Origin of the sequence: Paludibacter jiangxiensis, from assembly GCF_001618385.1 — a bacterium.
In the GTDB taxonomy this organism is placed as follows: domain Bacteria; phylum Bacteroidota; class Bacteroidia; order Bacteroidales; family Paludibacteraceae; genus Microbacter; species Microbacter jiangxiensis.
Map to the genome: position 1 here is coordinate 1153431 of NZ_BDCR01000001.1, position 115343 is coordinate 1268773.

The 115343-nt window shown below is 42.7% G+C and carries 101 protein-coding genes and 1 pseudogene (1 of these 102 only partly in view); 57 read left to right on the top strand and 45 right to left on the bottom strand.

The features are described from left to right. The 5 genes from polA to PJIAN_RS04365 all read right to left on the bottom strand — a co-directional run. On the bottom strand, positions 1-614 hold the 5' portion of the coding sequence (gene polA, locus PJIAN_RS04345) for a DNA polymerase I (RefSeq protein ID WP_068702348.1). The gene continues 2212 nt to the left of window position 1, outside the view; only the first 614 of its 2826 coding nucleotides appear in the window; the start codon lies at positions 612-614; its stop codon lies beyond the left edge, outside the window. Between the two features lie 124 nt (positions 615-738). Beyond that, positions 739-1752 (bottom strand): gliding motility lipoprotein GldB, encoded by a 1014-nt coding sequence (gene gldB / locus PJIAN_RS04350; protein ID WP_153802484.1) that lies wholly within the window; start codon positions 1750-1752, stop codon positions 739-741. 36 nt (positions 1753-1788) lie between these two features. Continuing rightward, positions 1789-2883, bottom strand: coding sequence for an endonuclease/exonuclease/phosphatase family protein (locus PJIAN_RS04355; protein WP_068702351.1), 1095 nt, complete (start codon positions 2881-2883; stop codon positions 1789-1791). A 109-nt stretch (positions 2884-2992) separates the two neighbouring features. Further along, complete coding sequence (locus PJIAN_RS04360; protein WP_068702353.1) at positions 2993-3871, bottom strand: rhomboid family protein; 879 nt, start codon at positions 3869-3871, stop codon at positions 2993-2995. Positions 3872-3873: 2 nt separating this feature from the next. Then, positions 3874-4560: a rhomboid family intramembrane serine protease gene (locus tag PJIAN_RS04365; RefSeq protein ID WP_439951396.1), complete on the bottom strand. Its 687-nt coding sequence runs from the start codon at positions 4558-4560 to the stop codon at positions 3874-3876. A gap of 119 nt (positions 4561-4679) precedes the next feature. Here PJIAN_RS04365 and PJIAN_RS04370 point away from each other — a divergent pair, with 119 nt between their 5' ends. Next, positions 4680-5021 (top strand): HU family DNA-binding protein, encoded by a 342-nt coding sequence (locus PJIAN_RS04370; RefSeq protein ID WP_262496832.1) that lies wholly within the window; start codon positions 4680-4682, stop codon positions 5019-5021. Between the two features lie 100 nt (positions 5022-5121). On the opposite strand, the gene trkA is transcribed toward PJIAN_RS04370, so the two are convergent. The 29 genes and pseudogenes from trkA to PJIAN_RS04515 all read right to left on the bottom strand — a co-directional run bounded on the left by trkA (position 5122) and on the right by PJIAN_RS04515 (position 37434). Then, on the bottom strand, positions 5122-6456 hold the full coding sequence (gene trkA, locus PJIAN_RS04375; RefSeq protein WP_068702357.1) for a Trk system potassium transporter TrkA: 1335 nt from the start codon (positions 6454-6456) through the stop codon (positions 5122-5124). Between the two features lie 117 nt (positions 6457-6573). Further along, positions 6574-7125, bottom strand: coding sequence for a D-glycero-alpha-D-manno-heptose-1,7-bisphosphate 7-phosphatase (locus tag PJIAN_RS04380; RefSeq protein ID WP_068702359.1), 552 nt, complete (start codon positions 7123-7125; stop codon positions 6574-6576). Continuing rightward, a complete protein-coding gene (locus PJIAN_RS04385) occupies positions 7101-7787 on the bottom strand; it encodes a nucleotidyltransferase family protein (protein WP_101750724.1) in 687 nt (228 codons plus the stop codon). The genes PJIAN_RS04380 and PJIAN_RS04385 overlap by 25 nt, the downstream gene beginning before the upstream one ends. Positions 7788-7873: 86 nt before the next feature. Continuing rightward, the gene (locus tag PJIAN_RS04390) at positions 7874-8446 is read right to left on the bottom strand and encodes a D-sedoheptulose-7-phosphate isomerase (protein ID WP_068702362.1); all 573 of its coding nucleotides are present in this window, start codon (positions 8444-8446) and stop codon (positions 7874-7876) included. Between the two features lie 43 nt (positions 8447-8489). Next, positions 8490-9512, bottom strand: a complete 1023-nt coding sequence (locus PJIAN_RS04395) for a GHMP family kinase ATP-binding protein (protein WP_068702364.1) — start codon at positions 9510-9512, stop codon at positions 8490-8492. A gap of 416 nt (positions 9513-9928) precedes the next feature. Beyond that, positions 9929-11338: a capsule assembly Wzi family protein gene (locus PJIAN_RS04400; RefSeq protein ID WP_084252255.1), complete on the bottom strand. Its 1410-nt coding sequence runs from the start codon at positions 11336-11338 to the stop codon at positions 9929-9931. Positions 11339-11406: 68 nt separating this feature from the next. Continuing rightward, positions 11407-12402, bottom strand: coding sequence for a Kelch repeat-containing protein (locus tag PJIAN_RS04405; RefSeq protein ID WP_084252256.1), 996 nt, complete (start codon positions 12400-12402; stop codon positions 11407-11409). A 167-nt stretch (positions 12403-12569) separates the two neighbouring features. Continuing rightward, positions 12570-13682 (bottom strand): Wzz/FepE/Etk N-terminal domain-containing protein, encoded by a 1113-nt coding sequence (locus tag PJIAN_RS04410; RefSeq protein WP_068702370.1) that lies wholly within the window; start codon positions 13680-13682, stop codon positions 12570-12572. Positions 13683-13938: 256 nt separating this feature from the next. Continuing rightward, complete coding sequence (locus tag PJIAN_RS04415; protein WP_172795567.1) at positions 13939-16404, bottom strand: SLBB domain-containing protein; 2466 nt, start codon at positions 16402-16404, stop codon at positions 13939-13941. Positions 16405-16430: 26 nt separating this feature from the next. Further along, on the bottom strand, positions 16431-17504 hold the full coding sequence (locus PJIAN_RS04420) for a glycosyltransferase family 4 protein (protein WP_068702374.1): 1074 nt from the start codon (positions 17502-17504) through the stop codon (positions 16431-16433). A gap of 146 nt (positions 17505-17650) precedes the next feature. Beyond that, a complete protein-coding gene (locus tag PJIAN_RS04425; RefSeq protein WP_068702376.1) occupies positions 17651-18469 on the bottom strand; it encodes a glycosyltransferase in 819 nt (272 codons plus the stop codon). 8 nt (positions 18470-18477) lie between these two features. Next, the gene (locus tag PJIAN_RS04430; protein WP_068702378.1) at positions 18478-19380 is read right to left on the bottom strand and encodes an SDR family oxidoreductase; all 903 of its coding nucleotides are present in this window, start codon (positions 19378-19380) and stop codon (positions 18478-18480) included. Further along, positions 19377-20117: a glycosyltransferase family 32 protein gene (locus PJIAN_RS04435; protein WP_068702379.1), complete on the bottom strand. Its 741-nt coding sequence runs from the start codon at positions 20115-20117 to the stop codon at positions 19377-19379. Before PJIAN_RS04435 ends, PJIAN_RS04430 begins: the two co-directional genes overlap by 4 nt. Next, positions 20117-21139: a glycosyltransferase gene (locus PJIAN_RS04440; RefSeq protein WP_068702381.1), complete on the bottom strand. Its 1023-nt coding sequence runs from the start codon at positions 21137-21139 to the stop codon at positions 20117-20119. The genes PJIAN_RS04435 and PJIAN_RS04440 overlap by 1 nt, the downstream gene beginning before the upstream one ends. Then, on the bottom strand, positions 21126-22286 hold the full coding sequence (locus tag PJIAN_RS15070) for an EpsG family protein (RefSeq protein WP_068702383.1): 1161 nt from the start codon (positions 22284-22286) through the stop codon (positions 21126-21128). The genes PJIAN_RS04440 and PJIAN_RS15070 overlap by 14 nt, the downstream gene beginning before the upstream one ends. Positions 22287-22297: 11 nt before the next feature. Then, on the bottom strand, positions 22298-23464 hold the full coding sequence (locus PJIAN_RS04450) for a glycosyltransferase (RefSeq protein WP_068702385.1): 1167 nt from the start codon (positions 23462-23464) through the stop codon (positions 22298-22300). Between the two features lie 34 nt (positions 23465-23498). After that, complete coding sequence (locus PJIAN_RS04455) at positions 23499-24518, bottom strand: glycosyltransferase family 2 protein (protein WP_068702387.1); 1020 nt, start codon at positions 24516-24518, stop codon at positions 23499-23501. Between the two features lie 44 nt (positions 24519-24562). Next, positions 24563-25825, bottom strand: coding sequence for a flippase (locus tag PJIAN_RS04460; RefSeq protein WP_068702389.1), 1263 nt, complete (start codon positions 25823-25825; stop codon positions 24563-24565). A gap of 62 nt (positions 25826-25887) precedes the next feature. Beyond that, entirely contained in the window at positions 25888-26934 is a 1047-nt protein-coding gene (gene rfbB / locus PJIAN_RS04465) for a dTDP-glucose 4,6-dehydratase (RefSeq protein ID WP_068702391.1), read from the bottom strand. Positions 26935-27008: 74 nt separating this feature from the next. Next, a complete protein-coding gene (gene rfbC, locus PJIAN_RS04470) occupies positions 27009-27575 on the bottom strand; it encodes a dTDP-4-dehydrorhamnose 3,5-epimerase (protein ID WP_068702393.1) in 567 nt (188 codons plus the stop codon). Between the two features lie 13 nt (positions 27576-27588). Then, positions 27589-28458 carry a glucose-1-phosphate thymidylyltransferase RfbA gene (gene rfbA, locus PJIAN_RS04475; protein WP_068702394.1) on the bottom strand — a complete coding sequence of 290 codons (870 nt, stop codon included), beginning with the start codon at positions 28456-28458 and terminating at the stop codon, positions 27589-27591. Between the two features lie 1056 nt (positions 28459-29514). Next, positions 29515-30591 (bottom strand): GDP-L-fucose synthase family protein, encoded by a 1077-nt coding sequence (locus PJIAN_RS04480; RefSeq protein ID WP_068702395.1) that lies wholly within the window; start codon positions 30589-30591, stop codon positions 29515-29517. A 165-nt stretch (positions 30592-30756) separates the two neighbouring features. Next, positions 30757-31833: a GDP-mannose 4,6-dehydratase gene (gmd, locus tag PJIAN_RS04485; RefSeq protein WP_068702397.1), complete on the bottom strand. Its 1077-nt coding sequence runs from the start codon at positions 31831-31833 to the stop codon at positions 30757-30759. Between the two features lie 178 nt (positions 31834-32011). Then, positions 32012-32791 (bottom strand): pyrroline-5-carboxylate reductase, encoded by a 780-nt coding sequence (gene proC, locus PJIAN_RS04490; RefSeq protein ID WP_068702399.1) that lies wholly within the window; start codon positions 32789-32791, stop codon positions 32012-32014. A 194-nt stretch (positions 32792-32985) separates the two neighbouring features. After that, positions 32986-33459 carry a gliding motility lipoprotein GldH gene (locus tag PJIAN_RS04495; protein ID WP_068702401.1) on the bottom strand — a complete coding sequence of 158 codons (474 nt, stop codon included), beginning with the start codon at positions 33457-33459 and terminating at the stop codon, positions 32986-32988. A 1-nt stretch (position 33460) separates the two neighbouring features. Then, a pseudogene (locus PJIAN_RS04500) lies at positions 33461-34600 on the bottom strand (PSP1 domain-containing protein); the annotation flags it as partial. A gap of 128 nt (positions 34601-34728) precedes the next feature. Next, positions 34729-35853, bottom strand: a complete 1125-nt coding sequence (locus PJIAN_RS04505; protein ID WP_068702405.1) for a DNA polymerase III subunit — start codon at positions 35851-35853, stop codon at positions 34729-34731. A gap of 75 nt (positions 35854-35928) precedes the next feature. Next, positions 35929-36963, bottom strand: coding sequence for a threonine aldolase family protein (locus PJIAN_RS04510; protein WP_068702407.1), 1035 nt, complete (start codon positions 36961-36963; stop codon positions 35929-35931). 135 nt (positions 36964-37098) lie between these two features. After that, a complete protein-coding gene (locus tag PJIAN_RS04515) occupies positions 37099-37434 on the bottom strand; it encodes a DUF3276 family protein (RefSeq protein WP_068702753.1) in 336 nt (111 codons plus the stop codon). Between the two features lie 177 nt (positions 37435-37611). Between PJIAN_RS04515 and PJIAN_RS04520 the strand changes: the two genes are divergently transcribed. Continuing rightward, complete coding sequence (locus PJIAN_RS04520) at positions 37612-38724, top strand: universal stress protein (RefSeq protein ID WP_068702409.1); 1113 nt, start codon at positions 37612-37614, stop codon at positions 38722-38724. A gap of 75 nt (positions 38725-38799) precedes the next feature. Here the strand turns inward: PJIAN_RS04520 and PJIAN_RS04525 are convergent, their stop codons facing one another. The 5 genes from PJIAN_RS04525 to PJIAN_RS04545 form a co-directional block, all read right to left on the bottom strand. Then, positions 38800-41133, bottom strand: a complete 2334-nt coding sequence (locus PJIAN_RS04525; RefSeq protein ID WP_068702756.1) for an ATP-dependent helicase — start codon at positions 41131-41133, stop codon at positions 38800-38802. Positions 41134-41282: 149 nt separating this feature from the next. Further along, the gene (locus tag PJIAN_RS04530) at positions 41283-41555 is read right to left on the bottom strand and encodes a TfoX/Sxy family protein (RefSeq protein ID WP_068702411.1); all 273 of its coding nucleotides are present in this window, start codon (positions 41553-41555) and stop codon (positions 41283-41285) included. Positions 41556-41693: 138 nt separating this feature from the next. Further along, positions 41694-42449 carry a triose-phosphate isomerase gene (gene tpiA / locus PJIAN_RS04535; protein WP_068702413.1) on the bottom strand — a complete coding sequence of 252 codons (756 nt, stop codon included), beginning with the start codon at positions 42447-42449 and terminating at the stop codon, positions 41694-41696. Positions 42450-42492: 43 nt separating this feature from the next. Then, complete coding sequence (locus PJIAN_RS04540; RefSeq protein ID WP_068702414.1) at positions 42493-43731, bottom strand: BT_3928 family protein; 1239 nt, start codon at positions 43729-43731, stop codon at positions 42493-42495. Between the two features lies 1 nt (position 43732). Further along, complete coding sequence (locus PJIAN_RS04545; protein WP_068702415.1) at positions 43733-44281, bottom strand: DUF1599 domain-containing protein; 549 nt, start codon at positions 44279-44281, stop codon at positions 43733-43735. A gap of 935 nt (positions 44282-45216) precedes the next feature. Between PJIAN_RS04545 and PJIAN_RS04550 the strand changes: the two genes are divergently transcribed. From PJIAN_RS04550 to PJIAN_RS04620, 15 genes are all read left to right on the top strand, one after another. Continuing rightward, a complete protein-coding gene (locus PJIAN_RS04550; RefSeq protein WP_068702416.1) occupies positions 45217-48504 on the top strand; it encodes a SusC/RagA family TonB-linked outer membrane protein in 3288 nt (1095 codons plus the stop codon). Between the two features lie 29 nt (positions 48505-48533). Beyond that, complete coding sequence (locus PJIAN_RS04555) at positions 48534-50825, top strand: RagB/SusD family nutrient uptake outer membrane protein (RefSeq protein WP_068702417.1); 2292 nt, start codon at positions 48534-48536, stop codon at positions 50823-50825. A 195-nt stretch (positions 50826-51020) separates the two neighbouring features. Then, on the top strand, positions 51021-52253 hold the full coding sequence (locus PJIAN_RS04560; RefSeq protein WP_068702418.1) for an oligogalacturonate lyase family protein: 1233 nt from the start codon (positions 51021-51023) through the stop codon (positions 52251-52253). A 24-nt stretch (positions 52254-52277) separates the two neighbouring features. Further along, entirely contained in the window at positions 52278-53660 is a 1383-nt protein-coding gene (locus tag PJIAN_RS04565) for an arylsulfatase (RefSeq protein WP_068702420.1), read from the top strand. Between the two features lie 30 nt (positions 53661-53690). After that, positions 53691-54902, top strand: coding sequence for an anaerobic sulfatase-maturation protein (locus PJIAN_RS04570; protein WP_068702422.1), 1212 nt, complete (start codon positions 53691-53693; stop codon positions 54900-54902). A 32-nt stretch (positions 54903-54934) separates the two neighbouring features. Beyond that, positions 54935-57922, top strand: a complete 2988-nt coding sequence (locus PJIAN_RS04575; RefSeq protein ID WP_068702424.1) for a glycoside hydrolase family 2 protein — start codon at positions 54935-54937, stop codon at positions 57920-57922. A 162-nt stretch (positions 57923-58084) separates the two neighbouring features. After that, positions 58085-59806: a DUF362 domain-containing protein gene (locus PJIAN_RS04580; RefSeq protein WP_084252259.1), complete on the top strand. Its 1722-nt coding sequence runs from the start codon at positions 58085-58087 to the stop codon at positions 59804-59806. A gap of 77 nt (positions 59807-59883) precedes the next feature. After that, positions 59884-62325 carry an alpha-L-fucosidase gene (locus PJIAN_RS04585; RefSeq protein ID WP_084252260.1) on the top strand — a complete coding sequence of 814 codons (2442 nt, stop codon included), beginning with the start codon at positions 59884-59886 and terminating at the stop codon, positions 62323-62325. Positions 62326-62358: 33 nt separating this feature from the next. Next, positions 62359-65367: a glycoside hydrolase family 2 TIM barrel-domain containing protein gene (locus tag PJIAN_RS04590; RefSeq protein WP_084252261.1), complete on the top strand. Its 3009-nt coding sequence runs from the start codon at positions 62359-62361 to the stop codon at positions 65365-65367. 35 nt (positions 65368-65402) lie between these two features. Beyond that, on the top strand, positions 65403-67838 hold the full coding sequence (locus PJIAN_RS04595; protein ID WP_068702432.1) for a glycoside hydrolase family 95 protein: 2436 nt from the start codon (positions 65403-65405) through the stop codon (positions 67836-67838). 128 nt (positions 67839-67966) lie between these two features. Then, entirely contained in the window at positions 67967-69361 is a 1395-nt protein-coding gene (locus PJIAN_RS04600) for a glycoside hydrolase family 28 protein (RefSeq protein ID WP_068702434.1), read from the top strand. Between the two features lie 45 nt (positions 69362-69406). Then, complete coding sequence (gene rhaM / locus PJIAN_RS04605) at positions 69407-69721, top strand: L-rhamnose mutarotase (protein WP_068702436.1); 315 nt, start codon at positions 69407-69409, stop codon at positions 69719-69721. A gap of 78 nt (positions 69722-69799) precedes the next feature. Next, the gene (locus PJIAN_RS04610; RefSeq protein WP_068702439.1) at positions 69800-71371 is read left to right on the top strand and encodes a sialate O-acetylesterase; all 1572 of its coding nucleotides are present in this window, start codon (positions 69800-69802) and stop codon (positions 71369-71371) included. A gap of 12 nt (positions 71372-71383) precedes the next feature. Continuing rightward, positions 71384-73273, top strand: a complete 1890-nt coding sequence (locus PJIAN_RS04615; RefSeq protein WP_068702441.1) for a rhamnogalacturonan lyase — start codon at positions 71384-71386, stop codon at positions 73271-73273. A gap of 24 nt (positions 73274-73297) precedes the next feature. Next, complete coding sequence (locus PJIAN_RS04620) at positions 73298-76177, top strand: exo-beta-1,4-galactosidase (protein ID WP_068702443.1); 2880 nt, start codon at positions 73298-73300, stop codon at positions 76175-76177. A 101-nt stretch (positions 76178-76278) separates the two neighbouring features. On the opposite strand, the gene PJIAN_RS04625 is transcribed toward PJIAN_RS04620, so the two are convergent. Further along, positions 76279-77079, bottom strand: a complete 801-nt coding sequence (locus tag PJIAN_RS04625; protein ID WP_068702445.1) for an energy transducer TonB — start codon at positions 77077-77079, stop codon at positions 76279-76281. 806 nt (positions 77080-77885) lie between these two features. Here PJIAN_RS04625 and PJIAN_RS04630 point away from each other — a divergent pair. Genes PJIAN_RS04630 through PJIAN_RS04645 form a run of 4 tightly spaced genes read left to right on the top strand, consistent with a single transcriptional unit; the run spans position 77886 to position 84998 of the window. After that, on the top strand, positions 77886-81197 hold the full coding sequence (locus PJIAN_RS04630) for a SusC/RagA family TonB-linked outer membrane protein (RefSeq protein ID WP_068702447.1): 3312 nt from the start codon (positions 77886-77888) through the stop codon (positions 81195-81197). A 13-nt stretch (positions 81198-81210) separates the two neighbouring features. After that, positions 81211-82770, top strand: a complete 1560-nt coding sequence (locus tag PJIAN_RS04635; RefSeq protein WP_369691200.1) for a RagB/SusD family nutrient uptake outer membrane protein — start codon at positions 81211-81213, stop codon at positions 82768-82770. 39 nt (positions 82771-82809) lie between these two features. Next, a complete protein-coding gene (locus tag PJIAN_RS04640; protein ID WP_068702453.1) occupies positions 82810-83682 on the top strand; it encodes a zinc-binding metallopeptidase in 873 nt (290 codons plus the stop codon). Positions 83683-83690: 8 nt separating this feature from the next. Continuing rightward, positions 83691-84998, top strand: a complete 1308-nt coding sequence (locus tag PJIAN_RS04645; RefSeq protein ID WP_068702455.1) for a DUF4302 domain-containing protein — start codon at positions 83691-83693, stop codon at positions 84996-84998. Between the two features lie 152 nt (positions 84999-85150). Here PJIAN_RS04645 and PJIAN_RS04650 read toward each other — a convergent pair whose 3' ends face one another. Next, positions 85151-86344, bottom strand: a complete 1194-nt coding sequence (locus PJIAN_RS04650; protein ID WP_068702457.1) for a pyridoxal phosphate-dependent aminotransferase — start codon at positions 86342-86344, stop codon at positions 85151-85153. Positions 86345-86695: 351 nt separating this feature from the next. On the opposite strand from PJIAN_RS04650, the gene PJIAN_RS04660 reads away from it, so the two are divergent. Further along, positions 86696-87832 (top strand): protein-tyrosine phosphatase family protein, encoded by a 1137-nt coding sequence (locus PJIAN_RS04660; RefSeq protein ID WP_068702461.1) that lies wholly within the window; start codon positions 86696-86698, stop codon positions 87830-87832. 147 nt (positions 87833-87979) lie between these two features. Here PJIAN_RS04660 and PJIAN_RS04665 read toward each other — a convergent pair whose 3' ends face one another. Genes PJIAN_RS04665 through PJIAN_RS04680 form a run of 4 tightly spaced genes read right to left on the bottom strand, consistent with a single transcriptional unit; the run spans position 87980 to position 92241 of the window. Then, entirely contained in the window at positions 87980-89386 is a 1407-nt protein-coding gene (locus PJIAN_RS04665; RefSeq protein ID WP_068702463.1) for a glycosyltransferase family 2 protein, read from the bottom strand. A 30-nt stretch (positions 89387-89416) separates the two neighbouring features. Further along, on the bottom strand, positions 89417-90601 hold the full coding sequence (locus PJIAN_RS04670; RefSeq protein ID WP_068702465.1) for a HEAT repeat domain-containing protein: 1185 nt from the start codon (positions 90599-90601) through the stop codon (positions 89417-89419). Next, the gene (locus PJIAN_RS04675) at positions 90585-90989 is read right to left on the bottom strand and encodes a response regulator (RefSeq protein WP_068702466.1); all 405 of its coding nucleotides are present in this window, start codon (positions 90987-90989) and stop codon (positions 90585-90587) included. Before PJIAN_RS04675 ends, PJIAN_RS04670 begins: the two co-directional genes overlap by 17 nt. A 25-nt stretch (positions 90990-91014) precedes the next feature. Next, entirely contained in the window at positions 91015-92241 is a 1227-nt protein-coding gene (locus PJIAN_RS04680) for a YaiO family outer membrane beta-barrel protein (RefSeq protein WP_172795568.1), read from the bottom strand. Between the two features lie 302 nt (positions 92242-92543). Here PJIAN_RS04680 and PJIAN_RS04685 point away from each other — a divergent pair, with 302 nt between their 5' ends. From PJIAN_RS04685 to rplQ, 35 genes are all read left to right on the top strand, one after another. Further along, a complete protein-coding gene (locus PJIAN_RS04685; protein ID WP_068702469.1) occupies positions 92544-92990 on the top strand; it encodes a hypothetical protein in 447 nt (148 codons plus the stop codon). A 392-nt stretch (positions 92991-93382) separates the two neighbouring features. Continuing rightward, positions 93383-96628: a UvrD-helicase domain-containing protein gene (locus PJIAN_RS04695; RefSeq protein ID WP_068702472.1), complete on the top strand. Its 3246-nt coding sequence runs from the start codon at positions 93383-93385 to the stop codon at positions 96626-96628. A gap of 329 nt (positions 96629-96957) precedes the next feature. Beyond that, on the top strand, positions 96958-97371 hold the full coding sequence (rpsL, locus tag PJIAN_RS04700) for a 30S ribosomal protein S12 (RefSeq protein WP_068702474.1): 414 nt from the start codon (positions 96958-96960) through the stop codon (positions 97369-97371). 136 nt (positions 97372-97507) lie between these two features. Then, positions 97508-97984, top strand: coding sequence for a 30S ribosomal protein S7 (gene rpsG / locus PJIAN_RS04705; protein WP_068702476.1), 477 nt, complete (start codon positions 97508-97510; stop codon positions 97982-97984). 69 nt (positions 97985-98053) lie between these two features. Continuing rightward, positions 98054-100171, top strand: coding sequence for an elongation factor G (gene fusA / locus PJIAN_RS04710; RefSeq protein WP_068702478.1), 2118 nt, complete (start codon positions 98054-98056; stop codon positions 100169-100171). Positions 100172-100261: 90 nt separating this feature from the next. Next, a complete protein-coding gene (gene rpsJ / locus PJIAN_RS04715; RefSeq protein ID WP_068702480.1) occupies positions 100262-100567 on the top strand; it encodes a 30S ribosomal protein S10 in 306 nt (101 codons plus the stop codon). A gap of 98 nt (positions 100568-100665) precedes the next feature. Beyond that, a complete protein-coding gene (rplC, locus tag PJIAN_RS04720) occupies positions 100666-101283 on the top strand; it encodes a 50S ribosomal protein L3 (protein WP_068702482.1) in 618 nt (205 codons plus the stop codon). Next, the gene (gene rplD, locus PJIAN_RS04725; RefSeq protein WP_068702484.1) at positions 101283-101912 is read left to right on the top strand and encodes a 50S ribosomal protein L4; all 630 of its coding nucleotides are present in this window, start codon (positions 101283-101285) and stop codon (positions 101910-101912) included. The genes rplC and rplD overlap by 1 nt, the downstream gene beginning before the upstream one ends. Before the next feature lie 13 nt (positions 101913-101925). After that, entirely contained in the window at positions 101926-102216 is a 291-nt protein-coding gene (rplW, locus tag PJIAN_RS04730) for a 50S ribosomal protein L23 (protein WP_068702485.1), read from the top strand. 8 nt (positions 102217-102224) lie between these two features. After that, positions 102225-103049: a 50S ribosomal protein L2 gene (rplB, locus tag PJIAN_RS04735; RefSeq protein WP_068702487.1), complete on the top strand. Its 825-nt coding sequence runs from the start codon at positions 102225-102227 to the stop codon at positions 103047-103049. Between the two features lie 20 nt (positions 103050-103069). Continuing rightward, positions 103070-103336 (top strand): 30S ribosomal protein S19, encoded by a 267-nt coding sequence (gene rpsS, locus PJIAN_RS04740; protein WP_068702489.1) that lies wholly within the window; start codon positions 103070-103072, stop codon positions 103334-103336. 42 nt (positions 103337-103378) lie between these two features. Then, complete coding sequence (gene rplV / locus PJIAN_RS04745; RefSeq protein ID WP_068702491.1) at positions 103379-103813, top strand: 50S ribosomal protein L22; 435 nt, start codon at positions 103379-103381, stop codon at positions 103811-103813. Continuing rightward, positions 103797-104549, top strand: a complete 753-nt coding sequence (gene rpsC / locus PJIAN_RS04750; protein WP_068702492.1) for a 30S ribosomal protein S3 — start codon at positions 103797-103799, stop codon at positions 104547-104549. Before rplV ends, rpsC begins: the two co-directional genes overlap by 17 nt. Positions 104550-104576: 27 nt before the next feature. Beyond that, entirely contained in the window at positions 104577-105011 is a 435-nt protein-coding gene (gene rplP, locus PJIAN_RS04755; RefSeq protein ID WP_068702494.1) for a 50S ribosomal protein L16, read from the top strand. Between the two features lie 6 nt (positions 105012-105017). Next, complete coding sequence (rpmC, locus tag PJIAN_RS04760; RefSeq protein WP_068702496.1) at positions 105018-105212, top strand: 50S ribosomal protein L29; 195 nt, start codon at positions 105018-105020, stop codon at positions 105210-105212. 2 nt (positions 105213-105214) lie between these two features. Then, positions 105215-105484, top strand: coding sequence for a 30S ribosomal protein S17 (rpsQ, locus tag PJIAN_RS04765; RefSeq protein WP_275505413.1), 270 nt, complete (start codon positions 105215-105217; stop codon positions 105482-105484). A gap of 2 nt (positions 105485-105486) precedes the next feature. Then, positions 105487-105852 carry a 50S ribosomal protein L14 gene (gene rplN, locus PJIAN_RS04770; RefSeq protein WP_068702500.1) on the top strand — a complete coding sequence of 122 codons (366 nt, stop codon included), beginning with the start codon at positions 105487-105489 and terminating at the stop codon, positions 105850-105852. 20 nt (positions 105853-105872) lie between these two features. Continuing rightward, the gene (gene rplX, locus PJIAN_RS04775; RefSeq protein ID WP_068702502.1) at positions 105873-106193 is read left to right on the top strand and encodes a 50S ribosomal protein L24; all 321 of its coding nucleotides are present in this window, start codon (positions 105873-105875) and stop codon (positions 106191-106193) included. Beyond that, entirely contained in the window at positions 106193-106741 is a 549-nt protein-coding gene (rplE, locus tag PJIAN_RS04780) for a 50S ribosomal protein L5 (protein WP_068702504.1), read from the top strand. Before rplX ends, rplE begins: the two co-directional genes overlap by 1 nt. A gap of 14 nt (positions 106742-106755) precedes the next feature. After that, entirely contained in the window at positions 106756-107025 is a 270-nt protein-coding gene (gene rpsN, locus PJIAN_RS04785) for a 30S ribosomal protein S14 (protein WP_068702506.1), read from the top strand. Positions 107026-107221: 196 nt separating this feature from the next. Continuing rightward, positions 107222-107617: a 30S ribosomal protein S8 gene (gene rpsH / locus PJIAN_RS04790; RefSeq protein WP_068702507.1), complete on the top strand. Its 396-nt coding sequence runs from the start codon at positions 107222-107224 to the stop codon at positions 107615-107617. A gap of 18 nt (positions 107618-107635) precedes the next feature. Next, the gene (gene rplF / locus PJIAN_RS04795; RefSeq protein ID WP_068702509.1) at positions 107636-108190 is read left to right on the top strand and encodes a 50S ribosomal protein L6; all 555 of its coding nucleotides are present in this window, start codon (positions 107636-107638) and stop codon (positions 108188-108190) included. 21 nt (positions 108191-108211) lie between these two features. Next, positions 108212-108556 (top strand): 50S ribosomal protein L18, encoded by a 345-nt coding sequence (gene rplR / locus PJIAN_RS04800; RefSeq protein ID WP_068702511.1) that lies wholly within the window; start codon positions 108212-108214, stop codon positions 108554-108556. Between the two features lie 5 nt (positions 108557-108561). Beyond that, the gene (gene rpsE, locus PJIAN_RS04805) at positions 108562-109080 is read left to right on the top strand and encodes a 30S ribosomal protein S5 (protein WP_068702513.1); all 519 of its coding nucleotides are present in this window, start codon (positions 108562-108564) and stop codon (positions 109078-109080) included. Between the two features lie 12 nt (positions 109081-109092). Continuing rightward, positions 109093-109269, top strand: a complete 177-nt coding sequence (gene rpmD / locus PJIAN_RS04810; RefSeq protein ID WP_068702515.1) for a 50S ribosomal protein L30 — start codon at positions 109093-109095, stop codon at positions 109267-109269. A gap of 31 nt (positions 109270-109300) precedes the next feature. Beyond that, positions 109301-109747, top strand: a complete 447-nt coding sequence (gene rplO / locus PJIAN_RS04815) for a 50S ribosomal protein L15 (protein WP_068702517.1) — start codon at positions 109301-109303, stop codon at positions 109745-109747. Positions 109748-109751: 4 nt separating this feature from the next. After that, positions 109752-111095 (top strand): preprotein translocase subunit SecY, encoded by a 1344-nt coding sequence (gene secY, locus PJIAN_RS04820; RefSeq protein WP_068702519.1) that lies wholly within the window; start codon positions 109752-109754, stop codon positions 111093-111095. A 13-nt stretch (positions 111096-111108) separates the two neighbouring features. Beyond that, on the top strand, positions 111109-111888 hold the full coding sequence (gene map / locus PJIAN_RS04825) for a type I methionyl aminopeptidase (RefSeq protein WP_068702521.1): 780 nt from the start codon (positions 111109-111111) through the stop codon (positions 111886-111888). A gap of 25 nt (positions 111889-111913) precedes the next feature. Further along, entirely contained in the window at positions 111914-112132 is a 219-nt protein-coding gene (gene infA / locus PJIAN_RS04830) for a translation initiation factor IF-1 (protein ID WP_068702523.1), read from the top strand. A gap of 44 nt (positions 112133-112176) precedes the next feature. Beyond that, positions 112177-112293: a type B 50S ribosomal protein L36 gene (gene ykgO, locus PJIAN_RS04835; RefSeq protein ID WP_068702525.1), complete on the top strand. Its 117-nt coding sequence runs from the start codon at positions 112177-112179 to the stop codon at positions 112291-112293. Between the two features lie 18 nt (positions 112294-112311). Further along, positions 112312-112692, top strand: a complete 381-nt coding sequence (gene rpsM / locus PJIAN_RS04840; RefSeq protein WP_068702527.1) for a 30S ribosomal protein S13 — start codon at positions 112312-112314, stop codon at positions 112690-112692. A gap of 30 nt (positions 112693-112722) precedes the next feature. Continuing rightward, on the top strand, positions 112723-113112 hold the full coding sequence (gene rpsK / locus PJIAN_RS04845) for a 30S ribosomal protein S11 (protein ID WP_068702529.1): 390 nt from the start codon (positions 112723-112725) through the stop codon (positions 113110-113112). A 128-nt stretch (positions 113113-113240) separates the two neighbouring features. After that, a complete protein-coding gene (gene rpsD / locus PJIAN_RS04850) occupies positions 113241-113846 on the top strand; it encodes a 30S ribosomal protein S4 (protein ID WP_068702531.1) in 606 nt (201 codons plus the stop codon). A gap of 11 nt (positions 113847-113857) precedes the next feature. Beyond that, positions 113858-114850 carry a DNA-directed RNA polymerase subunit alpha gene (locus PJIAN_RS04855; RefSeq protein WP_068702533.1) on the top strand — a complete coding sequence of 331 codons (993 nt, stop codon included), beginning with the start codon at positions 113858-113860 and terminating at the stop codon, positions 114848-114850. Between the two features lie 5 nt (positions 114851-114855). Beyond that, positions 114856-115341: a 50S ribosomal protein L17 gene (rplQ, locus tag PJIAN_RS04860; protein ID WP_068702535.1), complete on the top strand. Its 486-nt coding sequence runs from the start codon at positions 114856-114858 to the stop codon at positions 115339-115341. Positions 115342-115343: the final 2 nt, after the last annotated feature.

Consider the following 115343-nt stretch of genomic DNA (forward strand, 5'->3'; position numbering starts at 1 on the left):
GGGCATCCGGGAATATTGTCCGACGCATCACCCATTAAACCAAGCAGGTCGATCACCTGTTCGTGACTGTCGAGATCGAATTTGGCTTTCACTTCTTCGGGACCCATGGTTTCAAATCCTCCCGAATGTTTGGGGCGGTACATGAAAATATGGTCAGACACCAACTGCCCGTAATCCTTGTCGGGTGTCATCATAAAGACATCGTAACCGGCTATTTCAGCCTTTTTTGCAAGTGTTCCTATCACGTCGTCGGCTTCGAAACCGGCCACCTGAAGAACCGGAATGCGGTAGGCCTCGACGATTTCTTTAATGATGGGTACCGCTTTCCGAATGTCTTCCGGCGTTTCTTCCCGTTGTGCTTTGTAGTGTTCATAGGCTTCGTGGCGGAAAGTAGGACCCGACGGATCGAACACAACGGCGATATGCGTGGGTGTTTCACGTTTCAGCACATCTTCCAGCGTATTGACAAAACCAAGGATGGCAGAGGTGTTCAGCCCCTTGGAATTGAAACGCGGATTTTTGATAAAAGCATAATATGCTCTGTATATCAGTGCGTAAGCGTCCAGAAGGAATAGACGCTTGGGAGTATTGTCGGTTGGTGCTATGTTTTCCATGTGTGGAGTGTAATTTACAATTTACTCATTGACGATTTACGATTGCAATCTGTTGTTGCAGATTTCATCTTCAAATTTTCACATTAGCTTCGCTGAACGTTGTTTTCCAAATTTTCAAATCTGGTTACGGTTTGTATCCCGACTGTTCCAGTATCTCCTGATAGTTGTTGTTGGCCATCAGCTCGGGGAGCGTTACTTTCGTGTGGCGTTCCATGTATTGCTTGATAACTTGCCATCCGATCCATATGCCTACACGTCCCGGCGATTCCTGCGAAACGGTCGAGGTAAACGGAGCATCATTCAGATAAGAGGTAGAAAGCATCGGGTCGGTGCTGAAAAGCTGACGATTGTCCATAATGTTGAGCCACATCGACTTTTCGTTATCCTTGCACCATTGCATTTGGGCTTTGGTGTAACCCATCAGCACGTCGGGCTGTTCGTTTGGCATCAGCACCGAAAGCACGAACATTATTTTGCCTCTGGACAAAAGATTATCAAGAAATTTATCGGTATATGGTTGCGGGAATTCAGTCATCAGGAAAGCGGTTACAAAGTCGGGAGCCACCTTTTCGCGGCGCATGTTATAACGAAGATAATCGTAGACTCCCGCTTTTTGGTAGCCATAGTATTTTTCCCCGAGATAGTTATCAATGCTCAGCGAAATAATGTTCTCATCGACTACCAGCGATTGGTTGAACATGGATACGTGCAGGTAGAGTTGTGGAATTTTCTTTTCAGGGAAAAAATAGTGAATGCGTTTGAAGGCATCCGTTGCTTTGTTCTGAATATCAGAGATATCGGCATATTGTCTGAGTGATTCGCGGAATACACCTCTCACGACCGTATCTTTCAGAAACATTTTTGCCAGGGTAAGCATTTGGGTATTGTCACCCTTGTTGAGTTGCATGATTTTGCTGAAATAAAGATCAACGTAGGCCGATCCGTATTTTTGAGAAAGGCTCTCAAGGGCTTCTTTCACGTGAGTAGTGTCCTGTGCATACAAATCCTTATCAAACCGGTGGATAGGAACATTGAGAGAGATTTTATCGACATCTACGTCGAACCGTCCATGATGTTTGCACCCGGTAAGCACTAATATTGTGCAAATAACGGGAATCAATAATTTATAACGATGCATGATAAAGTGAACTTTTAATCGGTTAAGTGTTTGTTTTTATGGGAGTGCCACTTCCGCGATAACAGGGTAGTGGTCTGAATATTTTACATGAGCCACTCGTGATGAGATAGGGTGAAATGAAGGATCCACCATAATGTAATCGATACGAAAAGGAAACAGCTTGTGGCTGTAGGTGTTGCCGTATCCCGTCCCCACTGAGGCATATGTGTCAATCAGATCTTTCTTTATTTTAGTATAGGTGTATGATACCGGAACGTCATTGAAATCACCGCAAACAACAACAGGGAAGGGCGATTCAGCGATTGTTTTTGCTACAATATCGGCTTGTCTTGCCCGAACGTTATAGGCTTCGTTCATTTTGGAGGAGAACTTTAAAATCACATCGCGGAACAGGTGGGAGTTGAAGTCTCCCACAAGATCTTCATAGTGCTTACGTTCGTCCATCGTAAATTTATACGACTCCATGTGGTGGTTGAAAATTCGTATCGTCTTCGAGTTCACCGTTATGTCTGCATAAATTGTCATGTAGTAACCTTTCGAAAACTGGCAAATTCCTTTGTAATCAATGGGGTATTTTGAAAAGATGGCAAGTCCTTCTCCAAAAGTCTCTTCCGAAACAGAATAATGAATAAAATGATAAGGGTATTTATGGAGCCCTTTCAGTACATTTTTTTCGGTGGTTTTTCCTGATTTGTTGTAAACATAAAACTCCTGGAAGCAAACAACATCGGGATTTTTTCGGTTTACAAAACTAAGCAGACTGTCCATCGTACTTTTTTTGGAAGCAGAGAACTGGCGGAAAGCATCAATATTGTAGGTCATTACCTTCAGTCTGGAGGCTTCTTCATTTACCGAAGGCCTTATCAGGTGAATCGGAAAAGTGTTGCAGATGTTGTTGATACAAAGAAAACTGGCAATTAAAGAGATGAAAAGGGCTTTCCACTTTCTGCAAAACAACCAAAAGAGCATGAAAGCAAAGTTAACAGCCAGAATAAAAGGGAAAAAGAGTCCGAAGTAGGCGAACACCAACCAGTGAGCGGGACTCACCATGGTAGTCAGCTTGCCCAGCAGCATGGCGGCGGCAGCAATGACGTTAAGCGTAACAAGTAATATTTTGATGCTTTGTCTCATGAAATCGGCAATTGCTCAAACGTGGAATTATTGAAGTAGGATAATCCGAAATTTAATTAATAACTAACCTTTTATCCCTACATCCTCAATTTCCTACATCTTCAAATTGTTATTTGTTACTGCGGTCGAATAGCGTCTTCTTTTCGTCACCGGAAAGGCTGCTGTATCCCGAACGCTTTATTTTATCGAGAATACGGTTCAATTCAGCATCGTTATCCCGTTTTTCCGTCCGGTATTCTTTATCGGTTTTGGGGCGGGTGCCTGTTACTTTGAATTTGCGCGGTTTCCGTTCGAACAGAGAAATTATTCTGTCAATAAAAAGATTGAACTGTCGTGTAATATCTTTGCCGGCTCTCATTCTTTTTGCAAACCAAAAACCGAGCAATGCGCCTCCTATGTGAGCCAGTTCTCCACCGGCATTATTTCCAGTAACACTCAGTAAACTAATAAGAAAAGTGACTATGGCGATGTATTTCAGCTTTATTCTACCCAGTAGAAACAAAGATACAACGTAATCAGGAGAATATGTAGCCACAGCAACGATAATTGCCATAATAGAAGCGGAGGCTCCCAATAAAAGAGTACTGTCCTTTACCAGAGTAAAATACGGGAACAAATTGAATGCTGCTATGTACACAACAGCGCCGGCAATTCCTCCGAAGATATAAACTCCAAACAACTGTTTGGGCGAAAAACACAAAAGAAACAGCTGGCCAAATCCGAACAGACACAGCATATTAAATAGGATATGCAGGATATCCGTATGCAAAAACATGTAGGTGATGACTGTCCAGGGGCGAATGGCCAGCGCATTCAGGTTTGACGGCAATTCGAGAAACGATAGCCATACTGGTGCTTCAACCGCGCACAATTTTAATATGATAAGAGCCAGTTGGACGACAATGAAAGTGCCAACATTGACGTAAATCAGCTTTTTTAGCATGGTAGCTTGCTGAAATGAACGGTTAAAATCGTTTATCAGTGACATGGTTAGAAAAAGTTATTCCTGTTTCGTGCCGACCGTTTCCACACCAGAATCAGTATCAGGCCAAATAAGGCACCTCCCAAGTGGGCAAAGTGAGCAACATTATCGCCTGAAAAACTGGCAACGCCCATAAATAGTTCAATAAGAGCATATACGGGAACAAAATACTTTGCTTTGATGGGTATAGGCAGAAAGAGCAGCATCATTTTTGCATCGGGAAATACCATTGCAAAAGCCAGAAGGATACCGAAAATAGCTCCGGAAGCTCCTACCGTTAACGGTTCAATGCCGCCAAAAGTAATATTGGTAGCAAAACTACCGATTTGAGGGTAAATGCTGAGACTCCACATTACTTCCTGGGTGAGTGCCGCACCTATTCCTGTAAAAATGTAAAAAAACAAAAAACGCTTGCTACCCCAAACCTGTTCCAATACCGGACCGAACATGAACAGACCGAACATGTTAAAAAAGATGTGATCGAACGAAGCATGCTGGAACATATACGTGAGTAATTGATAGGCATGAAAATCTTTCGATTGCCAGTAATGCAGCCCCAATGCCGTGTTTACATCGATATTTGCAGCTCCCGGAAGTACTACGCTGGCAAGCCAAAATAAGAAATTTATAACCAGTAAGTTGAGAATTACCGGTGGAAATGAAGGCGAAATGGACGATTTATAGTCTGTCATAATAGAAAATTTGGAACAAAAATAGAGAAAAATGAGCCCTTTTTATGCTTTTAAACATGTTTTTTGGATAAACTCAATCTTTTTTTGTAAAAAAAAGGTTGTTGAGTTGTTTTGTTAAGGGAATGTTTTATCTTTGCAAACAATATTTGGGATTTGACCCGCTGTTTTCTAACCATTTTAAAACTACAAGTATGAATAAAGGTGAATTAGTTAATGCTATTGCTGCTGAAGCCGGCTTAACAAAAGCTGATGCTAAAAAAGCATTGGATGCAACTGTTGGCGCTATTACCGCTGCTTTAAAAGGTGGTGACAAAGTTAGCCTGGTAGGTTTTGGAACTTTCTCTATTGTTCAAAAGGAAGCTCGCAAGGGAATCAATCCTGCTACTAAAAAACCTATTGACATTGCAGCTAAAAAAGTTGCTAAATTCAAAGCCGGTGCTGAATTGGCTGAAGCAGTTCAATAGTCTTTACCGAAAACTTACAATAGAGGCTGGCCGATATGTATCGGACAGCCTTTATTTTTTTCAGTTACCTGCTTTATTCAACAAGTAAAAATGGTATCATTTAGTGAAAGAACGCATCCAGTTTTCGCACTGAATCACTCATGCAGAACACGATAACGTGGTCATTCGCCTGAATGGTGGTATTTCCGTTCACGGTAATCCCTTTGCCGTCGCGGATAAGACCGCCTATATTCACATTATTGGGTAAATCAAGATCTTTTACGCTGCTCTGAGTCACTTTAGAGCCCTCTTTAACAACAAATTCCATAACGACAGCTTCCACGTTCGTCAGGCATTTCACATTAGAAATGTTAGCATTCAGTGTCAGTTGGTATATGTGACTAGCCGTGAGCAACTTTTTGTTGAGAATAGCGCCAATGTCCAGACTTTCAGACATAGGAATGTATTCAATATTCTCAATTTCCGCAATCGTTTTTTTGATACCGAAACGTTTCGCAACCGAACAAGCCAGAATATTTGTCTCCGAATTGTCGGTTAGTGCGACAAAGGCATCCATATCTTCAATGTCTTCTTCCTTCAGTAGTTCGACATCGCGGCCATCACCGTTGATTACCAATATGTTGTTGAGCCTTTCGCCGAGCGCGTGGCTTTTGTCTTTGTCAATTTCTATGAGTTTCACACGCATGTGATCCGGCAGTTGGGCTGCTGTACATTCAGCGATGCGGCTTCCTCCCATTATCATGATGTTCTGAACTTCATATTCCACCTTCCCTGCCTGTTTGCGCACAAAATCGAGTTCTTCGGGCGAGGTGATGAAGTACACCAAATCGTTAGGCAGAACCTGATCGCTACCTTTCGGGATAATAGTTTGCTCCGGGCGTTTGATAGCAACCACGCGGTAGTGGGCATGATCAAAATATCCGGAAGAAAACTGTTTGTTAACAATTTCGGCATTAGAGCGCACCTTGATTCCAACCAGTAACATTGCTCCGTTTTCAAAAGCCATATATTCGCGAAGCCAGGTTGCTTTCAGAGCGTTAATAATCTCTGCGGCAGCCAGATGCTCGGGGTAAATCATAGAGCTGATTCCGAGTTTATGGAAAAAATCTTTGTTTTCCGGCAGCAAATATTCGCTGTTGTCGATACGTGACAATGTCTTTTTTGCACCCAGTTCGGAGGCTAATACGCAAGCCGTTATATTTTCTGTCTCAGAAGGAGTAACAGCAACAAAAAGATCCGCGTTTTCTACTCCGCTTTCTTTCAAACTGGCAATTGAAATGGCTTTCCCCGCTACGGTTTTAATATTTAATGCGGTTTTAAGTTGCTTCAGTTTTGCTTCATTGGCATCCAGTACCGTTATGTCCTGACTCTCTTGCGAGAGAATCTTGGAGAGATGGGAGCCGGTTTCTCCAGCCCCTGCAATGACTATTTTCATAGTGTAATTTGGTTTGAATGTCGGAGTTTACATCTAAGCATTTTTCCCTTTCAACGAGAGATATGGAAAATGTAGCGCCGAATCAATGGTTATTTTGGTTAGGTATTAATTGCAAAGTTACTCATTTTCCACGCTTAATGCAAAATCGAAGAGCGATGCATATTCGAAATCGGCAAGTGTAGCGTAAGCAGGACTTTCTTTTTTAATTAGCACAGTGGTCATGCCCAGTCGGTTGCCAAATTCGATATCGCTTTCACTATCGCCAACCATGATGCTCTGCGAGAAATCTATTTCCGGGAAATCCTGTTTTGCCTGCAAAGCCATGCCTCCGTTGGGTTTCCGGCAGGGATGATCCTCGTGATGTGCTGTGCAGTAATAGATCGCGTCGATGCGCCCACCTTTTTCTTTAATCCCGGATAACATGAATTCGTGAATTGCATGCAGCGTCTGTTCGTTCAGCTTGCCTTTGCTCACACCCCTTTGGTTGGTAACGATCACGATGCGATTGAATCGTTTGGAAAGTATAGCCAACGCTTCGGACACTCCCGGCAGAAATTCTAACTCGTCTATGTTTTTTACATAATCATTCGGTCGGTGAACATTGATTACACCATCACGGTCTAGAAACAGGAATTGCTTCTCTTTTAATTTATTGCTGGTATTTCCCATTGTGCTTTTTCATAATCGGAAGGAATTCCGATGTCGATGAAGTAGGCATCTTCGACATATCCTCCCACATTTTTTTTATTCGCTTCCGCAACGAGGTAATCCTGTTCGAAAGAAAACCGGTCAGGCATCCCGTTGAGTGCGTCTTTATTCAACACAAACACACCTCCGTTGATAAGCCCGTTTGTACAAAACTGTTTTTCGCGGAATGCAGTAATATATTTTTCTGCCAGCGTTACGCTTCCATATCGGTCGAAATCATGCATTGGTTTCAGCCCAAGTGTAACGGAACAACCGTTCTCCTGATGAGCTTTGAGCAACTTACGTATATTTAACGAGAAAAGAGTGTCGCCGTTTACTACCAATGCGTTGTTTTCAGTGACTTTCTCCAGGGCAAATTTAACTCCACCTCCTGTGCCGAGCGGTTCCTTTTCAACAACAATCTCGACTTCCAGCGGCGTACTGAAGGAGTGCAACCACTCTTCGACCAACTCGTGCCTGTAGCCAAGCGATAGAATCACTTTGCTGACACCTCCTTTATGCAGATAGTCGAACAGATAGGCCAGAAAGGGAACCTCCCTGATCGGTGCCAGGCATTTCGGACGGTCGTTGACCACGCTTTGTAATCGGGTACCAAATCCGCCGGCAAGGATTATACATTCCATAATATATAGTTGACAGTAGTAGGTGATTGTTTATTTGAAAACTGATTATTTGTTGAATCAGCTACAATTTCATTTCTGCTTCGTTCTTATCCGAAAAGTTGCTCTTCAACTAACTGGCAAATGATATGTCCAACTGTGATATGAGCCTCCTGAATGCGTGGAGTGTCATTGCTCGGAACTCCAACCCAAAAATCGGACAAAGGCGCCATCTTGCCTCCTTTTTCGCCGGTCATTCCTACTGTGGTTACCCCTTTTTGACGGCAAACCTCAAATGCCTTGACAATATTTTCGGAATTACCCGAAGTGGAAATTCCAACCAGTACATCACCTTTGGTAAACGAACTTGCAATTCGTGCATAGGCCTCGTTGTATCCGTAGTCGTTCGCAACGGCGGTGAGGTAGGAGGTGTTACAGTGCAATGCTTCCGATGGTAGAATGGGGCGGTCTATGTAAAACCGTCCGGAGAACTCCGCTGCCAAATGTTGAGCGTCGGCCGCGCTGCCACCATTGCCACAAAAGTACACACGGTTACCCTTTCGGAAGGCCTCTGTCATTATTCCGGCTATCCGTGCGATGGTATCTGTCATTACTGCATCATCCGCAATTGCTTCTTTGACCCTGGCAGAGGTCTGTAATATGTGTTGTATTTTCGAAATCATGCATTTTTATTGATGAGTTGTTCGTTAACCATTAACCATTGTCTCAGATGCTCCATGTGTAAAGCCCATCTTCCACAAAAGTGTAACGCACGATATGACCATCAAATTTGTTCAGCACCTTCTCTACTCCGTATTTGGCATTGTCGGGACAGTAGAACATCATAAAGCCACCGCCTCCCGCACCTGAAATTTTTCCTCCCAGTGCGCCTGCATTTTTGGCTTCCGTGTAAAGTTCTTCTATCATTGGCGTACTGATGCCATGTGCCATCTGTCGCTTATAGGCAAAACCCTCGTCTAAGATATGGCCAATGTCGTGTATTTTACCTGTCAGCAGGGCATTCTTCATGTCCAGTGCCTGTTGTTTCAACTTGTGCATGGCCTCGACGGAGTGTTTGTTATTGCTTTTGACGTTCTTTTGCTGTTCTTCGATGATTGCCGACGAATAACGGCTTTGGGCAGTATAATAGAGCAACATGTTGTGCTCCAATTCGCGCAGGTATTTGTGTCCGATACGCAGGGGATTCACAATGACCTTATCATCGGAAAAGAACTCCATGTAATTAACGCCTCCGAAAGTGGCGGCATACTGATCCTGCTTGCCACCTGCCATTCCCAAATCGACGCGTTCTATATCGTAGGCCAAACGGGCAATCTCGTAACTCCCCAACGGCAGCTTGAACCATTCAACGAAAGCTCCGATTATGGCCACAGCCAGCGTCGACGAAGTGCCTAAGCCCGAACCTGCGGGAGCGTCCACAAACGTACTGAGCCGGAATCCGTGAGGCTGGTGCATGAAATCTGTGCGGATACGCTTGTAAATGCCTTTATGCAGCGGAAGAAGATGGTCGATGACAACTTCGTCATCAAGGTTAAGTTCCACGTATTCATTTCGGTCCAAAGCCTCAAGGATCACTTTCGGTTGTTTGAGAGGTTCTACCGTAGCGTGTGCGTAAAGAGATATGGTGGCATTCAGGATTGCGCCTCCGAACAGATCGGAGTAAGGACTTACGTCGGTGCCTCCTCCTGCTAAACCGAGACGAAGAGGAGCTTTAGAGCGATGGAGCATAGAGAATAAATAAAAATGTGCCTTAGAGATATTGTTGAATAATATTCTAAGCCACAAAAATAGGGAAAATATCTTCAGGTTTGTTATGTCGTATTTATTTAAAAGAACATCAGTTTTTGTCCCAGAAAGACTATCCATTAAGAACCCTGTACACAGTGCAAGAAAGTTATGCAACCAATCCTATTTCGCCCCGGGAGGTCTGAATATTCTTTCTCTAAGGTCTATTCTGCTGGGCTTTTAGAGGTTAAAAAAATGGGGCAGATTAATTGGCTTACGCAATTTTTAATCGCGTAATTAGCTACACAGCAACAAGGAGTCAATGGCAACGACCAGAGAGAGTTAACAGGACGGAGGAATGCTATAAGACATCATAATGAATAACCAAACTGCTATCCCTGCAGAAAATTATGCTGTTTTTAGTAGCAGGTCAGAATCCCTCGTTTGCGGAGGGTGATCATACAACTGGTGGAGTTGCCGTAAAGCTTTCCGAAGTCTGCTGCCAGAGAACATCCGGCCTCCAGCCCGTAGAAACGGGGGAACGATTTGTGTACTTCCAGCAACAGCGAAGTATTTCTGACCATGGAAGGGAATGGGGCATAATAAGCGCCGTAGTTCTTACTGAAGGAGGCCAACAGCAGGTAGCTGCATCCGGACAGTTCTCCTTCAGCTCCAAAATGATGTACCTGCACCCGGCTATTCGATGTATAAAGAATTCCGTTTTGATTATAAAATGGAGAAGATATAAAAGGCGTTCCGATTGTCCGGTTAAAATAGTTCCACCCAGATTGATAAACACCATTGGTAAAATAGCCATCCGTTCCACCATAAACAATTCCGTCTTTTTCATTGATAGGACCAGACTGGTCGGTAGTTTGCAGGTATTCATAAAGAATACCCTTTAGGAAACGGAAGCGTTCTGTCCGCAACGTAATTCCCCACAATCCGTCCGGAGCATTCATAGTAGTACCGATTAATTCGATGGGTCCGTCCTCCGATATGTTTTGCCAATAGGCACTTAAATTGACTGCTCCCAGTCTGGATTCTACTTTCAGGCTTTGCGAAATAATATGGTTACCTAAAGCATTTATCTTATCAGTATTCAATGCGTTACTTCCGCCTTGCTTACCTTGTATTATTCGGATAAAATCACCGAAACCGCTCGGTTGTCGCCCCTGTTCGGCGTTGTAACCGCCCCATTGTGCCACATGATCGACGCCATACGAGACGTGTATTGGCAACTTGCCTCCGACCCTGAGGTATCCGTAGAGATGGTGCAGGTAAACTCCTTTCATATAGGTGTTGTCGGTGAACCAACCGTGGGCAATAGCCCCTCTCACCTCCAGCAATCCGAAGGAGTAAGGCAGGGGCGTGAAATGTTCAATTCCGGCGGTTAATTTTGGCATCGGGCGTGCATTCTTCGAAAAGAGGATTCCGCCGCACGACAATACAGAATCCTGACAGCCCAGGTACTCTTCCCTTTGTCCGAACACCAGATCGAATGCCGATAATTTCCCCTGTACATACAGTTCCTGAAACCGGGTATTAGTTTGTTTGTAATCAGTCTGCAGTAACAAGGTCGCTTTGTAGCCGTATTTTAGTAGTTGCGGTGCATTACCCGGTTCCTTGCAGACTCCGACCAGAATGTTGGTGCTATTGGGGGAAGAGAGTACAGAGCCGTATCGGATACTTTGTTGCCAAAAAGGAGCATACTTGCCGGACGAAGTGAGTGTCATTAGCTGTAGATCGTACTGCAGACTATCCTTTTGCGCAAATAAAGGAGTGATGGTGTATAAAATAAAAAGCAGAAAGCTAAGTTGTTTTTGCATTTGAGTAATCAATAACAATAAGTACCAGGTATTTTACCTGCAGAAGAAGCTTGTATTCTTTTCCGTGGTTACGGTGTAAAGCTCCAGAAATTGTTCACCAGTCCGTTATCATCTTCTCCAAGTCCCAGGTAAACGGTTCCGTTGATGGTAAAAGCCACTGCGTTCTCCCTTTTTCCGTTGGGTATCTCTCCCCTGTCAATCCATTTGTTCTGTGCCGGATCAAACTCTTTTACATCTGCCCGGAGGTATTGGTTGGCGGTAACCGAACCTCTCCAGTAACGGCCGGTACACACGCAATAACGATCGCCTACCGCAATGGCAAGAGTATTTTGCCGTCCATGGTCAGGCATAGGTTGCCGTTGTTTCCAGCTATCGGTTTCAGGGGAATATTCCCACCAGTCGTTATAACTCTTGCATTGGTATCCGGTTCCGAAGTAGCAATGGTTGTCACCGTGACAGGCTACCGCTACTTCACGGCTTTCGCCCGTAAAAGCATTGAGGGGTATCCATCGGTCTTCTACAGGGAGATATTTCCAGAACTTGCAGGTAGAGCCACTCCCGTTGAATCCAGAACCGACATAAATTTCATTGTTATAGACAAAGCAGGCGCAGGCATCCGTAAAATTACTTGGAAAGTCTGCCTTACGCGTCCATAGGTCGCGATTCGGATCATATTGCCAAAAGTCGTTGAGATAAGCAGCAGTGTCGGATGAATCACCTGTTTCTTTGCAATATCCCAAACCGACATAAGCAGATTCGTTTGCTACAGCTGCAATCGCTTTGACCCGAGCTTTACCGGGGAAACTGTTTTTTTGCGTCCAGCTATCGGTTGTCGGATCGTATTGCCAGCAATCGTTGAGGGAAGAGCCGTCGCGGTTGCGCCCCAATGCTACATATCCTTTGCCAGCTATTGCAAAGGCGACGGCCGAGGCCCTCCCTCCATCGGGAATGGTGTTTTTTTGTATGTAAGTGAACTGCGTTCTTTCTAATAGCATTTCATTGTTGCAGGCAATGAACAGCAGGATGGAAAGGAAGATATATATAGATAGTCTGAGACATTTCATTTTTGACACGAATGATTAATAAGGGTCAGGACTTAGGAACTAATGATCGGAAATCAGCTACTGGAAATCAGAAGGCAAAAATCGATAGAGCAATCGAGGTGCCAACAACTGTGTACTTAATACTGAAGACTCTTTCTTATATCAGGTTTCCTGTGTCCTGCAGATTGTCAGGTTAGGGGCTCTGTTTCCTGTTTTTCGGATTCCTCTTTCAGGCTGACTTTGAAAAGCGACCAGAAATAGAGAGCCGCAAACCAAAGGATTGCCAAAAATCCTCCGATAAATCCACCGATAAGGATTCCTTTGGCCTTACCCAGACGTTGCTTTTCAAGTGGGTAGGTAGGCGCATCGATTACCTGTACCAGCGGTGTCTCCTGATTGATGGTCATTTTCATCACTTCGAGGTTCTTGATCATTTCAGCATAAGTAGCTCCTGCTACCTGCATGTTGCTTTGCGAACGAACCACTCCGACACTGGCCACCTGACGAACGGCATTGGGTACTGCATCAGCCTGTGAGGCACGTGCTGCTACCGCTCCGTTGAAGATAGCTTTGACCGAGTCGGCCTGATGGAGCAGTTTCATGTAGTTATCGCGCGACACCTTGGTTTTTGTATATACGTAAAAGTCGGTTGTCTCGCGGATCAGGTTTTCCACAAATAGTTTGGAAAGATCTTCGTTTTCCGACACAAAGGTAATGTCACCGATACTCAGTTTTTTGCTGCGTTGGGCTACGGTAAGCATGGGCTTTTTAATTATCCTTTTATAAATGGATTGCAGAATACTGTCCTGAGCCCGTGTATAAGTTTTTCTGTCCTGACTGAGAGGGAATGCCATCTTTTGGAGTTCCGGTTTTTTGCTTTTACTCCATTTCTTCTGCAATTCGTAAGTATCTATATAAAGGTTCAAAAGGTTAGTCGTTTTACCATTGATGGTGGTAGGGCAGAGCAGTGTTTGTTCTACCAAGCGGAGGGAAGCGAACAATTCGTAGAGATTGTCTCCTCCAAAGGCGCTGCTGGCTCCTCCAATATTCACTCCAAACTGGCTTGCAAGACCTGCAAGGTTTGATAAACTACCTCCTCCTTTCTCATCCTGTAAGGCAAAAGAAAGTTTGGCAGTATAGGTCGGTTTGGTAAGAAAAGATGTTGTAAGGCCGATTGCGGCTCCGGCTACAGCAATGGCAATTACGATCCACTTTTTGCTCCAGACTCTTTTCTTGATAGTTGTTAGATGCTGAATTATTTCTTGTAAGGATATTTCGTCCGATTGATTTGGTGTGGTCATTTTATATTAGTTTTTCAACACAAAGTCACAAAGACTCTAAAATTTAAATTTAATACCTGTTTTATTTTTAATCAGTGTGCATCAGTGTAATCCGTGGACAGTATTTAGCCAAGTTCCAAGTCCCAAATTCCAGGTTCCTCATGCGAATCATTAATCCTTAACAATTAACCATTATTTTGGATTTAATTCGAGGCAATCTGTGTAATTCGTGGACAGTAATTTCTGGTTCCCAGTCCCTGTTTTCTAATCTCTGTTTTTAGAACGATTTAATCAATGTGATAATCAATGCTGCCATTGAAACAATACTGGATGTAATGCCGATGGATTCCGCCGTACTCATTCCTTTCTTTTCCGGTTTCAGAGGCACTACTATGCTTGCTCCCGGTTTCACCTTCGGATAGACCCGAAATCCGAGGAAATGCGAGGTGGCGTCCACCGCTCCGTTCGGATACACTACATAGGTTTTGCCAGCCAATGCTTTAGCACTGAAACCTCCGGCGTTGGAGATATAATATCCAAGCGACCGTCCGCTCTGATAACGTACGGAAGCGCTGCGGAGTACCTGTCCCGATACATTTACCGTTTCCAACTGTTTCGGAATGGAAAGCACATCACCTTCTTCCAATTGAAGATCGTATTTGGAATATGGATGTTTCATAATCTTTTCCAGACGAATATCGACAATATCGGAGGTGACGGCATCTAACTTTTCCGTTTGGAGGGAATCGATAGCGTTGGTTTTACTTTTTACCTTTAAGGCTGCGTCTTTTTTAATGATCTCCATAGCTTTTTGATCCACAGCTTCCTTTTTGTGTTTTCGAGTCAGGAAAGCTCCTTGTGAATAAGCATAGGCAGAGAGGCCTCCTGCCTGACCAAGCAGATCGGAGATGCGTTGCTTTTTCGATGTCAATACATAGTTGCCAGGAGCAATTACCTCGCCTTCTATCGTTACCTCTTTCATATCTTCCGCACCGAAGATAGGACGAACTACCACGCGATCCTCCCGTTTGAGTTTGAAAGTGGCAGCTTCCCCGTTTTCCAGATCAGAGCTCATTTTAATCTTGAACGATTCAGCCTTGATGACATTTTCATTCAGTGTTTTTACATCTGTAATCTGGCGATACACTTCTATTTCACCTACGTTGGCTCTGTTTTTAAAGCCGTCGGCAAGGAGGATGATGTCTTTCAAAGTCATGCCTTCGCCGAATGGATATTTGGCCGGTTTCATCACTTCGCCTGAAATATAAACAAAGTCACTCTCTTTCATATCAAGAATGGAGCTGATATAGATGCTGTCTTCCCGTTGAAGCATTATGTCGTTTTGTCCGTTCAGAACCTCTTTCGGACTAAAAGAAGCAACTTCTGTGATGCCCACGTTGTTTTTGCGGAAGATTACCGCGCTGTTTGAAAAAGCATCTTCTTTCAACCCCTCGGCTAACCGGATAAGGTCTTTGGCTTTCATTCCTTCCTTTAAAGCGTACACTCCCGGACGATAAACAGCTCCGGCAATTTGTACACGGTTAACAAAGCGATTCAGTAGTTTCCCAACCGTATATTCGTCTCCGGGTTCGGTCTGGAAGCTCTTGAAGTCGTCGTTCCCAATACTTACCACACTCCGTTCTTTCAGGGTGTTGCGGTAACCGGTTATGCTTTCACGGTATGCTTTTTCGGTAAATCCTCCCGCAAAGGTAATCAGATCCTGCAGGGTCTCTCCTTTTTTCATTTCGAAAATGGCAGGTGTCTTGACTTCACCGGTCAGCGTGACTCGGTTTTTATAGGGGAGCACCTTCACCACATCCTGATCCTGCAAGCGGAAGTCATGTTGTTTTCCGTAGGCAAGGAAGTCGTACAAATCAATGGTTTTTATCACCTGATTGTTGCGGATTATTTGTATATCACGGAACGAACCGTTCTCTTTCGGACCTCCGGACTGGTAAAGCGCATTGAAAACCGTTGCCAGAGAGGGGATAGTAAAGCTACCCGGATGTACCACTTCGCCGATGACGTGTACTGTTATGCTGCGGATATTGCCCAAATTGATGCTGACAGATGTATTCCCGGAAGCCAATCCTTTGTAGGTGGCTGTCATGCGATTTTTGATTACCCGTCGAGCCTCGGCAATGGTTAGTCCGCTTACATTTACCACTCCAACGAGGGGAATACGGATGTTTCCTTCAGGACTAACGTATAATTTGTGCGAAGCTTCGGATAACCCGGTAATGTCGATCAAAACTTCATCATCCGGCCCCAAAACATAATCCTGCGGGGTAGCCAAACGGAGGTTGGGCTCAAAGCTCATAGTCGCGTTCTTAAAAATAGAGGTTCCGAATACCTTAGGTTTGGAAGCTCTGACAGAATCGCGTTTCCATTGGTCGGATTCGAATCCGTTTTGAGCTTCGTCTCCTGCCATGTTAAGCTGGTTATCTGATTCCTGATACCTGTTTCCTGATTTTACCTCATGCCCGGAATATTGCACGATACGTTTCTTTAGTTTGTCGGCTTCGGTTTGCGAAACGCCTTGGGCAGCCGCATATTTATCAATTTGATTGGCCGATATGCCTTGTGATTGCATCTGTTGCATCAGTTGACCGATCTGCGAATCGCTAAGATTATCTACATTGAGGTTCTTGAGGCTTGATAATGATTGAGCATTTAGTTGGCAGATCCCGATAGCCAAAGAGAATGATACAATTAGCAGTATCGTACGTTTTATGTGACTCATTATAATAAATGGTTTTGAAATAGCTTTTATTTTGAAAGAATATTTTGAACACGATGAAAAACAAAAGCGCATACTCGGGGTGCATATGGTAACATTGCAGTGAAGCATGCTAATAGCATTAAAAGGGCATATCCGTTCCATTGTCGTAGTGTATAAATGATCACAAACACACAGAGGTTGAGTACCACAATGACAATGGACGCATGCAGATGGCTGTAGCCTAAAGCCAGATATTTATGATGCAAATGTGTCATATCGGGCGAAAAGGGCGATTTCTTATTCTTTAGGCGGATGATAAAAACTCGAGCCATATCTCCCAATGGAATAAATACGATTGCCATGGAGAGCATAGGAGCCGCGAAATAAACAGATTTACCAGCTGAAAACTCGTTGAATTTTATGGCCATCACGGCGATCAACAGACCGACAATCAAAGAGCCGGTATCGCCCATAAAAACCTTATTGCGATGACCGAAGAGATTGTAAAGCGAAAATGAATAGAGGGCACCTACAATGGCAGCACAAAGAATAACATACTCCAGATGCCCCCACACGAAGAAGAAAATGCCAAACAACAGGGACATTAGAATACCCAAGCCACTGGCCAACCCGTCGATGCCGTCAATCAGGTTAAAGGCGTTGGTCAGTCCCACAATGGTGATAAGTGACAGGACAACGCTGCTGGTGTAACTCAGCACATCGATGCCGAAGATGCCGTGCAAATGGGTAAAGCGGATATCGCCCAACACAATCAGGATAATGGCACATACTGTTTGTACCCCGAATTTCATCCGGGGCGAGATGATCAGAATATCATCTTTGATGCCGATAAAAAAGAGCATAATAATAGCAGCCAAAATATAGCGAAGATCGTTATATTCCATACGGCCAATAGCTAATAATACAGCGATAATGATGCCGATAAAGATAGCTACACCACCTAAATTAGGAATCGGTTTCTTATTTACCTTCCGTTTATTCGGTTTGTCCATCAGATTCTTCTCTTCCGAGATGCGGACAATAACCGGAATGCTTAGGTAAACCAGAAAACCGCTGATCAGAAGTGCAGAGGCTAATTGTAATACTATCGATAGTTCCATGCTGTTAGTTATCTAATCGGATTATATTCTACAAACATATACCAGACTTTGTTTTATGAGACATTCGTAATTAATTCACTAGTTAATATTAATATTGCAAAAATACAACAAAACAAACAAGTTGACAAGGTTGCTAAATCGTCGAGTTATCTTAATAATTTTCGGTATATCAAATTTCCCCAATTCGCAGGCAAGATGCGCACTCCAAAACGGATGGCAATATTTGAAAACATTGTTACTAAGTTTATCATGCCCTGTTGATACAAAAACCACTGTAATTGGCATTCACTTTGAGCATATTTAATGTTATTGCGCCGCTTAAAGGCATCTTTTCCTAAACGAAAAAACAGTAAGCTTTCTTGTATATTATGAAAGATTGCTCCATTTTTAAGCATTTTCATCCAAAGCACATAATCGTCTAATTTGCCTAAAAGCATATAGCCCCCTGCTTCAATGACTTTACTCTTTTTGAACATAACAACCGGATGGTTCAATGGACAACGGCTTTGAGCATATTTCTTGATCTGTTGATGTTTTTCAGGTACTTTTCTAGTACTCGATACATGATCAATCGATTCGTAAAATTCATCAACCCAAGAACTTGCAATGTCAATTGAAGGATTGTTATTAAAAAGACGTATTTGCTTTTCAAACCTGTCAGCCTTGGAATAATCATCAGTATCCATTCGGGCGACTAGTTCGTGCGAACAGTGTTTTAACCCTTCATTTAACGCAGGACCTTGTCCGATATTTTTGTTAATTTGTACAATTCTTAGTGTATCTGGATATTGTTTTTGGAATTTATCAATAACCCTTTGCTGGTTATCCGTTTTTTCTCCATCAATAACAAGCACTACCTCAGTGGGAGGATAGGTTTGCTCGAAGATGCTTGTCATTGCTTGTTCAAAAAAGAAAGGATCATTGGTTACATATAATGAAATCAATACTGAAAATGGAGTGTCCATGTGCAAATCTATGATAAATAACCTTTATAATATGTTTCAATGTATTCTTCCAATGCAACTCGCCAGTCTCTCATTAGGTTTATATTTCGAATATTCAGTTTTCTATCTACAAGTCGCTCGCAGGCTGGCCGTTCTGCAAAATATGTATCTTTGAAATAGTCGGATGACACAGAAATTAATTTTACCTTTTTGTGTAATTGTGTTATTTTTAATAATTCTTCAGCTACTTCAAAGCGACTGGTTTGTCCTCCGCATACCATATTGTACAAACCCCAATATTGATTTTCTAATAAAGCTTTTACGTTGTTGGCAAAATCTTGTGTGTATGTCGGAGTTCCATCTTTGTCATCTACAATATATAGTTCTTTGGCACCATTTTTTAATTGTTTCATGAGCTTTTGAATAAATTTTTTATCTTTTGAAGGGCCTGCGCCCATCATCCAACCGGCTCTACATACCAAAAATCGCTTTGCATTCTCTACTACGAACCTCTCTCCCATGTATTTAGACCGGGCATAGACTCCTAGCGGATTAGGGGTGTCCCAATCATCGTATGATTCTTTCTTGCCATCGAAGATGCCGGCAGTGGAAATGTAGAGTAAAGGGATATCTAATTCATTAGCGATATATACTGCATTTTCGACAGACATGGTATTCGTAGCATAGGTATCATCGGGATTTTGTTCACAATATTCTAAGTCGGTATAAGCTCCCAAGTGGAATAAATAGTCAGGGGCGAACTCTTTAACCTGTTTTCGATACTCGGATAAATTTCTAAAATCCAAAAAGCTTAGCCATTCTGCATTCACATCTTTATCTGTGCAACGAATGTCATATTCATTTTTAAAATTTTGATAGAATGCTTCTCCTAGCATTCCTCCACAACCTGCAATGTAAATTTTCTTTTTCATACGTTTTTGAATTTATTCACTATTAAATCATGCATTTTTTGACCTAACGTTGATATTATTATTCTGTGTAAATATTTTTTTAATTTATATACTAGTCCTTTTTGAGCCCAACTAACTTCAAAGTGGTGTATTGTATAAGTTTCTGAGGTAATATGTATTTGCTTAGTGTGATAATTTTTGGGTGAAAAATAATGAGCAGGATATAAAGTTAATCCGGCATTATTTAGTACAATGCTGTCTGATATATTTTTAGGCAGAGAATAGTCCTTGTCTAAAATCTCTCCCATAATTCCAGGCAGCGGACGCATTTCAAGTGTTCCATCTGATTTTATAAAATGTTTGTCTTTATAATAGTCCAAACATTTTTTTACCCATTCCATTCCTTGTCCAGCTCCCATTACTGCGGGTTCTAAACATCCTGCGGTTTCAAACCCCATAAAAGAAGTTTGTTCTAAAAGAGGTGAAATATCCTTGATGACCTCTATATCGCTATCTAGATATATTCCACCTTCAGTATAAAGAGCATAGAGCCTTATATAATCTGCGGCAAAAGCATATTTTTTATTTGCATAGGCTTCTTTTACCCAAGGAATATTCTCAATGTTAAACTTATTTTTATCCCAAAGCACAAATTCATAATCTGGTAGATACCTTTGCCATGAAGCTATGCATTTTGAAATTAATTCCGGATAAGGCTCGTCACTGAGCCAGCAGAAATGGATTTTTTTTGGTATCATTAAGACTTTATTTTTGTATATGCAAGAGCTATTTCTTCCCAATTTGAAGGCATTTCATGTTGAAGAAATGCCTTATTTTTGTTTTGTATCCTTAGAAAACTATCATTGTTAAAAGAATTCAGAGCACTTGAAATTATGCTATGAGCCTGATGAGGTTCAATGATTATGCATGTATGATATAGTTCATTTGTGACAAAAAGGCCACTTGTAGAAATGACACAAGTCCCATTTGCTAGAGCAGCTAATAAAGAGCCTCGTCTTTCTGATGCCCCGTCAGGAAATGGCAAGTACACAATTTTTGTGGAATTAAGTATTTCAATGACCTCCTTTTCTGGTTGGTTAGTATATAAATTGATCTGATATCTATGCGCTAGTTGTTCTATTTTTTTGAAATATTCAACATATTCAGGCACAATTTGTCCAGTTATTGTAATGTTCATATCCATCCATTTGAGATCTTTTACACATTCTAAGAATTGTTCTATGCCTTTATTTGGTCGAATCTGTCCGAAATACGTTAGATGAATTGATCTATCACTGTACATTCTAAGAAAGGAAGAAGCCTTTATATTAGAGTGAATCTTTATAATAACTATTTTTGAAATTTTTGCCGGTAAAATTTTTAATATATATTCTTTTTCGTATTGATTTGTCACAACAATATTAGATGAAAACGCTATGAGGAAAAGAGAATAGAGTTTAGCTCGCCAAGTCCGTTGTGAAAATTCATGCAGCGTTAGAATAATAGTTTTGGTCGTAAAGACATGGTAATATATGGCTAATATTAGAGGCACAAAGCTCCATTTATAACCCTGAGTTGGATATTGAATATTCAAACGATCTAATTTATATCTATTTATTTCTTTTATTTTTTTGATTGTAGATATTAAAGACCAATTTGCGCTATAAAATATTTCAAATTGATGAGACATGCTATTAGTTAGATTTGCAATATAGTCTCCAACTCCACAGACGTCAGGAGGGTAAGAACCAGTTATCACCAATATTTTACTTGTATTCATAATTATCAAATGTTAGTATTGACTGATATGGTAAATAGGCTTCTGGATATACACTAAGAGAATTTAGAATTTGCATGAAGCAGTATATTACCAAGATAGGAATTATTAACAATCTTACGGTTTTAGTCATGTAAGGTATGCAGATTGCAAGCAAGAAAATCTCTATAATGGCAAAATAAGTAGACAACGTTTGTAAGACAGCGAAGCCGTTGAAAGACATATATACTAAAATGCCAGCAAAGTATAAATTAAAGAGATATTTTGCAATGTCATATTTTTGATTACGAATCTTTGGAATGTAATAAATGAATAGAACTAAAAATAAACTCCGTTTTATTATTGCAAACAGGAAATGCTGTGGAGTGTTAATTGTTTCCATTGATTCATTGTCCTGATTTTCTGTGTAATATACAAATTTTATTATAAGAGGATTTGACGAAAAAAATAGAGTCGTGAATTTTTCTAGAATAAGCTTTGGTAATTCTATCATACCAAGAAAAAATCCTATAATCCAAAGTGAAATAATAGTCTTTGTTTTAATCATCGCTTTGGGAATAACAATGCCTATTAATCCAATTATTGCGCTATTATGAAATAAAAGTGCAATAAGTTGTAAAACTGAGTATCTGAACCATTGTCTATGATATGTATAGATAAATGCGTACAATAATAATCCAATTGAGATCATGCGTCTATTACTTCCCATAAAATGAGATAGAAAGAAACTAGCATAAAATATTAGTAAAGATAGATTTGGATGTGTCGATAAATGTCTAATTAATAGATAAATAATTAAAATTGCGATAAAGCTATCAATGCATAGGAAAAAAGTATAATTATTCCAAATTGCTTTAGAAATAGCATTTAGGAATACATATCCTAAATCAAAGTGTTCTACACTAAATAAAGATGGTAGATGATCTAAAGGGAGTGTGTCAAACAATTCTTTATATGAATCCCAATCTGTACCAGTCTTCCACCGAAGCGAAAGAAAGAACCATAAGATGACGCATGAAAAAAATGCGGTGAGATATCGATACTTATTTAGATGACATTCAAAGTCAAAGAATAAAAATGATAAAAAGATAATATATAGAATTATATATATCTTTCCATTAATTATTAATTGGGATAGTATATCAGTCATGATAAAAAAGTCTATTTCATCTTATTCTCTGAATAGTTTATTGACGATAGTAAATTCTCCCAATCATCTGTAATTTTTGTAAGTGAAAATTTTTCAACATTAGTTGTTGACCATTTAGAATATTGGTTACGAAGAGCCTCATTGCTCATTAATAGCGATAACTTCTCTGCGAATTGTTTTTTATTAAATGATTTTATGATCAGATCAGGGTGGACTATATCAGTGACAGCTCTAAAAGAATCAAATGCCATTGGTATTGCACCAAATTGCGAAGCCTCTATTAAGGATAAAGGCAATCCTTCGTGATCGGAAACAAGGCAACAGATTGCAGCTCGCTTATAAAATGGCTGAACATTTGAGCAAAATCCTTCAAAAATAATACTTGGGATCTTTTGGGCCTTTTTCATTAAGTTGGCTTTATCCGCTCCATCACCAATTATTCGCAAAGTCCAATCAGGGTGTTGCTCATAAATTTGCTTCCAAATATCAAGTAACCTTGAAACTTTCTTTTGTCCTTCACATAATCTTCCAACGTATAAAACTTCATTATATTTCTGATAATTTGAAGGAGAATTTACGCTGATAGTCAATGGATTATAAATATATGTCAATTTGCTTATGCTGCACGTATCATGCATAATTAATTGGTTGAACGCTTCAACATATTGAGGTGATAATAAAACATATTTATCCGAGTTGTTGTATTCAAAATATCGACGCTTTACTTGGATATGTCTGATGTGAGTCATGTATATGGGCCAAATCAGAAACTTGATAAGACCTTTAACGCTGTTTGTTGCGATACTGGGTTTTTCAACAATTTCATTATGGTGAACAGTGATTACTGGAATTTTACAAATTGCACCAATTTCTGAGCAAAGGTGCATCAAAATCATAGAATTATTGTGGTAAATTAGAACCTCAAATTTACCAGAAATTACTAATTTATGCAGATATTCTTTATTCTCCCTTGCTATTTTGTGTTTCGAGTTCGGAAACGTTTTTATCTTAAGTTTGTCAATATCTAGAAAGGAATAATCTTGTCGATTAATGGGTGCAAAATATGTAATAATTGTTACTTTATGACCCCTGCTCGCTAAAGAGTTGGTAAGTAACAACGCAACTTTTTCTAGTCCTCCTAGATGTTGAAAAGAATGACAAGCAACTAAAATATTCATTTCTTGTAAATAATTATGGTTGGCTCCAAAAATATCATTTTAATTTGTTCGGCGCGAAAAAGACATAAAGGGAACAGAATTTTATAAAAAATATAATATTTGTCAGAAATAGAAATGTTTTCAATTTATTTCTCATTCCCTTCGTGTGGTTCAAAATAGAAATTTTATAGCCACTTGTGCAAAATTCCGAGTTGGCATCTAGAATAATTTTTAAAATTGAAGATGAATTAGAAAAAGAATGTTTGTTTTTGCAGAAGGCGATACAGCGCGTTATAAAAGTTTCTACTCGCGCAATTTTAATCATTAGAATATCGTCTTTTGCTGTAAACTGTGATATAACAAGCTTCTCTAATCGAATGTCAGTTTTTAACCAGTCAAAATAATTTAAGGTGATCTTTTTTGTTATGGCATTAGGATTGCCTTGGAAATAATAAAATTTACCAGTGCAAAATACGACTTTATTAGCTTTTAATAGATTTACTCTAGTTGTATATTCGTCAGCATTCGTAGAAAAATCAAACCATCCTGAAGATATTAGAGAATATCGAGTTAAATAAAACCCATGTATTCTCCATCCTATGCTAAGGAGAAAAGCTTCTTTCCCAGTTAAGCTTAAGTTGTAGTTTTTGTTAGGAGGATAAGTACATTTATCCTCTTGAACCAAATTGTTATTATACAATAAATACATTTCAGGAATGATAATATCAGCGTCAGACGTAATGGCTCTGTTTACCATGCTTTCTAACAAAGCTTTGTCTAGAATGTCATCTTGGGACATATAAAAAACATAATCTCCTTTTATAAATGGCAAAGCATAGTTCAACGATTTTGGTACGCAGCCCTCATTTAATTTTCGAAATAATCGAACTCTGTTATCCGTCTTGCTAATATCCGAAATTAATTCGTAGCTCTTGTCATTAGACTCATCATCAATACAAATTAATTCAAAATACGGGTATGTTTGCTGAATGACAGAATTTAAGCTTTTCCTTAAATATTTTTCGCCATTAAATACTGGCATCAATATTGAAACCAATGGGGTGTTTTGAATCATGTGTTATATTAAATAAGTATTTCAAAGAAAAAGGGACTATATTGTTAATGCCAAATCCTATATTTTTTACAGTAAAAATATGCTGCCAGAGTGACAAATATCTCTGTAAATAAAGTGACAATAGATATATTTATAATGGAAAAGCATGAAATCAAATATAAGCAGGTGACTTGGATGAAATAAAAAAACGCTCCTCCAGCAATGATTTTACTAAATGTTCTTGTATATCCGAATGGAATTAATATCTGAATAGCAAAAATATTATTCATTGCAATAACCGGGACTGTTGTCGCTAAGATACATGTTGTTAATTGTGAATCTATCATTTGCCGTCCTCCAAAAAAGAGGATGATATATTTTGACATTAGAATTGCGATTGTTGAGAGTATTGTATTGCCTAATAATGACAATTTAAATATTTTCTTTATGAATATAATATTTTTCTCTTTACTTATTTTTGGAAATATGCTTTGATTTAGTATGCTAAGAGGTTGTTTTAAAAGAGTTGTAATTTTTTCTGCAAGATCATAATAAGCAACCTCTGTCATGCCTAAAAATGTGCCTGTTATAATCTTATTGGCGTTAACATATATGCTAGCAGAAGCACTTGAAATAAAAATGGGAACTGAATCTATAAAATAATATCGCAATGTTGATATCTTTTGCCATCTGAAAGAAATATTATGTCGGACGAAAATAAAATACAAAGAAACAGCCCCAGCCACAATAGCTCCGATACCATAGATAGCTGGAATTAATAAAAAATCAGATGATTGGTGGATTAATACAAAAATCAGAAACACAAAAATGAGCCTACTTATTAATGTAATGAAGGTTATATATTGCATTTTTTCAAGGCCTTGGTAATACCATATAGGAAAAATGACCTCATAGACACATGCCCACATGGAAACGAAAAAAAGAATTTCATATCCCCGGGTTCTGGGAATCCAGAATAATAAGACGCTTAAAATAATAAAAGCAATTACGAGCAACAGGCTCTTCAAAACAAAAACACTACTTACAATTTCACTGAGCTTTTTTTTGTCATCTCTGTAAATGCTAACAAATCGTGTCGCTGAAATATTAAATCCAAAACCTACCAATATAACCAAATAATTTACGATTGCTTGAGCAAAAACAACTGTTCCGAATGTCTCTTTCCCAATTACACGTATTAGGTATGGGTAAGTTGCTAATGGTATTAAAAGATTTATAAGTTGCAATGCCGATAAATAAGAGAAATTTTGAATTATAGATTTATTGTTAGACAGTTTTTCTATTATAGTATTTTTCGTGATCAGCATCAATAATTATTTTTTGCATTATTATTTGTCGGAGCTAGTATGAAAAACATCGATAAAATATTCTATCTCTGTATTTGAATAAAAATCAATTGTTTAATGTTTGCCATCCATTCCCGATTATCCAGATACCACTTCACTGTCTTTTCAATCCCTTCTTCAAATTGCAGGCTTGGTTCCCAGCCTAGTTCATTTTTCAGTTTGGTAGAGTCAATAGCATAACGAAGATCGTGTCCTGCACGGTCGATAACATATGTAATCAGCTTTTCAGATGTGCCATCGGGACGATTGAGTAGTTTGTCTACCGTTTTAATGATTACTTTGATCAGGTCGATGTTTTTCCATTCGTTAAAGCCGCCTATATTGTAGGTGTCGCCTGCTTTCCCTTTATGGAAGATCAAGTCGATAGCACGGGCATGATCTTCTACATACAGCCAGTCGCGTATATTTTCTCCTTTCCCATATACTGGTAGCGGCTTATTGTTTACAATATTATTGATAAACAAAGGAATCAGTTTTTCCGGGAATTGGTACGGCCCGTAATTATTGCTACAGTTGGTGACAATGGAGGGCAACCCATAAGTGTCGTGAAAGGCACGTACAAAATGGTCACTGCTTGCCTTGCTTGCCGAATAAGGAGAATGGGGATCATATTTAGTCGTTTCTACAAAGAAAGAATCGTCCATTTGTAATGCACCATATACTTCATCGGTGGAAATGTGGTAAAAGAGTTTGTCGCTAAAATCAGACTCCCAGCTAAGTTTTGCAGCCTGCAGCAACGATAAGGTACCCATTACATTGGTACGTGCAAACGTAAACGGGTCTTTGATGCTGCGATCCACATGACTCTCTGCGGCCAGATGAATTACCCCGTCAATAGTATATTGTCCGAACAAACTCATTATCGTATCGAAGTCACAAATATCAGCTTTGACAAAGGTGTAATTTGGTCGATCCTGAATATCTTTCAGATTTGCTAGATTGCCGGCATAGGTCAGTTTGTCCAGATTGATTATATGATAATCGGGGTATTTGTTGACAAATAACCGTACTACATGCGATCCGATAAATCCGGCGCCGCCGGTGATAAGTATGTTTCTTTTGTAATGCATAGTTGTTTAGTAATTGGTGAATAGTGACTGGCGACTGGTGACAAGCAATTAGTAGATAAACCTGTCACTAGTTACTAGTCACTCATCACCATCGTAAATGGTGATGTTAACTTTTTCAGCTTTGGGTGATATTTATCTTTTTCCGATAATACAACTTTATCGACTGGGATTTGCCAGTCGATTGCCAGTTCGGGATCATCCCAGGCTAATGCTCCTTCGTGTTGAGGAGTATAAAAATTATCACATTTGTACTGGAAGATTACTTCGTCGGTCAGAACACAGAAGCCATGCGCAAATCCTCTCGGGATAAAGAATTGCCGGTGGTTCTCTTCCGTAAGTTCTACCGCTACGTGTTGTCCGTATGTGGGAGAACCTTTACGGATATCTACTGCTACATCCAATACGGCTCCTTTAATGACACGAACCAGTTTGCTTTGTGCGAAAGGAGGCCTTTGAAAATGTAATCCCCGCACGACTCCATACGAAGACTTACTCTCGTTGTCCTGCACGAATATAGTTTTGCAAACTTTTTCTTCAAATTCACGTTGCGAAAATGATTCGAAGAAATATCCCCGGTCGTCTTTGAAAATACGGGGTTCAATGATAATAAGGCCTTCTATGTTGGTTTTGATTACGTTCATGGTGTCTCGTTCCCTATTTTACGAGTTGCAACAAATATTGTCCATACTGATTTTTTTTCATGGGTTGTGCCAGTTCCCTTAATTTGTTGGCATCGATCCAGCACTTACGAAATGCAATCTCTTCTAAGCATGCAATTTTAAGTCCCTGGCGTTTTTCAATCACTTCCACAAAGGTGGACGCCTCGGCTAAAGAGTCGTGGGTACCGGTGTCTAGCCAGGCAAATCCCCGCCCAAGTAATTGTACTTTCAGGTTTTGCTCTTTCAAAAATTCTTGGTTAACAGTCGTTATTTCAAGTTCCCCTCGTGCTGATGGCTTAATCTGTTGGGCAACCTCTACCACTTTGTTAGGATAGAAATACAAACCAACGACGGCGTAATTCGATTTGGGTTGAAGGGGCTTCTCTTCAATAGAGATAACATTCCCATCCTTGTCAAATTCCGCTACGCCATAACGTTCCGGGTCATTGACATAATACCCGAAAACGGTCGCTTTATTTTGATCAGCATTAGCAACAGCCTCTGCTAACATCTTGCCAAAGCTTTGACCGTAAAAAATATTATCGCCCAACACCAGACAAACAGAATCTTGTCCGATAAACTTTTCTCCTATTATGAATGCCTGAGCTAATCCATCCGGAGAAGGTTGCTCGGCATATTCAAAGGTTACGCCATAATCCGAACCATCGCCCAATAGACGACGAAATCCGGGTAAGTCTTGTGGCGTTGAAATAATCAGAACTTCGCGAATGCCCGCCAGCATCAGAACCGATAATGGATAATAAATCATCGGTTTGTCGTACACAGGGAGGAGTTGTTTACTAACTCCTTTGGTGATGGGATATAATCGAGTGCCGGATCCTCCGGCAAGTACAATGCCTTTCATTCTATAATAATTTCTTCTTTTAAGGTAGAATGGAATTGATAAATCAGTGACACAAACTCCATGTAGCTATAATTAATTCATTATAAGAGAACCTTGGGTGTTGCGAAGTCACATGATCGTTTCATTTTCATATTACATCTTAATTTTTAGTTCCTCTATGACGATAATAAAGATCGTACGAATCTAAACTAACTCGCAGAATTTGAAAAATAATGTTGTTGGCAGGTTGATTATCAATTTGTGTTGGCAGGATAACCAAGATGCCCGAATACAATCAGCATATCGTTCTCCTTTATAAAAAAGATTATGATAGGCTAACACATAAGATAAGGAAACAATCGTCTGTATAGACTTTAACAATCAGTCGGTTGATTCATCGCTTTGAACTCCGATCCCGAAAGCTAATTCCCATTATTCCCTTGCGTTGTAAATTGGTCTTGGTTAGTGGCACAAAAAGGGATGAGACTGGCCTCTGGATGATAAACTTTTTTGGTTTGGATATAGACAACAGTCCCTCTGATTTTGGTGTGCAAATTTACGGATTTGTTTTGGTTGCACAAACAACAAAGTGCGATTTTAACTTAACGGAAAAAGTAAGAAATAAGGGATAATTGTTAATTGTAAGAAGACTCTGATACTAGCGATCAGGGACAAGAAACAAGAGGGCGGAATACTAGTGGTAATTTACGTTTGGAAGCTTTATTTTTCTTTGTGGTACGTGGTGGTATCTTTGTGATCTTCGTGGTAAAATCAGGTTAGCCACAAAGATATGATTCAATTCAGATGTCAGGGCTACGTTCCTCCGGCTAACTTGTTGTTCTGTTTTCTACCAAGATGCCAGGGCTAATGCCCCTAAGTAACGAGAATATTTAAACCATGAAGGAATTAAGAACAGTAAGTTGGATTCTTCAAATACTTAATGTCTTAATGGTTAAATAGGACAAATGGCACGAATTATTTTACTAATCCGTGCCATTTTCGATGATTCAGACAAAAATGAGAACAATTAACACATCTATTCTTGCCACTTGTCGCGATTCTTCTGACAATTAACCATTACTCATTTTTTATGTACCATTCATACATCCGTTTTACACCTTCTTCGATGTCAATTTTGTGATGCCAGCCCAGTTGGTGAAGTTTGGAGACATCGGTAAGTTTGCGCATAGTACCGTCGGGCTTGTCGCTGTTGAACAAAAGCTCACCTTTGTATCCGACCGTTTCTACAATCAGTTCGGCCACTCCGCGGATAGAAATTTCTTTTCCGGTGCCGATGTTAATGTGGCAGTTGCGAATGTCACGGTCGCCCGCTTTGTAGGTATCTTTGAAATCGACGTGCTCCATAACAAAGACACTCGCGTCGGCCACTTCTTCGCTCCAAAGGAATTCGCGCAAGGGTTTGCCGGTTCCCCACAGTTTCACCTGGTTGGCAGTAATGCCATATTTGCCGAGAATAGCTAAGATATCATCAGCTGAGCTTTCGCCGGAGACGTCTTCCACCGGACGAAGATTCAGATCCTTTCGAACGCCTTCCATATTGCCTTCATTCAGACATTTTGCCAAATGTATTTTGCGAATCATTGCAGGAAGAACATGGCTTCGTTCCAAATCAAAATTATCGTTTGGGCCATAAAGGTTGGTGGGCATTACTGCGATATAGTTGGTGCCGTATTGCAGGTTGAAGCTTTCACACATTTTGAGTCCTGCAATCTTGGCAATGGCATACGGTTCGTTGGTGTATTCGAGTGGGGCCGTCAATAGTTCCGTCTCTTTAATAGGTTGAACGGCATCGCGCGGGTAGATGCAGGTACTGCCCAGAAAGAGCAGTTTCTTCACCCCGTGGCGATAACTCTCCCCGATAACATTCTGCTGAATTTGCAGGTTCTTATAAATGAAATCGGCACGATAGACGCTGTTGGCCATGATGCCACCCACATGGGCTGCTGCCAGAATCACATATTCCGGCTGTTCTGCGTCGAAGAAATTGCGGACTGCAACACCATCCAACAGGTCAAGTTCGTTATGGTTTTTGCCAACCAGGTTGGTGTATCCTTTTTGTAACAGGTTATTCCAGATGGCAGAGCCGACCAAACCACGATGCCCGGCTACGTATATTTTTGCATGTTTATCCATTATAGTTGCATTTATGATTGTACGCTAAGACGCCATGACGCAAATTTTATTTACAAATGACAGTAGAGACGTTGCATGCAACGTCTCTACGATTAATTGATATAGATTGACATTTGTTGATTTCTTTGCGTCATCGCGTCTTTGCGTATGTTTGAAGTCGTGTTGTTACTCCGGTGTCTGGCTATGCAGTTTCTTTACAAATTTCATGTCGTGTTGCGCCATGATATGTACCAGTTCGGGAAAAGACGTCTGAGTCGGGTTCCATCCCAGCAGAGTGCGTGCTTTGGTAGGATCGCCTAATAGCTGTTCTACTTCGGCCGGCCGGAAATACTTCGGATCAACTTCCACCAGTACGCGACCGGTTGCCACATCAATGCCCTTTTCGTCAACGCCTTTACCTTCCCAACGCAATTCGATGCCGGTTTCTTTGAAAGCCAGCGAGGCAAATTCGCGAACGGTATGGTATTCCCCGGTAGCAATCACGAAATCTTCGGGGGTATCATGTTGCAGGATAAGCCACATGCATTCCACGTAATCTTTGGCATAGCCCCAGTCGCGCAGGGCATCGAGATTTCCGAGATACAGCTTGTCCTGATAGCCCAATGCAATGCGGGCAGCAGCTAATGTAATCTTACGGGTAACAAAAGTTTCGCCACGGCGTTCACTTTCGTGATTGAACAGAATTCCGTTGACTGCAAACATGCCATAACTCTCACGGTAGTTTTTGGTGATCCAGAAGCCGTATTGTTTAGCAACTCCGTACGGAGAACGGGGGTAGAACGGGGTAGTCTCTTTTTGAGGAACCTCCTGTACCAGACCGAAGAGTTCGGAGGTAGAAGCCTGATAAATCTTTGTTTTCTTTTCCAGACCTAAAATGCGTACAGCTTCCAACATGCGGAGGGTACCTACCGCGTCGGTTTCGGCGGTATATTCCGGCACGTCAAAAGAAACTTTGACATGGCTTTGAGCGGCAAGGTTATAAATTTCATCGGGTTGTGTTTCCTGAATGATACGGATGAGCGAACTGCTGTCCGTCATGTCGCCGTAGTGCAGGTTGACCAGGCGACTGCGTTTCATATCTCGCACCCATTCGTCGAGGTAGAGGTGTTCGATGCGACCGGTATTAAAAGAAGAAGAACGGCGCAGAATGCCGTGTACTTCATACCCTTTATCAATTAAAAACTCAGCCAGAAAAGATCCATCCTGACCGGTAATTCCTGTGATTAAAGCTACTTTTTTCATAGTATGAGCATCTTATGTCGCAAGAAAACTGATGAAATTATTAGTATCAGTTTTATACCTGTGACGAGTGTTTGGTGAATATATTTAGATTTAAATGGGAAAAGAGAACATGCAAGTTGCAAATGTTCTCTTTAGCGAAGATACTATAACTTTAGTCTAAAGTCAATATTTGGTATCTTTATATCAAGCTTGCTTTCAAACCTTTGATAACCGCATTGGTAAACCCTTCGGCTTCCATTGCATTGAGTCCTTTGATGGTAATACCACCGGGTGTGGTAACTTTGTCAATCTCCACTTCGGGATGCGAGTCGTTTTGCAAAATAAGCTGAGCTGCACCGATCAAAGTCTGTGCAACCATCTCTTTGGCCTGAGCTGCCGGAAATCCCATTTCGACACCTCCTTCGGTAGCTGCACGGATATAGCGCAGAGCGTAGGCAATCCCACACGATGTTAGAGATGTGGCTGCATTCATCAATGATTCAGGAATAAACAGCGTTTTGCCAAGTTTTTCAAAAATGGAACCGATAAGTTGATCTTGCTCGTCGTTTGTGTTTTGATTGGCAATCAGCGTCATGCTTTCGGCGATAGAAATAGCGGTGTTGGGGATAAGCCTGTAAATAGGATAACTGGCCTGAAGTCTTTCCAAGAGATGGTTGATGGTGACACCAGCCGCAATGGATACTATGATGGGACAGCGAGACTCGATGACCGGTTTGATAGTGTCAATCACAATATCGACTAACCATGGTTTTACGGCAATAAGCACGATGTCAGCTTTGGCTACCGCTTCGGCATTATCGGTAAATGTTGCATCGCAATAAGGGGCTATGGCAGCAAGTTTTTCCTGACTTATATCGGCAACTGCTACATGCAGGTTGTCTTCAGCTGATTTGTGGTTGAACAGACCCTGGGCGATCGCGCCACCCATATTGCCTGCTCCGATAATTGTAAGTTGCATGATATATGTAATTTGAGAATTTGAAGATGAAATATCTCTATCCCTGTTGCGTGTACTTAGAAGTGCCTCATGTTTCTTTGGGTTGGATATTTTATTCAATACAAAGGTCACAAAGATCTACTAAAACGACACAAATAGATAAGAGGTTCAACAGACGTTCCGTGCTTTTCTGATACGATCTGCCTTACTTCGGTCTACTTAGCTTTGTCTATCTCAATTCCAATGTCGGTTATTCCGGGCAAGAGATCGTCGCGCATACCATGACGAATAGCGAAAATATATTTGCCGGGCTTTGTGAATACCGTATTGGGTTTGAATAACACAGGCATATTGTAAACGGAACTTAGTCCGCTACCCAGCCATTTCCCTCTGTTGTCCGCCAGATAACATTCTATCGTGTCCTGCGTGGTCTTTCCATCGGGAGATGTCGTGGCAATAAACATCCAGAAGTTCTGGTAAGGGTAGGTGTTGTTGTGACGGATGTTAACCAGTACATTACAGGGAACTCCGGTTTCGGTGATGTTGACTGCAAACCGGGCAACACTGTCTTTGTTCCATCCGGCATCCGGGATGGATTTATAATCGCTGTAGACCGTATTGTGTGAACAGGCGGCAATCAGGAGTAAAAAAGCCGCAACCAACAGATAATTAATCTTCTTTTCCTGCATCCTGAGGACGATTTTTCTGACCATTGTCTTTGGATCTCGATTTATTTCTTCTTTTTTTGTTTTTGCTCTTATTCTGGTCGAAGCGGGTAAGGCTGTCTTGTCCCACCACATTCTGGAAGTCGATATTTTGTAACGGTTTGTCTGACAGTTTTTTCTCTTCCAGCGAATCGACTTTACCTCCTTTTCGGTTGATGGCGATAATTTCCTTAACTCTGTCGACCGAGAGAGTCACCAGATTGGCTGGAATGCCCGGTGCCGATGAATAGGCCATCTGGCGCTTGAATACATCTGTTTTGAAGTGGTAGAAAGTGCCGGTTTTGGTTTCGAGAGGAATTTCTTTTGAAGGGAAATCTTTCTGTGCATCTACATACACATCCATCTCGTAGTTGACACAGCATTTGAGTTTAGCACACTGTCCGGCCAGTTTTTGCGGGTTGGTGGAAAGATCCTGATAACGCGCTGCGCTGGTCGACACGGATACAAAACTACTCATCCAACCCGAGCAACACAGTTCGCGACCGCAGGGACCTATGCCTCCGATACGACCGGCTTCCTGACGTGCGCCGATTTGCCGCATCTCGATACGAATACTGAATTCTTCGGCCAATACCTTGATGAGTTGGCGGAAGTCGACACGTTCGTCGGCAATGTAGTAGAAAATTGCTTTGTTGCCATCGCCCTGATATTCCACGTCGCCAATCTTCATGTTGAGATGAAGGTTTTCGGCAATTTTACGCGCCTTGATCATGGTGGTATGTTCTTTGGCTTTGGCCTCTTCGTATTTTTCCATATCGACGGGGCGAGCCTTGCGATACACACGGCGAACCTCAACCTTTTGCGGGTTGACTCCGTTTTTACGCATCTGTAATTGTACCAGACGGCCGGTGAGCGTTACTTCGCCGATGTCGTGTCCCGGAGACGATTCCACGGCAACAACGTCTCCTTTTTCGAGTTTTAATTTGTTGCTGTTGAGGAAATATCCCTTGCGGGTATTTTTGAATTGCACTTCCACGAAGTCGCAATCGTCCTGTGTTTCGGGAAGATCGCAGAGCCAGTCGAAGACGCTGAGTTTTTGTCCGGAATTGCGGCAGCATCCTTTTTTATTCATTTTGCAACCGCCGTTATCTAATGTAAAATCCATTTGTTAAGTAGTCAGGTGTTAGTAGTCGGGAGCCGAAATGCAGGAAATTACCTGCTAATTTCTTCTTTTTTTCTCCGCTTTTGTAATCCAATAAACAATTTAATTGCCTGATTGAAAACGCAAAGTTACTATTTTTTTATCAATGAGACGATGAACTTCAATGATAAATCGAAAAAGACCATCTTGGCCTGCACGTTGCCTTCAATGTGTCGTTCGGCAATAGCCAGGTCGGTCATGATGCTTTCAATATTCCGCTCGTTGATAAATGGAGCAAATCGTTGAGAAAATGTCTCTTCGTTGTTATTCAGGTAATTGAGTTCTTCTTCGTGCAAATTGAGAATAAAATTCTCGCGTACCATTTTCTGAGCGTAGATGAAAAAGCTCTTTTGGCGCTCGCGCCCGATCTTTGACATCATCTCCGACCACTGCTTCATCTCTTTTACTTTTCGGGCATAAGCGGTTCGCATCAGAAAGATAAACTGTTCGAGATTAAACTGATTTTCATCACTCGACTCAATCATCTCTTCGGCCTTGCGATAATTACCATTGGCAATACGGGCTACATTGGCCGCCGATTCGGGAGTGAGCGAGAATTTTCTATGCAGCGCCTCTTCAAGTGATGCTCGTTCTATTTGCGGAATGTTGATGCGTTGTGTCCGTGATTGTATAGTGGTCAGCAACATATCCGGCATTTCTGAGACAAGAAGGAAAAGCGTCTTTTCTGGTGGTTCTTCCAGTATTTTTAGCAATTTATTCGCACAGGTGATGTTCATTTTCTCCGGTTGCCAGATAATCATCACTTTATACTCCGATTCGTATGTCTTTAAGTTGAGTTTGCGCAAGATTTCACCGCTTTCGGCTTCGTAAATCATCCCTTGCTTCCCGGAGCCTATACCATTGATCCACTCGTTGACAGTGCCATAGGGATGCTCCAGTACAAAGTTGCGGAATTCAGCAACGAAATCATCACAGACTACCGATTGTTTTCCTTCGGGCTTGATGATGGGGAACACAAAATGAAGATCGGGGTGAGCCAACTTGGCAAATTTCACGCAGGAGGGGCACGAACCGCAGGAATCGGTCGCCGTGCGGTGCTCGCAACAAACGTACTGAGCAAAAGCGATGGCCAATGGTAACTTGCCGATGCCTTCGCCACCGCACAACAGCAGTGCATGAGGAATACGTTGTTCCTGTACCGCCGCGATAAGGCGTTGTTTGATAGCCTCCTGTCCTATGATTGATGAGAAAAACAAAGCGAATTAATGATTAGTAATTAATAATGCAATCTGCCAAAAATGAGCATGATACAGCTGCTTGATAGATGAGCCTCAAAGCTTCATACCGTCACAAAGTTCTTTGATGAGTTTCACAAAGATACGGATTTCTTCTTCGGTTGTATCGAATGAACACATCCAGCGGGCTTCGCACGTCTGTTCATTCCACAGATAAAAAGGAAACTCTTTTTGTAATGGTTCCACAATGGCAGGTGGGATGAGGGCAAACACTCCATTGGCATTCGTCGGCTGTGTGATTTTCACCTGGGGAATGGTGCTTACTTCACGGGTTAGTAGTTGAGCCATGGCGTTGGAATGAGCAGCCATAGTGAGCCACAGGTTGTTTTCGAGCAGGGCAACAAATTGTGCGGAGATGAAACGCATTTTTGAAAAAAGCTGAGCCAGCTGCTTGCGTACAAACTGTGCATTGGCAACCAGATCTTTATTGAAGATAAGGACAGCTTCTCCGATCATCAGCCCGTTTTTGGTTCCCCCGAAACTCATAATGTCAACGCCGCAATCGACTGTTCCGGTTTTGGCGCTACATCCGAGTGCTGCCAGAGCATTGGCAATACGGGCACCGTCAAGATGAACATAAAGTCCGTTTTGATGTGCAAACCGGCACAAGGTCGTAAGTTCATTCAATGAATAAACTGTTCCCACTTCAGTACATTGAGTGATGGAAATTACCCGTGGTTGTGTGTGGTGAATATTGCCAAGGTCGGAGAGGAACGGAGCGATAAGCTCGGGAGTCAGTTTGCCATCAGGTGTATCAATCGCATGTAACTGGCAGCCGGTAGCTTTCATTAGCGCGCCGCATTCGTCAACGTTAATATGTGCCGTTTTTGCACAAAGAATGGAGTGAAATGATTGCACAGCGCATTGCAATGCCGTGATGTTGGCTCCGGTTCCGTTGAATACGAAAAGGACTTCTGTGTCCTGCCCAAATTGTTGTTTGAAAAGGTGTTCGGCTTTTGCCGTAAACGGATCGTTGCCGTAAGAAGAAACATGTGCCTGATTGGCTTCTGCTATTGCGTTGAGGATGTTCGGGTGGATGCCCGAATAATTATCACTTGCAAAACTTTTCATTCGTTGGTTTGTTGATATTTCAGGTATCTTCAAATCAACAAATCATAGAAGTTGATAACTGTTTATCCGCTTTTTGATCAAAGGTTTGCAGTCTTGTGATTTGAAGATTCCAATTGTTAAAGAAACTTGCGTTAATCAGTTGTCGTTGGCGTCTTCAGAAAAATCAGTTCCGGAAACAGCTTGCCCTCTGTTTTTTTCGTTGACAAAACCGATCACTTCTTCCAGTCCGTTGATAAATTTCACAAAATCTTCTTTGTAAAGAAATATTTTGTGCTTTTCGAAAGATACAACCTGAGCATTATCCATTCCTGAAATACGCTTTTTACTTTCTGTTATCGCAACGTAGTAATCTTCGTTACGACTCTGCTTAACGTCAATATAATAAATGCGTTTACCTGCTTTAATGGCCTTGGAAAACACAATGTCTTTCTCCTTATTTTCTCTGTCATCTCTATGTCTAAACTCACTCATTGGTTCCAGGTTAATTAAAGTGTAAAAATTGTTGCCAAAATTGGGAATAATTTTTGATTTTGTCAAGTATTAGACTCAAAAAGATTGGAAAATATTAGTTGTTGCCGGTCTCATAATCTTGTTTTTTGCATTATATTTGCAATATCGACGAAAGCATTAATTTTGTAAAATAGTGTTATGGAAACCAATTATGTAACAGTGGCCATTCATACCTACGAACGTGCACAGGTGCTCAAAACCCTGCTCGAACGGGTGGGGATAGAAGCGCATTTGCACCGGGTGAGTGAAGATCATCCTCAGGTGGCTGCGGGTGTCAGAGTCAGAATTAAAGAAAAAGATCTGGCTCATGCGCTGCAGGTGATTGAGGAGATGGAAACCGCACACAGAAGCGGTGTGGATATATTGAATAAACCGCAATCTCCGGTGGTAATGATACCGGTTGACTTTTCGGATTATTCGATTCGTGCCTGCGAATTTGGATTTCGCATGGCTAAACTGCTGAATGCGAAGGTTGTTGTGCTGCATGCTTACTACAGTCCGGTGTTTTCGATAGCACAACTTACCGAGACTCTGTCGTATGATATTTATGAAAATGAGGCGGTGAGACAGATTATCAAGAAGGCGGAAGGAGATCTGGAGAATCTGGCAAACCTTCTGAAACGCAAAATGCAGAAGAGCGAATTGCCATCCGTTTCGTTTACCTGCGAGCTGAAGGAAGGAGTTCCTGAAGATGCTATTCTTTCGTACGTGAAAGAGCGTGAGCCTTCTTTGGTTGTGATGGGGACAAGAGGAAAGGATCAGAAAGAGGCCGATCTGATTGGCAGTGTGACGGCTGAAATCATTGACCGTTGCCGGGTGCCGGTTTTGGCTGTTCCCGAAAATGTCTCTTTGTTTGATGGCGATGGCGTGTACAATGTTGCTTTTGCCAGCGGCTTCGATCAGAAAGATTTACTGGCTTTCGATAAGATGATGCAGTTTTTGAAACCTTTCAAAATTAAAGTATTCCTGACTCATATACAGTCCCACAAGGAAAAGAACTTCAATCAGGAACAGCTGAAAGGAATTACCGATTATTTTACCAAGAACTATCCAAACCTTGATTTTGAGTTCTTATCAATTAAAGACGATAATCTGTTGTCCGAATTACAGGCTGTTGTTGAAGAAAAGAGAATCGGCCTGATTTCATTGAATTCACGGAAGCGGAGTTTGTTCACACACCTTTTCAACCCTAGTGTGGCACACAAAATGATTTTTCATACCGACACCCCAATGTTGGTGTTCCACTCCTAAGAGAGACGAGAGATCGTGAGAAAGTGAGGTGGTGAGTAATCATCCATCTCACTTTCTCGCAGCCTCGCAATCTCACTATCTATTTATTACTTCCAATTTTGCATATTTCAGCAGCAATGCCCGTGTGCCGTTGGTTCCGAAGTCGACGGTGGCTTTGTTGTTGCCATCCACGTTTTCAATATTGACAACCTGCCCGATGCCGAACTTTTCATGCCGAACCGTGTTGCCGACGGCTATCCCTCCTGCCGATTGAACGGCTTGAGTTGTTGATCCTCCTGACGAGTTGCTTAATTTCTTCCACTTATTGGTTTCGTGCGAACCGACATTGGTCGATGCCGGTTGCGGACGGTTGTAAGCGGTTGGCGAGCTGAACAGCTCCCGTTCCTGATCGATGCTGCGTTCCTGACGGCGACCGTACATCGTTTTATAATCGATGGGTAGGTCGAGGTATTGCTGGTCGATGTCGCCCAGAAAGCGACTTGGATTTTGAAAATTGAGTTGGCCGTTGCGGAAGCGGCTTTTGGCGTAACTGATAAAGCATTGCTCTTCGGCGCGGGTAATAGCTACGTAGAACAGGCGACGTTCCTCTTCCACTTCACTTTCGCTGTCTACATACCCCGACGGAAACAATCCCTCTTCCATTCCAACGATAAATACATTGCGGAACTCGAGCCCTTTTGCAGAGTGGATGGTCATCATGGTGAGCTTCTCGGCATCTTCGTCGTTCGTGTTGTCCTGATCGGTCAACAATGATACTTCCGACATAAACGAAACCAGTCCGATTTCGGTTTCGCCTTCGTTAACGCGCTGTTCGCAGAATTCGTGCATGCCACTTACCAACTCCTGCAGGTTCTCCTGTTTGCTGAGGTTCTCGGGTGAAGTGTCGACACTGACATCGGCCATGATGCCTGCTCCTTTGACCACTTCCTGTGCCATCTCGTAAGCATCCAATTGTGGCGATTTTTCGATGAACGAGAAGATCAGTTCGCGGAATTTAGAAAGCTTGCCGGCAGTTCCCGCGTTGACTCCAAGGTTGAACTGCAACGGATCGCTCAACACTTCCCACATGGAGACATGATGCAGATGCGCGCAATCGGAAATCTTGCCGACGGTTGTATCCCCGATACCGCGTGCCGGATAGTTGATGACGCGTTTTAGTGCCTCTTCGTCGTACGGGTTGATGACTAACCGGAAATAGGCCAACACATCTTTGATCTCTTTGCGTTGGTAGAACGACAGTCCGCCGTAAATTTTATAGGGGATATTGCGTTTGCGTAGCGCCTCTTCGAAGATACGCGACTGAGCATTGGTGCGGTATAGAATAGCAAAATCGCTAAACGGATGGTGCTGGGTCAGGTGAATTTCCGAAACCTTGTTGGCGATATTAAAGCCCTCCTCAGTATCGGTCATGGCGCTGAATACCTGAATGCGTTGGCCTTTGGCATTTTCGGAAAAAACGTTCTTCTGAATTTGTGTTTTGTTTTTCTGAATCAGGCTGTTAGCAGCCGCTACGATGTTTTGGGTGGAACGGTAATTCTGCTCTAGCTTGAACAGTTTGCTATCCGGGAAATGATTTTTGAATTTCAGAATGTTGTCGATGTTTGCCCCGCGGAACGAATAGATGCTCTGGGCATCGTCGCCCACCACCGAAATGCGTTGGTGCTGTTCGGCAAGGCGCTTTACGATGAGGTGCTGCGCGAAGTTAGTATCCTGATACTCATCCACCAAAATAAACGCAAAGCGTTGCCTGTAATTGTTCAGTACATCGGGGTAGTCACGGAAGAGAATGTTGGTATAAAGCAACAAATCATCGAAATCCATGGCATTGGCCTGACGGCAGCGTGAAGCATACAGCGCGTAAATATCGCCGGTACGAGGAATGCGTGCGGCACTGTCGGCTTTGTACAAATCGCCGTTGCTTTGGTATTTATCGGCGGTAAGCAGGTTGTTTTTGGCAAATGAGATGCGACCGTGAATCACTGCCGGTTTGTAAACCTTGTCGTCGAGCTGCAATTCCTTGATAATGGTTTTGAGCAGGCTTTTGGAATCAGCTGTGTCGTAGATGGTAAACCCCGACGTGAACCCGAGTTTCTCGGCTTCGGCACGCAACATGCGCGAAAAGATGGAGTGGAACGTGCCCATCCAGAGCCATTTGGCCTTGTCGCGACCTACCAGCGTGGCAATACGCTCTTTCATTTCGCGAGCGGCCTTGTTGGTAAAAGTGAGCGCAAGAATAGACGAGGGGTGCAGACCGCTCAACAGCAGGTATGCTATTTTATACGTCAACACACGGGTTTTGCCCGAGCCGGCACCGGCGATAACTAACGAAGGTCCTTCGTTGTAGGCAACCGCCTGCCGCTGGCTTTCATTGAGATGCGATAGAAGTTCTTCTAACTGATTCACGTTGATGATTACCAATTAAATGACAATAATAAATTCTCAAACAAAAAGGAGAGATGTAAATCTGATTTTACCATTAAGAGATTAAGGAATAAAGATGCTTGCTAAACTTCTTCATGCCTTAATGGTAGATGGTGTTTTTATTATTGGCAGTAAGTTTATTCCGATAAATTCTTTTGAGACAATTGATGAAAACGTTTCAGGTCGGCTTTAACCTCTTCGGGTAGATCGTATTTGCGGATGCCGCGAATTGCACCTTCGAGCGCCATCAGTTCGTGAAGGCATGCTCCGCTATCTACCGTCTGTAAACGGAGGAACGCCTGTTTGCTGCCGAGTGCCCGGAGCTCTTCCGGTGTGGAGATGCCCACTTCGTTGAGTTTGTCAGCCACTACTTTGCCGATATTCACCTGTTTAGCAAGTTCGTTTTCCATACGGTAAAGGTAGAAAAAAAGACGCGAAGCTACAAAGCGAACCTTGTATCTCCGCGCCCAATTAATTTCAAATTTCAAGATTCCTTATTCTAAGATTTCAAGACTGGAACCTGGAATTTTGGAACTAGAAATGTTGTCTCAAAATGCGTCGATAATTGCAACGAAATCGGCAGCTTTCAATGAAGCACCGCCGATCAGACCACCGTCGATGTCAGGTTGAGCGAACAGTTCAGGAGCGTTTTTAGCGTTGCAGCTACCACCGTAAAGGATAGAGGTGTTGTCTGCGATTTCCTGACCGAATTTTTCAGCGATGATGCTACGGATAAATTTCAGCATATCCTGAGCTTGTTCTGTAGAAGCTGTTACGCCGGTGCCGATAGCCCAGATAGGTTCGTAAGCGATAACCAGTTTCTTAAAGTCTTCAGCGCTGAGGTTGAAGATGGTTTCTTCCAACTGATTTTTTACGAATTCGTTTTGTTTGTTAGCGTTACGAATGTCGAGTGCTTCGCCGCAGCAGTAGATCGGAGTCAGACCGTTAGCCAAAGCCAAAGCAACCTTGTCGTTCAGGATGGCGCTGGTTTCGTTGTAATATTCGCGACGTTCTGAGTGGCCGAGGATTACGTATTCAGCACCGGTAGATTTTACCATAGCTGCACTTACTTCACCGGTATAAGCACCCGATTCTTTGTTGGCACAGTTTTGAGCAGCAACGCCGATTTTTTTTGTGTCTACGGTTGCAGCAACAGCTGCGAGGTGGATAAACGGAGTGCCGATTACTACGTCGCAGTTAGGAGTTTTTGGTGCTAAAACTTCGTTCAATTCTTTGGCCAAAGCCAAGCCTTCTTGCAGGGTTTTGTTCATTTTCCAGTTACCTGCTACAATGTTCTTTCTCATTTCTAAATGTATTTATTTGATGGATGGAAATTAAAAATCTCTCTTATATCTGAAATCGTTTTATAAGGATTTGCCGCAAGACGATAAATGCGGTCGTATATGCAATGGCCACAGCCATAACCAGCAACCACGATGGAATAGACGGCATTTCATCTTTCGGATTATTGCTCAATGGCTTGTCGAACGAAGGTAACCAGCCGTTAGGCCAGTGATTAATTACTGTTCCGTTGTGCAACAGAATTAAACCCGGATTGGAACGAATAGTCGTTTTAAGCATGATTGGATCGGCATTGCAAACCTCTGCTTTCAATCCTGTTTTCTTTACGAAGTCATCCACATCACTCCCCGTTGAGGCCGTTAAACAGTAGAACGGATAGTTGTTCTTCTTGGCATAGTCTGCAATGGTGTTGATCTTTTCGAAACGGTCGGTTGCGGCTTTGTTCAGGTCGTACGCCACCAGCAGGAAAGAATAGCCTTTATTGCCCAGTACGATGTCAGTGATTTCTCCATTTGTCGGACTCTGAATCGAAAAGTCATGAATGGGTGGTTTGTATCCTTCTTTGACCAAAACAGTCTTCTGATCAACGAACTTCCATGCGCTATCGTTGGCGGGATAGTTGTTAAGCGTAAACTCTTTCTTTGCCCCGTTTTTCGCGTAAATAAACGTGGTGGTATATTCGTCTTTGGGAGCCCCATCAGGGATTTTCATTCCTTCGGGAATGTTGGCTCCGATCTTGTAAGGCCGGAAATCGACCATTGGCAGGTAGTGGTAGTTGAAGTGCGACAAAGTCATCACGCTGAAGAACGAAAAGGCTACCAGTATCCATTCCGACAGCGGCCGGAGAGTGGTCGTGTGATGTTTGCGCAACACAATGATTCCGATAATCATTGCCAGCAGTACGATATTTTTGTAGAACGTAGCTTTGTTGCTGATGACCAACGCATCGCCAAAACAGCCGCAGTCGTGCACGGGATTGGCTTTGTAGATCCAAGCCGTGAGTCCAGTCATGAAGAGCATAAAGAGCAGGGCGACCCACGAAGTTTCCTTCAGGCGGATACCGGCAATGATGTTCAGGCCGATTACCATTTCTAGGGCAGAGAGCAGTACGGACAGCACCAGAGCGAATGCGCTGAGGCTTTCGAGACCCATGGCGACAAAGTAGTCCTGAAATTTGTAGGAGCCACCCAGCGGATCGATGGCTTTGACAAAGCCCGAAAAGACAAACACTGCGCCGAAGAGCCAGCGTAGAATTCGAAGTGTATTTTTTTGTAGAGAATTCATGTTATTGTTCTCCTTCAAAATCAATTTTAATCAACGCAAAGATGGCATAATTTACCATGTCGGAGTAGTTGGCATCAATTCCTTCAGAGATCAGCGTTTCTCCGTTGTTCGACTCGATCTGCTTGGTGCGGTTGAGCTTTTGCAGAATGATGTCGGTGTACGAGCTGACCCGCATTAGTCGCCATGCTTCGCCGTAATCGTGGTTCTTGGCCATCATCAGCGTTTTGGTCTGCTGAATATATTTGTCGTAAAGCGCCAAAGCCTCCTCGGGCGAAAGGTCGGGTTGGTCGGCATAACCCAGCGCAAGCTGAATCAATCCGATGACACCGTAGTTGACGATGGCAATCCATTCGCCGCGCGTTCCTTCGTCCACCATTGCCTCCTTCTTGGTTTCGAGGCTGCGGATACGATTGGCTTTGATATATATCTGGTCGGTAACCGAAGAGGGTCGCATGATGCGCCACGAAGTACCGTAGTCGGTCAGCTTCTTGGCAAAAATATCGCGACAGGTTTTGATAACGGAGTCAAATTGCTGCTCGGTTGTTGTCATACAAGGCGGGATTTATTTCCGGAACCACAGAGCAAGAGCTTCTCTTTTGCACGTGTGGGTCGTGTAAACGGTTGAAATATAATTGTTTCTCAAAACAATGATTCGACACCAAAGGTAGGTATTTTTTTTGAGATTAGGGAGGGTATATCATAAGGCTGTACTTGATAGTAATAGAAAAATTTGTAGGTATTAGAGACAGGAAATAGAGGTAGAACTGGTTAAACAGCTCCTTAAAATTTTTAATAGTGTTTCATCCAAAGTAAGACTTAATGAAAACAATACTTTTTAGATTTGAGTCAGTTGCGAGGAGGAATCGTAACAGATAGCCCGTTGTAGGTGTAACTTTGGGAGCAGACCAACCACGAGAGAAAGTGTATGAGGTGAACAAACTATAACGGAGGAGTAAACTGCCGCTACTTTTTCTGCTTTTTATTAATAAAAAAACAACATGTCTGTTGCATCCTTAACTTCTTATCAGCTAACATCTGTGATGACAGAAAACCAAGTAACTTCTCCCTTAAGCCATGTCCGTTTGGGGTAGCCAACAATCAGCTTTTGATGTTAAGTGTTAGGTATATAATTAAATATGTGTTTTGCTTGTACGGTTCATGCTGAGGGTTACTTTTTGTGTTAAAAATCAAAATACGAAGGCAAAGTGTCAATAAGTTCAAGAATCCAAAGATAGAAAATAGCGTATTTTGCAATTCGTAAATATTAAGTTGATTAATGAAAATATTTTGTTCCATTAATGTTTTTCCGATTTGGAATTAATATTCTATTATCCATTGTAATGATGGGTTTTTTATGTGCTAAACGCGTGTACGTACACGCAATATAAACCACGAACTAACCAAAGCTCGCTTGCATAAAATCCATGCCTGCATGCTCAATTTTAATTCAACCCAAACCATTCTTAACCCGCTAATTTTCGCTTTATGAGAAACAAAAATGATGTAAATCGAACAAAAGTTTACAGGCATCCTATGTTCTTCTACAAGATGCTCTGTTTGTTTATCCTCATATCGGTTGCACCTATGGCATTTGCACAAAGTGTGACGATAAAAGGAAATGTTAAAGACGCACAAGGAGCTCCGCTCCCGGGTGTTGCCGTAAAAGTACAGGGGACAACCCAGGGCACACTCACCGATGTTGATGGAAATTATTCGATCTCTGTTCCGTCATCAAAATCCACACTGGTTTTTTCATTTATCGGGATGGAAACCGAAAAAATCACAGTTGGTACACAAAAGGCGATCAGTCTTACGATGAAAGATTCGTCTATCGCTTTAAATGAAGTGGTTTCCATTGGTTATGCCCGGGTAAAGAAGAGTGACGTTACCGGCGCTCTTACTCAGGTTACTGCTAAAACACTGGAAGAAAGACCTGTGCAAAATGCAATTAGTGCAATGCAGGGGAAAGCAGCTGGTGTTGACGTACAATCGAACAACCGTCCGGGTGAAATTTCTAATGTTGTTATTCGTGGTACGCGATCTATTAATGGATCAAACTCGCCTCTTTATGTTGTTGATGGTGTAATTCTGATGGGTGATATGAATGATATTAATCCGAATGATATTGCATCGATGGAAATTTTGAAAGATGCATCTTCTACTGCAATTTATGGTTCTAGAGGTGCTAACGGGGTTGTACTTATTACAACTAAAAACGGTAAAAAAGGCAAGATCAATGTTGACTATACCGGTACTGTTACATTTGATGTGATTAATTCAGTAACAGACTGGGCAAGTGCAGGCGAAATGCTTGATCGTTATCGCTTAGCAAACATTAATGGCGGAACCTATAAAAGCGGTTCAACTAATTACATGTATCCGGATCCTACTGTTGACCTTGCTATTTTCGGGCACTCTGACGCTGCAACAATGGCAGCTATTCGTTCCGCTTACGAATGGAATAGCGACGGAACTGTAAAAACCCGTTCGACAACTTCTGAGGAACAAGCTGCCGGTTTGCCAGCTCAGGTTCCGGTTTACAATTCGGGCAATGTTCCTACAACCGACTGGGCAAAATACCTTACAAGAACCGGAATTACTCAGAATCACCAGGTTGCTATTTCATCAGGAAATGATGTTTCGAAATTGTATATGTCATTGGGATATTATAACAACAAAGGAACACAGGAAAATCAGGGATACAAACGCTATTCTGTCAGAATGAACGGAGAAACATCTCCTCTCAAATGGTTAACTGTTGGCGTAAACTTAAATACATCGCTGAGTGAACAGAAATATGGAAATTCTTATCGTACAGGTAGCTCTACCGGGCCAAATGATGCTTACGGATTGGCATTGAGTCAATATGTGATGGCTAAACCTTACGACGATAATGGTAATTTGATTTTATATCCAGGTAATAACCAGTCTCTACCTACCTGGAACCCGCTCATTAACCTCTCCACCACGGATGATTTGACAAGAAAATTAACTATTCAGGCAAATACATTTGCCGATATTAAATTTACACCATGGCTTAAATACCACATGAACTTTGGTGCTGGTTATAGAACATCCAATTCAGGTTCATGGCAGGGATCCGGTTCAACCACCAGGTTGAAAAGCGGTTTGCCAACGACTGCTGTTGCTTCTTATTCTACCTCTGAAGTTTATCAGTATCTGATAGAAAACCTTTTGTATGCGAATAAAACATTCGGTAAACATGATTTGGGATTGACTTTAATGCAATCTGGTCAGTATGCAAGAAATGTAGGCTCAAACATGAGCGCTTCGAGCATTTTCTACGATGCTTGTAAATGGTACAACCTCGCAGCTAACTCGAATGGGAAACCAGATAGTTATGGAACCAGTTTCAGCGAAACTTCAATGATTTCGTATATGGCTCGTTTTAATTATGCCTTTAATAGCCGTTATCTTTTGAATGCGTCTTTACGTTCTGATGGTGCTTCGCAGCTTGCCGACGGTCATAAATGGGATCTTTTCCCATCAGCTTCTGTTGCGTGGAAATTGCATGAAGAATCTTTTATGAAATCATTTAAATGGGTGGATGAGCTGAAACTACGTTTTGGTATGGGTACATCAGGAAACTCTGCTGTTGGAGCATACTCTTCCGCAGGTCCATTGGCTCAGTACGCTTACACATGGGGCACCACTGCCGCTTATGGTATGATTCCATATAATATGCCGAATCCTTCTCTTGGATGGGAACATACTTCTCAGTACAACGTCGGTTTGGATTTTGCTTTCCTGAACCAACGTTTAACCGGTACTCTTGAGTTCTACTTATCGAACACCCGTGATATTCTTATGTATCGTTCGATTGTTCCAATTACAGGTTATGCCCAAATTATGGACAATATCGGTAGAATGAGAAATAAAGGTGTGGAATTCACAATTTCAAGCAAGAATATTGTAAATAAAGATTTTTCCTGGTCAACAGATCTTTCTGTTTCATCTAATAAAAATCAGATCGTAGAATTGGTGAACGGGAAACAGGATATGGCCGGAAACAACTGGTATATCGGACAGCCTTTGAATGTGTTCAGAACTTACCACATTGCCGGAATCTGGCAAAACACGACAGAAGATCTTGCTGAGATTGCAAAGTGGAAAGCGAATGGTTATACATTTGCAGTAGGCCAATACAAACCACAGGAATTGGGTACACCGGATTATAAGCTGACCGATGCCGACAAATCTATTGTAGGTAGTACAGATCCGAAGGTGGTATTAGGTTTGACCAATACCTTTACCTACAAGAACTGGGAATTCAGCTTCTTCCTGTATTCGCGTTTAGGACAAAAATACTTCTCTTCGTTACTTCCTGCCGGTATAAACGGAACAAACTATGTAGGATATGGACGCCACGTAAAAGCCAGCGATTTCTGGTCGCCATCAAATACATCGGGTAAATATCCGCAACCAAGCACAGCAAGTGCTGCAACAGTGAACGCTTCTTTAACACAGGCATCGTATGTGAACGACGGTTCTTATATGATTGTTCGTAATATATCACTGGGATATAAACTTCCGGCAAAATTTGCAAACAAATTAAATATGAAGAGTATGCAGATTTTTGGACAGGTGATGAATCCATTTATTTTCGGAGGTGAAGTGGTGAAAGCCGGATTGAACCCTGATGATACGAATGGCTGGACAAGCACGAACAGTGTGGGAGAATCAACTGGCGGTACCAACAACAATACTATTATCAATACAAGTTTTGTTGCAGGTGTAAGAGTCAGCTTCTAATTATTAACCTAATAAATCAAGTTTATAATATGAAAAAATATATTCTGTTATCGTTGCTGATAACGTCATTATTTTCCTGTAAAGATTTTTTGGAAGAAAAATCTGTTACAACATTAACTCAGGATTATTACAAAACGGCTGAAGGACTTCAGTCTTTGTGTAAAGGGAGTTATCAGTTCCTGCGATTTAAAAGTGATTACAATCAGGGGAATTACATATTTGGTATCGGATCGGATGTGGAAGTATTTGACTGGTCTTTGGCAGACCGTATCGCTATGGGAAGTTATAACCCAAGCGGATGGGATCCAGCTTCTACCGTTTCGACTCGTATGACAGCGCTTACCAATTTCTTAATTGGTAGTTTAAGCGGAGGTTATACCGAAGGTGCTTACCCTGAAATCGGACGTTGTAACCTATTCCTCGAAAATTATGCGAAACTTACTTCGGCAGATCAGACGTCACTAGTAGCAAGAAAAGGAGAAATGTTATTTCTGAGAGCCTATTCATACTTCTTGTTGACTAATGCTTTAGGAGATGCTCCTCTTATTTTGCACAGCTTTTCAGGGATGCCATCTAATTTTAACTTCCCTAAAGCGAAAATGGAAGTTATCTATAAACAGATGATTACCGATTTGCGCGAAGCCGTTAATGTTCTTCCGGCAACCACTACTGAGACAGGACGTATCACCAAACCGGCAGCAGCACACTTGTTGGCTAAAATATATCTTGCCCGTGCACAGGGAGCAAACTTCCAAAATAGTACAGAACCAACTTTGAAAGCATTGTACAAAGGAAGCGTTTCTAGCGACCTCGATTCATGTATCTTTTATGCATCAATGCCTATCGATCAGTTGAAGACTACAACTGCATACGGCGGTTTGTGTCCGAACTTTGGAACGTTATTTACCACAACAAGTGATTATGCACGTGAAAATCAAAAAGAAATTTTGCTTTCGGCTCAATACGAACCGACACAGACATATGATGGCCGTTATGGCAATACTTTGGTTCACTTGTTCAATAGTAATCATACCTCGTTAAGAGCTTGTACTCCGAGAACATTGGATTATGGCCGTCCTTATGCAACTGCATGTCCTTCTGATTGGGGTTTTGACCAATATACAGACAGAGCTAACGATTCACGTTATTACAAAACATACTTAACTGACTACGTAGCTACAGCAACAACCACATCCGGAGGAAAACCATGGGATAAACCGACTGCTTATTATTACAACAACTATCTTAATCCTACCGCAACTACTAAAGCTGTTGTAGGAGCTGTAAAACTCACCCTTGGCAAGCGTTCTATCGTTTATATTGAGAACTCGAAAGACCAACCTTTTGACTCTCTTTGGGTAATGAGTCAGCCTTATATCATGATGGTTCGCTGGATGGTAGGTAGTCCTAACGGTGCCGGATATTTCAACGCAGACGGTACTCCCAAAGCAGGTGCAATGGTAGATCCCGCAAACCCGGTTGTTACTAATACCGCAGGGCGTAAAATGATGTATCGCATTAGCGGTGACTATGGCAATCAATTTGGTATTGATATTAATACAACCAATTCGCAATGGTATATGGGTCCAAGAAAATGGTTGGATCAATTCAGAGGAAAATCAACCGATGTGAATGGGGCAGGTTCTATAGACTTTACGGTTTTCCGTTTGGCAGAAACCTACCTTATCAGAGCAGAAGCTTACGGACGTAAAGGTGACTATACCAGCGCGATTAACGATTTGAATGTTATTCGTAAACGTGCGGCTTACCATGCCGGAGAAAATCGTTCGGATGTACTTGTGACACTGGAACCGAGTGTTATTACCGGTAGTTTGTCTATTCCTGCAAGTGAGAAAGTTGCACCTTATGCTGTAACAACAGATTCTTACAGCAAAATTGCCATTGACGGAAGTGAATGGGATGGTGTAAGTGCAAAAAGTGTTCGTGAAAACTATCCACCGACAGCCGCTTCTACACTTGATCGTTTTATCAATTTTATCTATAACGAACGTGGTCGCGAATTGTGTTTCGAATTAACTAATGTAGAAGACCTGCACAATGCCGGTTTGTTGTACGATCGTATTTATTACCACGACATGATGGGAGCTCCGGCTGCATCTACAGGTACTACAGCATTCCCGTTCCCGAAAGATGATATTTCCAAAGGAGGTATCGGTGCTTTAGGTGTTGGTAAGGGTACCTTGGACAGAAAATATACGTTCAAACCATGGCCACTTGTCTTCCTACAGCTTCTGACCGACGAAAATAATAATCCGCTTGATGCCTCGTCAATAGCAGCTTATCAAAACCCGGGTTATTAATATTACACTAATTTGGCTTCCTAATAACCAATTTCCGAGACGGAGTCTGCATAAATAAAGCAGACTCCGTTTTTTCAAACCGCCACCTTTTAAATCGACACCCGACAAAGGAAACCGACATTTTTGTAAAATCCAAGAACCATTGCCCCCTTAACCGTAGTATCATCTGTTATTCACCGGCAAAATCACATCCAAATGAAAAATAAAATTTATCTAGTGCTTTCTTTGGTTCTTTTCTCCAGTTACTCTTTCTCTCAATCCCTGCTTGAAACCGGAGGGGAAAAAATGCCCGCTGTATGGATTGATAAAGATACCCACCACAAAATGATGCGACTTACTCAGCGCGATGGAAACAGCGCCAGCTTTTACTTCCATAACAATCCCTTTATTCTGGGTAAACCCGGAGAGGGCGACCGGATGGTATTTTACGGAAATGATTCGTACAAAGCCGATGGCATAGGAATGCAATTATTTACGGTCAACCTGAAAACGCTCAAAATCCAACAACTTACCGACGGACTGAAACGCAAAAGCGGAGAAATAGTCGGACATCAAAACCATAATGTTTACTATCAGGTAAACGATTCAGTTTTCTCTACGAATGCAGATACCCGTAAAACTACTCTCGAATTTGTATTTCCTGCTGATTTCAAAGGCGGAATTACGACTTTGAATGCCGACGAAACATTGCTTGGAGGCGCATGGGCCTCCGAGAAAGAGAAAGACATATCTCGCAAGTTTCCCCAAAAAAGCGACTTTTTCAATAAAATATACGAAGCGAAAGAGCCCCGCACTTTATTCACCATCAATCTGAAAACAAAGGAACTTACCAAAGTGTTTTCCGATAGCGCATGGTTAAATCACGTTCAGTTTTCTCCGACAGACCCTAAATTGTTGATGTTTTGTCACGAAGGTCCCTGGCATAAAGTGGATCGGATATGGACGATCAATATTGACACAAAAAAAATAATGCTGGTTCACAAACGCACCATGGATATGGAGATTGCGGGTCATGAGTGGTTTAGTCCCGATGGAAAGACCATCTGGTTCGACCTGCAACAGCCGCGTGGCAAAACATTCTTTGTAGCCGGAACCGACTTACAAACCGGCAACGAAACCAAATATCAGTTTGATCGTGACCAGTGGAGCGTTCATTATACCATTTCTCCCGATCAGAAACTCTTTGCCGGTGACGGTGGAGATCCTGGCGCTGTGGCAAAAGCAAAAGATGGCCAGTGGATCAACCTCTTTACACCTGATGGCAATCGTTTCAAATTCGAACGATTGGTCAACATGAAGCATCATAATTATCATCTGGAACCCAATGTACACTTCTCTCCAGACCAGAAATGGATTATATTTCGTGCCAATTTTGAAGGATTTGAAAGTGTATATGCCGTTGAAATAGCAAAATCAGATCACAATTAATTCTTCTTTCAAAGAAACACCGATATGAAACTTTCTTTACAATCGATCGGAAAAATAAGCATACTTAGCGCAACAATTGCAGATCCGTTATTTGCAGCCAACAAGCATGCAGAAGAAAAACCAAATATTATATTTATCATTGCCGACGACATGGGCTACGGCGATTTGGCCTGTTATGGCAATGATGTCGTAAAAACGCCGAACATCGACCGGTTGGCACAAGAGGGCGTTCGGTTCACCCAGGCATATGCCGGTTCGGCTGTGAGCTCTCCATCGCGCTGCTGTTTACTCACCGGCAAACACACCGGTCATAGCCGCATCCGCGATAATTTTGCAAAGGCCGGAGGAATGACCGGAGACAAAAATGGGAAAGTAATCCGACGTGCAAACTTGCTGGAGTCGGACACAACCCTCGCATTAATGTTACGAGGCGCCGGATATCACTCCATGCTGATCAACAAATGGCATCAGGATGGGTTCAATCCTAATGCAGGTCCACTGGATCGGGGTTTCGACGAATTCAAAGGATGGTTAATCTCCTACCCGGAATCAAATCTGCCCTACTACTATCCAGCCAAACGATTTAATAACCGACAGTTGATCGATGTTGCCGAAAATCAAAACGGAGTTCAGGGAAGACACTGTAATGACATATCCACTGACGAAGCTATTCAGTTCATTCAGGAAAACAAGAAACGTCCCTTCTTTTTGTACCTTGCCTACGATACTCCTCACGAACCCTACATTATTAAGGATCGGGGCATCTACGAGAAAATGAATATCAGCGATACCGCCAAGACTTATGCTGCACTCATCAGTAACATGGATAAAAACGTGGGAAGAGTGCTGCAATCCATCGATCAAAGCGGGCTACGCAACAATACCATCGTCTGTTTTATTTCCGACAATGGCGGTGCCGTAATGGCTCCACGCCGTGAACTGAAGTGCAACAGCAACTTCCGCGGATTAAAAGGGAATCTATACGAAGGCGGAATACGTGTACCTATCATTGCCCGCTGGCCTAATCATTTCTCAAAAAAGGTAACAAGCGATGCCCTTATTTACTTCCCCGATTTCATGCCCACGCTGGCTGCCATCGCCGGAGTCAAACCCTGTGCAACCTCTGATGGAATGAACATTCTGCCCACGTTGGAAGGAAAAAATCAGCACACCGAGCAACGCATGCTTTATTGGGAGTTTCCGGGTAATTCGCAAGCCGTTCGTTGGGGAAAATGGAAAGCCATTCGCACCAAATGGCACGGAGAGCTGGAGCTCTATGATCTGAGCCGGGATATAGCAGAAACCACCAATGTGGCAAAAGATCATCCGGACGTAGTTGCTGCCATTGATGCTTACATGAAAACTGCTCATGCTGAATCGGAAAACTGGCCGACAGTAAAAGAGTAGATATACCTCAGCCGCAAATTGACAATTGAGATGAAGCCGACCATTCAGTTCAATCCGTTGCAGTACCCCATTTACGTACTGAGCAAACCCGTTGGGGCTGCCTGCAATCTACGTTGTGCGTATTGTTACTATCTCGACAAGAAGGATTTGCATGCGAAGCAGGATCAGACAAGAATGACGGACACGCTGCTGGAGAAATTCATCTCGCAGTATATTCTCGCGCAACCCGGTCCGCAGGTGCTTTTTACATGGCATGGAGGTGAACCGTTATTGCTTGGGATTGAATATTTTCAAAAAGCACTCAATCTTCAGAAAAAATATGGCCGGGGCAGGCAAATTGACAACACACTACAAACCAATGCCACGTTACTTACGGATGAGTGGTGCCGGTTTTTCAAAGCAAATAATTTTCTGATCGGAGTCTCGCTCGACGGACCTCAACATTGTCACGATCATTACCGCAAAAATGCGGCTGGCGAAGGTTCTTTCAGCTCGGTTCTAAAAGGAATAGAACTATTACAGAAATATGATGTTGACTTTAATATTCTTTCTGTAGTCAATAATTACAATGTACAGTTTCCGCTGGAAATATATCGTTTTTTCAAATCCATTGGTGCTCAGTTTATTCAGTTCTCTCCGGTAGTAGAGCGAACCGGGGCTTTTACACAACATCTCATACCGCCGTCTGAAACGGGAGATATCACTCCCTGGTCTGTACCTTCACTGGAATATGGGAAATTTTTAAGTGCCATTTTCGACGAATGGGTACGCAAAGATGTTGGCAACGTATTTGTAACAACTTTTGACAACACACTTGCCGGATATGTGGGCGAGGAAAACGCAACCTGTATCTTTTCCAAAACATGCGGGCACGCTGCAGCTTTGGATTTCAACGGAGATTTGTACAGCTGCGACCATTTTGTTTTTCCGCAATACAAGTTGGGCAATATCAACCAGAGTACCATCACCGAAATGATGCTCTCCAACGCGCAACTTCAGTTCGGCAATGCCAAAAAGGAGCATCTTCCCGATAGCTGTCTGCAATGTCAATACCTGCATCTATGTCATGGAGAGTGTCCGAAAAACAGAATTGTGTCCATTCCGGGAGAGAAATACCCGGAAAACTATCTATGCGATGGACTAAAATATTACTTTAATCACACGGAATCGTATATGAAATACATGGCAACAGAACTGATGCATGACAGAGCACCCGCAAATGTCATGACGCTATTCGGATGAAAGGCTTATTCTTCTACAATCAATACGTACCTATGTATCAGAAAATAAAAATATTTGTACTTGCTGTTTTCATCATTGCCGGAGCTTATGCGACCGCGATCAATGTGCGGCACGTCTACAATTTCAATCCGTCCTGGAAGGTCTTTGTCGGGGAAAATAGTGCAGCTTCCGAGAAAGGTTTTGATGACAGCAACTGGAAATCGGTTTCACTGCCGTATGCCTGGAACGAGGATGCAGCCTTCAAAGTAGCTATCCACGATCTGCCCACGGGTATTGCCTGGTATCGCAAACATTTCAAATTACCACCATCATCGAAGAACAAAAAGGTTTTTCTGGAGTTCGAGGGAGTGCGCCAGGCAGCTCAAATATGGATTAACGGAACAAAGACCGGAATCTACGAAGATGGCATCTCCGCTTTCGGTATTGACATTACCCCTTATGTGATCTCGGGAAGCGACAATGTAATAGCTGTCCGAACGGATAATTCGTGGGGTTATAAGGAAGCAGCTACCGGCTCTACATTCCAATGGAACGACAAAAATTTTTATGCCAATTACGGTGGCATCGGCAAAAATGTTAAGCTGCATGTATGTGATAAGATATATCAGACATTGCCGTTGTACAGCAGCCTTCACACCACCGGTGTTTATCTTTATGCCAATCAGTTTGACATACCGAAAAGACGAGCAACATTGAACGTCGCGTCTGAAATAAAAAACGAGACAGCCCGCCCTGAGAGTGTCCGGCTTAAAGTAACGGTAGCTGACAGAAGCGGCAAAACGATCAAATCTTTTTCTGGTCAACCAATTGTTGTCCAACCAGGTAAATTGGTAGTTGCAAATGCGGCAGCGCCACTCGACAGCCTCCATTTCTGGAGCTGGGGATACGGTTATTTGTACACAATCAATACGATTCTCGTTATCGACAACAAAGAACAAGACCTTGTTTCGACTAATTTCGGATTTCGTAAGACCCATTTTGGAAATGGAATGGTAGAACTCAATGACCGGACCATTCAGCTGAAGGGATATGCGCAACGCTCTACCAACGAATGGCCGGCCGTCGGCACCGATATTCCGGCATGGGTCAGCGATTTCAGCAACGGTATGATGGTTGAAAGCAATGCCAATCTGGTACGCTGGATGCACGTTACGCCCTGGAAACAGGATGTGGAGTCGTGCGATCGGGTAGGACTCATTCAGGCTATGCCAGCAGGTGATTCGGAGAAGGACGTTGATGGAAGACGATGGGAACACCGCCTCGAGGTGATGCGAAACGCCATAATCTACAACAGAAACAACCCCAGCATTCTTTTCTATGAATCGGGCAACAAAGGCATCTCCGAAGAGCACATGTTGCAAATGAAAGCCATCCGCGATCTCTATGATCCTCACGGGGGAAGAGTCATCGGTTCGCGTGAAATGCTGGACAGCAAGAGCTCGGAGTACGGAGGAGAAATGCTTTATATCAACAAAAGTGCCCGCCAACCTGTCTGGGCAATGGAATATTGCCGCGATGAAGCCTTACGAAAATATTGGGATGAGCAATCGTACCCTTATCACAAGGAAGGCGCCGGGCCTCTTTACAAAGGAGCCAATGCCAGCGACTACAACCACAATCAGGATCAATTCGCCATCGAGGATATCCGCCGTTGGGACGACTACTATATTGCCCGCCCGGGAACAGGCAAACGGGTAAGTTCGGGAGGAGTCAACATCGTGTTTGCCGATTCGAACACCCATTTTCGGGGAGAAGAGAACTACCGTCGGAGCGGCGAGGTGGATGCCATGCGTATTCCGAAAGATGCTTTCTATGCTCATCAGGCGATGTGGGACGGCTGGGTCGATCTCGAAAAATTTCACACCTATATCATTGGACACTGGAACTACGCCGATACCATTGTAAAAGATATAAGTGTTGTATCGGCTGCTCCTCAGATTGAACTCTTTCTGAATGGGAGATCATTAGGAGTTCAAACAGCAAAAGATGCTCAATACGATTTTCTGCACATCTTCCCGAAAATAAAGTTTGAAAAAGGCACCTTGTTGGCTATCAGCAAAGATGCAGCCGGCAAAGAGCAGAGCCGTTACTCAGTACAAACAGCCGGAGCGCCCCGTCAGATTACTCTCAAACCGATTCTCAACCCCAAAGGATGGAGAGCCGACGGCAGTGATCTGGCCCTGATCGAGGTGGAGGTGAAAGACAAAAACGGAATCCGCTGTCCCCTTGCAAACGACACCATTCGTTTCTCCGTTACAGGACCGGCAGAATGGAGAGGAGGCATCGCTCAGGGGAAAGACAATTTTATTTTATCGCAAAGTATACCCGTAGAGTGTGGCATCAATCGCGTTTTCCTTCGTTCATTGCCACAAAGCGGTAAGGTTCAGATCGTAGCTTCTTCCAATAATCTTCTTCCGGCGGAGATTACTTTGACGACGCAGCATGTAGCTGTGAATGAAGGTCTTTCTGAGCTTGCTCCGTTACCCGACGGAGCATTGAGAAGAGGAGAAACTCCAACCGGAAAATCATACAGTACCAAACGAATTGCGCTTGAGGTTGAAAGTGCAGCTGCCGGTGCCAACCAGGAGATGGCGGAAAACAGCTACGATGACAATGAAATGACAGAATGGAGGAATGATGGGAAAATATCGACCGGATGGATTACCTACACGCTGAAACGGGATGCCGTTGTGTCAGAGGTGGTGATGAAACTCACCGGGTGGCGATCCCGGAGCTATCCACTTACTGTTTCTATCGACGGAAAAGAGGTGTGGAAAGGGAGTACACCCCGTAGCCTTGGTTACGTCACACTTCCCATTGCCCCTACCAAAGGCAAGACCATTACCATCCGGCTGACCGGTGACAGTAAAGAGAAAGATGCTTTTGAAAATATGATTGAGGTAACCGGCACCAAGCAACTCGATCTTTATAACGATCCGAACGCGGCCAATTCAAAAGGACAGCTCAGAATAGTAGAGATAGAGTTTTATAAAACCCCAAAAAGTAACACGACAGACTAAAATAACCTCAATCCAAGGTATCGAAGAACAGACCTTGAATTTTATAGCTTATTGCAAATAGCACAGATCGATCAACTAAATACGTATAAAAGAGGTCATATTAAGATACTATATAGTACCCACTTGATCTTATATAATTCATAATCAAAAAATAGCATACACATGAAGATTCACAGAAAGATTACAGAAGTTGCTTCCGACAAGCGAGTTCAAAAACTAATCAGTTTTTTGGTCGGTCTTGGAGCCCTCGCTTGGTTTCTCATACGTGTTATTCCCAAACCCAGTCGGGCAAGTTACCCTTGTCAAAGGGCTGCATTCCCCATTGCAAGTGCATTTGTTATATGGGTTACCGGATTTCTATCCAGTATGTTTGGGTTGAAATATCTGGGACGTAAATTTTCCCATAAACAGTGGGTGGTAATTAGTTGTTCGGCAGCTGCGGTAGTAGTTTTGGTAGGTTGGTTTACCGTTTTTCCTACCAATATCAGCGATGCGCTGGCGCTTACTCCCCCCAAGGAATATGCTCCGGCAACCGGGTTCGACTGGCAACCGGGAGCATCCAACCAACCCATTGGAGAAGCGAAGGGTATTTTCCCCGGTCGTGTAGTAATGATGCGCGACCCTAAAGCCACACATTGGGCAGGTAATTGGAAAGAAAAATCGGATCAGTGGTGGCTTGATAAAAATACCGACAAAGAACGTATAACTGCGCTGCTTTCCGGTACATTACAGAAGCTTACAGGAGCAAAGACCGATAAAGCTTCCTGGGATAAGATTTTCAAATATTACAACCAGTCTGTGCGTGGAATTAAAAATCGTGGTTATCAGGCCGGCGAATTGGTGGCCGTAAAGATCAACCTGAACAACAGCAGTGTGGATAAACAGGACAATCAAACCGATGCAACACCTCAAATGGTGCTGGCCATGGTACGTCAGCTGGTGTATAAGGCCGGAGTTCCTCAAAAAAATATTATCGTGTATGATGCTCGCCGTCCCATTTATCCATATATGCTTACCGAGATATGGAACGAATTTAAAGATGTTCGCTTTTTGCAGGAAAATGCACCCGATCCAAAGCAACCTGTAAATCCGGCTTATGGTGACTACACCGGGCTGGAAGGCGCCGACTGGGTGGATGGTATTACTTATTCGGCAGGTAAATTCAACAAAGCAAAATTGATGCCACGTCAGATCAAAGAAGCTACATATCTCATCAATCTGGCTTTACTCAAGCTGCATTCTTATCCGTATAATTATATGGAAGATGGGGACGAGGGACAAACTGCATTGACTATGACAGGAAAGAATCATGCCGGCTCCATCAAGGGAACATCGGAATTACATTCCATCCTGAACACCAAAAAAGAGGGCGTTAAAAATGCATGGTCGCCGCTGGTGGATTTGGCAGCATCGCCCAATCTGGGTGGAAAGACGATTCTGTATATTCTGGATGGATTGTACTGCGGTCGCAAATGGCGTTGCTATCCTTCGCATTTTCCTAACTATCCGTTCAAGAATAAGGTAGAACCATATGAAAATCCCGAATGGCCATCGTGTGTGCTGGCGTCGTTTGATGGAGTTGCTATACAGTCAGTGGGATTGGACATAATGTATGCTCAAAGCAAAAACAACTTCGAAACATCTTATCACAATGTACCTCGTATTCTTATCCGTGATAATGCCGACGATTTCCTGCACGAAATGGCTACCCCACAAAATGCACCTTCGGGAGTTAAGTACATGCAGGGTGGAAAACCGGTCCAGAGTCTGGGTGTTTTCGAACATTGGGACAATGATAGCACTATGCGCTATTCCCGCAACCTGAATGCAAAAAAAGGGAAAGGCATAGAGTTTATTTATAGCATTATAGGTGCTAAAAATTAAAGTGTTATTCATAATCCAAGAAAAGAGTTCCATTTGAGTGGAACGAGTCTTATTCGACCTTAAAAAATTATTATCATATGAAAAACAACAGGACCGGGTTATTATTCCTGATTATACTCTTAATGCCTTTTGCTCTTTGTGCTCAGGATGCACCGCAAAAAAACAATAATCATCCAAATTTTCCCAGGGTAACAGCCAGTCTGCCGGGAGGAAAGGCAGCCGATATTCCGGCCGGACCATTCAGCCCTACGTGGAAATCTATAAGTCAGAACTACAAAGTGCCCGATTGGTTTTTGGATGGAAAATTCGGAATTTTCATTCACTATGGACCTTATACCGTTCCGGCACATGCCAGTGAGTGGTATCCCCGTCATATGTACAGTAATCCAGGTGTTCAGAAGTGGCACGAAGAACATTTTGGAAAGGTGGATAGCTTTGGATACAAAGACTTTATTCCTTTGTTTAAAATGGAAAAATTCAATGCAGGCGAATGGGCTGAACTGTTCAAAAAGTCAGGTGCGAGATATGTTATCCCCACCGCCGAACATCACGATGGTTTTGCGATGTATGACAGTAAGCTAACCCGTTGGAATGCAAAAAACATGGGGCCTCATATCGATTTTATAGGCGAATTGGGTGATGCTGTTCGTGCGAAGGGCTTGAAATTCGGGGTTTCTAACCACCGCATGGAAAACTGGGATTTTATGTATCCGCAGCTGGATGTGAAAACCGATTTATTTGATCCGAGGTATGCCGATTTTTACGGGCCACCACAAGTGCCACAGGTACGAAAATTGCCTAAAAACGGCGAAGAAGTGATGGAAGATCAGGCAAAGGCGTATCAGAGCGAGGCTTATCTGGAAGAATGGTTAGCTCGTTGTCAGGAGTTGGTGGATAAATACAAGCCTGACCTTTTCTGGTTCGATAACGGAGTGAACAGCCGCCAGCTCGATTCCATCAAACTGCGTTTTGCGGCTTATTACTATAACCGCGCTGCACAGTGGGGGAAATCGGTTTCTATCAGTACAAAATCTGATGCTTATCTGGCCGGCAGTATCCGCGATTTTGAGCGTCAGGGGCGTGCTCCGAAAGAAAGAACCGATTATTACTGGCAGGTTGACGATCCTATTGGTGATAAATTTGGTTACGTGGAAGGTATGAAGCTTTCAAATGCGGGCGCCATAGTGCGCAAATTGGTTGAAAACGTAAGCCACAATGGAAATTATATGCTGAACATCTCACCTAAAAGCGATGGAACCATTCCAGAAGAACAAAAACAAATATTACTCGGAGTGGGTAACTGGCTGACTATAAATGGAGATGGTATTTATGGCACTCGTGCCTGGAAAACAGATAAAGACGGTCAGTTCTGCTTTACTACCAAAGGGGGAGCGTTGTATGCCATTTCATTGCAATGGAGCGAACAGCCCGTAACAATTGCAGCTTTGCCGATAAGTGCTGGCAAAGTATCGGAAGTGACTTTGTTAGGCTACAAAGGGGAAATCAAATTTTCGCAAGATGAAACTGGGCTGAAAATATTTTTCCCTGCAACTCCTCCGTGCGAGTATGCCTATACATTTAAAATAAAGGGCGTTATTAACAATACAGCGACAGGTAATGTGGATGCCAAAAGCAGCCTGAGTCATCTCGATTTTTTCTATGCAGGTGAAGCTAAAAAGCAAAATATGTATATTGTTCGCAAAGGGGAAGTGACTTGGTCGTATACCCATCCCGGCGAAGGTGAAATCAGTGATGCGGTGATGCTCTCGAACGGTAATATCCTGTTTGCTCACCAGTTTGGTATTACAGAAATTACGCCCGACAAGAAAGTGGTTTGGAACTACGATGCTCCTTCCGGCACCGAAACTCATACGGCAGTACCCATTGGTAAGAACAGTGTATTGTTTTTGCAAAACGGGAATCCGGCCAAACTGATAGTGATGAATAAGAAAAATAATGCCGTTGAAAAAGAGCTGATAATGCAAGTTGGCAATCCCAATAAGGTGCATGGACATTTTCGCCATGCCCGATTGACCAAAGCCGGCACTATTCTGGTTGCTCACATGGATATGGGGCAACTTTGCGAATACGATGCGGATGGGAAACAGCTGTTCAGTATGGATATTCCGGGAATTTGGTCGGCCGAAGAGCTACCCAACGGACACATTCTGGTAACCAGTAAAACAGGTGTTCGCGAAATTGATCGCCAGCAAAATCTGATTTGGGAATATCCATTAAGCCTCTCTAAAGATGCCGGATACAGCATTACTTCGCCACAAACTTCGGTTAGGTTGGCCAACGAAAATACGCTTGTCAGTAACTGGTTTAATCAATGGAACGGCACAGGACAAGTGGACATGAATAATCAACCTATACAGGCAGCAGAAGTAACTCCCGACAAGAAAATTGTTTGGGTATTGCGTCAGTGGCAATCGCCCGATTTGGGACCATCTACCATTATAGTGCCACTGAATCAGCCACGGACAACCGAAAAGATCTCTTTTGGTCAGTTTCACTAATAACTATCCATCCCGGAATTATCTTTTTTCGAAATGATGAACAGAAAAATCATAATATGGACAATCAGTTTTTTGATTTTGTCCGTTAGTTACTCGCTTTCGGCACAGGTTTTACTGCCAACGGAACTATCTCCTGAAACTAAAATCTCCCTGAACGGTAAATGGAAATTCAAATACATCCCCTCTACGCTTATTGGTGATGATTCGCTGTTTATTAAACCGGAATTTTCTACTGATCGTTGGGCTTTTATTCAAACGCCGGGGCATTGGGAACTTCAGGGGTTTGCGGAGCCTTTTTATGGTAAAAACCTAAAAGAGGGAACGGGCCTTTACCGCACTATCTTTTCTGTGCCTGCCGGATGGAAAAACTCGCCGGTGTATCTAGCTTTCGATGGGGTGCAGTATGGTTATTCGCTTTGGATAAACGGGAAGCCGGCAGGAAATTTCGCCAGTTCGTTCAACCGGCAAATTTTCGACATTACCGATTTGGTAAAATACGGATCAGAGAATATGTTGGCGGTAAAAGTAAGTACCCGCACCAAAGGTTGGGAGTTCGATACCAACGACTGTTGGTCACTGTCGGGAATTATCCGTGATGTAACGCTGTTTCATCTTCCTGCAACGCATATCAAGGATCTTACTATACAAACCTTTGTTCGTCCCGGTAAGGGAATTGTTTCGCTGAAGAGTATTCTTGAAAAAAGAAGCGGTATGAAATTTCCGCGTACGATGAATCTCATGGCCGAGTTAAGAGATGCATCCGGGAAAATTGTTGCAAGCCGGGAGTTGATTCCCTCTGTATTAAAATCAAAAGCGGATACTACAAGTTATGCAGCCTCAATCAGTATCGATAGTCCGAAACTATGGACTGCTGAAACACCCTATTTATACACGCTTACTTTGTGTCTTAACGACGGTAAAACGCTTTTGCAGCAACACACAGAAACTATTGGAATTCGAGAAATAAGCTGGTCGGATGCGGTGCTGAAACTTAACGGTACGCCCATAAAATTACGTGGAGTGGATCATCACGACCTTTCGCCCATCAACGGGCGGGCAATGACAGAAGCCGAGCTGCGCGAAGATTTAATGCTCATTCGTCATGCCAATATCAACTTCATTCGCACCTCGCATTACCCGCCTCAACCGCGGTTGCTGGAGTTGTGCGATTCGATGGGATTTTATGTAATGGACGAAGTACCTTTCGGTTTTGGCGACGAGCATCTCAACGACACTTCGTATCTGCCCATCCTGAAAAACAGAGCCAAAGCTACCGTTTGGCGCGACAAAAATCATCCCTGCGTAATTGTATGGAGCGTGGGCAACGAGAACCCGTTGACAAAAATGTGTCAACAAGTGGGGCAATATGTGAAATCGCTCGACCCAACCCGTCCGGATTGTTTCCCGCAGGTGGGTTCGTATTTCAATAAAATTGCCGATACTTTTCCCGATTCCATTGATATCCTGGCACCCCATTATCCTGTTACGTCTACTCTGAAAGGATATGCCACCCGTTTTAATCGTCCGATGATAGTTACCGAATATGCTCATTCGCTCGGACTCGATTTCGACCGGCTGGAATCTCTATGGGAAGTAATGTACGCCAATCCTAAGCTGGCCGGTGGTGCCGTGTGGGATTTTGCCGATCAGGGCATTTTGCGTAAAATGCCTGCGAAAGTCAATAAAAATGCCTTTACTACTTCTGTTTGGCTCGATTCGGTAACTGTGTATGACAACCATGGCAACGAAGGCGCCGACGGTATAGTGTATGCCAATCGTGTTCCGCAGGTCGACTATTGGCAGGTGCGTAAAGTATATTCACCCGTCAAAGCGCTCGATGATACTCTGAAATGTGTTGTCGGTCAGCAAGCTGTCACTATCAGGCTGATAAATCGCTACGATTTTACCAACCTCAATCAAGTGAGATGTAAGTGGGAATTGATGGGAGACAGATCCGTCTTGGATTCGGGCAATATTGGATTAAACGCATTACCACACGACACGCTGCAAATCTGTATTCCTTTGCAGATTCCGGCCAAAGAGGACGCATTGTTTTATTCTCTTCGGTTGTCTTTTTCCGATAGTCAGGCTTATCAGTTTTACGAAAAAACATATCCGATTGTTCTCAATAACAGCAAGCCAGACCTTCTGAAATCGTTGGCAATAAAAGGAACAAAACCAGCGCTCAAAAACAACGTTGTCACTTCCGATGAGTATGCATTTTTCTTCAATAAGACAGATGGAAGTATAAACCTTACCAATAAAAACAACGTAAAGGTCATTGCTGGCGGTCCGCAGTTGCGGGTAGGGCGCAAAACTACTATGTCTGAACAGGCCAACAGCGAAAAATCCACACCCGAAAACAATCCGCTGTGGATACCTTATCAAATATCGCCATCTAACGTGCAGGTAATTGCATTTAACGCCCAAAATCTGACTGCCGGTTATCGTTACTCACGTATACAATCGGGCGACCAATCTATCTCGGGTAAGATAGAATACAATTTTACCGACAGCAATTATATACGTGTAAAATACAGCCTGAAAACCGACAGCGCCAAAGGGAAAGCAATGGAAGCCGGAATTTCATTCCTTGTGCCGCCAGCATATAACCAGTTCCGCTGGATTGGTAAAGGTCCTTATCCGGCTTATCCGGGCAAAGATCGTCTGGATGAATTTGGATTTTACCAGCTCCATAGTCAGGATCTCAATTTTCAGGGAAACCGTGAAGATGTTGTATGCGCAGTCTTTTCGGACGAGAAAGGCAATGGCTTTGCCTTGATTGCCGATGATGCCAATATTGCCGTCGAACGTTCGCCGGAAGGCATTGTGGTTAGTCACAACGCCTTTGTTTCGGGTCGCTTCAATAAGTTCTCCTGGCCCGAGGTGCAATATTCATTTGATAAAATGGAAAAAATTGCCGGTTCGTTCGTGATTATACCACTTACCGAAACGTGGCCCGCCATTCTGCAAAGGCTCTTCGAACCAGCCAGCCATGTAGTGAAACCATTTTCGCCATTCTATCACAGTTACGATCAATAATCAGCCAACAACTTTTTTCAACTAATTTATTTTGTATGAATCAAAAGCACATATCAATTATATTACTGATGTTTACTTTGTCAGTAAACATGTTCTCTCAACCGAAAAATTCTTCGACACTTTGGTATACAAATCCGGCAAAGATATGGGATGAGGCTTTGCCCATAGGGAACGGACGACTGGGAGCAATGGTTTTCGGACGTGCAGCTGAAGAAACCATACAATTAAATGAACAAACTTTATGGACAGGCGGTCCCGTCGATTTGAATGCAAAAACAGAAGCTCCGGCTTATTTGCCTAAAGTAAGAGAAGCGCTTTTTGCCGGCAATTTTGACGAAGCGGTTAAGACCATGCGTAAAATGCAGGGAAGCAACTGCCAGATGTATCAGCCTCTCGGAGATTTAGTAATCCGGCAGAAGTTTGATGGCGAACCTCTCAATCTGTATCGTGATCTCGATTTGACCCGAGCAGTGGCGACTACCCGCTTTACGGCAAACGGAACCACTTTTACTCGTGAAATATTCTCGTCAGCACCAGATCAGGTAATTGTTTTGCACCTTACAGCCGATAAATCCGGCATGTTGAATGTGAGTCTGAATGTACGCCACGAGTTGAAATATCAGAAGGAGTTTCCATCACGGAATGAAATGGTACTGAAGGGGAAAGCCCGTATCTATTCAGATACACGTCGGGCGCCACTTCCAATTATTTACGAGGATAGTCTCGGACAAAAAGGAATGCGCTATCAGTTTCGGGCAAAAGTAGTGTCAACCGATGGTCAGGTAAGCACCGATAGTGTGCTGAATATCATAGGAGCAACAGATGCCGTGATTTTGGTCTCAGCAGCTACAAGTTTCAATGGCTACGACAAATTTCCTGTGTCGGAAGGTAAAAACGAAGAAGCAGTGGCCTGTGCGTATCTCGAAAAAGCATCACAGAAATCTTTTTCTCAGTTATTAGCGGATCATCTGACCGATTTTCAACATTATTACAATCGTGTAGAACTATCGCTCACACCGAATCCAGTAAACGATAAACCAACTGATGTGCGTCTTGCAAACTATAAAAAAGGAGCAGACGATCCTTCGCTTGAAATGTTGTATTTTAATTTCGGAAGATATTTGCTGATCAGCTCAAGTCGTCCCGGAGGGTTACCGGCTAATCTTCAGGGAATATGGAACGGGAATATCCGTCCGTCATGGGGCAGTAATTTCACCACCAATATCAACCTGCAAATGAATTATTGGCCAACCGAAATCCTTAATATGCCGGAAATGGCACTTCCGTTAATTGATCAGATAAAACGCTATGCAGTAACCGGCAAAGCAATAGCCAAAAGTTACTACAAATGCAATGGATGGACAGTTCATCACAATTCTGACATTTGGGCAATGGCAAATCCTGTTTCCGGCGATCCTAAGTATGCAAACTGGGCCTTGGGAAGCCCATGGCTTTGTCAGAACCTGTATGAACATTACCGATACTCGGGCGATAAAACATTCCTGAAAGAGACGGCCTATCCGTTGATGAAAGGAGCAGCCGAGTTCTGTATAGACTGGCTTACCGAATACAAAGGTGAACTGGTAACGGCTCCATCCACGTCTCCCGAAAATGAATATTTTTTGCCAGATGGGAAAAAGACGTCGGTCACAATAGCATCTACCATGGATATGGAAATTATCCGAGATTTGTTTACAAACCTGATAGAAGCTTCGCAAATCTTAGGCATTGATGCCGAATACCGTAACATGCTTATAGAGAAACGGTCAAAGATGCATCCTCTCCAGATTGGCAAACGCGGCAATTTGCAGGAGTGGTATGGCGATTATCAGGACGTAGACTCGCTGCATCGTCATGTTTCGCACCTTTTCGGCTTGCACCCCGGTCGTGAAATTTCACCGCTTGTTGATATGAAAATTGCTAACGCCTGCCGCAAAACTCTCGAAATCCGTGGCGACGGAGGTACAGGTTGGAGCAAGGCCTGGAAAATTAATTTCTGGGAACGTCTGCTTGACGGTGACCACGCCTATAAAATGTATCAGGAGTTACTAAAGCAGTCGACTCTCAACAATTTGTTCGACTCTCATCCTCCGTTTCAAATAGATGGTAACTTCGGATCTATTGCAGGCATAGCCGAAATGTTTGTTCAAAGCCATTTGGATGGAATACAGTTATTGCCGGCATTACCCTCGAAATGGGCGGACGGCTATGTGAAGGGCTTACGAGCCCGGGGCGGATTTGAAGCCGAGATTAATTGGTCGAAGGGGAAATTGACATCTGCTTGTATCCGTTCGACAATCGGAGGATTTTGTGTGCTTCGTACCAAAGAGCCTATTGTGATCAAAGGAGTGAAAAGTTCCGTCCGAAAGGTAAAGGTAGGTCAGGATATTCAATATATATACCGTTTTGAAACCCAATCGGGGCAATCTTACGAACTTACAGCAAAGAGAAAGATGCTTTTGAAAATATGATTGAGGTAACCGGCACCAAGCAACTCGATCTTTATAACGATCCGAATGCGACCAATTCGAAAGGACAGCTGCGGATTGTAGAAATTGAGTTCTATGAGCATTTGTAAACTATTATATCAGCACCACATATGAAAACCAAATTGTTACATTTTTTCAAATTAAGGAATTGGCTTATTGTTTCAACGGCTTTGTTGTTGCTCTCATTCCAACCGGCTACCGGAAGCGTTCTCATCCGCCAGCAGGTGGTGCAGGCTCCTTTTAAAATGCGTGCCATTACAACACCCGATTTCGCACAATGTGGAAAACTGTCGATTACCGATTTTGGCGCCGAAAAAGGCGATAAAGTAAAAACCACCGCGGCAATTGCAAAAGCTATTGATATGGCAAATAAGGCTGGCGGGGGAGTTGTCGTAATCCCCGAAGGAGAATGGCTGACCGGAGCCATTCATCTCAAGAGCAACGTAAATCTCCACCTGGAAAAAGGAGCCGTCCTTCTGTTTTCGAAAGATCCGAAAGATTATTTACCGGCCGTACATTCTTCGTGGGAAGGACTGGAATGCTACAACTACTCTCCGCTTATTTATGCCTACCAATGCAAAAACATTGCCATCACAGGCGAAGGTGAGATCAAAGCCCAAATGGATGTTTGGAAACAATGGGCCGGCAGACCCAGCGGGCATATGAACAGTCTGAAACGGCTCTATTACATGGCTTACGAAAACGTCCCTGTCAATCAACGGATGATGGTCAACGATTCCGCTCATTTCCGTCCGCAGTTTATTCAGATAAACCGTTGCGAGAATGTGTTATTGAACGGTTTTAAAATTACAAACAGTCCCTTCTGGACGGTACATCTCTACCTGTCAAAAAACATCGTGATGCGCAATCTCAATATTTATGCTCACGGCCACAACAACGACGGACTCGATCCGGAAATGTGCCAAAACCTCTTGGTAGAAAACTGTACGTTTGACCAGGGAGATGATGCTATTGCCGTAAAATCGGGCAGAGCTCCGGAAGGTTGGATATTAAAAACGCCTTCAAAAAACATTGTGATCCGAAACTGTACAATGGTCAACGGCCATCAGCTGTTAGCAGTAGGTAGCGAACTGTCGGGAGGCATCGAAAACGTGTCGGTGGAAAACTGCCGTACATCCGACAGTGTAAAGATGTTCCATCTCGTTTTCATCAAATCGAATGAACGCATGGGAGGTTACGTGAAAAACATTTTCGTGAAAAATATAACCGGAGGCAATATGCAATACGGCGTTCTGGGCATAGAAACAGACGTGTTATACCAGTGGAAAAGCCTTGTTCCTACGCTTGTTAGGAAGTTGACTCCTATCAGCGACATTTATCTCGAAAATATCGGGGCGAAAAGCGGGCAATTTGTATCACGCATTCTGGGACAACCCGAACTTCCCATCAGAAATGTTCACCTGAAAAATGTGTCGGTTGAACAAATTCGGGGAAATAAAAAACATATTCAGGAAAACATCAATAACTTTGATTCAGACAATTAATTCTGTCATAATTTATTATTTACCAACACTTAATCTTCAATTATCATGACACGTGCAGCTTTTAAAATGTTTCTGAAACCGGGCTTCGAAGCCGAGTATGAAAAACGTCACGCAGCCATTTGGCCGGAATTGAAAAAACTCCTCAAGGATAGCGGAGTCTACGATTACTCTATCTTTTGGGACAAAGAGACCAATATTCTCTTTGCAGTTCAAAAGGTGAATGGTGATCAGGGTTCGCAGGATCTGGGCAGTACCGAGATTGTGCAAAAATGGTGGGCTTACATGGCCGACATCATGGAAACTAACCCCGATAACTCCCCGGTTTCTATTCCCCTGCCCGAACTATTTTACATGGAATAATTTTTTCAAAACATATCCTGCATCCGGTACATCCATGATCGGATGCAGGTATAATTCTCTATTTCAACTTTTAAGATCATGAACAAATTTGTTTTTGTTATCACTTTTGTCCTTTCCCTATTTTCAGTACTGTTGCTGCAGGCGGCGGTCACCCCCTCTTCGCTGTTTACCGATCACATGGTGCTGCAACGCGGCATCGAAATTCCGGTATGGGGAACGGCAGCTCCCGGAGAAAGAGTTACAGTCAAACTAAATAAAGCGGCAATAACATCCAGTGCCGACGCATCCGGAAGATGGATGGTGCGGCTGCCCAAACAAAAAGCCGGAGGACCTTATACCGTTGAAATAAAAGGAACAAATACCATCACCATCAATGATGTGTACATTGGTGATGTATGGCTTTGTTCGGGACAATCGAACATGGATATGACTGTAGCAAAAGAAGATCGTTACTGGTGTGGTGTACAAAACGAAGCCCAGGAGGTTGCTGCCGCCAAGTATCCTTACATCCGGGTTTTCGATGTCGACTTTACTCCCAACAACGCCCCGCAGGCAAATGCCGTTGGCAAATGGGAAATCTGTTCGCCCGCTACAGTAGGTCATTTCTCCGCCGTAGCTTACTTCTTCGCCCGCGAAATGTATACCCGTTACAAAATTCCGATTGGGTTGGTTACCTCCGCTTTCGGAGCCAGCACTGCCGAAACCTGGATCAGCAAAGAGGCATTGGAGGCACATCCCAACCTGAAATCGTTGCTGGATGCCTACAATCAAAAGTTAGAAAAATTTCTACCGGACAGTAGTTCCATTATGGGTAAATACCGGGAAGAGTTGGCTGCATACAAAGGCAATCTGGCCGCAGCACAGGCGGCTGCAGGCGATGTGACTGCCTCCAAAAAGCTCAAAGCTCCGCGCAATCCAAATCCCATTCTCGACCAGCACAACACTTACGTCTGCTACAACGGAATGATTGCTCCGCTTATTCCTTATGCCATCAAAGGCGCACTTTGGTATCAGGGAGAATCGAACGGCCCCTCTGCAAAGCTCTATCGCGAAATTATGGAGACGCTGGTAGCCGATTGGCGCAAGGCGTGGGGAGAAGGCAATTTTCCGTTTCTCTATGTTCAACTGGCCAACTATGGCGCTCCGGTTGCCGAACCGGTGAAGGATGATGTGATGATGACTGTTCGTGAAGCGCAGGTACAAAATCTCTCCATTCCGAATACTGCCATGGCCGTAGCAATCGAAAATGCCGGCGATGATCCTAAAAACATTCACCCAAAAAACAAACAGGCGATCGGATACCGCTTAGGAGTTGCGGCAAGAGCCAAAGTATACGGCGAAAAGATAGAATACTCAGGACCGCTGTATAAAAGTTACAAAATTGAAGGCAACTCCATCCGTCTCTATTTCGATCATGTTGGCAGCGGACTGGTTGCCAAAGACGAGAAGCTAACCGGATTTGCCATCTGTGGTAAAGATCGTAAATTTGTGTGGGCAAATGCCCGTATCGAGGGGAAAACCATTGTTGTTTCCAATCCGGAAATCACAAATCCGATAGCCGTCCGTTATGCCTGGAGCGTCAATCCACCGGCATCATTGTCAAACAAGGAAGGTCTATGGGCGCCGAATTTCAGAACCGATAATTTTTAATTGTATCCATTTATGAAGAAATATATCTGCCTGCTTATTGCTATCCTCTCTACCCTGACAGGCCAGTCGTCCACCCGTCAAATGGAGTATCTCGACCGGGGAGTTGTTGCCGTAAAAACAGAGAAAGGCGTTTTTGTCAGCTGGCGATTGTTGGGTAACGACCCGAAACAGGTTGCATTCAATATTTATAAGAATGGAACTGAACGTATCAATGCTGCGCCTGTAACGGGAGCAACCAACCTGACAGACGCCTCGGGAAAAGGCTCTGACAAATATTCTGTCCGGACGGTTATCGACGGCAAAGAGAGTGACGAATCATCGCTGGTTTCTCCGTGGGAGAATCCGTATAAAATTATTCAGATGAACCGGCCTGCCGGAGGTACCACCCCCGACGGAGCTAACTATTTCTATAAACCCAACGATTGTAGTGTCGGTGATCTTGATGGAGATGGACAGTACGAGATCATTGTTAAATGGGATCCTTCCAATGCGCACGACAATGCTCACACCGGCTTTACGGGAAATGTTTATCTGGACGCCTACAAACTTGATGGCACTCAGCTCTGGCGTATCGACCTGGGGAAAAACATTCGTGCTGGAGCCCATTATACGCAGTTTTTGGTTTATGATTTTGATGGCGATGGCAAAGCGGAGTTGGTATGTAAAACGGCGCCGGGCACAAAAGACGGCACCGGACAGTTTCTTTCCTCGGGTTCCGCTGCCAATGATGACGATCAGGCTGACTACCGCAACCATACTACCGATACAATAAAAGATATCCGCATCGGTTACATCATCAACGGGCCGGAATACCTCACCGTATTCAATGGACAGACCGGCAAAGAGATGGCGACGACCAACTACGAACCGGGACGCGGAAACGTATCCGACTGGGGCGATGCGCACGGCAATCGTGTGGATCGGTTCCTCGCCTGTGTTGCCTATCTGGATGGCGTTCATCCCAGCATTGTGATGTGTCGCGGCTACTACACCCGGACAACTTTGGTGGCCTGGGACTGGAGAAATGGAAAACTATCCAAACGCTGGATGTATGACTCGGGAATTAAGCCCGGAGTGGGAGCCTATGGACAGGGAAATCACAACCTGAGCGTGGCCGATGTGGATGGCGACGGCAAAGATGAGATAATTTACGGAGCCTCGGCGTTCGACGATAATGGTACGTTGCTCTATCGGACCGGTTTGGTACATGGTGATGCGATGCATCTATCGGATCTCGATCCTGACCGCCCCGGACTTGAGGTATGGGAAGTGCACGAGGGAATGTCGAAGGTCTGCGGCTACGAACTCCATGATGCCAGAACCGGAAAAATTTTGTGGGGTGGACCCACTCCCGACGACAACGGACGTGGACTGGCTGCCGATATCGACCCCAAGCACCGCGGATTTGAAATGTGGAGCATACTGGGAGATGGTGTATTCGACTGCAAGGGGAATAAAATATCCGACAAAAAACCTTCGATCAATTTCCGAATCTATTGGGACGGTGATTTGCAGGACGAACTTCTTGACGGGACTAAAATTGATAAATGGAACGGCAATGGCACCACCCGACTGATCTCGTTTAATGACTATTGCAATGCCTGCTCCATCAGCGGAACCAAGGCTACTCCATGCATTAGTGCCGATATTTTGGGCGACTGGCGGGAGGAAGTGGTTCTCTACAATGGCGCCGATCCAAGTCAGTTGATCTTGTTCACGACCACCATCTCTACCGAGCACCGTTTGTACACCCTGATGCACGACCCGGTATACCGTTTGGGAATTGCATGGCAAAATGTGGTTTACAATCAGCCGCCCCATTTGGGTTTCTACATCGGCGACGGCCTCGATAACATACCCTGGCCGGATATGTATATCGTCAAAAGCAAAACATCAAAATAGTCAACAATTATAAACCGTATTCACGTGAAAAAAATAGTTCATTTTCTTGTGCTACTTGTTATTGCACAAACTCTCCTTGCGCAACAAAAAGTTTCGCTTGCCGGCAAATGGCAGTTCCGCATCGATCGTAACGATGAAGGAATTGACAAAAGCTGGTATACAACCTCAATAGGAGACGAAACCGTGCGATTGCCGGGCACCATGTGCGAAAACGGCAAAGGCGACGACATTACCCTGAAAACCCAGTGGACCGGAAGCCTCTACGACAGCTCCTTCTATTTCAATCCGGCGATGGAAAAATACCGCAAGCTGGATAATCTGAAGCTGCCCTTCTTCCTCACACCCAACAAGCATTATGTGGGAGTGGCCTGGTACCAGCGCGAAATTGACATTCCCGAAGAATGGTATGGCAAACCGCTTTCCCTCTTTCTGGAACGGGCGCATATCCAAACCATGGTGTGGATCGATAATAAATTTATGGGCAATATAATGTCTATGAATACGCCTCACTTTTATTTTCTTTCATCTTATCTGAAACCGGGCAAGCACCGACTGACCATTCGCATCGACAACCGGCTGAAAACGACGATCGACCCGGGACAGAATTCGCACAGCGTGACCGACCAGACTCAAGGTAACTGGAACGGAATAGTAGGGCGAATTGAACTGCAAAGCAGGCCTCAGGTCCACTTAGAACATATCAGTGTATTTCCTGATCTCAAAAACCGTCTGGCAAAAGTCAGTTTCTTTGTCCGGAATGAGACGGGAAAGAGTTACAAAGGCAATATCGTTTTATCGGCAAAAAGCTTCAACGCGTCCGATCCGCAAACCATCGATCCGATAACGGCTCCTTTCACTTCCGACAGCCTTGTTAAACAAATAGACATCGCATTGCCTCTAAACGATAAAATGCAGCTCTGGAGCGAATTTTCGCCTACACTGTATAAGCTGACCGTTTCCCTAAAAAGCGGAGAGGCGACCGACGTGCGGGATGTGGAGTTCGGAATGCGTGAAATCAAAATCGAAGGGCGAGGAATTTATGTCAACGGCATCCGTACCATGATGCGCGGGACCGTGGAGAACTGTGACTTTCCACTCACCGGCTACGCTCCGATGGATCGGGCTTCGTGGGAAGCAATCTTCCGCAAATGCAAATCGTACGGACTCAATGCCATGCGTTTTCACTCTTACTGTCCGCCCGAAGCAGCTTTCGAAGCAGCCGACCGCGTAGGCATCTACCTGCAACCCGAAGGTCCGAGTTGGCCGAATCACAGCACGTCGCTCGGTCAGGGCAAACCCATCGATGCCTATCTGATGGACGAGACTATCCGAATGACAAGCGAATATGGCAACCACGCGTCGTTTGTGATGTTGGCTGCCGGCAACGAACCGCGCGGCAACTGGGTAGCATGGGTCGGCAAATTCGTGGATTACTGGAAGGCTAAGGATAGCCGTCGTATCTATACCGGAGCCTCCGTGGGAGGTAGCTGGGCCTGGCAACCGAAGAATCAGTTTCATGTGAAAGCTGGTGCGCGCGGACTCAACTGGGACAAAACCCGTCCCGAATCGATGTCGGACTTCCGCCAAAATATCGACACGGTAAAGCAACCCTTTATTTCGCACGAAACCGGCCAGTGGTGCGCGTTCCCCGACTTTACTGAAATTCCAAAATATACCGGTGTAAAACGGGCCAAAAATTTCGAACTCTTTCAGGAGAACCTTGCCGACAACGACATGGCAGACATGAGCCGCAAATTCCTGATGGCATCGGGCAAATTGCAACTGCTCTGCTATAAGCACGATCTGGAGAAACTATACCGTACGCCCGATTATGCCGGATTTTATCTGCTTGGGCTGAATGATTATTCCGGCCAGGGAACGGCATTGGTGGGGGTACTCAATGTGTTCTGGCAGGAGAAAGGATACGTCGATTCTCTTTCGTACCGTCGTTTTTGCAACACCACGGTACCGTTGGTACGTATGGAGAAATTCGTCTTCAACAACAATGAAACCCTGAAAGCGGGTGTGGAAGTGGCACATTACGGAGCCTCCGACCTGAAAGAGGCAACTATTCGCTGGAAAGTAAGCGATGCGAACGGCAATGTTGTAGAAGAAGGTTCGCTTCCCAAACAAACTATTCCTGCAGGAAGTCGTTTGGCGCTGGGAAACATCTCCATGGATCTCTCCAAAATAACCGCTCCGGCAAAGCTAAATCTGCAGGTGGCCATCGACGGCACTTCGTATGCCAACGATTGGAATTTCTGGGTCTACCCCACAACAATCACCGACAACACGAAAGGCATTCTGGTGTGTCACGAACTGGACGAAGCGGCGCAAAAGGTATTGGCCAAAGGAGGCAAAGTGCTTCTGCTTGCCGCTGGGAAAGTGGAATATGGCAAAGAGGTGGTGCAATACTACCAGCCTGTTTTCTGGAACACCTCGTGGTTCAAGATGCGACCGCCGCACACGACCGGTGCTTACATCGACAACAGCCACCCCATCTTTCAGAATTTTGTTACCGACGACTGGGGCGATTTGCAATGGTGGGAGCTGCTCAACAAAGCACAAACCATGCAGTTGACTGACTTCCCGAAAGGTTTCCACCCGCTGGTACAACCCATCGACACCTGGTTTATCAACCGCAAACTGGGAATGCTCTTCGAAGCGCAGGTAGGCAAAGGCAAGATTGTGGTATGCAGTATGGATCTCGACAACGATCTGGAGAATCGTCCCGTAGCACGCCAGCTACGCTACTCCATTCTCAACTACATGCAGTCGAAGGCGTTCAAACCACAGAATAATGTGGCGATTTCAACCATCGAAGATATCTTCCGTAAGACTGCCGAAAAGGTAAAAACGTACAGCAAAGATGTTCCTGACGAATTGAAGAAGGGAACGCGATAAAAATTAAGAGAAGTTGAGGGTCTCGTTTTAAGCGAAGCCCTCAATTTTTTTATGCTTATAGTCGTGCATAATGTCGTGTTCAAAACGACGTGCAAAATCCATTAGCGATACCGGGAGTTATAGTTAGGAGATATGGATTGCATGATTTTTCTTTCTGTTCGAACAACACTGTAATATATGAGTGTAACCGGTATCAGGTATGGTTTCGGGGAAAATACCAGAGAGGGAGATGTATCTTGTCCATCGGATAGCGAAACTACCACCATAAATCTTGCTTTCACAGATTTTCCATCTTTCACTGCCGGCAACCATTCACCACCCACTTCTGTAATTCTGCGTATAATTTCCCTTTCCAGTTCTTTATTTAGTACAGCCTCACTTTGCACATCTTTCATCAACCCGTGCTCATCAATAACAAATGAAACAACTGCGGTCCCAGTGACATGTTTCTCCATTACCGACAGCGGCAACCGGATGGATTTTGACAAAAGGGCTTCAAATTCATTCTTGTATCCCAAAAAGAGTGCGGGAGAATCCACTTTGGATAAAGTATATTCTTGTGTGTCTGCTTTTATGATAAATGTGTCGATCGCTTGAATGGAAGCCGAAGTGCGGGATATCCGGTTTTCTGTGAAATCATATTCGAAATAGATATCCTTTTTATCAGCGAATAGCCATTTGCCCGTTTTCTTATCATTTGAATACTGTCCGGAGACGAGAGTATCGCCAGTGTTCATATCTACTTTTAAGTATAACCCCTCTTTTTGTTTGGTCTTTTTGTTAATGGTGACGGTAGTGGCAATGTCTCTGTCTTTCGTCACTTTTGTCTTAAAGTCCTTATTCTGTGCATTGCAGAAGTAAATTGATAACAGTCCTATTGCAAAAATGTAAATCGTCTTCATTGTATTCTTCTTTGATGTAAAATCAAGTTTGGGTTAAGATTATTGTTTATGAGGAACTCTCAATTTTCGAACCGGAATACTCATGTGACATAACTTTCTTCTCTCATTTTTCTTCTTTTTGTTTCTTGTGCGGTACTGTAAGCTTATTCCAAAACTAGATATTTCGTGCGGAATGTAGTTGTATTTCCTATAAAAAATAGTTGGTTTGTATCAGAGAACATGTCCAGTGTAGATTGTTGATTAAAAAGGGCAGCATGGTATTTGTCATGATAATTGCAGGATTTGGGGTATTGTCACACACAAAGAAAAATAATTATTTTCATTATATGAAATATTACGTCAAAAAACATTTACACTAAAATAACTCATGTTTCCTTTTCTTGAGAATGGCTGGGAGTTATTGTGTTTTGCTTGTCTCTGGAAATTCTTTGTGCAAAAAGACGATCTTTTTAGAAGCAACGACTGTTTTTGTGTTTTGATTAAAAAATACCTCCCATTCATAAATGGAAATATCTGTGGTGAAAAAATAACAAAATATTAAATTAAAAAAAATTTCAAGTCAAAAATGCACTGTGTAAGATATATAGCATTGAAAAACAGTTAAATAAATTGTATTTTCTGCGCTTTGTCAAAGTGTATTTCTAAATTCATGACTTACAATGCGGGCAACAAGCATCAAAAAGATATGTATTTTTCACAGATGTAATCAAATAGATATGAATAGTCAAAAATAAATGTTATTTTTGCCATGGCTTATTTTATAATTACATGTCATTTTGTGGCAAATATTAACTAAAGAGATACGTATGAGAAAACTAATGATGATGTTATGCTTAGCGATAAGCGTAGGGTGGGCTACAGCACAAACGAAAATCACAGGTGTAGTCATCTCTTCGGATGACGGGCAACCTGTTATTGGAGCTACAGTCTTAGCCAAAGGGACAAAAGTAGGAACTGTGACAGATGCTGAAGGTAGATTCTCCATGACGGTACCACAATCCGGAAAGATCTTGCAGATTTCCTATGTTGGAATGCAGTCTATGGAAGTGGCAGTAAAACCGAATCTCAGAATCGAGATGAAGATTGATGCACGTCAAATGGACGAAGTGGTTGTGACGGGTATGCATCGTATGGATAAGCGATTGTTTACAGGCGCCACAACAAAACTTGGAGCAGATAATGTCAAGCTGGATGGGATTCCTGACATAAGCCGGGCTTTGGAAGGACGTGCAGCCGGTGTTTCCGTTCAAAATGTGTCGGGTACTTTCGGTACAGCACCTAAAATTCGAGTCCGGGGAGCAACCTCCATTTATGGTAGTTCCAAACCTCTGTGGGTTGTTGACGGTGTTATATTGGAAGATGTTGCCGAAGTAAGTGCCGACGATCTTTCTTCCGGAGATGCAGTTACTTTGATAAGCTCTGCCGTATCAGGTTTGAATGCTGATGATATTGAAAGCTTCCAGATATTAAAAGACGGTTCTGCAACTTCTATTTATGGAGCCCGTGCAATGGCAGGTGTGATTGTAGTGACTACAAAGAAAGGGAAAGCCGGAGCTAATAAAATCACCTATACGGGAGAATACACCATGAGGTTAAAACCCAGCTACAGAGACTTCAATATAATGAACTCACAGGAGCAAATGGGTGTTTACAAAGAAATGGAAAATGACGGCTATTTAAATCTGGCAGAGACATATAGAGCGTCAGACAGTGGTGTTTATGGCAAAATGTATCACTTGATTAATACGTATGATCCAGCCACCGGAAGTTACATGTTGGCTAACACGCCTGAAGCCCGCAATGCATATTTAAGAGAAGCCGAATACAGAAATACCGACTGGTTTGACCTTCTGTTCAATAACAGTATTGCACAGAATCATGCAATTAGTTTATCCAGTGGAACAGAAAAGGCATCTTATTATACGTCGTTGAGTGCAATGAATGATCCGGGATGGACAAAACAAAGTTCTGTCAACAGATATACGGCAAACGTAAATGCATTGTACAACATCTCTAAATCCGTTTCGTTAAATCTTATCAGCAACGGTTCATACAGAAAGCAGAAAGCGCCGGGTACGCTCAGTCAGAATATCGATGCTGTTAGTGGCGAAGTGAAAAGAGATTTCGATATTAACCCGTATTCATACGCTTTAAATACTTCCAGAGCCTTAGATCCTAATGCGTTCTACGTTAGGAATTACGCTCCCTTCAATATTCTACACGAGCTGGAGAATAACTACATTGACATAAATGTAGCGGATCTCAAATTTCAGGGTGAATTAAAAATCAAACTGATGAAAAAACTGGAAGCTTCATTACTTGGAGCCTACAAATATTCTTCCAGCGTTCAATCTCACAACATAAAAGATTCTTCAAATCAGGCATGGGCATACAGAGCGATGGATGACGCCACTATGAGAGACGCAAACCCATGGTTGTATACCGACCCTGACAATGCCAACTCTTTGCCAATCTCAGTTCTCCCTGTAGGAGGCTTTTTTAAGGAAACAAAATACTCCATGAATAGTTATGATTTCAGAGGTACATTAAGTTACAATGATGTATTCTCCGAAAATCATATTGTTAACCTTTTTGGAGGAGCTGAGCTCAATGCCGTTGACAGACAGAAAACATGGTTCAATGGTGTTGGCATGCAATACGATATGGGTATGCTGCCTGCTTATGATTACAAATATTTCAAGCAAGGAAGTGAAGAAAATGCTCAATATTATTCTGTTGATGTAACAAGAGGGCGCCAGTTAGCATTCTTTGGAACAGGAACCTATTCATACAAAGGAAAATACACCCTAAATGGAACGTTACGTTACGAAGGGTCTAATAAGCTGGGGAAAAGTCGATCGGCCAGATGGCTTCCTACCTGGAACATCTCGGGTGCATGGAATGCGCATGAAGAAGCTTTCTTCAAGAAGTTAAAGCCAGCGATTTCGAACTTAACATTAAAAGCTTCTTACTCCTTAACTGCTGACCGGGGACCAGCTACCGTAACCAATTCGAAAGTCCTTATTGAAAGCTATAATGCATGGAGGCCATTTACCAATGTAAAAGAATCCGGCTTGAGAATTTCAGATTTGGAAAACAGCGAACTGACCTACGAAAAGAAGCATGAGCTGAATCTTGGACTTGATCTCGGGTTTCTGAATAACCGGATTAATTTATCTGCCGACTGGTATAAAAGGAATAATTATGATCTTATCGGCCAGATAAGCACAATGGGTGTTGGCGGACAAATTACCAAATATGCCAATGTCGCTTCCATGAAGTCACATGGTATTGAATTTTCGTTATCTACCAAAAATATTGTTACCAAGAACTTTAAATGGAACACTGATATTATTTTCTCCAAGAGTAATACCGAAGTGACTAATCTGGAGGCAAATTCCAGAATCATTGATTTGATATCGGGAACAGGGTTTACAATGACAGGTTATCCGGTTCGTTCTCTCTTTTCTTTAGATTTCAAAGGGCTAAATGATAATGGATTACCTACGTTTATAAATGAATCCGGAAACTTGACGGTTAGCGATATCAATTTTCAGGACAGGAATCAAAAAAGCCACTTAATTTACGAAGGGCCAACCGATCCGACCATCACTGGTAGTATTGGCAATATATTTTCTTACCAAAATGTTAAGCTCAACGTCTTTGTTACTTATTCATTCGGTAATGTAATTCGCATGGATCCGGTATTCAGTAATAAATATTCCGATCTGAATTCGATGCCGAAAGAATTCAAAAACAGATGGACAGTGCCCGGTGATGAAAAAACTACAAATATTCCCGTTATTGCCGACGTGAGACAGAACCAACAGGACAGTTATCTGAGCTATGCTTACAATGCATACAACTATTCGACTGCCCGTATTGCTAAAGGCGACTTTGTGCGGATGAAAGAAATTTCAGTCAGCTATGACATCCCAAAATCAATCATTCAGGCTTTTAGAATTAGCGATTTGTCTTTAAAGTTGCAAGCAACAAACTTATTCCTGATATACGCCGATAAAAAACTGAATGGACAAGATCCCGAGTTCTTCAATACCGGTGGTGTAGCCGCACCTGTTCCAAAACAGTTTACTCTAACACTCAAATTGGGAATTTAAAAACATGAAGGTTATGAAAAAGATAAATAATATAATTACGTCGGTTTGCGTCGCTCTTTTGCTGGTATCTTGTAATGATTTCCTCGATACAATGCCTGACAACCGGGCAGAGGTAAATTCCGCTGCAAAAATCACTTCACTGCTCACTTCGGCATATGCCGATAACTCTTTTATATTGATGACCGAAATGTCGTCGGACAATACAAAAGATAACGGAGTTTTATATACACCATACAATCAAGAGCAGGAGGATTCGTACTTGTGGAAGGCCATCACTACCACCGGCAATGATTCTCCTAAATCAGTGTGGGATTCAAACTACGGGGCTATTGCGGCTGCTAATCAGGCATTGCAGGCTATTGCCGATTTGGGTAATCCTTCCAGCCTGAATGCACAAAAGGGAGAAGCCCTTATTTGCAGGGCGTATGCTCACTTTACTCTGGCTAACGTGTTCTGTTTGCCCTATAATCCGACAACTGCCGGTACCGACCTTGGACTTCCATATTCTGAAAAGCCGGAAACAAAGGTTAAGGTTGACTATCACCGGGGAACAATGGCTGAACTATACAAAAAAATCAGTGACGATATAGAGGCCGGATTGCCGTTGATCAACGATGAACTCTATTCGGTGCCCAAATATCACTTTAACAAGAAAGCTGCTTATGCGTTTGCTGCCCGCTTCAATCTTTTCTATCTCAAGTTCGATAAGGTAATTCAGTATGCAAATGTTGTGCTGGGTGATAATCCGCAAAAAATACTTAGAAACTGGGCGGCCAATAATGCCTCTGCATCCGATTGGGAACTTCGGACCAATGCCTATATTTCCGCCTCCGAACCGGCTAATTTGTTAATTCAAACGGCTATTTCAACTTGGCCGTATGTGTATGGTCCTTACAGTATAGGTAAGCGATATGGAAACGCCAAAGCAGTTTTTACAACAGAATCGGTTAGAACTCAGGGGCTCTGGGGTGCTTATGCTAACCTGTATACGGCGAATTCAATCTGGGGTTCCGATCAAAAAATGTGTGTGTCTAAAATGGGTGGCTATTTTGAATATACGGATAAAGTGGCCGGTATTGGATATTTACACTCTGTTGCTACGCCGTTTACAACCGACGAAACATTACTTTGTCGTGCCGAAGCGTATGTATTGCAGGCTACTCCCGACTATGACAAGGCTACGGCCGATATTAATACCTGGTTATCTACTCATTGCAAAACCATCACAGCTAAATCCAAGAGCGATATTGTGAATTTTTACAATGCATTACCTTACATGCCGCTGCAAATAACCAGCGATACACAAAGAGGTATAAAGAAGGTTCTCAATCCCCGCGGATTTACAGTTGCTGCCGGAGATCAGGAAAACATGATCCAATGTATCTTGCATTTGCGCAGAATAGAAACCATGCACGAAGGACTTCGCTGGTGCGACATCAAACGTTACGGGATTGAAATTGCTCATAACCGCGACGGTTTATCTGACGACTTACTGAAGGTGGATGATCCACGGCGTGCAATACAGTTGCCGCAGGATGTTATCAGCGCGGGACTTACTGCCAATCCCAGGTAATATAAATAGCATACTTCTGAAATGAAAAAACATTATAGTATGAAAAAAATACATTTTCTTATTTTTAGCGTTCTGGTTTTGATGCTGTCATCGTGCAGCAAAGAGACGCTTGATTCTCAAAGCATTTTTGATACTGCGTCGCCTGAAAGGAACGCTTTTGATACCTGGATATTAAAGAACTATACTACCCCCTACAATATAGACTTTAAATACAGGTACGACGACAAACAATCTGACAGAACCTACAATCTGGTCCCCGCAGATTATTCCAAGTCGGTAGCTTTGGCCAAACTGGTGAAATATTTGTGGATCGATTCGTATGAAGAACTTACGGGGAAAGATTTCATTCGCAAATATTGCCCGAAAATGATCCAGCTGATCGGATCGCCGGCATACAACACACAGGGTTCTATAGTGTTGGGTACTGCTGAAGGAGGGTTGAAAATTACCTTGTATAATGTCAATATGATCGACCTTGCCCACCTGGATGTCGATCAGTTGAATTACTGGTACTTCAAAACCATGCACCATGAGTTTGCGCATATATTGCACCAGACCAAAAACTACTCTACGGATTTTAATCTCATATCAAAAGATTATCAATCTTCCAGTTGGGTGAATTTGTCTGAAGCAAATGCCCTTACAATGGGATTTATCTCAAGCTATGCCAGTTCAGAACCTCAGGAAGATTTTGCTGAACTTGTATCGATCTATGTTACTCATGACAGTAGTTACTGGAACTCACAGTTAACCAAGGCAGGCACGACCGGTAGTGGCATCATCCTTCAAAAGTTCGCTATCGTAAAAGATTATCTGTCCACTTCGTGGGGTATTGATATTGATAAACTCCGCGATATAGTACAGCGTCGGTCCGGAACAATAGGAACGCTAGATCTAACAACACTTAATTGAAAAACGGCATGAAACATATAGCAAAATTCTTAGTTTTATTGTTGGCTGTTATCTTCTATGCGGGATGTACACCTGAAGAAAAAGATCTTTTTGGTGATTCATCGGCCAATAGATTAACTACCACCCTGCAAACCGAAAAATCGCTGCTTTGCGCTCCAAAAAACGGCTGGATCATGGAGTATTATCCATCATCTACTCAACTATACGGAGGGTATAACGTATGGGCTTCGTTTGCCGCCGACGGCAGTGTGAAAGTGATGAGTGAGATTTATGGAACCGGGGATGTAAAAACGAGCTTGTACTCCCTTAAACAGAGTGCCGGGGCCGTACTATCTTTTGACACCTACAATGAGGTTATGCACTATTTTTCTGATCCGGCCAATCCGGATGGAATTGGCGCTGCAGGAAAAGGAATGGAAGGTGATTTCGAGTTTACTATTATGAAAGCCAAATCAGACACCATTTTGCTGCAAGGGAAAAAATCCGGATCAAGAATCTTGATGGTTGCATTGCCCGATACCAAAACAGGAGCTGATTATATCGGGAATGTTGTATCGGTTAAAAAGCAATATACATTTCAGTCGTTCAAGTATGTTGTGAATAGAGATACTCTACCTGTTACGGTTTCTTATAGGAATCTTACGATTACATATAAATCTTCCGATGGCAGTCAGGTGTCAATTCAGGCGCCATTTATAATTACACCGACAGGATATAAGTTCTATTCTCCGTTAACGATCGGCAATGTAACGGTAAGTGAACTGAAGTATCAAAAGACATCGACTGAAGAATATTTTGCCCCGGTTAACGGAGCTCCGGCAAAACTAATTCCGGTAATACCACCTTTAAACCAACAACTGATTTCCGGTAATTGGTATTTTGCTTATAGTGGTTTGGGCTCCTTTGGAAAGCCATATTGGGATTATGCCAAAACCAACGGATTGGATATTATTGGCGAGGAATTATATTATGCGTATTTAGGTAAATATTCTACCGGTCAGTATGGTTTTTGCTTTGGTTCTTACGACGGATCCTCTGTCTATAAAGGAGGGCTAGTGTATACCTACACCTTAATAGCCAATAATCAAGTGAAGCTCACATTTGCATCCAGTGGAGTCGGAGATGGTGTCTGGTATTACAGCAATGCAAAATTCAACTATTTGATAAATCCGCTTGGAACCTCTACTGTCAGAACATTCACTTTGACAACCGATGATCTAAAGCAACCAACATGGATAAAGTTGACCGATAATGCCAATGCAAACAATACAATAATTCTTTACAAGAATACCGTGGCATGGCCATATGACAAGTAGTACAGGGTTGTAATTGGATAACTCTGAAAAATTAAGCGTCCCGAAAATCGTTATGGATTTTCGGGACGCTTTGTGTTCGGACGATATCTCTATAATCAAAAAATAAGGCCGTCATTTGCATGACGGCCTTACAAAACTAACACCTAAGATACTTATACAAGCTTTGACAATGCATCATTGATGCGAGCCATCGCCTTTTCGATATTTTCGTCTGAAGTTGCATACGACATGCGGATGCAGTTGGGAGCGCCAAAGGCATTACCACCCACGCAGGCCACTTTTGCCTCGTCGAGAAGGTACATAGCCAGATCGGCTGCTGTTTCTATTTTATTTCCGTTGAATGATTTCCCTAGATAGTAGCTGCAATCGGGGAAGATATAAAATGCTCCGGTCGGATTGTTTACTTTGAAGCCCGGAACTTCTTTGGCAAGTTTCACAATCAGGTCGCGACGGCGTTGGAAAGCCACACGCATTTCGGCAACACAGCTTTGATCGCCTTTGTAAGCAGCCACGGCAGCTTTCTGTGCAATTGAGCAAGGACCTGAAGTGTACTGACCCTGCAATTTGTTAATGGCGCTAACCACCCATTTCGGACCGGCAATCCAACCGAGACGCCAGCCTGTCATGGCATAGCCTTTCGAAACACCGTTGACGATCACCACGCGCTCGCGAACGTTTTCGAACTGTGCGATGCTTTCGTGCTGACCCAGGTAGTTGATGTGTTCGTATATTTCGTCAGAGATGATGACAATCTGAGGATATTTTGCCAATACATCAGCCAAACCTTTCAATTCTTCTTTGGTATAAACGCTACCGGTAGGATTTGAAGGAGAGCAGAGAATAATGGCTTTTGTTTTTGGTGTAATGGCAGCTTCGAGTTGAGCAGGAGTAATTTTGAAATCCTGATCGATGCTTGCTTCAACGACTACGTTGACACCTTCGGCCAGTTTCACCATTTCCACATAACTAACCCAGTAGGGAGCCGGAATGATTACCTCGTCGCCAGGTCCTACTACGCTGAGAACAACGTTGCATACAGATTGCTTTGCGCCATTGGAGCAAAGAATCTGATCCGGTTTATATGTCAAACCATTCTCTTTTTCAAGTTTTTCACTGATAGCCTGACGCAGGTCGAGGTATCCGGGTACGGGTGAATAGAATGAAAAATTATCATCAACCGCTTTTTTTGCTGCCGCTTTTATGTGGTCGGGAGTGTTGAAATCGGGTTCACCGACACTCAGATTAATCACATCGAAGCCTTGAGCTTTCAGTTCGGCGCTTTTTTGAGACATCGCCAACGTCTCAGATGGTGATAATGCGTTAATACGCGCAGATAATTGGTTCATAAATTATATATAAATGGAATTCTCGGGTGAAATATCCGAATCGTTGAATGACTCGGATTTTACATGCGTGTGGAAATTGGTTGACCAAAAACCATGCAAAGGTACTCATTTTTACCAAGCCAGTCAAACAAAACGCTGTTTTCCGTGTCTTTTTAACAACAAAAATGCACGAAAACAAACTAAAATAGCCATTTTGCCACCTCTGTATAGCAAAATTGTGATTTTATGCCGATTGAAGAATAATATATTTTCCCGCCAAAATTTGCAAATCGATTTTCAGTCGCCTATCTTTGATGCAATTAGCAATGTTTGCTACGTTACATTTAAGTTCATCTAATAATTTATAGAGTTATGAACAAGTACTTTTTCCCCATCACCCGAAGCAATATTTTCTTGTTTCTTGCCTTGTGGTTAATGCTGGCCTTTCCGCTTGGATTGTATACTTTACTGGTCGGCCCGTCTAAATGGTTGGCGGCGGCAGCTCTGCAACATAACTGGTCGGATTCTCTTTCCAACGGACTTCAGAAAGGAGCCATCCTTCTCTGGATTGTTGTTTCGTTCGTACTGGCCGTGCTAACAATCAGGTTATTCCTGAAGCTTAAAATAATTTCCCGTTCGGTGCTTTTTTCTTTGCTCTTTCTGATTTTTGGTGTCTCCGTCTACTTGTTTGCCTTTCATCCGGAGATCTATATCAAATGGTCGGGTGCAGCTATGGTGAGCGAGAGTCAGAAAACCACAGGAGCTGCCGGCAATGAAATAGAGTTCACTATCGGCTCTTATCCGGATGCTGATAAAATTGTTCAGCTGAAAAAAGAAGGATATACGGCCATTATCACATTGATGAGTGAGTTGGTGGTGCCGGCAGAACCGAAACTGCTGCACGAAGAGGGAGAGCATACCGCTAAAGCGGGCATGCAGTTGATCCATATCCCCATGTTGCCTTGGGTATCAAACAATGAAAAAGCGTTGGAACAGATTCGTCAACTGGTTAAAACCGGGCATGGTAAATATTATGTACACTGTTACCTTGGCCGGGATCGGGTCAATGTTTTTAGAAAGATGATTGCCGATAGTGCGCCAAAAATGAAGCTGCAGGCCAATACTTCCACACGCAAAATAGAAGAATTAACCCGGTTTGAAAGAGGTAACTATTATCGGATTAACGAAAAGATATACCTTACTCCATTTCCAACCGATGATGAGTTTTTGGGATATATTGTGAACGGCAATTTCAAGTCGGTTGTTTGTCTGTTGGACGAAAATGACCCTGAAGATAAACCATGGGTTGAGCGGGAAAAGAAAATTCTGAAGACATACAACGTCTCCTTTGTCAACATACCGTACAAGAACGCTGCAGATACTAAAGCTCTCAGGAAACTGATCGATAGCATTCCGCACATCGCATCGCCGATGATAATACATGCATTCAAGTCCGACAGTCAGTCTATTGCCCGAATTAAGAAAGAACTGAATAATCTGAAGATATAAAAAGACAGGGTTGGTGCCCTAAAAAAATATGAGCCTGTTTTGTCTCTGGTTTGACTTCCGGAGATAAAACAGGCTCTGTTGTACAAAGTGGGATCAGCTCTTCAGGTCATTTGCCACAAAATGAAATCGCAATTGTGAGGCAAAATATTATTGTTTAGAATTGAATCCCTTTCTGGTTTGTTGTCCCCATCCTTTATCTCCTTTAAAGAAAGAAATATTGCCTTTGATGGCAAAAAACACATTCAACGGGTGGTAGATGAGTGGTTCGATAAACGGAATGACAAATAGTTTTCGCAAATGTTCGAACCGATGATACCGATGGAATGTAAACTCATCGAAAAGTACGGCATAGAAAGAAAACGAAACGGAGAACAGATATACGAATACCAGCATGAATATAAATATCGGCCAATTTATCATGCCCACAGCAATAAGATATACAAGAAGTAAATATCCGAAAGCTTCGAGCAACGGAGCCATCCATTCAAAAAAGAACCAGAAAGGATAACCCAACAACCCCATTTTTCCATATTTGGGATTAAAGAATAACTTACGGTGCATAAGTAACGTGTCCATATTGCCTCGTGTCCAACGATTACGCTGGCGGGACAGCGCGCTGATGGAAGTAGGAACTTCTGTCCAGCAAAGCGGATCCGGAATGTATTCAACGCGATGCTTGACTTTTTGTTCGTATAAGAACCGGCGCATGCGTACTACCAGTTCCATATCCTCGCCAACAGTATTCACATTATAGCCGCCGCATTGCACCACAATGTCTTTGTCGAACATGCCAAGTGCCCCCGAAACAATGAGCAACCCATTGAGTTTACTCCAGGCCATACGTCCCATTAAAAATGCGCGTAGATATTCGATAGCTTGAAAACGTGCAATATATTCGTTTGGTACATTAACCTGAACTACCTGTCCGTTCTCAATTTTACACGAATTTGCAATGCGGATTACGCCTCCGGTGGCAATGGTTTTGTTATCTGTATGAGAAAGGAATGGCTTGACTAATTTTTGTAATGCGTCGGGAACTAAGATGCTGTCCACGTCGATCGCTACAAAATAAGGAAAATGCGATACGTTGATACCGGCATTAAGCGCGTCTGCCTTGCCGCCATTTTGTTTGTCTACCACCGTAAGATACGAATAAGCATGGTTTCTGGATTTATAAATACCTCTAACCGGTTGAGTCGGTAATGCGGCATAAGCAATGTATTCAGCTTCCACCAAATCAAATTCCCGTATTATTTTATCCAGAGTATCATCGGTGCTTCCATCATTCACCAGTATGATTTCGTAGTTGTTGTACTGGATTGTAAACAACGCTTTTATGTTGTCAACAATCGTTTTGCTCTCATTATAAGCGGGAGCTATCACCGTAATTCCGGGAGCAAGAGGCGATGAGAGAATGGCGCTGAAATCGGCATAGCGATTTGCTCTTTTATATTCAATCAACTGAAACATCGAAATAATTCCCAGAAAAAGATAAATTGCCATGATTAGTGCGGCAATTATCAGGAATAGATTATTGAAAAAAATATCAGCCATATGTTTAAGTTTTTGTTGTTGTAATCAATCTTATTTTTGTTCAATTTGCTCAGGTTCCATGTCTTTTAAGAGCATGGCTTGCAGTCCGGGAGAAACATGTTTCAGAATCTCAGCCTGCAATCGTCGGGGTGTATCCTGCCAGATGTTTCGGTAGAATTCAAATGTCTCCTGAGGCTTATCCAGAGAAAGTGCCTGTATCATGCCAACCTGAACGCGAAGTGTCTCTCCGAGAAAATTCTGTTTTACCACGGGGATAGCCTCATAAATATCCAGGTCACGCACAACCCGTAAGGCATTTCTACGTACTACCGGATCGTGATGTGTCACCAACTGGATAATCTCTTCTTTTGAACCCTTTTGAGAAAAAAGCCGAATCATATTGAGTGCAAAGATGATGACCGAAGCATTCTCCGAATGAAGAAAGCTATAAAAGTCGGGTAGGGGCAAAGAGCTTCTCACCATTGTCTTATGCAGTAAAATCTGATGCCATATCGGCAATGATTGATCAATAATATTGAGGAATGCAAATGCTTGGCCGGTATCGAGATTTACACAGGCCATTTGCGCGACATTTCTTAGGTGAGGATTTCCTGCATATTGATACGGCTGAATCAGTTCAAATGCAGCATAAACCTGCATCCATTGTGCAGCGTCAATGTACAATACCTTGTTGAACCATCGTGCACTATTGATTTTATGTACCACAAATGTATCAAGACCTAACTGGTAAAACAAATGTTGCAGGTTCTCGGTCTTCGGTCCGGTGATTTGTTTGCGCAAACTGATTATCTCCTCAACAAGCGTTTGTTTCTTGAGTTGTTTCATTTGCTCTAAAGCAGATTCACTATTTCCATAAAGGTATTCTATGATGGATGCCTGTACCTTTTCTCTAATAAGATTTTTGCGGTGCCAAAATCTGATGGAACCCCATCTTCGGAGTAAGATGAACAAAGCGATTGTGGCTATATTCACCGCCGTAAGGATAAGGGCTGTGAATAGAATTGGAAATAACCAAGCAAGCAGGACGCTTTGATGTTGACTTGTTTCAATTGTAGTCATTAAGTAACGTCCCAGATCATGAAGCCAGTCAAATGCGTTATTTCCTTCCAAAAACCAGGTTTCATGCATTAGCCAACTTTTCACAATGGAGGAGAAAGCTAGCAGTAGAATCATAGCCGTTATAAATACGGCCACAGCTTTATATTTTCGTAACATAGTCTATAGCATTTGAAATGAATGAATTTTTCTTTCCTTGTATTGCCTTTTGTATGTGAATATTTAGATGAGTCGGATCAAAAGGCTTTGAAATAAACTCATCGGCACCAAGTCTGAATATGAGTTCTATTAATCGATTGGAGCTCAATGAACTTATTACTACAATCATCATCTTGGGAAATTGTAGCCGGGCATTGTGAATGAATTCGAACCCGTTCATATGCGGCAATAATACCTCCGTGATTAAAATATCAGGAGCAAACGACGTCAATTGGCTTGTCATCTTTTCTCCCACCCAGGCGAGGCGAACCTCATTCTGTTCGGCCATCAGTTCTTTTCCCATGAGTTGCATTAATAATGGGTTGCTTTCACATATAAGTATTTTCATAATGTTGCATTTTAGGCTTTTCAAATCAGAATTGATAAGAACAAATAATTTCACCGGAGAATACATTGCGATAGCGTTTGCTCATCCACTCGGTATTGCTGTAGGTAAATGCTCCGCTAATGGTAAATGCAGGCCAGAGTTGCTTGCTATACTCAAGTCGGAATCCGGATGACTTAAGAGAAGGAGTAACTGTGGTCAGGACATTCGTCCTTTCATCGGGCGAAACTCCATAATTTACTCTTACACCCCAGTAATCGTCTCTGGAAGCAAAATAGTAACGGGTTTGCAGCAACGCAGTAAGGGAAGTGCTTCCGTTTAGTTTGAAGTAAGTTCGCCCAGACCACCACCAATTGCCTGAATATTTGCCCAGATAGGCAGTGTAAATCATGGCGTCGGTGGTTTTATAGTCGAGATAACGAAAGCCCACAGAGGCTTCGAACGCTGACGGTAATTTCTGATAAAACTCCCCACCCAGTCGGAAACGTGGAAATATGGATTGATTAGAGTATCCGATATTCAGGTATCCATAATTCCAATTGCTGATTTTCAGATACGCATCCGCTTCACCCTGAACTCCTTCGATCCCGAATCTTTTTGCATAGTTAAATCTTCCGACTAATGTTCCTATCGGAATTTTCCGGCTATATTGTAAATAGATTGTTTTCCACGGCTCTAAAGCGCGACTCTGAAAATAGTCGGACGAATAACTGAAACTCAGGCGGTTCTTTTTTAGTTGATCCTGCAATGATTTCAACAACTTGAGGCCATCTGCATTTTGAGGATCAATATACAACAGCGTGTTCAGTGTTTCGTTTGCCATTTCAGGTTTTTTCAAACCGTCGTAGGCTCTGGCTTTCTTCAGTAAAAGGGCTTTGTTGTCATGAAAATAAGTAAGGGCAGCATCACAATCGCGAAGACAGGAAGCGTAATTGCCTTGCCAGAGGGAAAGGTCGGTTTTGACATCCCACGCATCGAAGCTTTTCGGATTTGTTTCAATGACAGTATTGATGTTGGATTCAGCCAAATCATATTTTTTGTCCCATAAATAAATGCGGGACAACAAAATGTGGGCATCCTGATAACCGGGGTTATTTGTAAGGATCCGTTCGCAGGTAACAATTGCACCTGTTCTGTCTCCTGAATTGGCTGCCTGACGGGCTGCTATAAATAGAGAATCAGCGTTAATTCGCTGTGCTTCAACTGTGATTGAGGACTCTAGTGTATGAAATATGAGGCATAACAATAAAGTCAAAATTCCAGATTTTGATATAGAACAATGCATAGTAGATATTTTTTAATTAAACAATACGGTGATAAAATGATAAGTTTATCACATTGATATTCAAATAAAAATGGTGTTTTTTTTTTATTTGATATGGCAAATATAAGATGCGAATCAACTATATTTGCATTTACACTAAAAAAATTAATGAAAACAATTTGGCCATATATCAGGGGAAAGGCATCTTGAGATGCTATACGGTTTGTCTTTGGTATGATTTTTAGCGCCTGCTTGCGGTTATTCTGAATTGACTAATAATAAATTATTTGCACATGAACCCAAAGGAATTTCAAACAATCAGAGAAGCTCTTGCATATTGCATTGATCAGGAGCATTTAAGTTATCAACAATATAGTCGGAATGCCAAAAGGACCCTGAATCTTCATCAGAAGAGTATATGGGAACAACTTGCCAACGATGAATTGCGGCACAAGGCATTATTGTCCTCACTTTTGGAAAATCATCAATTCCTTTCCATGTCGTTTACTCCCGAGGCCAACCCGGGAAATCTCGATTTTCTTCAGATAGAAAAACCGGTTAATCCTGTAAAAGAAATATTTATGAAAGCAATTAATGCTGAAATTGAAGCGTATTATGGATATCGTGATATTGCGCAACAATCTTCAGAAACTGAGATGAAGAATCTTTTTCATCTTTTATCTCAGGAAGAGTTGGTTCATAAACAAGCTTTAGAAGAAGAGCTGGCAACTCTTGGATAGTATTATTGATTATGCATTTAAGAATTTCACAAAGAAAAGGCGCTAAATTTGTGAAGAATGCTACGTCAGATTAGGATCGGCCTTGTCCGGAGAGCCAAAAAACAAGAGAGGCAAGCGTAAAATTGTCCATTGTTTGAAGCACCTGACGAAAGGAAGGGGCAAGTTTGGACAATTTAGATTGATGAGCGCCGGTTTTTTGAGCGAAGCGGGCATAGCCTTGAATTTTTTGCTTCCTTTTTGTTTTAAGACAAAAAGGAAGTCGGGGTTAGAGGGGCGGAAGCCCCTTATCTAATTCTTAAAAGCATAATCCCTGCGGATAGTACGCATTCACTTGTTCTGTGTCTTTTTCTCTCCGATAGGTTTTTCTATCTTTGCAACATAAGAACAAAAAAATGCTGAATCTCTATCGCGCATCGGCCGGGTCGGGTAAAACCTATCGCCTGACCCAGGATTATATTCGTCTGCTTTTTGCCGATCGGCAGCCTTATGCGCACCGTCGTCAACTGGCCGTGACTTTTACCAATAAAGCCACCGAAGAGATGAAGCTCCGTATCATCACCGAACTCGACAGACTGGCTCGTGGCGACGCGTCGGGCTATCGTGAGGGTTTGATGCAACATTTCGGTCTTCCTGCCGACCGGGTGAATGCTCGAGCGCACCATTTACTAAAGGAGATTCTACACGACTACTCCTCATTCTCCATCAATACCATCGACCGCTTTTTTCAACAGGTATTGCGCAGCTTTACCCGTGAAATCGGTCTGCATGGTGGCTACAACATTGAGATTGACACCGACGAACCGCTGGCAACGGCAATCGACGGACTGCTTTTTTCGCTTGATCAGAAAGAGAACCGTCTGCTGCTTGACTGGCTGATGCAGTTTGCCCGCGAACGCATCGAAAATGGTAAGGGATGGGATATTCGTTACGCCATTCGTTCGCTTGCCGGAGAAATCTTTAAAGAGCGCTACAAAAAGAAATTGCCGTTGGTGCGGGAGAAATTGCACAACCGTGATTTCCTCAACGGATACCGGCAAAAATTATATGCCATCACTTCTCGCTTCGAGAAAGAATTGAAAGAAACCGGAGAAGAAGCGCTCGCGCTGATGGCACGCCATGGATTGTCATATACCGATTTTTACAAAGGTGCAAATGGTCCATTCTCTTTATTTAATAAACTAGCCTCGGAAAACTTTACAGAACCAACAAGCACATTTCTGGCATTGCCGGGAAATTTAGATGGATGGACATCAAAAACAGCCAAAAATAAAGATCAGGTAGCAGCCGTTTATAATGCAGGACTCAATGTGTTGGTGGAGAAAACCGCTTCTCTGTACGGAGATGCCTTTATTGAATATAATACTGCCAAAACGATTTCACAACACCTCTATGCGCTGGGTATCCTCTCCGATATTGATAGTCGTATCCGCCTCGACTCGGAAGAGAACAACCGTCTGCTGTTGAGCGACACCACCGAATTGCTCAATCAGATTGTGGATGGCAGCGATACGCCATTTGTCTTCGAAAAAACGGGGGTACACATTCACCACCTGATGATGGACGAGTTTCAGGACACTTCGGCTATGCAGTGGCAGAATTTCAAACCATTGATGGATAACAGTCTGGCCTCGGGAAACGAGAACCTGATCGTTGGTGATGTGAAGCAGAGCATCTACCGCTGGCGCAACTCCGACTGGCGTCTGCTCGATCGACAACTCTTCGATGACTTCGCCAGCGGACAAATCCACGAGGAGTATCTCAATGATAACTGGCGGAGCTGTCGCAATGTGATTGATTTCAACAATCTCTTTTTCGACCGCTCTTCGTTGTTTATGCAGCAACTCTTCAATGACGACTTGCCCGAACACTATCAGGGAGATCTTGACCATCGCCTGCACGATGCTTACAAAGGGTTGTTTCAGCACTACTCGCCCAAAGCAGGAGAAGGACATGTAGAGGTTCGTTTCGTGAACAACGAAGAAAAACAGTGGAAAGAAAATGCGTTAGCACAACTGCCGGCCATTATCGAACAGTGGCAGGACAAAGGTTTTGCTCTCCGCGATATGGCCGTGTTGGTACGCCGCAACAGCGAAGCCACCGAGGTGGTGGAATACTTGCTGCAATACAAAAATAGTGAACTGGCTCGCGACGGCTACCGCTATGACGTGATCTCCAATGAAGCGCTGGTCATCGGCAATTCGCTGGCAGTGCGTTTCGTCATAGAAGCTCTCCGTTACATTCTGCGTCCCGACGACAAGTTGTTGCAAACTCTTGTACCGTACCTTTATTTCGTCCTGCATCAGGGTAAAGCACCGCACGAAGCACTTGCTGCTTGCTTCGACAATCCCGAAGGTGCGAACACCCGCATGGTACACGAAGAGTTGCAACGCCTTATCAACGAAGGTACCAACCGCTCCATCTTTGAATTGAGCGAAGAGTTGATCTGGCTGTTCGGCCTTAAGAGCAACGAGGGCGAAGATGTTTATCTGCAAGCATTTCAGGATTTGGTGCATCAATATTCTATCAAGGAGTCGGCCGGCATTGCGGCGTTTCTCGAATGGTGGGAAGAAAAGGGCGCACAGAAGACGATTGCTTCGCCCGACGCGCAGGATGCCATCCGCGTACTTACCGTTCACAAATCGAAAGGACTGGGTTTTGAAGCTGTGGTGATGCCCTTTGCCGACTGGTCGCTCGACAACAACAACCGCGACATCATCTGGTGCGAGCCGACGGGGGCTCCCTTCAGCGAACTGGAACTGACTCCGGTGCAGTACTCCTCGTCACTGGCCAAAACCATCTTCGCCGCTGACTATTTCGAAGAACGCATGGCTTCGTTTATCGACAACCTCAATGTGGCTTATGTAGCATTTACCCGGGCTAAGCAGGAAATGGTTTTATTGGCACCGCAGCCCAAACCGAATGCCAAAGGAGAAATTAAGGTAAGTTCCCTCGCAACGTTGCTTCACTGTTGTATCTCCAATGAATTGCCAGCGGAAAATATTCCTGTTGATGCGAAAGAAGCTTTCCGGTCGTTTGCTCCTTTCTGGAATAACGAATCGCTGGTGTTGAACATGGGAAATACGGCACAGCAGTCGACAAAGGAGCGGGAAGATTTGCAGGTGCGCTACCGCTACGCACAATCCATCGCGCCGATCAGTCCCATTGCGGTGAAATACAAGGTGACGGACTATCTGGAAAAAGAGACATCGTCGCGAACGTTGTCCATCAACTACGGATTGCTGATGCATGAAGTATTGCACAACATCCGTCATGAAGGCGATGAGCAACGCGCCATTGCCGATATGGAACGCACCGGACGCATCACTGCCAGTGAGAAGGAAGAAATTACCTCCATGTTCGACCGCTTTTGGAAAATAGAGGGTATCCGGCAGTTCTTCGCTCCCGGCTTGCGCATCCTGAACGAAACGTCCATTTTTACGCCTGACAATAAAACGTATGTGCCGGACCGTGTTATCTTCACAGACAGACACGCTACCATTATAGACTACAAGTTTGGACACGAACAACCCCGCTACCGCCAACAGGTACTCAACTACAAAAACTTAGTGGAACAAATGGGCTACACTGCCACAGCCTACCTTTGCTATGTAGAGCAAAACAAATTGGAAAAAGTGTAATTGATTTGACTGAAGATGCTACAAAGATTCCTTTCCCCCAAAAGACTATCATTTCCCACTTTGGGAAGCCAACATCCGGATTGAGCTAAAATTATATTTTTTTAGTATTATCCTTTGTCAATATTTTTATTTCAAAAGCAAACGGAGGGCTCAATTTTGTGCCCGTTTGACGGATAATTTTTTCTCTGCCGGTTCAACGAAAACTCGTATCTTATAAAAAATCAAGAAATTATTTCGTACCTCTTTGTATTCTAAAAAAATAGTTCTATCTTTGCAGCCCAATTTAGAGTAGATATATCAAAAATTTAAGTATTTAAATCACAGTCAAAATGCCTACAATTCAGCAATTAGTGAGAAAAGGAAGGACAGCGCTGGTTGACAAGAGTAAAGCTCCAGCATTGGATGCTTGTCCTCAACGTCGTGGCGTCTGCGTGCGTGTTTACACAACCACTCCTAAAAAACCTAACTCTGCAATGCGTAAAGTAGCTCGTGTTCGCTTGACTAACCAAAAGGAAGTCAATGCTTACATTCCGGGTGAAGGACACAACTTGCAGGAACACAGCATTGTGTTGGTTCGTGGCGGTCGTGTAAAAGACCTTCCCGGTGTACGTTATCACATTGTTCGTGGTACTTTGGATACGGCAGGTGTAAACGGTCGTCTTCAACGTCGTTCGAAGTATGGTGCTAAACGTCCGAAACCGGGTCAGGCAGCTGCAGCAGCTAAAGGCGGTAAAAAGAAATAATTAGCCCGCTTCCCGAAAAGAATTCTAATCACGGTTTGAGTTATTGGTGGCCGTTGAAGGTTGAGTAAATAATCCGGTGGGATTGTTGAAGAAACTAAAGTAAAACAACCAGAACAAAACAAAATTTTGAATCACAATGAGAAAGTCAAAACCAAAGAAAAGGATCATTTTACCTGATCCGGTTTTTAGTGAAGTGATGGTGACAAAGTTTGTCAATCACCTCATGTATGATGGCAAAAAAAGCACTGCTTTCGATATATTTTACGGTGCTCTCGAAACCGTAAAAGCCAAACTTCCCAACGAAGAAAAGACTCCGCTTGAAATCTGGAAAAAAGCTCTCGACAATATCACTCCTCAGGTCGAAGTTAAATCACGCCGTGTTGGTGGTGCAACATTCCAGGTTCCTACAGAAATCCGTCCTGACCGTAAGGAGTCTATCTGTATGAAAAATCTTATTTTATATGCACGTAAACGTGGTGGCAAATCAATGGCTGAGAAATTGGCTGCTGAGGTAGTTGATGCGTTTAACAACCAGGGTGGTGCCTTCAAACGTAAAGAAGATATGCACCGTATGGCTGAAGCAAACCGTGCTTTTGCTCATTTCAGGTTCTAACCTTAATTTAAACCGAACAAAAAGCGTTACAAAATTAACGACCTATTGTTTAGGCAAATATAAAAACAAATGGCAAAAAAAGACTTACACTATACGCGTAACATCGGTATCATGGCTCACATTGATGCCGGTAAAACAACAACTTCGGAACGTATTCTGTACTACACCGGTCTTACTCACAAAATCGGTGAAGTTCATGATGGCGCTGCTACCATGGACTGGATGGAACAGGAGCAGGAACGTGGTATCACTATCACTTCTGCTGCAACAACAACGTTCTGGAACTATTTGAACGATAAATATAAAATCAACCTGATTGACACTCCGGGTCACGTTGACTTTACTGTTGAGGTAGAACGCTCTTTGCGTATCCTCGATGGTGCTGTGGCTACTTTCTGTGCTGTAGGTGGTGTTGAACCTCAGTCGGAAACCGTTTGGCGTCAGGCTGACAAATACAATGTACCACGTATCGGTTTCGTTAACAAAATGGACCGTTCGGGTGCTGATTTCTACGAAGTAATCCGCCAGATCAAGGATGTACTGGGTGCAAAACCTTGTCCTATCCAGATTCCTATCGGTGCTGAAGAAAAATTCAAAGGGGTTGTTGACCTCGTTAAAATGAAAGCTATCTTCTGGCATGACGAAACAATGGGTGCTGAATACTCAGTAGAAGAAATTCCTGCAGATCTTCAGGCTGAAGCTGAAGAATGGAGAGAAAAAATGCTTGAAGTAGTAGCAGAATACGATGATGCCGTAATGGAAAAATTCTTCGATGATCCTTCAACAATCACTGAAGAAGAAATCAACGTAGCTATTCGTAAAGCAACCCTTTCGATGGAAATTACTCCTATGATTTGCGGTTCGGCATTCAAAAACAAAGGTGTACAAACAATGCTTGACGCAGTTTGTGCTTACCTTCCAAGTCCTTTGGATACTCCGGAAATCATTGGTAACGATCCTCGTTTCGAAGACAAACAAATCGTTCGTCACCCGGACGAAGAAGAACCTTTGACCGCTTTGGCGTTCAAAATTGCAACCGACCCTTATGTAGGACGTCTTTGCTTCTTCCGTGTTTACTCTGGTAAACTGGCTGCCGGTTCTTACGTTTACAATACACGTTCTGACAAAAAAGAACGTATTTCTCGTATCTTCCAGATGCACTCCAACAAACAAAACCCTGTTGAAGTGATTGGTGCTGGTGATATTGGTGCTGGTGTAGGTTTCAAAGATATCCGTACAGGTGATACACTTTGCGACGAAGCTAATCCTATCGTTCTCGAATCGATGGACTTCCCTGAACCAGTAATCGGTATTTCGGTTGAACCGAAAACTCAGAAAGATATGGATAAACTCGGTCTTGGTTTGTCAAAACTGGCTGAAGAAGATCCAACTTTCCGTGTTAAAACAAACGAAGATACAGGTCAGACTGTAATTGAAGGTATGGGTGAGCTTCACTTGGAAATCATTATCGACCGTTTGAGACGTGAGTTCAAGGTTGAATGTAACCAGGGTCGTCCTCAGGTATCTTACAAAGAAACTATCACAAACACTGTTGAACTTCGCGAAGTTTACAAGAAACAGTCGGGTGGTCGTGGTAAGTTTGCCGATATTATTGTAAAAGTAGGTCCTGTTGATGCAGGCTTCGAAGGTAGTCTTCAGTTTATCGATTCTGTGAAAGGTGGTAACGTTCCTAAAGAATACATCCCTTCTGTACAGAAAGGCTTCCAGGCAGCTATGAAGAATGGTGTGCTTGCAGGTTTCCCGGTTGATCAGTTGAAAGTTGAACTCATAGACGGTTCATTCCACCCGGTTGACTCTGACCAGTTGTCATTCGAAATCTGTGCTCAGATTGCATTCAAAACTGCTTGTGCAAAAGCAAAACCCGTTCTGTTGGAACCGATCATGAAAATGGAAGTGGTTACTCCGGAAGAAAACATGGGTGATGTAATCGGCGACTTGAACAAACGTCGTGGCCAGGTTGAAGGTATGGAATCGAGCCGTACAGGTGCACGTATTGTGAAAGCTAAAGTTCCTTTGGCAGAAACATTCGGATACGTAACATCATTGCGTACAATCAGCTCAGGACGTGCAACTTCATCAATGGAATTCTCTCACTATGCAGAAGTTTCTTCATCTATTGCTAAAACAGTAGTTGCTGAGGCTAAAGGTAAAGTAGAACTCTTGTAAAAATAATAAGTGGAAACAGCGCAGGTTAGCAAATGACTCTTAACCTGCTGCTGTTAACACTATATCTATTAATATTAATCGACTATAACGATGAGTCAAAAAATCAGAATCAAATTAAAATCTTACGATCACAACCTGGTTGACAAATCAGCAGAAAAAATCGTTAAGACAGTAAAAGCAACCGGAGCTGTAGTAAGCGGTCCAATTCCATTGCCTACACACAAACGCGTATTTACCGTATTGCGTTCTCCGTTTGTTAACAAGAAATCTCGCGAGCAGTTTGAACTTTCAAACTACAAGCGTTTGATCGACATCTACAGCTCAACTGCTAAAACTGTTGATGCTTTGATGAAGCTTGAATTGCCGAGCGGTGTAGAAGTAGAAATCAAAGTTTGATAAGCTTCTGCAAGAACAGAGTTAAGAATTAAGTACAAAAATAATTGTAAACAAGACCGATCCCCCGTATTGGGGTTAAGGGTTAAATTTTAATTGAAATGCCAGGATTAATTGGAAAAAAAATCGGAATGACATCCGTTTTCAGTACCGATGGTAAGAATGTACCATGTACTGTTATCGAAGCTGGTCCTTGTGTTGTTACGCAAATCAAAACTGTTGAAACAGACGGTTACGAAGCGGTTCAGTTAGGTTTTGAAGAAAAGAAAGACAAACACACTACAAAACCGGAAGCAGGCCACTTCAAAAAAGCAAACGTAGCACCTCAAAGACACTTGGTTGAGTTCAAAGGTTTTGAAGGCGAATTCAAACTGGGAGATGCTCTCACAGTTGAATTATTTGACGGAACTACTTGGGTAGACGTTATCGGAACTTCAAAAGGTAAAGGATTTCAGGGCGTTGTTAAACGTCATGGATTCGGTGGTGTAGGTCAAAGTACACACGGTCAGCACAATCGTCTGCGTCACCCGGGTTCTATGGGCGCTTCTTCTTACCCTTCAAAAGTGGTAAAGGGTATGAGAATGGGTGGTCGTACAGGTGGTGATACTGTAACAGTGCAAAACCTGGAAGTGTTAAAAGTAATCCCCGAGCACAATTTGTTGCTTATCAAAGGTTCAATTCCCGGGGCTAAAGGTTCAATCGTAATTATCAATAAGTAATGGAACTGAACGTATATAACATAGAAGGAAAAGAAACCGGAAAAAAGGTAACTCTTAACGAGGCTATCTTTGGCATTGAACCTAATGACCACGCTATCTATCTTGATGTTAAACAGTACATGGCAAACAAACGTCAGGGTACTCACAAAGCTAAAGAAAGAAGCGAACTTTCCGGAAGTACACGTAAGCTGATCCGCCAGAAAGGTGGAGGTGGTGCTCGTCGTGGTGATATCAACTCACCGGTATTGGTGGGTGGTGCTCGTGTTTTTGGTCCGGTTCCCCGTGACTATAGCTTCAAATTGAACAAAAAACTGAAACAATTGGCTCGTAAGTCAGCTTTAGCATATAAAGCAAAAGCCGATGCGATTGTAGTAGTTGATGCTCTTCAATACGACGCTCCAAAAACAAAGAACTTAATCGCGTTGACCGAAAATTTGAAAGTAGCTGATAAAAAGCCGCTTATTATTTTATCGGAACCAAATAAAAACGTATATTTGTCGGCTCGAAACCTGAAAGGTGTTAATGTAACAACTGTTTCTGATCTAAATACTTACAGTATTATGAATGCGAAATCACTCGTTGTTGTTGAAGCTTCTTTCGCTGGTTTGGATCAAATCTTAAAAGCATAAGGAGGTAAAAGTGATGGGAATTATAATTAAACCGATTGTTACAGAAAAAGCAAACGGCCTTAGTGAAAAACTCAATCGTTTTAGCTTCCGCGTTGAAAAAGGCGCCAATAAGATTGAGATCAAGAAAGCCGTAGAAGAAATGTATGGCGTAACCGTAGTTGCTGTTAACACAGCAGTTATGCCAGGCAAAAAGAAAAGCCGCTTCACCAAAGGTGGAGTTATCAACGGTAAAACTTCAGCTTTCAAAAAGGCTATGGTTACGTTGAAAGATGGAGATAACATTGATTTTTATAGCAATATTTAAGTAAAACAATGGCTGTACGTAAATTGAACCCCGTTACACCGGGGCAGAGACACAAAATTATCGGTACGTTCGACACAATTACTTCGTCTGTACCGGAAAAATCTCTTGTGACAGGCAAACGCTCAACCGGCGGTCGCAATAACTCAGGTAAGATGACCATGCGTTATATCGGCGGTGGTCACAAGAAGAAATATAGAGTAATTGACTTCAAGCGTAACAAAGAAGGAGTACCTGCGAAGGTACAATCCATAGAGTATGATCCGAACCGTACGGCTCGTATCGCGTTGCTCTATTACGCTGATGGTGATAAAAGCTATATTCTTGCACCCAATGGACTGCAAGTTGGCCAAACTCTATTATCAGGCGCTGAAGCAGCTCCTGAAGTTGGAAACTCTCTACCGTTGAAGAACATCCCACTCGGTACCATTATTCACAACATTGAATTACGTCCGGGACAGGGTGCTGCATTGGTTCGCTCAGCAGGTACATTTGCTCAGTTGACTTCTCGCGAAGAAAACTATGCAATCATCAAATTACCTTCAGGCGAAACCCGCAAAATTCTTTGCACATGCAAAGCAACTGTAGGTAGCGTTGGCAACTCAGAACACAATCTTGAAAGTTCAGGTAAGGCCGGTCGCACACGCTGGCAAGGACGACGTCCTCGCGTACGTGGTGTTGCTATGAACCCTGTCGATCACCCCATGGGTGGTGGTGAAGGACGCGCTTCTGGTGGTCACCCACGTTCTCGCAAAGGCTTGTTAGCTAAGGGCTATAAGACAAGAGCTCCTAAAAAGCAATCAAGCAAGTATATTATCGAAAGAAGAAAAAAATAACGTATAATTAGAGAGATACTATGAGTCGTTCATTAAAAAAAGGACCTTACATCAATCTGAAGCTTGAACAGAAAGTGTTGACCATGAATGAAAGCGGTAAAAAAACCGTAGTAAAAACATGGGCTCGTGCTTCAATGATTTCACCTGATTTCGTAGGTCATACGATTGCAGTTCACAACGGGAACAAATTTATTCCTGTTTACGTTACTGAAAACATGGTAGGTCACAAACTCGGTGAATTCTCCCCGACACGTACCTTCCGCGGTCACAGCGGTAACCGTAAATAACCCGTTGATTCATTTACTTGAAAAAATAAAAATATCAATAAAATGGGTTCAAGAAAGAAAAATTCAGCAGAAAATAGGAAAGAAGCCCTCAAAACACAATATTTTGCCCGTCTTAACGACGTTCCAACTTCACCCCGTAAAATGCGCCTTGTGGCCGACATGATCCGTGGTATGGAAGTGAACAAAGCTCTCGGGGTATTGAAGTTTTCGACCAAAGAGGCGTCAGCCAGACTTGAAAAATTGCTTCGTTCCGCTATTTCCAACTGGGAACAAAAAACAGAACAAAAAGCAGAAAACGGCGATTTGTTCGTCAGCGCTATTCACGTTGATGGCGGCCGTATGTTAAAACGCCTTCGTCCTGCTCCGCAAGGACGCGGTTACAGAGTACGCAAACGTTCGAACCACGTAACGTTGTTTGTTGACTCAAAGAATAGTATTAACGTATCAAATGAAGTAGCAGATGGGACAAAAAACTAATCCGGTAAGTAATCGTTTGGGAATCATCCGCGGATGGGATTCCAACTGGTATGGAGGGAATAACTATGGGGATACATTGCTGGAAGACAGCAAACTGAGAAAGTATCTTCACGCCCGTCTGGCTAAAGCGAGTGTTTCTCGCGTAGTAATTGAACGTACGTTAAAACTCATCACAATCACAGTATGTACAGCTCGTCCGGGTATCATTATTGGTAAAGGCGGACAGGAAGTTGACAAACTGAAAGAAGAGTTGAAAACTATCACCGACAAAGACGTTCAAATTAATATTTATGAAGTGAAACGTCCTGAACTCGACGCTGTAATTGTTGCTAACAACATTGCTCGTCAGATTGAAGGCAAAATCGCTTATCGTCGTGCAACCAAAATGGCCATTGCATCTACAATGCGTATGGGAGCAGAAGGTATCAAAGTGCAGGTTTCAGGTCGTTTGAACGGCGCTGAAATGGCTCGCTCGGAAATGTACAAAGAAGGACGTACTCCTCTTCACACATTCCGTGCAGATATCGACTACGCTCTTGCTGAAGCCTTAACAAAGGTTGGTCTTATTGGTGTGAAAGTGTGGATTTGCCGTGGCGAAATCTATGGTAAAAAGGACTTGGCTCCTCAATTCGCAGCAGCCAAAGAAGGCTCTAACAACCGTGGCCAACGTAACGACCGCAATGATCGTGGAGATCGTGGCGACCGTAGAGGCGGCTTCCGTAAAAAGAAAAAATAATTTCTAACGCATTGAATTCAAAGACTTATGTTACAACCGAAAAAGACAAAGTTCAGAAGACAGCAAAAAGGCCGCATGAAAGGTGTGGCTCAAAGAGGTAATCAGCTGGCATTCGGTTCTTTCGGCATAAAATCATTACAATCGAAATGGATTACAGGTCGCCAGATTGAGGCAGCCCGTATTGCCGTAACCCGTTATATGCAACGTCAGGGACAAATCTGGATTCGTATTTTCCCTGATAAACCAATTACCAAAAAACCTGCTGAAGTACGTATGGGTAAAGGTAAAGGTTCTCCCGAAGGTTTCGTGGCACCCGTTACTCCAGGCCGTATGATTATTGAAGTAGAAGGCGTATCGTTTGAGATTGCAAAAGAAGCATTGCGCTTGGCAGCTCAGAAGTTACCCGTTACAACCAAGTTTGTCGTCAGACGTGATTTTGATTCAACAAACCTTAACGCGTAATCGAATATGAAGACAAGAGAAATCAAAGAACTAAGTGTTAAAGAGCTGCAGGAAAGATTGGACAATGATAAAGCCATCTTATCGCGCTTGAAATTGAACCATACTATTTCTCCGCTCGACAATCCGATGCAAATCAGGGATGTTCGTAAACAAATCGCTCGCGTTGCGACCGAATTGAAGTTGAGAGAAAATAAACAATAATAATATTGAGCCGAATGGAAACTAGAAACTTAAGAAAAGAAAGAGTAGGGGTCGTTACCAGCAATAAAATGGACAAGACCGTTACCGTTGCCGTTAAGTGGAAAGAAAAACACCCTATCTACGGCAAGTTCGTCAACAAGACGAAGAAGTTCCACGCTCATGACGAAAAAAACGACTGCGGCATCGGTGATACCGTGCGCATCATGGAAACCCGTCCGCTGAGCAAATCAAAAAATTGGAGAGTAGTTGAAATAACAGAAAGAGCTAAGTAATTATGATACAACAAGAATCCAGAATAACAGTAGCTGATAATAGCGGAGCTCGTGAAGCTTTGGTTATCCGTGTATTAGGCGGAACCGGCAAACGTTACGCTTCTCTGGGGGACATTATCGTGGTAGCGGTAAAAAATGTGATCCCTTCCAGCGACATGAAAAAGGGCACCGTATCAAAAGCAGTAGTTGTTCGTACATCGAAAGAGGTTCGTCGTGCAGACGGTTCTTACATTCGTTTCGACGACAACGCTTGTGTGTTGCTCAACAATGCAGGCGAAATGCGCGGTAGCCGTATCTTTGGCCCCGTTGCGCGTGAGCTTCGTGCCTCTAACATGAAAATCATTTCATTAGCGCCTGAAGTACTTTAACCCTTGTAAAACAATTAGCAATGAGTAAATTACATATTAAAAAAGGCGATACAGTGTATGTAAACACTGGTAAGAGCAAGGGCAAAACCGGTCGTGTCCTCGAAATTATGGCAGAAAAACAACGTGCTATCGTTGAAGGTGCCAATTTCGTGTCGAAGCACACCAAGCCCAATGCAAAAGCTCCGCAGGGAGGAATTATCAAGAAAGAGGCATCTATTCATATCTCTAACCTCAACGTAGTTGATCCCAAGAGCGGCAAACCGACACGTATCGGTCGTCGTGAAAATGCCGAAGGTAAATTAGTGCGTTACGCTAAAAAATCAGGGGAGGAAATTAAATAATGAGTACAACCAACAGTCTTAAAACTGACTACAAGGAACGCATTGTTCCTGCTTTGATGAAGGAGTTTAGCTATAAGTCAGTAATGCAAGTACCTCGTCTTGAAAAAATCGTTCTCAACCAAGGGTTGGGAATTGCTGTGGCAGATAAGAAAATTATCGATACAGCTATCAACGAGATGACTGCAATTACCGGACAGAAAGCTGTTGCCACACTTTCTCGTAAGGATATTTCTAACTTCAAATTGCGTAAACAAATGCCTATCGGAGTTCGTGTAACTCTTCGTCACGAACAGATGTACGAATTCCTGGAACGTTTGGTTCGCGTGGCTTTGCCTCGTATCCGTGACTTCAAAGGTATTGAAAGCAAATTTGATGGTAGCGGTAACTATACCTTGGGTATCCAGGAACAAATCATTTTCCCGGAAATCAACATTGATAACATCTCTCGTTTGTTGGGTATGAATATTACATTCGTTACTACCGCTAAAACAGACGAAGAAGGTTTCGCTTTGTTGAAAGAGTTTGGTTTACCATTTAAGCACAACTAATTAAAGAAGATACAATGGCAAAAGAATCAATGAAAGCCCGTGAGGTACGTAGAGCGAAATTGTGTGCAAAATATGCCGCAAAACGTGAACAACTCAAGAAAGAGGGTAACTACGAAGCTTTGCAAGAACTTCCTAAAAACGCATCTCCTGTTCGTCAGCACAACCGTTGCAAACTAACAGGTCGTCCTAAAGGCTACATGCGCATCTTCGGAATTTCGCGTATTCAGTTCCGCGAAATGGCTTCTGCAGGCTTAATTCCGGGTGTGAAAAAGGCAAGCTGGTAATCAGTTTGTGTTGCAATACGAAAAGTCAGTAGTAATAAACTTGCGTTAAACTTGTTTAATTCGGGGAAAAACACTATTTTTGTGCCCCGAAATAGACAGAATGCAGGTTTATGCATTCTGACTTTTTAGGATTGCATTAAATATAAGCGTGATAAATATTGTCCGGGCAGGCCGGATCAATTTAAAACAAATCAATATGACAGATCCAATAGCAGATTATTTAACGAGACTGCGGAATGCTATCAGAGCAGGTCACCGTGTGGTGGAAGTTCCCGCGTCGAATTTGAAAAAAGAAATCACTAAGATTCTTTTAGAAAAAGGCTATATTTTGAACTACAAGTTTGTAGAAGATGGTCCTCAGGGATCCATCAAAATTGCCTTAAAGTATGACCCTGTTCACAAGGTCAATGCAATCAAACAACTCGTGCGTATTTCGTCACCGGGTTTGCGTCAGTATGCAGGTCACAAAGAATTGCCCCGCGTATTGAACGGTTTAGGCATCGCCATCCTCTCAACATCGAAAGGTGTTATGACAGATAAAGAAGCCCGCGATTTGAATATCGGAGGCGAAGTTTTATGTTATGTTTACTAATTAAGAGGAGGATTACAGATGTCAAGAATTGGAAAATTACCTATAAGCCTTCCTAAAGGTGTAACCGTTACTGTTAAAGATAACGTTGTTACAGTAAAAGGACCCAAAGGAGAACTCTCTCAAGAAATTAATCCTAACATCACTGTAAGTGTCGAAGAAACTGCTGTTGTAGTAACTCGTCCTAATGATGAAAAGGAAAACCGCGCGATGCATGGTCTTTACCGTGCGTTGATCCACAACATGGTTGTTGGTGTATCTGAAGGATACCAGAAGAAACTTGAATTGGTTGGTGTTGGTTATCGTGTTTCAAACAATGGCAACCTGCTTGAGTTTGCTTTGGGATATACTCACAACATTCACATGATGTTGCCTCCCGAAATTAAAGTGGAGACTAAGAGCGAACGTAACCAGAATCCATTAGTACTTTTGGAAAGCTGTGACAAACAACTGATCGGTCAGGTTTGTGCAAAAATACGCTCGTTCCGTAAGCCTGAACCATACAAAGGAAAAGGTATTAAGTTTGTAGGCGAAGTTATTCGTCGTAAAGCTGGTAAATCGGCAGGTGCAAAATAATTTTTTGAAATAGAAAGAGTTATGATTAAGAAAATTCAACGTAGAATCAAGATAAAAGCACATATCCGCAGTAAAATTGCCGGAACTGCCGAAAGACCTCGTTTGTCGGTATTCAGAAGCAATAAGCAAATCTATGTGCAAATTATAGATGACAAATCAGGCAAAACCCTTGCTGCTGCTTCTTCTTTGGCAATTGCCGAGAAAATGGCAAAAAAGGAACAAGCCGCAAAAGTGGGCGAATTGATCGCTAAAAATGCTCAGGCAGCCGGAGTAACTGATGTTATCTTCGACCGTAACGGTTATTTGTACCACGGTAGAGTGAAAGAATTGGCTGAAGCCGCACGTAAAGGAGGACTTAAATTTTAATCACTATGGCAGGAATAAATAACAAAGTTAAATCAACCAACGATTTAGAATTAAAAGACAGATTAGTTGCCATCAACCGTGTAACTAAAGTTACCAAAGGTGGTCGCGCATTCAGCTTTGCTGCAATCGTGGTAGTAGGCAACGAAGATGGTATTGTTGGTTGGGGCTTGGGAAAAGCCAGCGAAGTAACAGCTGCCATTGCTAAAGGTGTTGAAGCGGCTAAGAAAAACCTTATTAAAGTGCCTGTGTTGAAAGGAACTATTCCTCACCAACAAGTTGCTAAATTTGGTGGTGCTGAAGTATATATTCAACCTGCATCTCATGGTACCGGGGTAAAAGCTGGTGGTGCTATGCGTGCTGTACTTGAAAGTGTTGGTATTACTGACGTGTTAGCAAAATCTAAAGGTTCTTCTAACCCTCACAACCTTGTGAAAGCAACTATCGAAGCTCTTGGTGAACTGCGTGATGCAGCAACTGTAGCAACTAATCGTGGTGTTTCACTCGAAAAAGTATTCAAAGGCTAAAAACGTACAACTATGGCAACTATTAAAATAAAACAAGTTAAGAGTAAAATTAAATGCCCCAAGACTCAGAAACTGACTCTGGAGGCTTTAGGTTTGAAAAAAGTGAATGCCGTTGTAGAGCATGAAGATACTCCTGCCATCCTTGGTATGGTAGAAAAGGTAAAACACTTGGTAGTAGTAGAGAAATAATTGTTTAATACGCTTAAAATAACATACATACATGGATTTAAGTAATTTAACGCCTGCGAAAGGATCCGTTAAGGAAAGAAAGAGAATAGGTCGCGGTACAGGTTCCGGTTTAGGAGGTACAGCTACTCGTGGTCTTAACGGTGCTAAATCTCGTTCAGGTTATAAGAAAAAAATCGGCTTTGAAGGAGGTCAGATGCCTTTGCAACGTCGTTTGCCCAAATTCGGGTTCAAAAATATAAGTCGTGTTGAATACAAACCGATTAACCTTGCCACTTTACAAACTTTAGCTGAAGCAGGTAACTTTACCAAAATTGGTGTTGCTGAATTACTTCAGGCTGGAGTTATTGCAAAGAATGATCTTGTTAAGATCTTGGGCAATGGAACTTTGAGTGCAAAGCTTCAGGTAGAAGCTAATGCTTTCTCAAAATCGGCAGAAGAAGCTATCGTAGCAGCAGGTGGAACAGTGGTAAAATTGTAATCCGATGAAACGTTTTATTGAAACACTCCAAAATATTTGGAAAATAGAAGACCTTAGAAAGCGCCTGATAACCACAATATTATTTGTATTAGTTTATCGTTTCGGGTCATACATAGTATTACCGGGAATCAACCCCGCAAATCTTGAAGCTCTGCAAAATCAAACATCGGGTGGTTTGCTAGGCTTGTTGGATATGTTTTCGGGGGGAGCTTTTTCTCACGCTTCTATTTTTGCTTTGGGAATTATGCCCTACATCTCTGCATCAATTGTTGTGCAATTGTTGGGTATAGCAGTTCCTTATTTCCAGAAAATGCAACGCGAAGGCGAGAGTGGCAGAAAGAAAATGAACCAGATAACACGTTATCTGACCGTTCTTATCTTGTTATTCCAATCTCCTGCTTATTTGGTTAACCTTAGCGTGCAATTGGGACATGTTGGAGCTTCTCTACCCCAAAGCTTTTGGTTTCAAGTAACATCAGTCATCATCTTAACTGCAGGTAGTATGTTTATTATGTGGTTGGGAGAAAGAATTACCGATAAAGGTATCGGTAATGGTATTTCTTTCATCATCATGATTGGTATTATTGCCCGCTTCCCGACAGCAATCGTACAAGAGTTCGCCTCTCGTTTGGGTGACGCTGCCGGTGGTTTGGTGATGTTTATCGGAGAAATAGTTTGTCTATTGTTCGTAATCGGACTGTGTATTTTACTGGTTCAGGGAACACGTAAAGTGCCTGTTCAATATGCTAAACGTGTTGTCGGTAATAAACAGTATGGTGGCGTTCGCCAGTACATTCCCCTTAAGGTGAATGCAGCTAACGTGATGCCGATTATCTTTGCTCAGGCAATTATGTTTATTCCAATTACATTAGTAGGTTTTTCTCATTCGGAAGCTGCAAGTGGTATTGTAAGTGCATTTACAGATAACTCAGGATTTTGGTACAATTTCGTATTTGCCGTTCTGATTATTGCGTTTACATACTTCTATACTGCTATTACAATTAATCCGACGCAGATGGCAGAGGAGATGAAACGTAATAATGGTTTTATTCCGGGGGTTAAACCTGGTAAGAAAACAGCAGAATACCTTGATGAAATCATGTCTCGGATCACTTTACCCGGTTCATTCTTCCTGGCACTGGTAGCTATTCTACCTGCATTTGCAAGAATCTCGGGTGTAAGTACCAGCTTTGCCCAATTCTATGGGGGAACATCATTATTGATCTTGGTAGGTGTTGTTTTGGATACACTACAACAAATTGAAAGCCGCTTGTTGATGCGTCATTATGACGGTTTGATGAAATCAGGCAGAATTAAAGGACGTACCGGCAATATTTCGGCTTATTAATTAATAAGCAGAGATGATATATCTCAAAACAGAGGAAGAAATTGAGCTACTTCGTCAAAGCAATTTGATTGTATCAAAGGCTTTGGCTGAAGTAGCTAAGTTAATTACTCCGGGTGTCTCGACACTGGAGCTTGACAAAGTAGCGGAGGCATGTATCAGAGATCATGGTGCGATACCTACTTTTTTAGGGTATGCCGGTTTTCCGAATACTTTATGCACATCAGTTAATGATCAGGTTGTTCATGGAATTCCTTCCAAGAATGCGATCTTAAAAGAAGGTGATATTATTTCAGTAGACTGCGGTGCAACAAAAAATGGATTCGTTGGTGATTCAGCTTATACATTTTGCGTTGGTGAGGTTGCTGAAGATATTAAACAGTTACTGAGAGTGACGAAAGAGTCGCTTTATCTTGGAATTGAGCAGGCCGTTGACGGTAATCGTTTGGGAGACGTTGGTTATGCAATCCAATCACATTGTGAAAAACATGGTTACGGAGTGATTCGTGAAATGGTCGGACATGGTGTGGGAAAGGAAATGCATGAAGATCCTCAGGTTCCTAACACAGGAAAAAGAGGGAATGGTGTTCGGTTGAAAAACGGAATGACCATAGCGATTGAACCGATGGTTGCGATGGGATCTTACCGCTTATTCTTTGAAAAAGATGGTTGGACTACCCGGACGATTGACGGGAAATGTGCTGCTCACTTTGAACACTCTGTGGCTATCCGTGAAGGAAAGGCCGACATCCTGTCTACCTTTGATTATTTAGAAGAAGTTGTAGGTAAACTGTAACAAAAAAAGATTAAATAGACGTTTTATGCCTAAACAATCTGCTATTGAGCAAGATGGAACAATAACCGAAGCATTGTCAAATGCAATGTTTCGAGTAGAACTTGAAAACGGACACGTAATTACGGCTCATATTTCTGGCAAGATGCGTATGCACTACATTAAAATTTTGCCAGGCGATAAGGTTCGTGTAGAGATGTCTCCGTATGATTTATCAAAAGGAAGAATTTCATTCAGGTATAAATAACCTGATTTCCACACAACTGCAAACATTGCAAATAATTATACAACATGAAAGTAAAAGCATCCATTAAAAAACGTACGCCCGAATGTAAAATCGTGAGACGTAAAGGGCGTCTTTATGTAATCAACAAAAAAAATCCTAAGTTCAAACAACGTCAGGGATAATATTTTAATTTTAAGTATATGGCTATAAGAATCGTTGGAGTAGATTTGCCTCAGAACAAAAGAGGCGAAGTTGGACTGACTTATATCTACGGAATAGGTCGCAGTAGCGCAAAACAAATTTTGGAAGAAGCCGGTGTTGATTTGGACACTAAGGTGAAGGATTGGACTGACGACCAAGCAGCTAAAATCCGCGAAATAATCGGAGCTAAGTTCAAAGTAGAAGGTGACCTTCGTTCAGAAGTTCAACTGAACATCAAACGCTTAATGGATATCGGATGCTACCGTGGCGTACGTCATCGTCTGGGCTTACCTTTGAGAGGTCAGAGCACTAAAAATAATGCTCGTACCCGTAAAGGAAAGAAGAAAACTGTTGCCAACAAAAAGAAAGCAACAAAGTAAGGTAATTAACTTAGCAAATATTTTTAGGATATGGCAAAGAAAACAGTTGCAACCAAAAAAAGAGTGGTTAAAGTTGACGGCGTAGGTCAGTTGCACGTTCACTCTTCATTCAATAATATTATTGTAACCCTTACTAACGGAGATGGTCAGGTTATTTCTTGGTCTTCAGCCGGTAAAATGGGTTTTAGAGGTTCTAAAAAGAACACTCCATATGCTGCTCAGATGGCAGCTCAAGATTGTGCCAAAGTTGCTTTTGACCTCGGTCTGAGAAAAGTAAAGGCGTATGTAAAAGGTCCTGGTAATGGTCGCGAATCAGCTATCAGAACTATTCACGGTGCCGGTATTGAAGTAACAGAAATTGTTGATGTTACTCCATTGCCACACAACGGATGTCGCCCAGCTAAACGCAGAAGAGTATAATAATCACCCACTTGTTCATTACCCGGCTAAAAGTGGATAAAGATTACAATTCTAACCTCTCTGTAATCGCGGCTGCACGGTAAGTCGAGTGTGATATAAGCAATAATAATCACAAAAATTTTGAAATAATGGCAAGATATACAGGCCCAAAAACAAGAATTTCACGTAAGTTTGGTGAGCCCATTTTTGGCCCCGATAAAACGTTATCGAAGAAAAATTACCCTCCCGGACAACACGGAAATAATCGCCACAAGAAAACATCTGAGTACGGTATTCAGCTTCGTGAAAAACAAAAGGCTAAATATACCTATGGCGTTTTAGAACGTCAATTCCGTTTGTTATTCGAAAAAGCTCAACGTGCTAAGGGTATTACCGGTGAAATTCTTCTCCAGTTGCTCGAAACACGTTTGGACAACGTAGTTTACCGTTTGGGAATGGCTCCTACTCGTGCTGCTGCCCGTCAATTGGTAAGCCACCGTCACATCACAGTTGATGGTTCTGTTGTAAATATTCCTTCTTATCAGGTTAAGGCTGGTCAGGTTATTGGTGTCCGTGAAAAAGATAAATCAATGGCAGTTATTGCTGATGCTTTGAACGGATACAACCACAGCAAATACCCCTGGATGGAGTGGGACAAGAGCAGTTTGTCCGGAAAGTTCCTTCATCAACCGGAACGTGCTGATATTCCTGAAAGCATTAAGGAACAATTAATCGTCGAATTGTATTCTAAATAATCCATTTATCCATGTCTATTTTAGCATTCCAAAAACCCGATAAGGTTATCATGCTCGAATCTGATGCTCAAAAGGGAACATTTGAATTTCGTCCGCTTGAGCCCGGTTTCGGTATTACCATCGGAAATGCGTTGCGTCGTATCCTTCTTTCGTCACTGGAAGGTTTCGCCATCACCTCTATCAAGATCGATGGAGTTGAGCACGAATTTGCTACCGTTCCGGGAGTAATGGAAGATGTGACAAACATTATCCTTAACCTGAAAAAGGTTCGTTTTAAACGTTGCGTGGATGATGTTGAGAACGAAAAAGTAAGCATTGTTGTTTCCGGTAAAAGTACGTTTACAGCTGGAGATATAGGACGCTATTTGACTGGTTTCGTAGTGCTCAACCCTGATTTATTGATCTGTAGAATTGATCCAAGTTATACAATGCAGATTGATCTCACTATCAATAAAGGTAGAGGGTATGTTCCGGCGGAAGAAAATAAAGTAGCAGGTTCTGAGGTAGATGTAATTCCTATTGATGCAATTTTTACTCCGATAGTAAATGTAAAATATGCTATCGAAAACTACCGCGTAGAGCAAAAAACCGACTACGAAAAACTTATTCTTGAAGTTTCAACAGACGGTTCAATTAATCCTAAAGATGCTCTTCGTGAATCTGCGAAAATTTTGATTCAACACTTTATGTTGTTTTCCGATGAAAAAATTTCTTTGGAGTCGACAGAAGAAAGTGTGGATGAAGAATTTGATGAAGAAGCATTACGTATGCGTCAATTGTTGAAAACAAAAATGATTGATTTAGACCTTTCAGTTCGTGCATTGAACTGCTTGAAGGCCGCTGATGTTGAAACATTGGGTCAATTGTGTTCTTTCAACCGTAATGATTTGCTGAAATTCCGCAATTTTGGTAAGAAGTCCTTGAATGAGTTAGATGAAAAACTTGAGTCTTTACATCTTTCATTCGGTATGGATTTAACTAAGTATAAATTAGATAAAGAATAACAGAAATGAGACACAATAAGAAATTCAATCATTTAGGCCGTACGTCGTCGCACAGAAAAGCGATGTTGGCTAACATGGCTTGTTCACTGATTAAGCACAAACGTATTGCTACTACTACAGCAAAAGCAAAAGCACTCAGAGTTTATGTTGAACCTTTGTTGACGAAAGCAAAAGACGATAGCACACACTCACGAAGAGTAGTTTTTAATTATTTGCAAAATAAAGAAGCAGTTACAGAATTATTCCGTGACATCGCTCAAAAAATAGCTGACCGTCCAGGTGGTTATACACGTATTCTGAAAACAGGTTTCCGTTTGGGTGACGCTGCTGAAATGTGTATTATCGAATTGGTTGATTACAACGAAAACATGTTGACAACCAAAGCAGCTAAGAAAACTACACGTACTCGTCGTGCCGGTAAAAAAGCTGTTGCTCCCGCAGTAGAAGCTGCACCAGCAGCTGAAGCGAAAGAAGAGCCTGCAGCAGAATAAGA

Excerpts from the sequence above, each read along its gene's own strand:
- rpsM (WP_068702527.1), top strand. The coding sequence starts at position 112,312 with ATGGCTATAAGAATCGTTGGAGTAGATTTGCCTCAGAACAAAAGAGGC.
- PJIAN_RS04855 (WP_068702533.1), top strand. The coding sequence starts at position 113,858 with ATGTCTATTTTAGCATTCCAAAAACCCGATAAGGTTATCATGCTCGAA.
- PJIAN_RS04665 (WP_068702463.1), bottom strand. The coding sequence starts at position 89,386 with ATGGCTGATATTTTTTTCAATAATCTATTCCTGATAATTGCCGCACTA.
- PJIAN_RS04610 (WP_068702439.1), top strand. The coding sequence starts at position 69,800 with ATGAACAAATTTGTTTTTGTTATCACTTTTGTCCTTTCCCTATTTTCA.
- PJIAN_RS04455 (WP_068702387.1), bottom strand. The coding sequence starts at position 24,518 with ATGATTCAAAACACCCCATTGGTTTCAATATTGATGCCAGTATTTAAT.
- PJIAN_RS04360 (WP_068702353.1), bottom strand. The coding sequence starts at position 3,871 with ATGTCACTGATAAACGATTTTAACCGTTCATTTCAGCAAGCTACCATG.
- PJIAN_RS04590 (WP_084252261.1), top strand. The coding sequence starts at position 62,359 with ATGATGAACAGAAAAATCATAATATGGACAATCAGTTTTTTGATTTTG.
- rpsK (WP_068702529.1), top strand. The coding sequence starts at position 112,723 with ATGGCAAAGAAAACAGTTGCAACCAAAAAAAGAGTGGTTAAAGTTGAC.
- tpiA (WP_068702413.1), bottom strand. The coding sequence starts at position 42,449 with ATGAGAAAGAACATTGTAGCAGGTAACTGGAAAATGAACAAAACCCTG.
- PJIAN_RS04550 (WP_068702416.1), top strand. The coding sequence starts at position 45,217 with ATGAGAAACAAAAATGATGTAAATCGAACAAAAGTTTACAGGCATCCT.
- PJIAN_RS04410 (WP_068702370.1), bottom strand. The coding sequence starts at position 13,682 with ATGACCACACCAAATCAATCGGACGAAATATCCTTACAAGAAATAATT.
- gmd (WP_068702397.1), bottom strand. The coding sequence starts at position 31,833 with ATGAAAAAAGTAGCTTTAATCACAGGAATTACCGGTCAGGATGGATCT.
- rpmD (WP_068702515.1), top strand. The coding sequence starts at position 109,093 with ATGGCAACTATTAAAATAAAACAAGTTAAGAGTAAAATTAAATGCCCC.
- PJIAN_RS04510 (WP_068702407.1), bottom strand. The coding sequence starts at position 36,963 with ATGAAAAGTTTTGCAAGTGATAATTATTCGGGCATCCACCCGAACATC.
- PJIAN_RS04460 (WP_068702389.1), bottom strand. The coding sequence starts at position 25,825 with ATGCTGATCACGAAAAATACTATAATAGAAAAACTGTCTAACAATAAA.
- PJIAN_RS04440 (WP_068702381.1), bottom strand. The coding sequence starts at position 21,139 with ATGAATACAAGTAAAATATTGGTGATAACTGGTTCTTACCCTCCTGAC.
- PJIAN_RS04640 (WP_068702453.1), top strand. The coding sequence starts at position 82,810 with ATGAAAAAAATACATTTTCTTATTTTTAGCGTTCTGGTTTTGATGCTG.
- rplN (WP_068702500.1), top strand. The coding sequence starts at position 105,487 with ATGATACAACAAGAATCCAGAATAACAGTAGCTGATAATAGCGGAGCT.
- trkA (WP_068702357.1), bottom strand. The coding sequence starts at position 6,456 with ATGAAAATAGTCATTGCAGGGGCTGGAGAAACCGGCTCCCATCTCTCC.
- PJIAN_RS04575 (WP_068702424.1), top strand. The coding sequence starts at position 54,935 with ATGTATCAGAAAATAAAAATATTTGTACTTGCTGTTTTCATCATTGCC.
- PJIAN_RS04495 (WP_068702401.1), bottom strand. The coding sequence starts at position 33,459 with ATGCAGGAAAAGAAGATTAATTATCTGTTGGTTGCGGCTTTTTTACTC.
- rpsN (WP_068702506.1), top strand. The coding sequence starts at position 106,756 with ATGGCAAAAGAATCAATGAAAGCCCGTGAGGTACGTAGAGCGAAATTG.
- PJIAN_RS04565 (WP_068702420.1), top strand. The coding sequence starts at position 52,278 with ATGAAACTTTCTTTACAATCGATCGGAAAAATAAGCATACTTAGCGCA.
- PJIAN_RS04405 (WP_084252256.1), bottom strand. The coding sequence starts at position 12,402 with ATGAAATGTCTCAGACTATCTATATATATCTTCCTTTCCATCCTGCTG.
- PJIAN_RS04615 (WP_068702441.1), top strand. The coding sequence starts at position 71,384 with ATGAAGAAATATATCTGCCTGCTTATTGCTATCCTCTCTACCCTGACA.
- fusA (WP_068702478.1), top strand. The coding sequence starts at position 98,054 with ATGGCAAAAAAAGACTTACACTATACGCGTAACATCGGTATCATGGCT.
- rplC (WP_068702482.1), top strand. The coding sequence starts at position 100,666 with ATGCCAGGATTAATTGGAAAAAAAATCGGAATGACATCCGTTTTCAGT.
- PJIAN_RS04585 (WP_084252260.1), top strand. The coding sequence starts at position 59,884 with ATGAAAAACAACAGGACCGGGTTATTATTCCTGATTATACTCTTAATG.
- PJIAN_RS04580 (WP_084252259.1), top strand. The coding sequence starts at position 58,085 with ATGAAGATTCACAGAAAGATTACAGAAGTTGCTTCCGACAAGCGAGTT.
- PJIAN_RS04380 (WP_068702359.1), bottom strand. The coding sequence starts at position 7,125 with ATGGGAAATACCAGCAATAAATTAAAAGAGAAGCAATTCCTGTTTCTA.
- rpsC (WP_068702492.1), top strand. The coding sequence starts at position 103,797 with ATGGGACAAAAAACTAATCCGGTAAGTAATCGTTTGGGAATCATCCGC.
- rpsD (WP_068702531.1), top strand. The coding sequence starts at position 113,241 with ATGGCAAGATATACAGGCCCAAAAACAAGAATTTCACGTAAGTTTGGT.
- PJIAN_RS04625 (WP_068702445.1), bottom strand. The coding sequence starts at position 77,079 with ATGAAGACGATTTACATTTTTGCAATAGGACTGTTATCAATTTACTTC.
- ykgO (WP_068702525.1), top strand. The coding sequence starts at position 112,177 with ATGAAAGTAAAAGCATCCATTAAAAAACGTACGCCCGAATGTAAAATC.
- PJIAN_RS04670 (WP_068702465.1), bottom strand. The coding sequence starts at position 90,601 with ATGTTACGAAAATATAAAGCTGTGGCCGTATTTATAACGGCTATGATT.
- rpsL (WP_068702474.1), top strand. The coding sequence starts at position 96,958 with ATGCCTACAATTCAGCAATTAGTGAGAAAAGGAAGGACAGCGCTGGTT.
- rplD (WP_068702484.1), top strand. The coding sequence starts at position 101,283 with ATGGAACTGAACGTATATAACATAGAAGGAAAAGAAACCGGAAAAAAG.
- PJIAN_RS04400 (WP_084252255.1), bottom strand. The coding sequence starts at position 11,338 with ATGCAAAAACAACTTAGCTTTCTGCTTTTTATTTTATACACCATCACT.
- rplW (WP_068702485.1), top strand. The coding sequence starts at position 101,926 with ATGGGAATTATAATTAAACCGATTGTTACAGAAAAAGCAAACGGCCTT.
- rpsS (WP_068702489.1), top strand. The coding sequence starts at position 103,070 with ATGAGTCGTTCATTAAAAAAAGGACCTTACATCAATCTGAAGCTTGAA.
- PJIAN_RS04555 (WP_068702417.1), top strand. The coding sequence starts at position 48,534 with ATGAAAAAATATATTCTGTTATCGTTGCTGATAACGTCATTATTTTCC.
- PJIAN_RS04395 (WP_068702364.1), bottom strand. The coding sequence starts at position 9,512 with ATGCTCCATCGCTCTAAAGCTCCTCTTCGTCTCGGTTTAGCAGGAGGA.
- PJIAN_RS04415 (WP_172795567.1), bottom strand. The coding sequence starts at position 16,404 with ATGAGTCACATAAAACGTACGATACTGCTAATTGTATCATTCTCTTTG.
- PJIAN_RS04540 (WP_068702414.1), bottom strand. The coding sequence starts at position 43,731 with ATGAATTCTCTACAAAAAAATACACTTCGAATTCTACGCTGGCTCTTC.
- rfbB (WP_068702391.1), bottom strand. The coding sequence starts at position 26,934 with ATGCATTACAAAAGAAACATACTTATCACCGGCGGCGCCGGATTTATC.
- PJIAN_RS04390 (WP_068702362.1), bottom strand. The coding sequence starts at position 8,446 with ATGATTTCGAAAATACAACACATATTACAGACCTCTGCCAGGGTCAAA.
- PJIAN_RS04660 (WP_068702461.1), top strand. The coding sequence starts at position 86,696 with ATGAACAAGTACTTTTTCCCCATCACCCGAAGCAATATTTTCTTGTTT.
- rplB (WP_068702487.1), top strand. The coding sequence starts at position 102,225 with ATGGCTGTACGTAAATTGAACCCCGTTACACCGGGGCAGAGACACAAA.
- PJIAN_RS04480 (WP_068702395.1), bottom strand. The coding sequence starts at position 30,591 with ATGGATAAACATGCAAAAATATACGTAGCCGGGCATCGTGGTTTGGTC.
- PJIAN_RS04530 (WP_068702411.1), bottom strand. The coding sequence starts at position 41,555 with ATGGAAAACGAACTTGCTAAACAGGTGAATATCGGCAAAGTAGTGGCT.
- PJIAN_RS04430 (WP_068702378.1), bottom strand. The coding sequence starts at position 19,380 with ATGAAAAAGAAAATTTACATTGCAGGTTGTGGAGGAATGCTAGGAGAA.
- PJIAN_RS04385 (WP_101750724.1), bottom strand. The coding sequence starts at position 7,787 with ATGGAATGTATAATCCTTGCCGGCGGATTTGGTACCCGATTACAAAGC.
- PJIAN_RS04675 (WP_068702466.1), bottom strand. The coding sequence starts at position 90,989 with ATGAAAATACTTATATGTGAAAGCAACCCATTATTAATGCAACTCATG.
- PJIAN_RS04450 (WP_068702385.1), bottom strand. The coding sequence starts at position 23,464 with ATGAATATTTTAGTTGCTTGTCATTCTTTTCAACATCTAGGAGGACTA.
- rplP (WP_068702494.1), top strand. The coding sequence starts at position 104,577 with ATGTTACAACCGAAAAAGACAAAGTTCAGAAGACAGCAAAAAGGCCGC.
- PJIAN_RS04355 (WP_068702351.1), bottom strand. The coding sequence starts at position 2,883 with ATGAGACAAAGCATCAAAATATTACTTGTTACGCTTAACGTCATTGCT.
- rplR (WP_068702511.1), top strand. The coding sequence starts at position 108,212 with ATGATTAAGAAAATTCAACGTAGAATCAAGATAAAAGCACATATCCGC.
- PJIAN_RS04630 (WP_068702447.1), top strand. The coding sequence starts at position 77,886 with ATGAGAAAACTAATGATGATGTTATGCTTAGCGATAAGCGTAGGGTGG.
- rhaM (WP_068702436.1), top strand. The coding sequence starts at position 69,407 with ATGACACGTGCAGCTTTTAAAATGTTTCTGAAACCGGGCTTCGAAGCC.
- rplO (WP_068702517.1), top strand. The coding sequence starts at position 109,301 with ATGGATTTAAGTAATTTAACGCCTGCGAAAGGATCCGTTAAGGAAAGA.
- rplF (WP_068702509.1), top strand. The coding sequence starts at position 107,636 with ATGTCAAGAATTGGAAAATTACCTATAAGCCTTCCTAAAGGTGTAACC.
- rplX (WP_068702502.1), top strand. The coding sequence starts at position 105,873 with ATGAGTAAATTACATATTAAAAAAGGCGATACAGTGTATGTAAACACT.
- rpsE (WP_068702513.1), top strand. The coding sequence starts at position 108,562 with ATGGCAGGAATAAATAACAAAGTTAAATCAACCAACGATTTAGAATTA.
- gldB (WP_153802484.1), bottom strand. The coding sequence starts at position 1,752 with ATGCATCGTTATAAATTATTGATTCCCGTTATTTGCACAATATTAGTG.
- PJIAN_RS04635 (WP_369691200.1), top strand. The coding sequence starts at position 81,211 with ATGAAAAAGATAAATAATATAATTACGTCGGTTTGCGTCGCTCTTTTG.
- rpsG (WP_068702476.1), top strand. The coding sequence starts at position 97,508 with ATGAGAAAGTCAAAACCAAAGAAAAGGATCATTTTACCTGATCCGGTT.
- PJIAN_RS04650 (WP_068702457.1), bottom strand. The coding sequence starts at position 86,344 with ATGAACCAATTATCTGCGCGTATTAACGCATTATCACCATCTGAGACG.
- rpsH (WP_068702507.1), top strand. The coding sequence starts at position 107,222 with ATGACAGATCCAATAGCAGATTATTTAACGAGACTGCGGAATGCTATC.
- PJIAN_RS04695 (WP_068702472.1), top strand. The coding sequence starts at position 93,383 with ATGCTGAATCTCTATCGCGCATCGGCCGGGTCGGGTAAAACCTATCGC.
- PJIAN_RS04515 (WP_068702753.1), bottom strand. The coding sequence starts at position 37,434 with ATGAGTGAGTTTAGACATAGAGATGACAGAGAAAATAAGGAGAAAGAC.
- proC (WP_068702399.1), bottom strand. The coding sequence starts at position 32,791 with ATGCAACTTACAATTATCGGAGCAGGCAATATGGGTGGCGCGATCGCC.
- PJIAN_RS04520 (WP_068702409.1), top strand. The coding sequence starts at position 37,612 with ATGGAAACCAATTATGTAACAGTGGCCATTCATACCTACGAACGTGCA.
- PJIAN_RS04370 (WP_262496832.1), top strand. The coding sequence starts at position 4,680 with ATGTTTTATCTTTGCAAACAATATTTGGGATTTGACCCGCTGTTTTCT.
- rplE (WP_068702504.1), top strand. The coding sequence starts at position 106,193 with ATGAGTACAACCAACAGTCTTAAAACTGACTACAAGGAACGCATTGTT.
- PJIAN_RS04595 (WP_068702432.1), top strand. The coding sequence starts at position 65,403 with ATGAATCAAAAGCACATATCAATTATATTACTGATGTTTACTTTGTCA.
- PJIAN_RS04645 (WP_068702455.1), top strand. The coding sequence starts at position 83,691 with ATGAAACATATAGCAAAATTCTTAGTTTTATTGTTGGCTGTTATCTTC.
- PJIAN_RS04420 (WP_068702374.1), bottom strand. The coding sequence starts at position 17,504 with ATGGAACTATCGATAGTATTACAATTAGCCTCTGCACTTCTGATCAGC.
- secY (WP_068702519.1), top strand. The coding sequence starts at position 109,752 with ATGAAACGTTTTATTGAAACACTCCAAAATATTTGGAAAATAGAAGAC.
- PJIAN_RS15070 (WP_068702383.1), bottom strand. The coding sequence starts at position 22,286 with ATGACTGATATACTATCCCAATTAATAATTAATGGAAAGATATATATA.
- PJIAN_RS04570 (WP_068702422.1), top strand. The coding sequence starts at position 53,691 with ATGAAGCCGACCATTCAGTTCAATCCGTTGCAGTACCCCATTTACGTA.
- PJIAN_RS04435 (WP_068702379.1), bottom strand. The coding sequence starts at position 20,117 with ATGATACCAAAAAAAATCCATTTCTGCTGGCTCAGTGACGAGCCTTAT.
- PJIAN_RS04425 (WP_068702376.1), bottom strand. The coding sequence starts at position 18,469 with ATGGACACTCCATTTTCAGTATTGATTTCATTATATGTAACCAATGAT.
- rplQ (WP_068702535.1), top strand. The coding sequence starts at position 114,856 with ATGAGACACAATAAGAAATTCAATCATTTAGGCCGTACGTCGTCGCAC.
- rpmC (WP_068702496.1), top strand. The coding sequence starts at position 105,018 with ATGAAGACAAGAGAAATCAAAGAACTAAGTGTTAAAGAGCTGCAGGAA.
- PJIAN_RS04685 (WP_068702469.1), top strand. The coding sequence starts at position 92,544 with ATGAACCCAAAGGAATTTCAAACAATCAGAGAAGCTCTTGCATATTGC.
- rfbC (WP_068702393.1), bottom strand. The coding sequence starts at position 27,575 with ATGAACGTAATCAAAACCAACATAGAAGGCCTTATTATCATTGAACCC.
- rpsJ (WP_068702480.1), top strand. The coding sequence starts at position 100,262 with ATGAGTCAAAAAATCAGAATCAAATTAAAATCTTACGATCACAACCTG.
- rfbA (WP_068702394.1), bottom strand. The coding sequence starts at position 28,458 with ATGAAAGGCATTGTACTTGCCGGAGGATCCGGCACTCGATTATATCCC.
- PJIAN_RS04600 (WP_068702434.1), top strand. The coding sequence starts at position 67,967 with ATGAAAACCAAATTGTTACATTTTTTCAAATTAAGGAATTGGCTTATT.
- PJIAN_RS04560 (WP_068702418.1), top strand. The coding sequence starts at position 51,021 with ATGAAAAATAAAATTTATCTAGTGCTTTCTTTGGTTCTTTTCTCCAGT.
- PJIAN_RS04545 (WP_068702415.1), bottom strand. The coding sequence starts at position 44,281 with ATGACAACAACCGAGCAGCAATTTGACTCCGTTATCAAAACCTGTCGC.
- map (WP_068702521.1), top strand. The coding sequence starts at position 111,109 with ATGATATATCTCAAAACAGAGGAAGAAATTGAGCTACTTCGTCAAAGC.
- infA (WP_068702523.1), top strand. The coding sequence starts at position 111,914 with ATGCCTAAACAATCTGCTATTGAGCAAGATGGAACAATAACCGAAGCA.
- rplV (WP_068702491.1), top strand. The coding sequence starts at position 103,379 with ATGGGTTCAAGAAAGAAAAATTCAGCAGAAAATAGGAAAGAAGCCCTC.